Origin of the sequence: Thermosynechococcus sp. PKX82 (assembly GCF_031583255.1) — a bacterium.
Lineage (GTDB): Bacteria > Cyanobacteriota > Cyanobacteriia > Thermosynechococcales > Thermosynechococcaceae > Thermosynechococcus.
On the sequence record NZ_CP134169.1, the window covers coordinates 287,398 to 400,653 of the forward strand.

At 54.0% G+C, this 113,256-nt stretch carries 115 protein-coding genes and 2 tRNA genes (1 of these 117 only partly in view); 44 read left to right on the plus strand and 73 right to left on the minus strand.

Features of this window, described 5'->3' with window-relative positions; genetic code table 11:
- Positions 1-79: 79 nt before the first annotated feature.
- Positions 80-730, plus strand: coding sequence for a GTP cyclohydrolase I FolE (gene folE / locus RHH53_RS01340; RefSeq protein WP_310437911.1), 651 nt, complete (start codon positions 80-82; stop codon positions 728-730).
- 87 nt (positions 731-817) lie between these two features.
- Here the strand turns inward: folE and RHH53_RS01345 are convergent, their stop codons facing one another.
- The 3 genes from RHH53_RS01345 to psaA all read right to left on the minus strand — a co-directional run bounded on the left by RHH53_RS01345 (position 818) and on the right by psaA (position 7,198).
- Positions 818-2,485, minus strand: a complete 1,668-nt coding sequence (locus RHH53_RS01345) for a mechanosensitive ion channel (RefSeq protein WP_206200732.1) — start codon at positions 2,483-2,485, stop codon at positions 818-820.
- A 256-nt stretch (positions 2,486-2,741) separates the two neighbouring features.
- Positions 2,742-4,967 carry a photosystem I core protein PsaB gene (psaB, locus tag RHH53_RS01350; protein ID WP_206200733.1) on the minus strand — a complete coding sequence of 742 codons (2,226 nt, stop codon included), beginning with the start codon at positions 4,965-4,967 and terminating at the stop codon, positions 2,742-2,744.
- A 23-nt stretch (positions 4,968-4,990) separates the two neighbouring features.
- A complete protein-coding gene (psaA, locus tag RHH53_RS01355) occupies positions 4,991-7,198 on the minus strand; it encodes a photosystem I core protein PsaA (protein WP_399373354.1) in 2,208 nt (735 codons plus the stop codon).
- 414 nt (positions 7,199-7,612) lie between these two features.
- Here psaA and RHH53_RS01360 point away from each other — a divergent pair, with 414 nt between their 5' ends.
- The gene (locus tag RHH53_RS01360; RefSeq protein WP_302678649.1) at positions 7,613-8,011 is read left to right on the plus strand and encodes a RidA family protein; all 399 of its coding nucleotides are present in this window, start codon (positions 7,613-7,615) and stop codon (positions 8,009-8,011) included.
- On the opposite strand, the gene RHH53_RS01365 is transcribed toward RHH53_RS01360, so the two are convergent.
- The 7 genes from RHH53_RS01365 to RHH53_RS01395 form a co-directional block, all read right to left on the minus strand.
- Positions 7,998-8,516, minus strand: a complete 519-nt coding sequence (locus tag RHH53_RS01365; RefSeq protein WP_206200736.1) for a DUF4330 domain-containing protein — start codon at positions 8,514-8,516, stop codon at positions 7,998-8,000. The two genes, RHH53_RS01360 and RHH53_RS01365, sit on opposite strands and share 14 nt — an antisense overlap.
- A gap of 49 nt (positions 8,517-8,565) precedes the next feature.
- Positions 8,566-9,573 (minus strand): WD40 repeat domain-containing protein, encoded by a 1,008-nt coding sequence (locus RHH53_RS01370; RefSeq protein WP_310453154.1) that lies wholly within the window; start codon positions 9,571-9,573, stop codon positions 8,566-8,568.
- 11 nt (positions 9,574-9,584) lie between these two features.
- Positions 9,585-10,115, minus strand: coding sequence for a hypothetical protein (locus tag RHH53_RS01375; protein WP_310453155.1), 531 nt, complete (start codon positions 10,113-10,115; stop codon positions 9,585-9,587).
- Positions 10,060-10,443 carry an FHA domain-containing protein gene (locus RHH53_RS01380; protein WP_302677080.1) on the minus strand — a complete coding sequence of 128 codons (384 nt, stop codon included), beginning with the start codon at positions 10,441-10,443 and terminating at the stop codon, positions 10,060-10,062. The genes RHH53_RS01375 and RHH53_RS01380 overlap by 56 nt, the downstream gene beginning before the upstream one ends.
- A gap of 69 nt (positions 10,444-10,512) precedes the next feature.
- Positions 10,513-11,142: a response regulator transcription factor gene (locus RHH53_RS01385; RefSeq protein ID WP_302677081.1), complete on the minus strand. Its 630-nt coding sequence runs from the start codon at positions 11,140-11,142 to the stop codon at positions 10,513-10,515.
- Positions 11,143-11,160: 18 nt separating this feature from the next.
- Positions 11,161-11,508 (minus strand): YbaB/EbfC family nucleoid-associated protein, encoded by a 348-nt coding sequence (locus RHH53_RS01390; protein ID WP_206200739.1) that lies wholly within the window; start codon positions 11,506-11,508, stop codon positions 11,161-11,163.
- A gap of 61 nt (positions 11,509-11,569) precedes the next feature.
- Positions 11,570-12,271, minus strand: coding sequence for a lipid-binding SYLF domain-containing protein (locus RHH53_RS01395; protein ID WP_225901613.1), 702 nt, complete (start codon positions 12,269-12,271; stop codon positions 11,570-11,572).
- Between the two features lie 272 nt (positions 12,272-12,543).
- Between RHH53_RS01395 and RHH53_RS01400 the strand changes: the two genes are divergently transcribed.
- The 5 genes from RHH53_RS01400 (at position 12,544) to RHH53_RS01420 (ending at position 19,694) form a co-directional block, all read left to right on the plus strand.
- Entirely contained in the window at positions 12,544-14,523 is a 1,980-nt protein-coding gene (locus RHH53_RS01400) for an NAD(P)H-quinone oxidoreductase subunit 5 (RefSeq protein ID WP_302678652.1), read from the plus strand.
- A gap of 49 nt (positions 14,524-14,572) precedes the next feature.
- Positions 14,573-16,156 carry a photosynthetic/respiratory NAD(P)H-quinone oxidoreductase subunit D1 gene (gene ndhD1, locus RHH53_RS01405; RefSeq protein ID WP_206200741.1) on the plus strand — a complete coding sequence of 528 codons (1,584 nt, stop codon included), beginning with the start codon at positions 14,573-14,575 and terminating at the stop codon, positions 16,154-16,156.
- Positions 16,153-16,974, plus strand: coding sequence for an alpha/beta hydrolase (locus RHH53_RS01410; protein ID WP_310743991.1), 822 nt, complete (start codon positions 16,153-16,155; stop codon positions 16,972-16,974). The genes ndhD1 and RHH53_RS01410 overlap by 4 nt, the downstream gene beginning before the upstream one ends.
- 84 nt (positions 16,975-17,058) lie before the next feature.
- Positions 17,059-18,648, plus strand: a complete 1,590-nt coding sequence (locus RHH53_RS01415) for a glucose-6-phosphate isomerase (protein WP_310743992.1) — start codon at positions 17,059-17,061, stop codon at positions 18,646-18,648.
- A complete protein-coding gene (locus RHH53_RS01420; protein ID WP_286625878.1) occupies positions 18,648-19,694 on the plus strand; it encodes an extracellular solute-binding protein in 1,047 nt (348 codons plus the stop codon). The genes RHH53_RS01415 and RHH53_RS01420 overlap by 1 nt, the downstream gene beginning before the upstream one ends.
- Here RHH53_RS01420 and RHH53_RS01425 read toward each other — a convergent pair.
- Both RHH53_RS01425 and RHH53_RS01430 read right to left on the minus strand, forming a co-directional pair.
- Positions 19,691-20,971, minus strand: a complete 1,281-nt coding sequence (locus RHH53_RS01425; RefSeq protein ID WP_302678655.1) for a CCA tRNA nucleotidyltransferase — start codon at positions 20,969-20,971, stop codon at positions 19,691-19,693. The two genes, RHH53_RS01420 and RHH53_RS01425, sit on opposite strands and share 4 nt — an antisense overlap.
- Entirely contained in the window at positions 20,971-22,278 is a 1,308-nt protein-coding gene (locus RHH53_RS01430) for a pentapeptide repeat-containing protein (RefSeq protein WP_206200746.1), read from the minus strand. Before RHH53_RS01430 ends, RHH53_RS01425 begins: the two co-directional genes overlap by 1 nt.
- A gap of 92 nt (positions 22,279-22,370) precedes the next feature.
- Between RHH53_RS01430 and RHH53_RS01435 the strand changes: the two genes are divergently transcribed.
- Positions 22,371-22,643 (plus strand): YciI family protein, encoded by a 273-nt coding sequence (locus RHH53_RS01435; protein ID WP_302677089.1) that lies wholly within the window; start codon positions 22,371-22,373, stop codon positions 22,641-22,643.
- Here RHH53_RS01435 and RHH53_RS01440 read toward each other — a convergent pair.
- From RHH53_RS01440 to RHH53_RS01450, 3 genes are all read right to left on the minus strand, one after another.
- Positions 22,640-23,845, minus strand: coding sequence for an argininosuccinate synthase (locus RHH53_RS01440; RefSeq protein ID WP_302678656.1), 1,206 nt, complete (start codon positions 23,843-23,845; stop codon positions 22,640-22,642). The genes RHH53_RS01435 and RHH53_RS01440 overlap by 4 nt on opposite strands.
- 84 nt (positions 23,846-23,929) lie before the next feature.
- Positions 23,930-24,928: a 2-hydroxyacid dehydrogenase gene (locus RHH53_RS01445; protein ID WP_310743993.1), complete on the minus strand. Its 999-nt coding sequence runs from the start codon at positions 24,926-24,928 to the stop codon at positions 23,930-23,932.
- A gap of 212 nt (positions 24,929-25,140) precedes the next feature.
- Positions 25,141-26,295 (minus strand): DegT/DnrJ/EryC1/StrS family aminotransferase, encoded by a 1,155-nt coding sequence (locus tag RHH53_RS01450; RefSeq protein WP_310743994.1) that lies wholly within the window; start codon positions 26,293-26,295, stop codon positions 25,141-25,143.
- Positions 26,296-26,414: 119 nt separating this feature from the next.
- On the opposite strand from RHH53_RS01450, the gene RHH53_RS01455 reads away from it, so the two are divergent.
- On the plus strand, positions 26,415-27,764 hold the full coding sequence (locus tag RHH53_RS01455) for a pentapeptide repeat-containing protein (protein WP_302677093.1): 1,350 nt from the start codon (positions 26,415-26,417) through the stop codon (positions 27,762-27,764).
- Here RHH53_RS01455 and malQ read toward each other — a convergent pair.
- The 7 genes from malQ to RHH53_RS01490 form a co-directional block, all read right to left on the minus strand.
- Entirely contained in the window at positions 27,761-29,317 is a 1,557-nt protein-coding gene (gene malQ, locus RHH53_RS01460; RefSeq protein WP_302678659.1) for a 4-alpha-glucanotransferase, read from the minus strand. The two genes, RHH53_RS01455 and malQ, sit on opposite strands and share 4 nt — an antisense overlap.
- Before the next feature lie 25 nt (positions 29,318-29,342).
- Positions 29,343-29,675 (minus strand): DUF3007 family protein, encoded by a 333-nt coding sequence (locus tag RHH53_RS01465; protein ID WP_206200753.1) that lies wholly within the window; start codon positions 29,673-29,675, stop codon positions 29,343-29,345.
- A 5-nt stretch (positions 29,676-29,680) separates the two neighbouring features.
- Entirely contained in the window at positions 29,681-29,911 is a 231-nt protein-coding gene (gene ndhL / locus RHH53_RS01470) for a photosynthetic/respiratory NAD(P)H-quinone oxidoreductase subunit L (RefSeq protein ID WP_181495109.1), read from the minus strand.
- Between the two features lie 31 nt (positions 29,912-29,942).
- Positions 29,943-30,656, minus strand: a complete 714-nt coding sequence (gene ndhK, locus RHH53_RS01475; protein ID WP_206200754.1) for a photosynthetic/respiratory NAD(P)H-quinone oxidoreductase subunit K — start codon at positions 30,654-30,656, stop codon at positions 29,943-29,945.
- 120 nt (positions 30,657-30,776) lie between these two features.
- Complete coding sequence (locus tag RHH53_RS01480; RefSeq protein WP_310743995.1) at positions 30,777-31,703, minus strand: isoaspartyl peptidase/L-asparaginase; 927 nt, start codon at positions 31,701-31,703, stop codon at positions 30,777-30,779.
- A gap of 76 nt (positions 31,704-31,779) precedes the next feature.
- Positions 31,780-32,931: a hypothetical protein gene (locus RHH53_RS01485; protein ID WP_310453160.1), complete on the minus strand. Its 1,152-nt coding sequence runs from the start codon at positions 32,929-32,931 to the stop codon at positions 31,780-31,782.
- Positions 32,932-33,180: 249 nt separating this feature from the next.
- Complete coding sequence (locus RHH53_RS01490) at positions 33,181-34,680, minus strand: cryptochrome/photolyase family protein (RefSeq protein ID WP_310743996.1); 1,500 nt, start codon at positions 34,678-34,680, stop codon at positions 33,181-33,183.
- Positions 34,681-34,781: 101 nt separating this feature from the next.
- Here RHH53_RS01490 and trpC point away from each other — a divergent pair, with 101 nt between their 5' ends.
- Together trpC and RHH53_RS01500 are read left to right on the plus strand one after the other, a co-directional pair.
- A complete protein-coding gene (gene trpC / locus RHH53_RS01495) occupies positions 34,782-35,708 on the plus strand; it encodes an indole-3-glycerol phosphate synthase TrpC (protein ID WP_206200758.1) in 927 nt (308 codons plus the stop codon).
- 11 nt (positions 35,709-35,719) lie between these two features.
- Positions 35,720-36,433 carry an HAD family phosphatase gene (locus RHH53_RS01500; RefSeq protein ID WP_310437917.1) on the plus strand — a complete coding sequence of 238 codons (714 nt, stop codon included), beginning with the start codon at positions 35,720-35,722 and terminating at the stop codon, positions 36,431-36,433.
- Here the strand turns inward: RHH53_RS01500 and RHH53_RS01505 are convergent.
- The 4 genes from RHH53_RS01505 to RHH53_RS01520 all read right to left on the minus strand — a co-directional run bounded on the left by RHH53_RS01505 (position 36,430) and on the right by RHH53_RS01520 (position 39,976).
- Positions 36,430-37,830, minus strand: a complete 1,401-nt coding sequence (locus RHH53_RS01505; RefSeq protein WP_302677100.1) for an NAD(P)(+) transhydrogenase (Re/Si-specific) subunit beta — start codon at positions 37,828-37,830, stop codon at positions 36,430-36,432. The genes RHH53_RS01500 and RHH53_RS01505 overlap by 4 nt on opposite strands.
- Before the next feature lie 5 nt (positions 37,831-37,835).
- Positions 37,836-38,114 carry an NAD(P) transhydrogenase subunit alpha gene (locus RHH53_RS01510; protein ID WP_206200761.1) on the minus strand — a complete coding sequence of 93 codons (279 nt, stop codon included), beginning with the start codon at positions 38,112-38,114 and terminating at the stop codon, positions 37,836-37,838.
- A 24-nt stretch (positions 38,115-38,138) separates the two neighbouring features.
- Positions 38,139-39,293: a Re/Si-specific NAD(P)(+) transhydrogenase subunit alpha gene (locus RHH53_RS01515; protein ID WP_302677101.1), complete on the minus strand. Its 1,155-nt coding sequence runs from the start codon at positions 39,291-39,293 to the stop codon at positions 38,139-38,141.
- Between the two features lie 317 nt (positions 39,294-39,610).
- A complete protein-coding gene (locus RHH53_RS01520) occupies positions 39,611-39,976 on the minus strand; it encodes a sulfotransferase family 2 domain-containing protein (protein WP_206200763.1) in 366 nt (121 codons plus the stop codon).
- A gap of 85 nt (positions 39,977-40,061) precedes the next feature.
- On the opposite strand from RHH53_RS01520, the gene RHH53_RS01525 reads away from it, so the two are divergent.
- Entirely contained in the window at positions 40,062-40,493 is a 432-nt protein-coding gene (locus RHH53_RS01525) for a universal stress protein (RefSeq protein WP_206200764.1), read from the plus strand.
- Positions 40,494-40,496: 3 nt separating this feature from the next.
- Positions 40,497-42,977, plus strand: coding sequence for an HAD-IC family P-type ATPase (locus RHH53_RS01530; protein WP_310743997.1), 2,481 nt, complete (start codon positions 40,497-40,499; stop codon positions 42,975-42,977).
- Here RHH53_RS01530 and RHH53_RS01535 read toward each other — a convergent pair.
- Both RHH53_RS01535 and gpmI read right to left on the minus strand, forming a co-directional pair.
- A complete protein-coding gene (locus tag RHH53_RS01535; RefSeq protein WP_310453164.1) occupies positions 42,974-44,785 on the minus strand; it encodes an ABC transporter ATP-binding protein in 1,812 nt (603 codons plus the stop codon). The genes RHH53_RS01530 and RHH53_RS01535 overlap by 4 nt on opposite strands.
- 76 nt (positions 44,786-44,861) lie before the next feature.
- On the minus strand, positions 44,862-46,457 hold the full coding sequence (gpmI, locus tag RHH53_RS01540) for a 2,3-bisphosphoglycerate-independent phosphoglycerate mutase (RefSeq protein WP_310743998.1): 1,596 nt from the start codon (positions 46,455-46,457) through the stop codon (positions 44,862-44,864).
- Between the two features lie 282 nt (positions 46,458-46,739).
- On the opposite strand from gpmI, the gene chlP reads away from it, so the two are divergent.
- Entirely contained in the window at positions 46,740-47,948 is a 1,209-nt protein-coding gene (gene chlP / locus RHH53_RS01545) for a geranylgeranyl reductase (protein ID WP_310437921.1), read from the plus strand.
- A gap of 25 nt (positions 47,949-47,973) precedes the next feature.
- Here chlP and RHH53_RS01550 read toward each other — a convergent pair whose 3' ends face one another.
- Genes RHH53_RS01550 through rpsD form a run of 3 tightly spaced genes read right to left on the minus strand, consistent with a single transcriptional unit; the run spans position 47,974 to position 49,974 of the window.
- Positions 47,974-48,243: a YciI family protein gene (locus tag RHH53_RS01550; protein ID WP_302677106.1), complete on the minus strand. Its 270-nt coding sequence runs from the start codon at positions 48,241-48,243 to the stop codon at positions 47,974-47,976.
- 9 nt (positions 48,244-48,252) lie between these two features.
- Positions 48,253-49,347 carry a peptide chain release factor 1 gene (gene prfA, locus RHH53_RS01555; RefSeq protein ID WP_310743999.1) on the minus strand — a complete coding sequence of 365 codons (1,095 nt, stop codon included), beginning with the start codon at positions 49,345-49,347 and terminating at the stop codon, positions 48,253-48,255.
- An 18-nt stretch (positions 49,348-49,365) separates the two neighbouring features.
- Positions 49,366-49,974 (minus strand): 30S ribosomal protein S4, encoded by a 609-nt coding sequence (rpsD, locus tag RHH53_RS01560; RefSeq protein ID WP_181495092.1) that lies wholly within the window; start codon positions 49,972-49,974, stop codon positions 49,366-49,368.
- A 185-nt stretch (positions 49,975-50,159) separates the two neighbouring features.
- Here rpsD and RHH53_RS01565 point away from each other — a divergent pair, with 185 nt between their 5' ends.
- From RHH53_RS01565 to pgl, 9 genes are all read left to right on the plus strand, one after another.
- On the plus strand, positions 50,160-50,336 hold the full coding sequence (locus RHH53_RS01565; RefSeq protein WP_225901682.1) for a transposase family protein: 177 nt from the start codon (positions 50,160-50,162) through the stop codon (positions 50,334-50,336).
- 264 nt (positions 50,337-50,600) lie between these two features.
- Positions 50,601-50,759, plus strand: coding sequence for a hypothetical protein (locus tag RHH53_RS01570; RefSeq protein WP_206200772.1), 159 nt, complete (start codon positions 50,601-50,603; stop codon positions 50,757-50,759).
- 29 nt (positions 50,760-50,788) lie between these two features.
- Positions 50,789-51,760 (plus strand): L-histidine N(alpha)-methyltransferase, encoded by a 972-nt coding sequence (gene egtD, locus RHH53_RS01575; protein ID WP_206200773.1) that lies wholly within the window; start codon positions 50,789-50,791, stop codon positions 51,758-51,760.
- Positions 51,761-51,852: 92 nt separating this feature from the next.
- Positions 51,853-52,449 (plus strand): ATP-dependent Clp protease proteolytic subunit, encoded by a 597-nt coding sequence (locus RHH53_RS01580; RefSeq protein WP_225901614.1) that lies wholly within the window; start codon positions 51,853-51,855, stop codon positions 52,447-52,449.
- Positions 52,450-52,495: 46 nt separating this feature from the next.
- Entirely contained in the window at positions 52,496-52,906 is a 411-nt protein-coding gene (locus tag RHH53_RS01585) for a hypothetical protein (RefSeq protein ID WP_310744000.1), read from the plus strand.
- A 12-nt stretch (positions 52,907-52,918) separates the two neighbouring features.
- On the plus strand, positions 52,919-53,392 hold the full coding sequence (locus tag RHH53_RS01590; protein WP_206200775.1) for a Tic20 family protein: 474 nt from the start codon (positions 52,919-52,921) through the stop codon (positions 53,390-53,392).
- Positions 53,393-53,456: 64 nt separating this feature from the next.
- A complete protein-coding gene (locus tag RHH53_RS01595) occupies positions 53,457-53,573 on the plus strand; it encodes a photosystem II reaction center protein I (protein ID WP_011056917.1) in 117 nt (38 codons plus the stop codon).
- 68 nt (positions 53,574-53,641) lie between these two features.
- Positions 53,642-55,591 carry a DUF3769 domain-containing protein gene (locus RHH53_RS01600; protein WP_310453166.1) on the plus strand — a complete coding sequence of 650 codons (1,950 nt, stop codon included), beginning with the start codon at positions 53,642-53,644 and terminating at the stop codon, positions 55,589-55,591.
- A 12-nt stretch (positions 55,592-55,603) separates the two neighbouring features.
- Positions 55,604-56,329 (plus strand): 6-phosphogluconolactonase, encoded by a 726-nt coding sequence (pgl, locus tag RHH53_RS01605; RefSeq protein WP_310744001.1) that lies wholly within the window; start codon positions 55,604-55,606, stop codon positions 56,327-56,329.
- On the opposite strand, the gene mutY is transcribed toward pgl, so the two are convergent.
- The gene (gene mutY, locus RHH53_RS01610) at positions 56,326-57,432 is read right to left on the minus strand and encodes an A/G-specific adenine glycosylase (protein WP_302677112.1); all 1,107 of its coding nucleotides are present in this window, start codon (positions 57,430-57,432) and stop codon (positions 56,326-56,328) included. The two genes, pgl and mutY, sit on opposite strands and share 4 nt — an antisense overlap.
- Before the next feature lie 3 nt (positions 57,433-57,435).
- Entirely contained in the window at positions 57,436-57,762 is a 327-nt protein-coding gene (locus RHH53_RS01615; protein WP_024124133.1) for a DUF760 domain-containing protein, read from the minus strand.
- 185 nt (positions 57,763-57,947) lie between these two features.
- On the opposite strand from RHH53_RS01615, the gene deoC reads away from it, so the two are divergent.
- The gene (gene deoC / locus RHH53_RS01620) at positions 57,948-58,601 is read left to right on the plus strand and encodes a deoxyribose-phosphate aldolase (RefSeq protein WP_310437923.1); all 654 of its coding nucleotides are present in this window, start codon (positions 57,948-57,950) and stop codon (positions 58,599-58,601) included.
- Here deoC and RHH53_RS01625 read toward each other — a convergent pair whose 3' ends face one another.
- Positions 58,602-59,894: a TldD/PmbA family protein gene (locus tag RHH53_RS01625; RefSeq protein ID WP_310744250.1), complete on the minus strand. Its 1,293-nt coding sequence runs from the start codon at positions 59,892-59,894 to the stop codon at positions 58,602-58,604.
- A gap of 191 nt (positions 59,895-60,085) precedes the next feature.
- Here RHH53_RS01625 and RHH53_RS01630 point away from each other — a divergent pair, with 191 nt between their 5' ends.
- Both RHH53_RS01630 and RHH53_RS01635 read left to right on the plus strand, forming a co-directional pair.
- The gene (locus RHH53_RS01630; RefSeq protein WP_206200779.1) at positions 60,086-60,415 is read left to right on the plus strand and encodes a hypothetical protein; all 330 of its coding nucleotides are present in this window, start codon (positions 60,086-60,088) and stop codon (positions 60,413-60,415) included.
- Between the two features lie 14 nt (positions 60,416-60,429).
- The gene (locus RHH53_RS01635; protein ID WP_302678676.1) at positions 60,430-61,065 is read left to right on the plus strand and encodes a ribonuclease H-like domain-containing protein; all 636 of its coding nucleotides are present in this window, start codon (positions 60,430-60,432) and stop codon (positions 61,063-61,065) included.
- Here RHH53_RS01635 and RHH53_RS01640 read toward each other — a convergent pair.
- The 3 genes from RHH53_RS01640 to RHH53_RS01650 are packed head-to-tail and all read right to left on the minus strand — an operon-like array spanning position 61,030 to position 64,266.
- A complete protein-coding gene (locus tag RHH53_RS01640) occupies positions 61,030-61,800 on the minus strand; it encodes a PD-(D/E)XK nuclease family protein (RefSeq protein WP_310744002.1) in 771 nt (256 codons plus the stop codon). The genes RHH53_RS01635 and RHH53_RS01640 overlap by 36 nt on opposite strands.
- 3 nt (positions 61,801-61,803) lie before the next feature.
- Complete coding sequence (locus tag RHH53_RS01645) at positions 61,804-63,867, minus strand: zinc metalloprotease HtpX (RefSeq protein ID WP_310744003.1); 2,064 nt, start codon at positions 63,865-63,867, stop codon at positions 61,804-61,806.
- A gap of 18 nt (positions 63,868-63,885) precedes the next feature.
- Positions 63,886-64,266 (minus strand): DUF2237 family protein, encoded by a 381-nt coding sequence (locus tag RHH53_RS01650; protein ID WP_149821117.1) that lies wholly within the window; start codon positions 64,264-64,266, stop codon positions 63,886-63,888.
- Positions 64,267-64,400: 134 nt separating this feature from the next.
- Between RHH53_RS01650 and clpS the strand changes: the two genes are divergently transcribed.
- From clpS to RHH53_RS01665, 3 genes are all read left to right on the plus strand, one after another.
- Positions 64,401-64,685 (plus strand): ATP-dependent Clp protease adapter ClpS, encoded by a 285-nt coding sequence (clpS, locus tag RHH53_RS01655; RefSeq protein ID WP_206200784.1) that lies wholly within the window; start codon positions 64,401-64,403, stop codon positions 64,683-64,685.
- A gap of 110 nt (positions 64,686-64,795) precedes the next feature.
- Entirely contained in the window at positions 64,796-66,511 is a 1,716-nt protein-coding gene (locus tag RHH53_RS01660) for a diflavin flavoprotein (RefSeq protein ID WP_302678679.1), read from the plus strand.
- Between the two features lie 43 nt (positions 66,512-66,554).
- Positions 66,555-66,636: transfer RNA gene (locus RHH53_RS01665), tRNA-Leu, on the plus strand.
- A 131-nt stretch (positions 66,637-66,767) separates the two neighbouring features.
- Here the strand turns inward: RHH53_RS01665 and RHH53_RS01670 are convergent.
- The 6 genes from RHH53_RS01670 to RHH53_RS01695 form a co-directional block, all read right to left on the minus strand.
- Positions 66,768-66,841 (minus strand) — tRNA-Val (locus RHH53_RS01670).
- Positions 66,842-66,870: 29 nt separating this feature from the next.
- A complete protein-coding gene (locus RHH53_RS01675) occupies positions 66,871-67,359 on the minus strand; it encodes a Ycf51 family protein (protein WP_206200786.1) in 489 nt (162 codons plus the stop codon).
- Positions 67,359-67,844: a Fe-S cluster assembly sulfur transfer protein SufU gene (sufU, locus tag RHH53_RS01680; RefSeq protein WP_206200787.1), complete on the minus strand. Its 486-nt coding sequence runs from the start codon at positions 67,842-67,844 to the stop codon at positions 67,359-67,361. Before sufU ends, RHH53_RS01675 begins: the two co-directional genes overlap by 1 nt.
- A 50-nt stretch (positions 67,845-67,894) precedes the next feature.
- Positions 67,895-68,305 (minus strand): MAPEG family protein, encoded by a 411-nt coding sequence (locus RHH53_RS01685; RefSeq protein ID WP_302677119.1) that lies wholly within the window; start codon positions 68,303-68,305, stop codon positions 67,895-67,897.
- Positions 68,306-68,308: 3 nt separating this feature from the next.
- Positions 68,309-69,181 (minus strand): 6-carboxytetrahydropterin synthase, encoded by an 873-nt coding sequence (locus RHH53_RS01690; RefSeq protein ID WP_206200789.1) that lies wholly within the window; start codon positions 69,179-69,181, stop codon positions 68,309-68,311.
- 93 nt (positions 69,182-69,274) lie between these two features.
- Positions 69,275-70,330, minus strand: coding sequence for a phytoene/squalene synthase family protein (locus tag RHH53_RS01695; RefSeq protein ID WP_181496817.1), 1,056 nt, complete (start codon positions 70,328-70,330; stop codon positions 69,275-69,277).
- A gap of 477 nt (positions 70,331-70,807) precedes the next feature.
- Between RHH53_RS01695 and RHH53_RS01700 the strand changes: the two genes are divergently transcribed.
- On the plus strand, positions 70,808-71,458 hold the full coding sequence (locus RHH53_RS01700) for a phosphorylase (protein ID WP_302678682.1): 651 nt from the start codon (positions 70,808-70,810) through the stop codon (positions 71,456-71,458).
- Positions 71,459-71,486: 28 nt separating this feature from the next.
- Entirely contained in the window at positions 71,487-72,899 is a 1,413-nt protein-coding gene (locus tag RHH53_RS01705; protein WP_225901616.1) for a serine/threonine-protein kinase, read from the plus strand.
- Here RHH53_RS01705 and RHH53_RS01710 read toward each other — a convergent pair.
- Together RHH53_RS01710 and secG are read right to left on the minus strand one after the other, a co-directional pair.
- Entirely contained in the window at positions 72,865-73,362 is a 498-nt protein-coding gene (locus tag RHH53_RS01710; protein ID WP_206200793.1) for a GNAT family N-acetyltransferase, read from the minus strand. The genes RHH53_RS01705 and RHH53_RS01710 overlap by 35 nt on opposite strands.
- A gap of 11 nt (positions 73,363-73,373) precedes the next feature.
- Entirely contained in the window at positions 73,374-73,607 is a 234-nt protein-coding gene (secG, locus tag RHH53_RS01715; protein ID WP_149821094.1) for a preprotein translocase subunit SecG, read from the minus strand.
- A 109-nt stretch (positions 73,608-73,716) separates the two neighbouring features.
- Here secG and RHH53_RS01720 point away from each other — a divergent pair, with 109 nt between their 5' ends.
- From RHH53_RS01720 to radA, 3 genes are read left to right on the plus strand one after another with little or no spacing between them, the layout of a single operon-like run.
- A complete protein-coding gene (locus RHH53_RS01720; RefSeq protein ID WP_149821092.1) occupies positions 73,717-74,037 on the plus strand; it encodes a phasin family protein in 321 nt (106 codons plus the stop codon).
- Positions 74,031-74,519 carry an FKBP-type peptidyl-prolyl cis-trans isomerase gene (locus RHH53_RS01725; protein ID WP_149821090.1) on the plus strand — a complete coding sequence of 163 codons (489 nt, stop codon included), beginning with the start codon at positions 74,031-74,033 and terminating at the stop codon, positions 74,517-74,519. The genes RHH53_RS01720 and RHH53_RS01725 overlap by 7 nt, the downstream gene beginning before the upstream one ends.
- A gap of 18 nt (positions 74,520-74,537) precedes the next feature.
- Entirely contained in the window at positions 74,538-75,929 is a 1,392-nt protein-coding gene (gene radA / locus RHH53_RS01730; protein ID WP_310744004.1) for a DNA repair protein RadA, read from the plus strand.
- A gap of 3 nt (positions 75,930-75,932) precedes the next feature.
- Here radA and cobU read toward each other — a convergent pair whose 3' ends face one another.
- The 13 genes from cobU to cutA form a co-directional block, all read right to left on the minus strand.
- Positions 75,933-76,499: a bifunctional adenosylcobinamide kinase/adenosylcobinamide-phosphate guanylyltransferase gene (gene cobU, locus RHH53_RS01735; RefSeq protein ID WP_310743282.1), complete on the minus strand. Its 567-nt coding sequence runs from the start codon at positions 76,497-76,499 to the stop codon at positions 75,933-75,935.
- A 16-nt stretch (positions 76,500-76,515) separates the two neighbouring features.
- Positions 76,516-77,346: an ABC transporter permease gene (locus RHH53_RS01740; RefSeq protein ID WP_310744005.1), complete on the minus strand. Its 831-nt coding sequence runs from the start codon at positions 77,344-77,346 to the stop codon at positions 76,516-76,518.
- Positions 77,347-77,353: 7 nt separating this feature from the next.
- The gene (argF, locus tag RHH53_RS01745) at positions 77,354-78,268 is read right to left on the minus strand and encodes an ornithine carbamoyltransferase (protein WP_302678687.1); all 915 of its coding nucleotides are present in this window, start codon (positions 78,266-78,268) and stop codon (positions 77,354-77,356) included.
- 141 nt (positions 78,269-78,409) lie between these two features.
- Complete coding sequence (gene plsY, locus RHH53_RS01750; RefSeq protein WP_310744006.1) at positions 78,410-79,045, minus strand: glycerol-3-phosphate 1-O-acyltransferase PlsY; 636 nt, start codon at positions 79,043-79,045, stop codon at positions 78,410-78,412.
- A 10-nt stretch (positions 79,046-79,055) separates the two neighbouring features.
- Complete coding sequence (locus tag RHH53_RS01755; protein ID WP_206200799.1) at positions 79,056-80,024, minus strand: DUF3086 domain-containing protein; 969 nt, start codon at positions 80,022-80,024, stop codon at positions 79,056-79,058.
- Entirely contained in the window at positions 80,014-80,418 is a 405-nt protein-coding gene (locus RHH53_RS01760; RefSeq protein WP_206200800.1) for a DUF3119 family protein, read from the minus strand. Before RHH53_RS01760 ends, RHH53_RS01755 begins: the two co-directional genes overlap by 11 nt.
- 9 nt (positions 80,419-80,427) lie before the next feature.
- The gene (locus RHH53_RS01765; protein WP_310744007.1) at positions 80,428-81,771 is read right to left on the minus strand and encodes a hypothetical protein; all 1,344 of its coding nucleotides are present in this window, start codon (positions 81,769-81,771) and stop codon (positions 80,428-80,430) included.
- A 70-nt stretch (positions 81,772-81,841) separates the two neighbouring features.
- Positions 81,842-82,558, minus strand: a complete 717-nt coding sequence (locus RHH53_RS01770) for a biotin--[acetyl-CoA-carboxylase] ligase (RefSeq protein ID WP_310744008.1) — start codon at positions 82,556-82,558, stop codon at positions 81,842-81,844.
- A gap of 9 nt (positions 82,559-82,567) precedes the next feature.
- Complete coding sequence (locus RHH53_RS01775; protein ID WP_310744009.1) at positions 82,568-84,094, minus strand: NYN domain-containing protein; 1,527 nt, start codon at positions 84,092-84,094, stop codon at positions 82,568-82,570.
- Positions 84,095-84,169: 75 nt separating this feature from the next.
- Positions 84,170-85,639 (minus strand): glycosyl hydrolase family 57, encoded by a 1,470-nt coding sequence (locus RHH53_RS01780; RefSeq protein ID WP_310744010.1) that lies wholly within the window; start codon positions 85,637-85,639, stop codon positions 84,170-84,172.
- Between the two features lie 3 nt (positions 85,640-85,642).
- Positions 85,643-86,824: an ABC transporter permease gene (locus tag RHH53_RS01785; protein WP_302677132.1), complete on the minus strand. Its 1,182-nt coding sequence runs from the start codon at positions 86,822-86,824 to the stop codon at positions 85,643-85,645.
- 70 nt (positions 86,825-86,894) lie between these two features.
- Positions 86,895-88,061, minus strand: a complete 1,167-nt coding sequence (locus RHH53_RS01790) for a DarT ssDNA thymidine ADP-ribosyltransferase family protein (RefSeq protein WP_310437931.1) — start codon at positions 88,059-88,061, stop codon at positions 86,895-86,897.
- Between the two features lie 2 nt (positions 88,062-88,063).
- Complete coding sequence (gene cutA / locus RHH53_RS01795; protein WP_315863339.1) at positions 88,064-88,441, minus strand: divalent-cation tolerance protein CutA; 378 nt, start codon at positions 88,439-88,441, stop codon at positions 88,064-88,066.
- 31 nt (positions 88,442-88,472) lie between these two features.
- Between cutA and RHH53_RS01800 the strand changes: the two genes are divergently transcribed.
- Positions 88,473-89,567, plus strand: coding sequence for a beta-ketoacyl-ACP synthase (locus tag RHH53_RS01800; RefSeq protein ID WP_206200808.1), 1,095 nt, complete (start codon positions 88,473-88,475; stop codon positions 89,565-89,567).
- Here RHH53_RS01800 and dxs read toward each other — a convergent pair.
- From dxs to RHH53_RS01815, 3 genes are all read right to left on the minus strand, one after another.
- Positions 89,564-91,477: a 1-deoxy-D-xylulose-5-phosphate synthase gene (dxs, locus tag RHH53_RS01805; RefSeq protein WP_206200809.1), complete on the minus strand. Its 1,914-nt coding sequence runs from the start codon at positions 91,475-91,477 to the stop codon at positions 89,564-89,566. The two genes, RHH53_RS01800 and dxs, sit on opposite strands and share 4 nt — an antisense overlap.
- A gap of 104 nt (positions 91,478-91,581) precedes the next feature.
- Complete coding sequence (locus RHH53_RS01810) at positions 91,582-92,160, minus strand: hypothetical protein (protein WP_206200810.1); 579 nt, start codon at positions 92,158-92,160, stop codon at positions 91,582-91,584.
- A gap of 77 nt (positions 92,161-92,237) precedes the next feature.
- Positions 92,238-92,753: a cofactor assembly of complex C subunit B gene (locus tag RHH53_RS01815; RefSeq protein ID WP_206200811.1), complete on the minus strand. Its 516-nt coding sequence runs from the start codon at positions 92,751-92,753 to the stop codon at positions 92,238-92,240.
- A 142-nt stretch (positions 92,754-92,895) separates the two neighbouring features.
- Between RHH53_RS01815 and RHH53_RS01820 the strand changes: the two genes are divergently transcribed.
- A complete protein-coding gene (locus RHH53_RS01820) occupies positions 92,896-94,314 on the plus strand; it encodes a sugar transferase (protein WP_399364947.1) in 1,419 nt (472 codons plus the stop codon).
- On the opposite strand, the gene RHH53_RS01825 is transcribed toward RHH53_RS01820, so the two are convergent.
- Positions 94,267-96,795: an EAL domain-containing protein gene (locus RHH53_RS01825; RefSeq protein ID WP_302678694.1), complete on the minus strand. Its 2,529-nt coding sequence runs from the start codon at positions 96,793-96,795 to the stop codon at positions 94,267-94,269. The genes RHH53_RS01820 and RHH53_RS01825 overlap by 48 nt on opposite strands.
- Positions 96,796-97,111: 316 nt before the next feature.
- On the opposite strand from RHH53_RS01825, the gene RHH53_RS01830 reads away from it, so the two are divergent.
- Both RHH53_RS01830 and RHH53_RS01835 read left to right on the plus strand, forming a co-directional pair.
- Complete coding sequence (locus RHH53_RS01830; protein ID WP_225901617.1) at positions 97,112-98,605, plus strand: pitrilysin family protein; 1,494 nt, start codon at positions 97,112-97,114, stop codon at positions 98,603-98,605.
- A 118-nt stretch (positions 98,606-98,723) separates the two neighbouring features.
- Positions 98,724-99,086 (plus strand): hypothetical protein, encoded by a 363-nt coding sequence (locus RHH53_RS01835; RefSeq protein WP_302677141.1) that lies wholly within the window; start codon positions 98,724-98,726, stop codon positions 99,084-99,086.
- 154 nt (positions 99,087-99,240) lie between these two features.
- On the opposite strand, the gene RHH53_RS01840 is transcribed toward RHH53_RS01835, so the two are convergent.
- The 5 genes from RHH53_RS01840 to RHH53_RS01860 all read right to left on the minus strand — a co-directional run bounded on the left by RHH53_RS01840 (position 99,241) and on the right by RHH53_RS01860 (position 104,698).
- On the minus strand, positions 99,241-100,161 hold the full coding sequence (locus RHH53_RS01840; RefSeq protein ID WP_206200814.1) for an ABC transporter substrate-binding protein: 921 nt from the start codon (positions 100,159-100,161) through the stop codon (positions 99,241-99,243).
- A 119-nt stretch (positions 100,162-100,280) separates the two neighbouring features.
- Positions 100,281-103,166: a translation initiation factor IF-2 gene (gene infB, locus RHH53_RS01845; protein WP_302677143.1), complete on the minus strand. Its 2,886-nt coding sequence runs from the start codon at positions 103,164-103,166 to the stop codon at positions 100,281-100,283.
- Positions 103,167-103,366: 200 nt separating this feature from the next.
- Positions 103,367-103,918 (minus strand): ribosome maturation factor RimM, encoded by a 552-nt coding sequence (gene rimM / locus RHH53_RS01850; RefSeq protein WP_302678696.1) that lies wholly within the window; start codon positions 103,916-103,918, stop codon positions 103,367-103,369.
- On the minus strand, positions 103,899-104,513 hold the full coding sequence (locus RHH53_RS01855; RefSeq protein ID WP_302677778.1) for a precorrin-8X methylmutase: 615 nt from the start codon (positions 104,511-104,513) through the stop codon (positions 103,899-103,901). Before RHH53_RS01855 ends, rimM begins: the two co-directional genes overlap by 20 nt.
- Positions 104,513-104,698 carry a hypothetical protein gene (locus RHH53_RS01860; protein ID WP_302677145.1) on the minus strand — a complete coding sequence of 62 codons (186 nt, stop codon included), beginning with the start codon at positions 104,696-104,698 and terminating at the stop codon, positions 104,513-104,515. Before RHH53_RS01860 ends, RHH53_RS01855 begins: the two co-directional genes overlap by 1 nt.
- 1 nt (position 104,699) lies before the next feature.
- On the opposite strand from RHH53_RS01860, the gene RHH53_RS01865 reads away from it, so the two are divergent.
- The 3 genes from RHH53_RS01865 to mtnA all read left to right on the plus strand — a co-directional run bounded on the left by RHH53_RS01865 (position 104,700) and on the right by mtnA (position 107,327).
- Positions 104,700-105,191 carry a CGLD27 family protein gene (locus RHH53_RS01865; protein ID WP_310437936.1) on the plus strand — a complete coding sequence of 164 codons (492 nt, stop codon included), beginning with the start codon at positions 104,700-104,702 and terminating at the stop codon, positions 105,189-105,191.
- A 43-nt stretch (positions 105,192-105,234) separates the two neighbouring features.
- The gene (locus tag RHH53_RS01870) at positions 105,235-106,182 is read left to right on the plus strand and encodes an asparaginase (RefSeq protein ID WP_255451666.1); all 948 of its coding nucleotides are present in this window, start codon (positions 105,235-105,237) and stop codon (positions 106,180-106,182) included.
- Between the two features lie 77 nt (positions 106,183-106,259).
- Positions 106,260-107,327 (plus strand): S-methyl-5-thioribose-1-phosphate isomerase, encoded by a 1,068-nt coding sequence (gene mtnA / locus RHH53_RS01875; protein ID WP_310744011.1) that lies wholly within the window; start codon positions 106,260-106,262, stop codon positions 107,325-107,327.
- Here the strand turns inward: mtnA and RHH53_RS01880 are convergent.
- Positions 107,324-107,671: a hypothetical protein gene (locus RHH53_RS01880; RefSeq protein ID WP_206200820.1), complete on the minus strand. Its 348-nt coding sequence runs from the start codon at positions 107,669-107,671 to the stop codon at positions 107,324-107,326. The two genes, mtnA and RHH53_RS01880, sit on opposite strands and share 4 nt — an antisense overlap.
- A gap of 88 nt (positions 107,672-107,759) precedes the next feature.
- Between RHH53_RS01880 and RHH53_RS01885 the strand changes: the two genes are divergently transcribed.
- The 3 genes from RHH53_RS01885 to ilvD are packed head-to-tail and all read left to right on the plus strand — an operon-like array spanning position 107,760 to position 110,756.
- Positions 107,760-108,065 carry a hypothetical protein gene (locus RHH53_RS01885; RefSeq protein ID WP_206200821.1) on the plus strand — a complete coding sequence of 102 codons (306 nt, stop codon included), beginning with the start codon at positions 107,760-107,762 and terminating at the stop codon, positions 108,063-108,065.
- On the plus strand, positions 108,055-109,032 hold the full coding sequence (locus RHH53_RS01890; RefSeq protein ID WP_206200822.1) for a stage II sporulation protein M: 978 nt from the start codon (positions 108,055-108,057) through the stop codon (positions 109,030-109,032). Before RHH53_RS01885 ends, RHH53_RS01890 begins: the two co-directional genes overlap by 11 nt.
- 41 nt (positions 109,033-109,073) lie before the next feature.
- Positions 109,074-110,756 carry a dihydroxy-acid dehydratase gene (gene ilvD / locus RHH53_RS01895; protein WP_206200823.1) on the plus strand — a complete coding sequence of 561 codons (1,683 nt, stop codon included), beginning with the start codon at positions 109,074-109,076 and terminating at the stop codon, positions 110,754-110,756.
- Here ilvD and RHH53_RS01900 read toward each other — a convergent pair.
- The 5 genes from RHH53_RS01900 to rsmD all read right to left on the minus strand — a co-directional run.
- The gene (locus tag RHH53_RS01900) at positions 110,719-111,510 is read right to left on the minus strand and encodes a cobalt-precorrin-6A reductase (RefSeq protein WP_206200824.1); all 792 of its coding nucleotides are present in this window, start codon (positions 111,508-111,510) and stop codon (positions 110,719-110,721) included. The two genes, ilvD and RHH53_RS01900, sit on opposite strands and share 38 nt — an antisense overlap.
- The gene (locus RHH53_RS01905) at positions 111,511-111,687 is read right to left on the minus strand and encodes a hypothetical protein (RefSeq protein WP_206200825.1); all 177 of its coding nucleotides are present in this window, start codon (positions 111,685-111,687) and stop codon (positions 111,511-111,513) included.
- A 21-nt stretch (positions 111,688-111,708) separates the two neighbouring features.
- Positions 111,709-112,671 (minus strand): aldo/keto reductase, encoded by a 963-nt coding sequence (locus RHH53_RS01910; RefSeq protein ID WP_310744012.1) that lies wholly within the window; start codon positions 112,669-112,671, stop codon positions 111,709-111,711.
- A 104-nt stretch (positions 112,672-112,775) separates the two neighbouring features.
- Positions 112,776-112,961 (minus strand): hypothetical protein, encoded by a 186-nt coding sequence (locus RHH53_RS01915; protein WP_206200827.1) that lies wholly within the window; start codon positions 112,959-112,961, stop codon positions 112,776-112,778.
- Positions 112,958-113,256 carry the 3' portion of a 16S rRNA (guanine(966)-N(2))-methyltransferase RsmD gene (gene rsmD, locus RHH53_RS01920; protein WP_206200828.1) on the minus strand. 259 nt of this gene lie beyond the right edge of the window, so 299 of the gene's 558 nt are visible here — the last part of the coding sequence; its start codon lies beyond the right edge, outside the window; the stop codon is at positions 112,958-112,960. Before rsmD ends, RHH53_RS01915 begins: the two co-directional genes overlap by 4 nt.

Here is a 113,256-nt window from a genome sequence, read left to right on the forward strand (position 1 = left end):
ACCGACTTTCATGTCAGTTTCCTTGACACCATTTCCACCAGTAAATAGAATGATAATCGTTATTATTTTTAGGTACCCTATGTCCCAGCAATCCCGTAACCAGTTGTTAACCGTGCAAAGCAGCCTTGAAAGTATACCCACCTGCGTCTCGACCCAGGTGTCAGATGCTGAGATGGAGCAGGCGGTTCGCACACTCCTCATCGGGCTAGGGGAAAATCCTGATCGCGAAGGCCTGCGGGATACCCCCAAACGGGTTGTTCAAGCCTTGAAGTTTTTAACCAGTGGCTACCGCCAATCCTTGGATGAGTTGCTGAATGGTGCCGTTTTTTACGAAGACACCAATGAGATGGTCTTGGTGCGCGACATCGATCTCTTTAGTTGTTGTGAGCACCATATTCTGCCAATCATTGGGCGAGCCCATGTCGCCTACATTCCCAATGGCAGGGTCATTGGCCTGTCAAAAATTGCCCGCATTTGCGAGATGTATGCGCGGCAGCTACAGGTGCAGGAGCGCCTGACCCAACAAATTGCAAATGCTTTGCAAGGACTCCTGAAACCGCAAGGGGTGGCTGTGGTTGTTGAGGCCACCCATATGTGTATGGTGATGCGAGGCGTACAAAAACCGGGCTCTTGGACGGTCACCAGTTCAATGCAAGGGGTGTTTGCTGAAGATGCCCGCACCCGCCAAGAGTTCCTAGATCTGATCCGCCACCAACCCTCCTTCCGCTAGTCTGATTACCAGACGAGGGGGAGAGGACACCTTTCTCCCCCTTTTGTGGGAAAAACTGAATCCCTAGGCCAGCTCTTGCTACTTGCCTCAATTATTTTCAGAATTTCTGCCTTTGAGCAAATTCAGCCATTCCTCAACTTGAGCCGCTGCAATTTGCCGGCATCCCAAGCCAAAGGCAAGGGCGATCGCCACCGCAATAGAACCAAAGAGCAAGCCAAAGGCTAAATTGACAATGCTCGTTGCAATGCCCATCTGCTGCAGAGCCATTGCCCCCACAAACGTCATCGTTGCTAGCCGTGCCGCCTGAGCGAGAAAACGCCCTTGGGAGGTGCCAGAACTAGCAACAAGCCGAAATACTAAATTGGCAAAGTACAACCCTACCGCTAAGATCAGCGTTCCGACCAACACCCGACCAATCACCACTACTAGGGCAGTGACAAAAGCACTGAGAGCAGGAATATCCAGTACATCAACGGCAGCGATCGCTCCAAATAACAAAACGCCAACAAAGGCAACGATGCCCATCACTTCTGAGGGCTGTCGCCAGCGCTGCTCGGGTGCCTCCGCAGGCTGAGACTCCTGAGAATCCACCATCGGACGCTCTAGACCTAGCCAGACCAACACTTGATCAAAGCCGATGGTTTGCAGGAAATTGGTAACCGTCTCCGCCACAAAGCGGCCAATTACATAGGCCAGCAGCAGAATAATGGCTGCAGTAAAAATTTTCGGCAATGCCGTCAGCACTTGGTTTAGCATTGCCGTTGCCGGTTCCGTAATGGCCACGATTTGTAGCGCATCAAGGCTAGCGATCGCCGTCGGAATCAAGATTAAGACATAGACAATCGTACCGATGACCGTTGCTAGGGATTCCCCTAAACTGGTTTGCCCTAGACCGAGGCGCTGACCAATGCGCTGAATTCCCATGGCCGTCATTAAGTTAATGACTAAACTGCGGACAATGCGGGCAATAAACCAACCGACAACCGCGATAATCACCGCCTTAAAGACAAAAGGCAGTGCGCCTAGAATATCATTCAAGAGATTTTGTACAGGCTGCAATGAGCCTTGCAGATCAAGCACCCCCAAAATTAGGGGCAGGAAGAAAAGAAAAACAAACCAATAGAGGGTATTTCCCAACATCTCAGCCACAGACATGGTGGCCGGCCCCTCTGAGGAACCATTCCCCTCAGATTCAAGGGGGAGTTGACGATCCAAATTCAAAGAACGGGCAGACTGAGTGACCACCATTTTCGATATAGTTGCTACTACCCAAGCTACATCCGCCAGCAGGATCGCTGCCCCCAGCTTTGGCAGGAAACTAAAAACTTGATTGAGAAACGCATTGAGGGGCTGTGACACTGTCGTCAAGCGCAGGGCATCTAAAAAGGCCACCACCGCCAGCAAAAGAATGACCCAGAAAACTACTGCTGCCAGAATCGCAGTCACTGATATGCTTTGGAGCGACTCATTTCCACCAAAGAATTGGGTCAATCGTTCATCAACCCGCATTCGTTTCAAAACCGAGCGTGTTATCTTTGCCAGAATAGTGGCAACAATCCAGCCAATGAGCAGCAAAGCAACTGCAATAATGACTTGCGCTAAAAGGCTCCCCAAATTGTTGAGATCAAAAGCTGGATTCACTGAATTTTCACCGACAATTTGGGAAGTTTCTTCAGTATTAACTTGAGCCAACAAGCCTTCAATAGGGTTCTTAGATGAAAACCTTAAAATAGCTAGGTTAAATGTATCACGCATTACAACCGTCCTCAATTCAGACACACCCTTATCAATGCAAAATTCAGTCCTAGGATATCTAAAAAGTAGCGTGATGTCATTGAAAAACGTTTTTAGGTACTGAGATATTGAGATATGTTAAAAAATCCTAACTGTGGTCACTAGCAAGGAATCAGTTGGCTCGCTCTGAAACAAGCAGCTACAACTTGTTATCAAACACAAAAATCCCCCACCTAGAGGCAGGGGAGCTGACAAAATTTAACTTAACTTAAGTAGATCAACCGAACTTGGCTGCGGTTGAGGCAATCAGGAAGGCCGCATAGGTCAAGATGTAGCCAACGCTGAAGTGTGCCAGACCCACCAAGCGGGCTTGCACAATCGACAGCGCCACCGGCTTGTCTTTCCAACGCACCAAGTTGGCCAAGGGAGTGCGCTCATGCGCCCACACCAAGGTTTCAATCAGCTCTTGCCAGTAACCACGCCAGCTAATCAGGAACATGAAGCCTGTTGCCCACACAAGGTGACCAAACAGGAACATCCATGCCCACACCGACAGGTTATTGGTGCCGAAGGGGTTGTAGCCATTGATGAGCTGGGAGGAGTTCAACCAGAGGTAATCCCGCAGCCAACCCATGAGGTAGGTAGAGTTTTCGTTGAACTGAGCCACATTGCCTTCCCAGACACCAAGGTGTTTCCAGTGCCAGTAGAAGGTAACCCAGCCAATGGTGTTCAGCATCCAGAACATGGCCAGATAGAAGGCATCCCATGCAGAAATATCGCAGGTACCGCCACGGCCGGGGCCATCGCAGGGGAAGGCATAGCCGAAGTCTTTCTTATCTGGCATCAGTTTGGAGCCACGGGCATCCAACGCACCTTTGACCAAAATCAAGGTGGTGGTGTGCAGACCCAAGGCAATGGCGTGGTGCACCAAGAAGTCACCGGGGCCAATCGTCAAGAACAGAGAGTTGGTGCCACTGTTGATGGCATCGAGCCAGCCGGGTAGCCAGACATTGCCGTAGTTCGGCCAAGCGGTGCTAGCAATGCTATCGGGGTTCGACAGCAGCGTATCAAAGCCATAGAGCAGTTTGCCATGGGCCGCTTGAATGAACTGAGCAAACACCGGCTCAATGAGGATTTGCTTTTCGGGGGTACCAAAGGCCACCACGACATCGTTGTGGACATAGAGACCCAAGGTGTGGAAGCCCAAGAAGAGGGACACCCAGCTTAGGTGGGAAATGATCGCCTCTTTGTGTTGTAGTACCCGATCCAACACATTGCCTTTGTTTTGGGCTGGATCATAGTCCCGCACCAAGAAGATAGCCCCATGGGCAAAGGCACCCACCATCAAGAAGCCAGCAATGTACTGGTGATGGGTATAGAGGGCAGCCATCGTGGTGTGGTCTTGGGCAATGAAGGCATAGGGTGGCAGCGAGTACATGTGCTGTGCTACCAAGGAGGTGATCACGCCCAAGCAGGCCAAGTGCCAACCCAACTGGAAGTGTAGCGAGTTGTTATAGGTTTCATAGATGCCTTGGTGAGGCATGTTGAAGGGACCTTCCACCTTCGTGCCAAAGAAGTCCTTGGCATCCATCATCTCTTTAATGCTGTGGCCAATCCCAAACTGGGTGCGGTACATGTGACCCGCCACAATAAAGAGCACCGCGATCGCAAGGTGGTGGTGCGCCATATCCGTGAGCCACAGGGACTCCGTTTGGGGATGGAAGCCACCCAAGAAGGTGAGAATCGCCGTTCCAGCACCCTGTGCCGTGCCAAAGATGTGGCTAGCCGTGTCAGGGTTTTGGGCATAGACACCCCAGTTGCCCGTAAAGAAGGGCGCCAAACCAGCGGGGTGGGGCATGGTGCTCAGGAAATTATCCCAGCCCACGTGCTGACCACGGGACTCCGGAATGGCCACGTGAATCAGGTGACCCGCCCAAGCCAAGGAGCTAACGCCAAACAGACCGGCCAAGTGGTGGTTCAACCGCGATTCGGCATTTTTGAACCAAGAGAGGCTAGGACGGAATTTGGGTTGTAGGTGCAGCCAGCCGGCAAAGAGAGCCAGCGAAGCCAGAATCAGCAGGAAGATGGCACCTTGGTAGAGGTCACCGTTGGTGCGCATACCGATGGTGTACCACCAGTGATAGACACCGGAGTAGGCAATGTCCACAGGGTTAGCAGCCCCCGCTTGGGTAAAGGCATCCACTGCGGCTTTGCCAAATTGAGGATCCCAGATCGCATGGGCGATGGGACGGGTGTTGACAGGGTCTTGAATCCATTGTTCAAAGTTCCCCTGCCACGCAACGTGGAATAGGCTACCAGACACCCACAGGAAGATGATGGCCAGATGCCCAAAGTGGGAGGCAAAAATCTTCTGGTAAAGATTTTCCTCGGTCATGCCATCGTGGCTTTCGAAGTCGTGAGCCATGGCGATGGCGTACCAAATCCGGCGTGTGGTCGGATCCTGTGCGAGGTCTTGGCTAAACTTCGGAAATTTAGTTGCCATAGTTGGTTATCTCCTCCTCGCCCCTATCCTACAGAAATAATCCGAGCTAGGAAGAATGCCCAAGTAGTGGCAATCCCCCCTAGGAGGTAATGGGCTACACCGACGGCACGGCCTTGAATAATGCTCAGGGCACGGGGCTGAATGGCCGGTGCAACTTTCAGCTTGTTGTGGGCCCAAACAATGGACTCAATCAGCTCTTGCCAGTAGCCACGACCACTGAAGAGGAACATGAGGCTGAAGGCCCAAATGAAGTGAGCACCCAAGAACAACAAACCATAGGCGGATAGGGCTGAACCATAGGAGCCAATCACCTGAGAAGCTTGTGCCCACAGGAAGTCCCGTAGCCAGCCATTGATGGTGATGGCACTTTGGGCAAAGTTACCGCCCGTGATGTGAGATACCGTGCCATCGGGAGCAACAGTACCCCAGACATCCGACTGCATCTTCCAACTGAAGTGGAAAATCACAACAGAGATGCAGTTGTACATCCAGAACAGACCCAAGAAGACGTGATCCCAACCGGAGACTTGGCAGGTACCGCCACGACCGGGACCATCGCAGGGGAAGCGGAAGCCCAAGTTGGCTTTATCGGGAATGAGGCGAGAGCTGCGGGCAAAGAGGACGCCCTTCAGCAGAATCAGCACTGTCACGTGGATGGTGAAAGCGTGAATATGGTGCACCATGAAATCGGCCGTTCCCAGAACAATGGGCATCATGGCGACTTTGCCACCGACAGCAACCACATCACCACCAAAGGCAACACTAGCGGTGGCAGCAGCATTGGGAGCCGTACCACCGGGGGCTAGGGTGTGTAGGTGTTGTACCCATTGGGCAAAGACAGGCTGAAGCTGAATGCCAGTGTCCGAGAACATATCTTGGGGACGACCAAAGGCACGCATCGTGTCGTTGTGGACGTACAGACCAAAGCTGTGGAAGCCCAAGAAGATGCACACCCAGTTCAGGTGAGAAATGATGGCATCGCGATGGCGCAGTACCCGATCCAGAACGTTGTTTTGATTCATGGCCGGATCGTAATCACGCACCATGAAGATGGCACCGTGGGCAGCACCACCCACAATCAGGAAGCCGCCAATCCACATGTGGTGGGTAAACAGCGACAGTTGGGTGGGATAGTCGGTGGCCAAGTAAGGATAGGGGGGCATTGCATACATGTGCTGCGCCACAATAATGCTCAGCGAACCCATCATGGCTAGGTTGATCGCCAGTTGGGCATGCCAAGAGGTGGTCAGCACTTCGTACAGACCTTTGTGGCCGGCACCGGTGAAGGGGCCTTTGTGGGCTTCAAGAATCTCTTTGAGGCTGTGGCCAATCCCCCAATTGGTGCGGTACATGTGACCGGCAATGATGAAAAGGACAGCGATCGCCACGTGATGGTGAGCCGTATCCGACAGCCACAGGCCACCGGTAACAGGGTTCAAGCCGCCGTTAAAGGTCAGGAAATCCGAGTAGGCAGCCCAATTAAGGGTGAAGAAGGGAATGACGCCACTCAAAAAACCCCAATCCACTTTGGGATATAGGTCGGCCATCAAGCTGGGGTTAAGGATAAACTCGTGGGGCAAGGGAATATCCTTAGCAGCAACCCCTGCATCCAAGAGTTTGTTGATGGGTAGCGAGACGTGGATCTGGTGACCTGCCCAAGCCAAAGACCCCAAGCCAAGCAAGCCGGCGAGGTGGTGGTTGAGCATGGATTCCACGTTTTGGAACCATTCCAGCTTAGGAGCGCGCTTGTGATAGTGGAACCAGCCTGCAAAGAGCATTAAGCCAGCCATGACCAAGCCACCGATTGCGGTGCAGTAAAGCTGGAACTCATTGGTGATCCCAGAGGCACGCCACAGTTGGAATAGCCCCGAGGTGATTTGGATGCCGTGGAAACCACCGCCGACATCACCATTGAGAATGCCTTGACCCACAATGGGCCAGACCACTTGAGCACTGGGCTTGATACCGGTGGGATCGGCCAGCCAAGCCTCATAGTTTGAGAATTTTGCACCGTGGAAGTACATCCCACTCAGCCAGATGAACACCACAGCCAGATGGCCGAAGTGTGCACTGAAGATCTTGCGGGAAATATCTTCAAGGTCGCTCGTGTGTGTATCAAAATCGTGGGCAAGAGCGTGGAGGTTCCAAATCCATGTGGTGGTTTGGGGTCCTCTGGCCAAGGTGCGGTCAAAATGCCCGGGTTTTGCCCATTTTTCAAACGATGTGGACACCGGGTCATTGTCAACCACGACTCTGACCTTTGGCTCTCGCTCCGGTGGACTGATGGTCATCGAGTCTCTCCTCTCTCTTAGGCAAGGAAGGAACGAGGGCATTCACCTCGGCAATATAGAAAGATCTTTAGATCAATGATTGTGAAGAATCGTGAATCTAAAGACCCAGAATGGAACGATAAAGCCCGTTCAGGAGGCGAATGCTCAATTCAGCATTATAGAAGGGGAGTACAGACTTTGCCGATAATTAACATTATTTAAGATGCTTGAATTCTTGACATGATTGTGGGGGTATAAATGCATAATATATGCGCTATCATATCCATTGATTTAATACAGGTGGCCGTGGCTCAATTCCCTGTAGAATCGGCTTTTGGGGCGATCGCCCCCGACATGTAAATTGTTTTAAGTTTTATGACAAAAGTGATTATTTGTACCACTGATGCGCCTAGGCCGGTCGGCCCCTATAGCCAAGCCGTGCGGCAAGGGGAATGGGTCTTTCTCGCAGGGCAAATTGCCCTTGATCCAAAAACGGGTGAGATTGTTGGTGGCGAAGATGTCAAGGAGCAAACCCGCCAAGTGATGGATAATCTCAGTGCTGTCCTCAAGGCCGCCGGTAGCGATTGGTCACAGGTGGTGAAAACAACCGTGTATCTTGCAGACCTCAATGACTTCGCCGCCATGAATGAAATCTATGCTCAGTACATGGATGCTGAGACAGCGCCTGCCCGTGCCTGTGTGGAAGTATCGCGCCTGCCGAAGGGAGCCAAGGTCGAAATTGACTGCATTGCCTACTGTCCTACAACGGCCTAACGGCAATCACCGAGGCACGGAAATTATACTCTTTGCCCTCTAATTCTACGGGCGTTCCCACTTTGATGGCCATATTCCCTAGCACCGGGCCATTGTTCGTGATTTGGCCTCGGCCTTCGAGGGTCAGGAGCAAGTTGCTACTGTAGGCCATCTCTGGGCGGGGATCTGGCAGCGCTTTAACCGACCCATCGGGCTGGGAAACAGTAACTGTGCGCGGCAGAACCTGGACATTTTTCACAGTAATTTGGCCGTAGGGCTGGTTGCGAATAATAAAGTTGGCGGTACTGCTCTTGGGAATTAGGTCTTGGGGAGTGGGAGTACTCAGACCCAGAACGAGAACATCTACTTCAATGGGTTGGGCAGCGGTCATTTGTGCCAACGAGGTGCCCGATCGCCCCGGCAGGAGGAACAAGCCCGCCAAAACGCACAGGAGAACAAGCCCTGCCCCAAGGTCTAGAAGACTCAGCTTGCCAAAAAGACGGCCATAGCGATCAATGAGTTTCATCGGCACTCTAGCTTAAACCCGCAGCAACATCCTACCACACGGGTTCTCCCTAACCGGCTTGCCAAACCCAGAGTTCCCCTTGGGTGCCCCCGGCGGCTAAATACGATCCCTTGGGGTGCCAAGCAAGAGTTGTGAAGTATTCTTGGGCACCTTGCAGTAACTCCTGCGGTTGAGTTTGCTGCCAATAACACAGCCATCCCTCATCGCCACTGGACACGAAGCCTTGACCTTGGGGATGAATAGAGAGGGCGCGCACAGTGCCACGGTGCAGATCCAGCACTTGGGGTTGCCAGCCGCTTGCATCCTCGCTGAGGCGCCAGAGGATAATCCCCTCTTGGGAACTGCTCAGGAGCTGGGGGGCTTGGTTAGTGGTTTCCAACCAGTGAAGATGCCGCACTTTACCGGGAAAGCCCTGCATGTGCCACGGATACTGATCGCCCCAACGCCAGACAAAAAGGGTGTGATCCATGTTGCTGGCCGCGAAATATTCCCCTGTGGCAGACCAGGCTACGCCCACTGTTGCAGACATAAACCCCAATTCTTGGGGATCGGCATCCCAATCTTTAGCCGACCACACCCGCACACCGCCATAACCGGCAACGGCCAAAGCATCACCCGTAGGTTGCCAAGCCAAAGCCAGCACTGACGAGGCCGCAAAATCAAGGGTGGCAATGACATCGGCTTGAGCCGCATCCCAAATCTGGACGTAATGACCAAGACTAAAAGCAACCCAAGGCAATGTGGGATGCCAAGCCAGTTGATCAATCCAGTGGGAACCGTAGTGGAGCACCTGAAGATTCTCAGGGTGAGCTAAGGAACCAATGAGTACCCGTCCCTGCTCTCCCGCCGCTGCCCACCACTGGCGATCGCTGGCCACCGCGAGGATCGTTAAGCTTTGATCGGTCGCCGTTTGCAAGATGAGTTGCTCACCCACCTCTGGATCAATGTGATAGACCTCTCCTGCGGCGGAAGCGGCCAACAGATGGCGATCGCCCCACGCCAAGGCGGTGACGTACTCTTGAAGTTGGGTTTGCCCTAGTGGGATCAGAGAATTCACCAGTCACGCCCCTAGTGGAGGGTGTCGAAATAGATCTGAATGCCGACAATCATGGCAAACATGAGGACAATAAACAAGCTGATGATCAGCCAGTGCCCCGCTACATTCACGTCAAAGATCTCACCATAAATGTTGTAGAGCCGGTCAATAATGCCTTCTGCTTGGCCAATGGCTTTTTCCCGCTTCAGCATCCAGTTAGAATACCGTTCTTGCCAAATCTGCAGATCATCCTTGTAGTTGGTCATCTCCTCTTGGAAGGTGGCAAAGGCGGCTGGGGTGGTTGGCGTTCCTGGTTCCGTGGGCTTTTGCGGTTCGGCCTCATCAAGGGCTGGGGTGTAGTAGCCACAAACCCCCGGGAAGTAGCAGGTCTTAGAGAGTTGGGCACCCGTGCAACGACAGCTTTCGGGGGGATGGGTTTCATTGGGTTTCGTCCAGCAGGGATCCAAAGCGACATCCTTGCCCACTTTTGTAGTTGTGACAAAGGCTTCAAAGGGCCACTTGGTTAGGGTAAAGACATTCATGACTTGGCCAATCGGATTCATCTGAGAGGGGGCAATAATCCCGCCCCCAAATGTGACTTGGGGAATAATAAAGAGAATTAACAACAGGGGGGCGATCGCCATAGACCAGACCGAGCTTACTGTCCAAGTCACGGATGCGATAGCCAGTGTCCGTCTTAACAATTTCAAAGTGATGCCGCGAAATGGTCGGATAGGAAATCACAATTTCGTTGTGGGGCGATCGCCCTACCCGTACCGTGGGTTGCAAGAGTGGAAATTCCTCGACGGAAGCGGGCGTACTCATTTGCAGAAAGGGGGATGATTCTTGATCCGAGGCTAAAACCGTTGCCTCATTGCTATGGGATGCCATGGGACACAGGATCAACACACCGACGGTTCCCCTTCACGATAACAAGTGTCCTTGAGTCTTGGGGAAGGCCTAGACTAAACCGTTACGAAGTGCAACAACCGCCGCCTGCACACGGTCATCCACCGCCAACTTGTTCAAAATACCCCGCACATGGGTCTTGATAGTATTTGGACTGAGAAACAGCTTACTGGCAATTTCAGGGTTACTATAGCCTTCCACCATCAGCTTCAGGACATCCAGTTCCCGCTGCGACAGGTGATAGTCCATTGTCGGTTGGGGCGGATGCAGGTGCTGGATCACATGGCGGGCAATCTGGGGATCAAGGTAAGTGGCTCCTTCTTGGGCAGCAGCGATCGCCATCAGTAATCGCTCAACGGTTTCTCCCTTGATACAGTAGGCATCGGCACCACTAGAAAGGGCAGCAACAGCTTCAAGAGCCGATTGGTGGGAGGTAAGCATCACCACATGAATGTCAGGAAATTCTCGCTTCAGCCGTTGGGTGGCGGCAATCCCGTCTAGCCTTGGTAGGCCAATGTCCATAATGACCACTTGCGGCTGCAACTGCCGTGTCATATCAATGGCGCCATAGCCATCTTCGGCATAACCCACCACAGCAAACTGCTCTCCTAGGGCTTGTCCTAGCCCCAGTTGCATCATTGGATCATCTTCCACAATCAGGAGCCGCAGCTTGGGTGCCATGGTGGGCGGGGAAGTGCATTAACCGAGACCCGGAACGTTCAAGCCACCTGTTAACTCTTCCATCCGTTCCCGCATGGTAGCGGTGGATTTTTGGTAGGCATCGCGCATGGCAGCGGTCACCAAATCAGAGAGCACTTCAGCCCCTTCACTCAGGAGATCTGGGCTGATTTCGACGCGGCGGGGTTCTTGGGTACCACTCATAATCACTTTGACGGCACCCCCCGCTGCTTGACCCTCAATGTCCATTTTTTCGAGGTCTTCTTGCAGCTTCTTGGCGCCTTCTTGAACTTGTTGTGCTTTCTGGATGGCTGCGGCCAGCTCCTTCATTTTGCCAAGACCGAAGCCAAAACCCTGTCCCTGTGCCATAGTGTTCCTTCTATACAGTGCGGACTATTGACTGCTATCTTATCACTGTCTTGAGAAGGGATTAGCGCGCTGCACGGGCAAGGGCATTGTAGAGACCATTGAGGACGGGAGGGGAAGGGAGGGGGGGCGAGTTCTCGAAAATTTGCATCGGAGTAAGATTGGGTCGACCATAGAAGCGGCTGCTGCTTCGGCGGTCAAAACTAATATTGGCGCCTTCTAGGGCAACGCCGGCAAACAGACCCGCACTGCGTGTGTAGGAAAAGACTTGGGGACTCGGATCCGTAGGACTGACGACTTCGCCACCCACAGGGCCTGCCGCAACGGAGACATTGCCGCCTAGACGAAAGGACTGCGCCAAGCTGCGCATGACGACGGATTTATCCATGAAGGCCAGCACCACATCCGTGGATTGGGCACCAATTTGCAGGCCAAAGCTCCCGCCGGTCATTGTGATAAAGGCGGGCTTACTCCATTCATTATTTTCATTGCGCACAAGCAGAATACCGGCCCCACGGCGGCCCCCAAAGAGAAAGCCCGCTTGAACGACATTGGGAATAATGGCAATTCCTTGAGCGCGCTGGACAATCCTCGGTGGAATGCGGTTGTTGTTGTTAAATGTAAACTCGCCAAGGACAAATGTGGCATTCTCGACCCGTTGCACCATGCGAGAATCAGGGGCATTTTGGGCAAGGGTGGTATGGGGGATGAAAATCAGGGCGATCGCCCCTACAATTGCAGCGCCGGCTCGGTGAAATCGTGCCATAGGAAAACTCAATTCCATCGCAGTTCCTCTTATTTGTGCGTCAATGCATCGTTAGACGAGCCAACCTTATCTGCCTGTTCCCTGACCTGTCATGCCCTAGTTGGCAGTAACAAACCTGAAGAAAACCTGTTTTTTGATTTTCTGCAACCGATTTCCGGCATCTGTTGTTAAAACGGATGTGGCAGAATGTAAAGGGTTTTGCCTGCACTAGTGATTCATACCTAGTTCGTCTTTCCAAGCAGGCAGCTCTCATGGAAAGTTAGGTGGCACGCATGGAACCCCTGTATCAATATGCTTGGCTGATTCCCGTTTTACCCCTGTTGGGAGCGCTGATTGTTGGCTTTGGCTTGATTGCCTTTTCAGAGACCACCTCGAAACTGCGGCGACCCAGTGCCATTTTCATCATGGCGTTGATGGCGATCGCCATGGTGCATTCTCTGAGCCTTTTCTGGAGTCAAGTCCAAGGCCACGCCCCCTATACGCAAATGATTGAATGGGCAGCGGCGGGCAATCTCCACATTGCCATGGGATACGTGATTGACCCCTTAGCGGCATTGATGTTGGTCATCGTCACAACGGTGGCCTTTTTAGTCATGCTCTACAGCGATGGCTACATGGCTCATGATGCGGGCTATGTTCGCTTTTTTGCCTATCTCAGCCTGTTTGGCTCCTCGATGCTGGGGTTGGTGGTCAGTCCCAACTTGGTGCAGGTCTATATCTTTTGGGAATTGGTGGGGATGTGCTCCTACCTGCTGATTGGCTTCTGGTATGACCGCAAAAGCGCGGCGGAAGCAGCACAGAAGGCATTTGTTACCAACCGTGTCGGTGATTTTGGCCTTTTGTTGGGCATGGTGGGGCTATTTTGGGCAACGGGTACCTTTGACTTTGGTGGCATGGGCGATCGCCTGACGGAACTGGTCAATACCGGCCTACTTTCCCCTAGTCTTGCCGCCATTCTTGCCATCTTGGTCTTTCTCGGTCCTGTGGCCAAATCTGCCCAGTTTCCCCTGCATGTGTGGCTGCCGGATGCGATGGAAGGTCCGACCCCCATTTCTGCTCTGATTCACGCGGCAACCATGGTGGCAGCCGGGGTCTTCCTGATTGCGCGGATGTTCCCTGTGTTTGAGCAATTGCCCCAAGTGATGACGATCATTGCTTGGACGGGGGCCTTTACGGCCTTTATGGGGGCAACCATTGCCATCACCCAAAACGACATCAAAAAGAGCTTGGCCTATTCAACCATTTCCCAACTGGGCTATATGGTCATGGGGATGGGCGTGGGTGCCTACAGTGCTGGCCTTTTTCACCTGATGACCCATGCCTACTTCAAAGCGATGCTCTTTCTTGGATCGGGGTCAGTCATCCACAGCATGGAAGGGGTGGTTGGCCATAACCCAGACTTGGCTCAAGATATGCGCTACATGGGGGGGCTGCGCAAGTACATGCCGATTACGGGGGCAACGTTTCTAGTGGGGTGCTTGGCCATTTCTGGCGTGCCTCCCTTTGCTGGCTTTTGGTCAAAGGATGAAATTTTAGGCGCGGTTTTTCATGCCAACCCGGCAATGTGGCTGCTGACGTGGCTCACGGCGGGCTTAACCGCCTTTTACATGTTCCGCATGTACTTCATGACCTTTGAGGGCAAGTTCCGTAATGTGCCCCCAGAGTTACAGGAGCACTATGATCACAATGCCCACCACGATCAGCACGCTGCTGAACCCCATGAATCTCCTTGGACAATGACCCTACCCTTGGTGGTGCTAGCGATTCCCTCGACGTTGATTGGTTTTGTGGGTACCCCCTTCAACAATCTCTTTGAGGCCTTTATCCATGCTCCCGGTGAGGAGATGGTGGCGGAGCACGCGGTAGATTTGACAGAGTTTCTCATCCTTGGCGGTAGCTCTGTAGGCATTGGCCTGATTGGCATTACCTTGGCCTCCCTGATGTATCTCAAGGGCACTCCCAGTCCGCAGGCGATCGCCAAAGCCATTCAACCGCTGTACCAGTTCTCACTGCATAAGTGGTATTTCGATGAACTCTATGAAGCGGTCTTCATTAAAGGCTGTCGTCGCTTGGCGCGTCAGGTCCTGGAAGTGGATTACAACGTGGTGGATGGCGTGGTCAACCTCACGGGCTTTGTCACGATGGTCACTGGTGAAGGACTGAAATACTTCCAAAATGGCCGTGCCCAATTCTACGCCCTCATTGTGCTGCTGGCGGTGTTGGGATTTGTCATCTTCTCGGTGCAAGCCTAACCCCGGTCATGGTTCTTTCCCAACTGCTGGAGGAGTAAACACGACTGCCATGAGTACGTTTCCTTGGCTGACAACGATTATCCTGTTCCCAATTGTGGCTTCCTTGGCGATTCCCTTCATTCCAGATGCCACAGGCAAAGGACGCCCAATCCGCTGGTATGCCCTGACGGTGGGGTTGATTGACTTTGCCTTGATTGTCTATGCCTTCACGAATTTCTATGACCTGAACACCCCCGGCATGCAACTGTGGGAAAGCTATGACTGGATTCCCGAAATTGGCCTGCGCTGGTCAGTGGGGGCAGATGGCCTCTCGATGCCGCTGATTTTACTCACGGGCTTTATTACCACGCTGGCGATTTTGGCGGCTTGGCCAGTGACCCTGAAGCCGCGACTGTTTTATTTCTTAATGCTGGCGATGTATGGTGGCCAGATTGCCGTTTTTGCCGTGCAGGATATGCTGGTCTTTTTCCTTGCGTGGGAACTGGAGCTGATTCCGGTGTACCTGCTACTGGCCATTTGGGGGGGGCACAAGCGTCAATACGCGGCAACAAAGTTCATTCTCTACACGGCTGGTAGCTCCCTCTTTATTTTGGTGGCGGGTTTGGCCATGGCCTTCTATGGCGACACGATTAGCTTTGATATGCAGACCTTGGCGGCCAAGGACTATGCCATTGGGTTTCAACTGCTGGTTTATGCCGGCTTTTTGGTGGCCTACGGCGTCAAGCTGCCGATTGTCCCCCTGCACACGTGGTTGCCGGATGCCCACGGTGAAGCAACAGCGCCGGTGCACATGCTGCTGGCGGGGATTCTCCTGAAGATGGGCGGCTATGCCCTGATTCGCATGAATGTCGATATGCTGCCGGCAGCCCATGCCAAGTTTGCCCCCGTTTTGGTGATTTTGGGGGTGGTCAACATCATCTATGCGGCGCTGACCTCCTATGCGCAGCGCAATCTCAAGCGCAAAATTGCCTACTCCTCGATTTCCCACATGGGCTTTGTGCTGATTGGGATTGCCTCGTTTACCAATTTGGGCATGAGTGGGGCAATGCTACAAATGGTCTCCCACGGCTTAATTGGGGCGAGTCTCTTCTTTTTGGTGGGAGCCACCTATGACCGTACCCACACGCTGATCCTTGAGGAAATGGGCGGTGTTGGCCAGAAAATGAAGAAGATCTTTGCCATGTTTACGGCCTGCTCCTTGGCCTCCCTTGCCCTGCCGGGGATGAGTGGCTTTGTGGCTGAACTCATGGTCTTTATTGGCTTTGCCACTAGTGATGCCTATTCGTTGCCCTTCCGCGTGATTGTGGTCTTTTTGGCGGCAGTGGGGGTGATCTTGACACCGATTTACCTGCTGTCGATGCTGCGGGAAATTTTCTACGGCCCTGAAAACAAGGAACTGGTGGAGCATGAAGCCCTTGTGGATGCTGAACCCCGCGAGGTGTTTATCATTGCCTGTCTTTTGGTACCAATTATTGGCATTGGCCTCTATCCCAAGCTATTGACGCAAATTTACGATGCCACCACGGGGCAGGTGATTGCGCGAGCGCGGGAAGTGGTACCGACGCTGGCTCAGCAGGTGGATCAACCCTTAGGGACACTGGTGGCACCGAGCCTGAACTCAAAGACTAAATGAGTTGGCTACAAGATTGGGTACTGGGGGAGTGGAGCTGGCTGCGCTTGGGGCGATCGGCACTCCTGATTTATCTGATCATTGCGGTCTATCTCTACTTTGGCGCCGATGCCCTCATCTTCCATCCACCCCGTCCTACCTACTCCCTTTCTGAGGAGATCCGGCTGATTCCAGTGGGGCAGGGCGATCGCCTTGCGGTGCGGTATGTTGCCAACCCAGACGCTCACTTTACGCTGCTGTTTAGTCACGGCAATGGGGAAGACCTCGGCATGGTGGAACCCTTTCTACAGACGCTGCGGCAGTGGGGGTTTTCCGTCCTCGCCTACGACTATCGTGGCTACGGCTTGAGTTCGGGTCGCCCTAGTGAGCGTCATGCCTACGCAGATGCTTTGGCAGCCTATACCTATCTCACAGAGGAACTGCGAGTCCCCCCAGAGCGGGTGATTCTCTATGGCCGTTCCCTTGGCGGTGGGGTGGCGACGGAACTGGCAACACAGGTTGCAATTGCGGGGTTGGTCTTAGAAAGTACCTTTACTTCCATCTTTCGGGTGGTGGTACCTTTCCCGTTGTTTCCCTTTGATCGCTTTATCAACCGAGATAAACTGCCGCAAGTCAAGGTGCCGCTGTTGATTCTCCACGGTACTGCCGATAGCATCGTGCCCTTTCGTCATGGCCAATACCTTTTTGCCATTGCCCGTGAGCCAAAATTTTCCCTCTGGGTCGAGGGTGCCGATCACAATGATTTTGTTGAGGTGGCGGGCGATCGCCTGCGGATAGCGTTAGAGGAATTTGCTGCTTTTCTGAAGGCACAATCTGCCTAGGGTGTTTATTAAGGGAAAGCTGATGTTCCCAGTAAGGGACAGTTGTTGAGGTACGCTGAGATCGTAGCGCGAAAAGATTTTCTTATGGATGCTTTGGCTCTTTGGCAGCATTACCAAGACTGGTTGTACTACCACCCTGAGTTAGAGTTCTATGTGGATGTCAGTCGTATGGGGCTGACCCTAGAAGTGGTACGTCGCCTAGAGCCAGCTTTTGAGCGCGCCTTTCAGCAAATGAAGGAATTGGAAGCAGGGGCGATCGCCAACCCCGATGAGGGCCGCATGGTGGGGCACTACTGGCTGCGGGATGCCGATTTGGCACCAACTCCAGAACTGCGTGCCGAAATTCGCGATGCCATTGCCCAAGTGAAGCAGTTTAGCCAGCAAGTCCACAGTGGCGCCATTGCTCCACCCCAAGGGGGTCGCTTTACCGAGATTCTCTCCATTGGCATTGGGGGGTCTGCCCTAGGTCCGCAGTTTGCGGCGGCTGCCCTTGCCCCTGTGAATCCGCCCCTGAACATTCACTTTTTGGACAACACCGACCCTGCCGGGTTTGAGCGGGTTTTTGCGGAACTAGGCGATCGCCTGCGGACGACATTGGTGATTGTCATTTCCAAATCGGGGGGGACACCGGAAACCCGCAATGGCATGCTAGAAGCCCAAGCCCGCTTCCAACGTGCCGGCCTTGCCTTTGCCGATCACGCCGTCGCCGTCACCCTGCCGGGCAGTGGCCTTGCCCAAGTGGCGGAGTCCAACGGTTGGCTGGCCATTTTCCCGATGTTTGACTGGGTGGGGGGGCGCACCTCGGAACTGTCAACGGTGGGTCTATTGCCCGCTGCCCTGCAAGGGATTGACATTGATGCCCTCCTCGCGGGAGCAAAATTGATGGATCAGGCAACCCGCGTGCCGAAGATTCGCCAAAATCCCGCTGCCCTACTCGCCTTGGCTTGGCACCATGCGGGCAATGGTCGGGGTGAAAAAGATATGGTTGTCCTGCCCTACAAAGATAGTCTGCTCCTGTTTAGCCGCTACTTGCAGCAGTTGGTAATGGAGTCCCTCGGCAAGGAAAAAGACCTCGACGGCAACATTGTCCACCAAGGGATTGCGGTCTATGGCAACAAGGGAACCACGGATCAGCATGCCTATGTGCAGCAGTTGCGGGATGGCCTACCTAACTTCTTTGTCACGTTTATTGAGGTGCTGCGGGATGGCCAAGAACCCGCCATTGACGTGGAGCCGGGGATTACTGCGGGGGATTACCTCAGTGGCCTACTCCTCGGCACCCGCCAAGCTCTCTATGAAAAGAATCGCCCCTCCCTGACGGTGACGATTCCGGACGTGACCCCGAAAACCGTGGGTGCCTTGATTGCCCTCTATGAACGAGCGGTGGGTCTTTATGGCTTCTTGGTGAATATCAATGCCTACCATCAGCCGGGGGTGGAAGCGGGGAAAAAAGCAGCGGCGGCCAACTTGGCGTTGCAACGGCAGATTGTTAAAGTCTTAGAACAAAGTGATGAACCCCTAGACTTGCAGGCGATCGCCGACGCTGTCAATGCGCCGGATCAACTGGAGCGGATTTACCTGATCCTGCGGCACCTTGTGGCCAATGATCGCGGCATCGAGCAACTGGGGGATCCAGGGCAGCCAAGTCAATTGCAGTTTCGGTGGCAACGCTAATGCAGCGGCGGCAATTTTGTCAGGGGTTGTTTGCCTTGGGGGCGATCGCCCTCAGTGGGTGTCAAGCCACTGCCAATACAGGACTCACCGTCTATTTACTGCGAAAATCCTTACCCCCCCAATTGATTCAGCGCTTTCGTCAACAGGCCGGCGTGGGACTTCAGCTGCGGCTGCGGGAAACCCCCCAAGAGTTAGCCAACACCTTTGCAGCGGGAATCCTCGGGTCAGCCGTCCTCAGTCTCGGGGATGCTTGGATAGCTCAGGCCGTGGCGCAACGACAGATTGCCCCTATTCCCAAACCACTGATTCAAAACCGGTGGGACTGGGCTGAACCGTGGCAGCCATTACTGCAACTCATTGGCAAAGACGATGCTCTCTGGGGTCTGCCCTATCGCTGGGGGGCAACAGTCCTCATTTATCGCCGCCAGTTCTTTGCCGATTTGGGCTGGGAACCCACAGATTGGGATGTCCTATGGCATCCAAGCGTTCAAGGCCACTATAGCCTGTTAAATCAGCCGCGGGAAGTGATTGGGTTGACGCTGAAATCCCTAGGGCTATCCTACAATGCCCCACCCACCCACCCCGAATTACGGCAACGCTTGCAGCGTCTCCGCCAAGGGTGTCGTTTTTTTAGTTCTGACGCCTACCTGCAGCCACTGATGCTGGGCAGTACACAATTAGCAGTGGGTTGGTCAACGGATGTACTGCCGCTGCTGAAGCGAGATCCGCAGACCTATGCCGCCGTGTTTCCCGCCAGTGGGACAGCGCTGTGGGTGGATTTGTGGGTCTGTGGCCAAAACCCCGATGCGGCAGCCTTGGCTTGGTTGAACTACTGGTGGCAACCGGAAGTTGCTGAGCAACTCAGCCAGTTTAGTGATGCTCCCTCGCCGCTGGTGAGCGATTTAAGACGCACTCTCTTGCATCGCTATATTCCCCTAGCGACTCCCACCGCCTTTGCCAAGAGTGAACTCCTGCTCCCCCTCGATGTGGCTGCCCAAAAACGCTATGACACCCTTTGGCAGGAAATGTTTTTGCCCCTCTCCTAAGTGTGCCGCGGTTGCCTTGAACCACCTAGGATTTCTGCCACATAGGCGAGGGCTTGGGGGCGATCGCGAATTTCTCCCCGCGCTTGCGCCGCTTCCACAGCTCGCAACAATTCACCCACACGCGGCCCCGGCGAGACCTGAAACACTTCTACCAGATCGGCACCCCGCACCAATTGGGGGGGATGGGCAATGGCATCCTTGGGGTCTAACCACCCTTTGACCAAGGGCACTAGATGCGCTTTGGGGATGCCCCGGCTCAGGGCAAGGGCAACAAAGGCTGGAAAATAGCTACCCGCCGCGCGGAATAGATAGAAGGCTTGCTCGCGGTTCAGGGGGTGTTCGAGGGGGACTAGCCAGTGGTTGAGCAATCGGCACAGGACTTGGACAATGCGAATTTCATCAGTGGTGTAGGTGAGGGCAGTTAGTTCCTCGGCAGCGCGGCGATCGCTGGCATTCACGAGGCAGGTGAGCTTGGCCAAAGCCGCTAGGGTTCGCCGTTGGGGTTCGCCGGGGGCAGTTGTTGCGGCAATAGATGTCGTTAGCGCTGGCCAAAGGGCTGGGAAGGGAAAATTCCCTAGGGTGGATTCAAGGGCATGGTAGTGGGTAATCCGCTCCTCGGTGACCGACGGCAGCCACACCGCCAACACGCCATCGCGAAAAGCAAGGGTGAGATAGGGGGCACTCTCAAGGGCACTGAGAAAATAACTGAGTTCCACCCGCACCCGTTCTGGGGCGACTCGTCGCAGTTGGGGGGCAAGGGTTTGGATCACCTGCCGCGTTTTGGGCGTAATCGTAAATTGCAGTTGGGCAGCTTGGCGATAGGCGCGTAGGAGTCGCAGGGGATCAGCAGCGAGATTTTCTGGTGCGACATAGTGAATTTGGCGGCGTTGCAGATCTTGGAGGCCACCGAGGGGATCGATGATGTGGTGGTGGTGAATGTCGTAGGCAATGGCATTGAGGCGAAAATCGCGATCGCTCAAATCGGTCAAGAGGGTTTCTCCGTGCCGCTGGGCAATATCCACCGTTGTATTAGCAAAGACTAAGCGGGCAATCTGACGCTGCCGATCCAAAACCACTAAACCAGCCTTGTACTTATCCGCCAGTTTTTGGGTCAGGGCAATCGCATCCCTCGGCACAATAAAATCCAAGTCGGGGCACGAATTGATCCGGCCTAGGAGCGCATCCCGCACCGCTCCCCCCACGAGGTAGGTATCGGCCGGTAAATCACTGACTGCGATCGGCCAGCGACTAAAATCAAAGGGTTGAAGGGCGACCATTAGAGCTGGTTGAGAGCGATCGCTTGCCCCCCAAGGGTGACCCTCAAGTTTTCCCCCTGCACACAGACGAGCCCTGCGGCGGTTTCAATGGTGAGGCAGTTATTTTCAAATTTGAGTAAGCCGTTCCAAGGCGGGACTGCTGGGGCAGAGGTGGTGGGCAATCCAGACGGGACACTTTCTAGCCAAATCAGCGAGGCATCCCCAGAAAAGTGGCGATCGCCCATCGCCGTTTTGATTATCAGACCACCGCCCGCCGACGGTGAAAAGGCAATATCGCAAATGGGCTGCCACTCCTTGCCCACCAACAGTTGCAATTGCTGTGGCTCCTGAGGTGTGGCAGTGGACTTGAGCAGTAACCACCAAGTTTTCCAAAGTTGCCGTGCCGTTCCCCAACGCACCACCTGCCCCGACGGAATGGCGACCTGTTCGTAGTGCCACGCCGGTACGGGTTCACTGACGTATTGTGTGGGCAAGAAGGAATGGGCTTGGAGGACACTGGCCACCACATCGGCAAAGGGCGCCTCGGCAAAAAGGGTTACTTTTTCATTGGCCACACTCTCACCTTCTACCACCGCCACCACCGTTTCCGTGACCGTGCGCAATTGATAGCAGTGATTGCCGAGGCTAACCACCTTCAAATCAGCACTTTGGTAGGTACTGGGCAGGGGGTGTTGTTGCAGGATCAGCATTTGAATCACCTGCTCATTCGTCCACTCAATCACGGTGGTTTCGTTTGCAGTGGCCATTGGCTTAGCCATTGGCGTTGGGGCGGGCAACGGAACCTCTTCCATTTCCCCAGCCTCAAAGACCACTTCGCCATTGGGCAGTATAGTTCCTGAGAGCTTGGCTTCCTCTAAGTCTTGGCGGCGGGCGATCGCCCCGGTCAGATCCGCCTCTGAGAGATCTGCCCCCACCACATTTGTATCCTTCAGATTACTGTCGTGGAGCACCGCCCCCTTGAGGATGGCCCCACTGAGCACCGCCTGCTGCAAATTGGCGCGTGAGAGGTAGGCACCCACTAGGATGGCGCCACTGAGCATGGCTTCCTGCAAGTTGGCATCGGTCAGATTAGCACCACTCAGATCTGCGCCAATCAGATTTGCCCCCCGCAGATTGGCATTGGCCAAGTTGGCCTTGATCAAATCCGCTCCACTCCAGTTGATGCCCTGAAGATCCGCCCCCGCTAGATCCACATGGCTCAGTTGCACCAGCGGGAACACACTGCCCGCCAAATTCACACCCCGGAAATTCCGCACCCCACGGGCAAATTCGCTTAACAAGGTTTCAAGGGTAATTGCTTTGCTCATAGCCGCTCACTAGCAGGGCACCACAGAGTTTTTCAAGCCCACTGCTATAGCTATTCTAGGTCTTGATTCCCATCCAGAGGAGCCAGTCAGCGATGCCATGGTTTGTCAAAATTGAACGCGGTATTGTGGACAAAGCCACCTTTGATCGCCACGTTCCTGCCCACCGTGCCTATGTGCGCGCCCTCATTGCCGCAGGGCATCAAGCCCGCACGGGATACTGGGCTGAGCGCGGGGGTGGCATGTTGTTGTTTCAGGCGGATTCCCGGCAAGCCGCTGAAGAAATTGTTGCCCGCGATCCCCTCGTCCAACACCAGTGTGTCCACTACGAACTCCATGAGTGGTGTATCGTCGAAGCCCCCGATTAGCCTTGGCGCAGTTTTTCTGCCCAGACACGGGTGGGTAGCCCCCACACGTAGATAAAGCCCTCGGCTGCCCTGTGATCAAATTGATCCTCGGCACCATAGGTGGCCAAATCGGGCGTGTAGAGGGAGTAGGGAGATTGCCGCCCCACCACCCGTGCGGTTCCCTTAAAGAGCTTGACGCGCACGGTACCCGTCACCCGCTTCTGGGTCTGTTGAATAAAAGCATCCAAGGCTTCCTTGAGGGGGCTATACCAAAGACCGTTATAGACCAAACGGCTGTAGGTCTCTTCAATCCCCCGTTTGTACTGCGTCACATCGGCGGTTAAGGTCAAGCTTTCCAAATCGCGGTGGGCGTCAATAAGCACCAAGAGGGCAGGGGCTTCGTAAATTTCGCGGGATTTAATGCCGACAAGGCGATTTTCAATCATGTCAATGCGACCAAAGCCGTGGCGCCCCACCCGCTCATTGAGTTCACTCACCAGCGTTACGGGATCGAGGGAGCGGCCATCGAGGCTAACGGGAATTCCGGCCTCAAAGCCAATATCCACATACTCCGGGGAGTTGGGGGTATTTTCAATGGCTTGGGTCATCAAATAGATTTCCTCAAGGGGTTCAATCCACGGATCCTCAAGGGGGCCGGCTTCAATACTGCGTCCCAAAAGATTGCGGTCAATGCTGTAGGGGGAAGATTTTTTCACAGGCGCAGGAATGCCAAAGCGTTCGCCATAGGCAATGGTTTCTTCGCGGCTCATGCCCCATTCGCGAGCGGGTGCCAGGACCTTGAGGTTGGGATTCAGGGCGGCGATCGCCACATCAAAGCGCACTTGATCATTGCCTTTCCCTGTACAGCCGTGGGCAACGGCATCGGCACCATACTCAGCAGCCGCATCCACCAAGAGCTTGGCAATCAGAGGGCGAGCAAGGGCCGTCGAGAGGGGATAGCGATTTTCGTAGAGGGCGTTGGCCTGAAGAGCGGGAAAGGCATAGTTGCGGATGAACTCAGCTTTGGCATCGACCACCAGCGAGGCACTGGCACCAGCATCAAGGGCTTTTTGGCGAATGGGTTCCAGTTCATCCCCCTGTCCTAAATCAGCGGCGAGGGTAATGACTTCCTTCACGCCCCACTCGTGCTTGAGATAGGGAATACACACGGAGGTATCCACTCCCCCCGAATAGGCCAAAATGACTTTTTCTGCACGCCCCATGATTCTTTCCTGAAATAAATGCGATCGCTACTATAGCGGATCTGTTTGCCAGAAACGTTATAGCAATAACCGTTTCGCCGAGCCTTACATCTGTTTCACTTCGTTTGCTAGGGGCAGGCCTTGCTCAAAACAGGTCAGATTTTCAATTGTCGTACGGGCAATATCCGTGAGGGCATTGCGGGTAAAGAAGGCTTGGTGAGCAGTAATCACCACATTGGGGAAGGATTGCAGGAGTTGGAAGGTGTCGTCCTGAATAATCGTGTCCGAAAGATCTTGGAAAAAGAGGGAGTCTTCCTCTTCATAGACATCAATGCCCAGATAACCAATTTGGCCGCTTTTAATGCCCTCAATGACTGCTTTGGTGTCCACCAGCTTGCCACGACTGGTATTGATTAACATGACACCGCGCTTCATTTGGGCGATCGTGGTCGCATTGATCAGGTGTTCATTTTCGGGGACAAGGGGGCAATGAAGAGTGACAATGTCCGATTCAGCCAAGAGGGTTTCTAGGGTTGTGTAGGTGCCTATCTGCTCAAAGTCTTTGTTGGGGTAGGGATCATAGCCGTAGAGGTGGCAGCCAAAACCAGCCATAATCTGAGCAACAATACGGCCAATTTTACCCGTGCCAATGATGCCGACCGTACAACCATGGAGGTCAAAGCCCATCAGCCCCTCTAAGGAAAAATTATCATCGCGCACGCGGTTGTAGGCACGGTGGAGTTTGCGGTTTAGCATCAGGATCAGCCCCACCGTATGCTCCGCTACCGAATAGGGGGAATAAGCACTGACGCGGGTAACTGTGATGCCCAAGCTGGCCGCTGTTGCCAAATCCACATTGTTGAAGCCCGTACAGCGCAGCGTCACCAGACGCACCCCCAACGCTGCCAGCCGTTTGAGGGTCTCTGCCCCCAGATCATCATTGACAAATACACAGACGGCCTCATGTCCCTCGGCAAGGGAAACTGTTTGAGGACGCAGCAGCACATCGTAGTAGGTGAGGAGATGGGGATGACCTTGAGCTTCATTGGCGGCATTCAGAAACTGGCGATCGTAGGATTTGGCACTGAAAACGGCAACTTTCATAGCATGGCTCTCCTAGCCCAAGTGACATTACAGCCCTTTTCACTAGGGTTGAACACTCTGAATCCTGAGAACGTTAATGGCGGACAGCATGCCGATGTGTCCTGTCTGTTAACCCCATATTCCACAAAAGAGCTGTAGTTAGCTTAGCGAGTGTCAGCTTAAGGTTGTGTTAAGGGAGGACAAATACCCAGACAACTGCTTAGGGGATGCCCTTAGCGCTTACGAAAAAACTGGCGAATGGTTGCGGCAATATGCTCAATGGTGGCATCGCTCAATTCAGGCCAAATGGGTAAGCTGAGAACCTCGCTGGCAAGGCGATCGCTCACCGGATTGGGTGGAGATTGCCCCTTATACATCGGACAGTGATCTTGGGGAATCGGGTAGTAAATCATCGAACTAATACCAGCCTCCTTGAGGTAAGCCGCGAGCGCATCCCGCTGCCCATTGAGCACCCGAATGGTATATTGATGAAACACATGCCCTGGTGAGACTGCTGGGGTTACCACCGCCTCAAGACCCGCCAAGGCTTGGTTATAGGTTTGGGCGACTCGCCGTCGCTCTTGATTCCAGCGATCGATATGGGGTAGCTTCACCCGCAGAATTGCCGCCTGTAGGCTGTCCAAGCGAGAATTGTAGCCAATCATTTCGTGGTGGTAGCGTTGACGGGAGCCGTGAACCCGCAGCATGCGCGATCGCTCGGCTAAATCATCATCATTGGTGGTAATCAGCCCCCCGTCGCCATAGGCACCGAGATTCTTGGTGGGAAAAAATGAAAAGGCTCCCATGGTACCGATCGCCCCCGTGAACCGATGAGCTAAAGCCTCTTGAGTTGCCGTTTCACATTGACAGTTCTCACAGGGCGGACAATAGCGGGCACCAAAGGACTGGGCACAATCCTCAAGAATGGCTAACCCATGGGCTTGGGCAATTTCAACAATTGCTCCCATAGCAGCTGGCCGCCCAAATAAATGAACCGGCAAAATCGCCTTGGTGCGGGGGGTAATGGCTGCGGCAACTTTATTGGGATCAAGGTTAAAAGAGTCCAGTTCCACATCCACAAAGACCGGGCGGGCACCCACCAAACTAATCGCCTCTGCCGTCGCAAAAAACGAAAAGGGGGTGGTAATCACCTCATCCCCAGCACCTATTCCCAAACTGCGCAGGGAAATCACCAGTGCATCTGTCCCTGAATTAACTGCTACCGCATGGCGCACCCCTAAATAGGCGGCTACCTCTTCCTCAAAGGCCTGTACCTCTGGCCCTAGAATGAACTGACCGGATGCCAGTACGCGGGCAACTGCGCGATCGATGTCTGCTTGCAGGAATTGATATTGGGCCTTGAGATCAAGAATAGGGATGGTATCCATGAGAGAGCGCAAGTCTTTATTATCATCCTCTCACGAGCGTAGTGTGGTTTTAGCGAATTAAGCTAGGCTTAGAGTGTAGAGCCGTTCTCAAGGGCGGGGTTCCAGACCCGTTTTTTTTGATGAATCCCCAAGAGTTGTTAAAACGCTATGCCAGCGGTGAACGGGACTTTAATCGTGCCAGTTTGACAAATGGCGAGTTTATCAACGCTGATTTACGGGGGATTATTCTCTCCCGTGCCGACATGGAGTGGGTCAACCTGAGCGGAGCCAATCTCAGTGGTGCGGTGCTGTGTGGCGCAGAAATTGTTAATGCCATGCTCATCAAGGCAGAATTGGTGGATGCCAACCTCGCTGGCGCAAACCTTAGCCGCAGTGATCTCAGTTGGGCAAACCTGACGCGAGCCAATCTCAGCCGCGCTGAACTTAGTGAAACCACCCTGCGGGGAACGGTGCTTCAGGGTGCCAATCTCTCTCGTGTGGACTTGGCGAATGCGGATCTACGGGGATTGACACTCGACGGCGTTAACCTTTCGGGGGCAAATTTACAGGGCGCGAATTTGCATGGCACGGATCTAAAGCAGGCGAACCTAACCCGTGTGGATTTAATTCAGGCGGATGTCAGCAATGCCAATCTCAGTGGTGCGAACCTCAGCGGTGCCAACCTGAGTGGCGCGAACTTAACGGCGGCGAATCTCACGGGAGCCAATCTCAGCCGCGTTGATCTCACGGAAGTCAAGCTCAGTGAAGCCAACCTTGCCAAGGCCAACCTTGTCGGCGCGGAACTGGCCAAGGCGGATCTGTCCTCCCTAGAACTTTCAGATGTCAACCTCAGTGGTGCCAATCTCAGTGGCGCGAACCTGAGCCATACCAACCTTAGCCGTGCGGATCTCAGTGGGGCAAATTTACGGGGCGCCAACCTCAGCCATGCCAAACTGGTGGGCACCAATCTGCAGGGGGCGAATCTCCAAGGGGCAAACTTGCAGGGGGCATTGCTGGACAATGCGGATTTGAGTCAAACGGATCTACGCAGTGCCAATCTCAGTGGCCTCGTCTTTAATGGCGTGAAGCTGCGGGGTGCCAATCTCAGTGGTGCCAATCTTCGCGAAGTGGAGTTAACGGAAGCCAACTTTAGCCGTGCCGACTTGGTAGAAGCGAATCTCAGCCGTGCCCGCTTGGTGGGAGCCAACCTGAGTCGTGCTACTCTCTCAGAAGCGAATCTCAGCCGCGCCACCCTCAGTGGAGCTACCCTGAGCCGGGCAACGTTTAGTGGCAGCTTACTGGGAACTGTAGATCTCAGCGGTGTTAACTTGAGTGGGGCAGACTTAGGGGACGCCAACCTCTCAGGCTCTAACCTGTCGCGGGCGGATTTGACGCGGGTGAACCTGACTGCTGCGGATATGAGTGGTGCCAACCTCAGTGAAGTGGATTTGCGGGGTACGATTATGCCCGATGGCCGACGGCGAGCTTAGGCGGGGTCTTTTTCGGGGACGGCTTCTTCGGCAGCTTCAACCGGCTGGGGTCTCGGTGGCGCTTGACGGCCAAAGAGGTGCACCAAGTGCTTCAAATGAGCGGCAAGTTCAGGGGTAAGTTGACCCGCAGTTAGGCGCCACGCCCAGTTGCCTTCGCTCGTACCGGGGAAATTCATGCGGGCATGACTATCGAGACCGAGCAAATCTTGAACGGGAAGAATGGCTTGGTTGGCAACGGTTCCTAGGGCCATGCGAATCAAAGCCCAGTGGGGTTCGCTGGGGGTATAGCCCAAATAGTCAATGAGGCGCTGCTGTTCCCAGTCACTGAGGGTGCGGTACCAGCCGACAGTTGTGTCATTGTCATGGGTGCCGGTGTACACCACACAGTTGCGCTCTTGATTAAAGGGTAAAAAGGGATTATCCGAACCACCGCCGAAGGCAAACTGGAGAATTTTCATCCCCGGAAACTGAAACTGATCCCGTAGGGCAATGACATCGGGGGTAATATCCCCTAAATCCTCGGCGAGAATAGGCAGTCGTCCCAAAGCAGCTTGCAAGGTTTCAAAGAAGGCAGCACCAGGACCCAGTTGCCACTCACCGTTGACGGCTGTTTCCTCCCCTTCGGGCACTTGCCAGTAGCCCTGAAAGCCGCGAAAGTGATCCACACGGATAATGTCCATGTAGGAGAGCAGGGCACGGAAGCGCTCAATCCACCAAGAGTAGCCATCGGCAGCAAGGGCTTTCCAGTTGTAAATGGGGTTGCCCCAGAGTTGTCCTGTGGCACTGAAGTAATCTGGAGGCACACCGGCCATGAGGGCAACCGCACCCGTTTCTGGATTGAGTTCAAAAAATTGGGGAAAGGCCCAGACATCGGCACTGTCGTGGGCAACATAAATGGGAATATCACCAATAATCTGAATCCCCTGTTGATTGGCGGCTTCCTTGAGGGCGTGCCACTGCTGGTAAAAGAGAAATTGCTGAAACTCGTACTCAAAAATGCGCTCTTTGAGAACGGCTTGGATCGCGGCAAGGGCGGTTGGTTCGCGATCGCGCAAAGGGGCAGGCCATTCATACCACGGCTGTCCCTCGTGGTGATCCTTCAGCGCCATAAAGAGGGCATAGGTGGGCAGCCAGTAGTGGGCAAGGGCTTGAAAGTCGCGAAAGGCCTGCCAGTCTTCTGGGGTGGCTTGATTCTGAAAGCGTTGAGCAGCAAGGCGGAGCAGGGGGAGTTTTTGGCTAATGACAGCCTCGAAATCGACGCGATCGCTATTCTCAAGCGTGAGTCCTGCCAAATCTGCTTCCGTTAACCAGCCCTCCTTGACCAGTTCATCCAAGCTGATCAGCAGTGGGTTGCCGGCCATCGCGGAGTAGCACATATAGGGGGAATTGCCAAAGCCCGTTGGCCCTAGGGGCAAGACCTGCCAGTACTGCTGATCACTGGCAACCAAAAATTCAAGGAACTCACGAGCTGCCGCACCCAAGTCACCAATGCCATGACCACCAGGCAGGGACGTGGGATGAAGCAGTAAACCACAGGAGCGGGGAAAGTGCATTATTTAAGCCACGGGGAAACTTGAGCTAATTATCGCCCAATTCTGGATCGGCAATCTCGCTGGATTCCGCTAGAATTTCTGCTTCAAGGGCGGCTAGCTCCTCTGGCGACATCCGCGCAAGGCGATCGCTCATCACGGCCTCCTCATAGTCTTTGAGTTGCTGATGGTAGGTCATCCGTCCTGTAAAGACCCGCAGGAGATAGGTGGAGAGCCAACCCAGAACCACCAAGACAAAAATGGCTTGACTCCAAATCCCGGCTTGAAGCGGCTCAACCCCCGCAATGCGCAACAGCAGATAAACCAAGCCGCCCGCAAGGAAAACACCAATACCAATCCCTAGAACATCAATGCGGCGCATAGCACCTAGGAATCGAGAGAGCGCGGTTGGGGACGAAAGTTAATAAAGGGAGCCAGCAGGAGTAATCCCGGAAAGAAGAACGTCACCAGAAAGTACATAAATGCCCGCTCAAAGGAGCCAGCCACATACCAGCGAGCATTCAAATAGGCATAGACGATCGCTGGCACCACCAGCAGATATAGCCCTGCCAAGGCGCCATAGACACCGAGTACCAAAAGCTCTGTTGAAACTGCCATCGATGACTACCTCTTCACCAAAACGACTAGATTATTCTGAAACGGTGCTGGTTTCCCTCACCGCTTCCCCAAGGGCAGGAACAGCAATTCCCATCGCTGCAGCAAGGGCAGGAGGAGGCGCTTGGCGACTGGGAGCATTGAGATATTGACCGGTGAGAATAGGGGGCACCGGCTTCATCTTGTGCTTGGCGGTAAAGAGGCGATGGGTTTGGGCAAGGTTGCCACGCTCACTGATATGCTCATTGGCAATTTTCTTGCGCAGCTTGACGATCGCATCCATGATCGCTTCTGGACGGGGCGGACAGCCGGGCAAATAGACATCCACGGGAATCAGCTTGTCCACACCACGCACGGCGGAATAAGAATCAGAGCTAAACATCCCCCCTGTGATCGTGCAGGCACCCATCGCAATCACGTACTTGGGATTGGGCATTTGATCGTAGAGGCGCACCAAGGCGGGTGCCATTTTCATCGTGATGGTGCCAGAGGTGATGATCAAATCCGCCTGACGGGGGCTGTTGCGGGGCACCAAGCCAAAGCGATCGAAATCGAAGCGCGAGCCAATCATGGCCGCAAACTCAATGAAGCAGCAGGCAGTGCCATACATGAGCGGCCAGAGGCTCGATAGCCGTGCCCAGTCATAAACATCGTTGAGGGAAGTAAGGATGATATTTTCCGCAAGTTCTTGGGGAACTTCAGGACGAGCAATTGGATTGAGGATGGCAGGCGAGGTCGTATTGGTCATAGGGTTCCCTCAAGGGACATCGGCCAAATGTAAAAACACTTAAAATTATAGGCCTTTACCCTAACAGATGCAGCCAATTGCATTGAGCTGGCAATAAAAAAACTTGACAGCAAGGATAAATTATTTTTGGCCGCCCACCTGCAGGCCGGGGGGTAGGTCTAAGGTGTCACCAATGGTGATGCCATTCCAGTAGGCCGCCAGCAGGACATCACAGGTTTTGCCCCAGGCGATCGCCCCTTGATGGTCGAGGCCAATGGCGCCAAAATCCCGTTGCCGACTCGCGGCTTCCCGAAAGGATTTTTCAAAGGCCGCCTCAAGGGAAAGCCCATCGGTGACGCGCACCACAATCCGCGTGGCCAGCGCCTCATCCAGAATATCCTCACCAATGCCAGTACAACTGACTGCTGCTAAGCTGTTGGCATAGGTGCCGGCTGGCGTTGCGGAGTCACTCACCCGCCCAATACGCTCAAAGCCCTTGCCGCCAGTGGAAGTCCCCACGGCCAAGTGTCCCTGCTGATCTAAAACCACGACACCAATCGTGCCCCGCCTTGCCTCCTCAGCCACGACTCCGGCCATCGATGTTTGGAAATTGCCTTTGCGTTCCTCGAGCCACTCGTAGAGTCGCTGATCCGTGAGGGGTTGATACACAGGAAGCTGCAATTCACGAGCGAGCTCTGCTGCTCCCACATCGGACAGAATACGGTCAGGGCACTGTTGCAACCAATGCGCAAGGTCAATGGGATTTTTCACCCGTGAGATATTAATGACACCGCTGAGGCGCTGCCGCTGCCCATCCATGAGCGAGGCACTCATGCGAATTTGACCGTCGGATTGCAGCACAGACCCCGTGCCTGCATTAAAGCGCGGTTCATCCTCTAGGAGCCGACACCCCAAAACCACTGCCTCAATCGCCGTTGCCCCTTCTTTTAGGGTCTGAACCACTTGGCTGACAATGGCATGCAGGGATTGGCGGACGGGAATGAGACCGCCTTTGTCTTGGAGCGAGCTGCCGGCGCCGCCATGGAGAATCACAGTGGGTTGGGGCATCCTGAATAGGCGAGATAGAAATCAATGGACTAAATTCACGATACCCCGCGGCGAGGGTCTAAATCCACGGGCTGCCCTAAGCAACTGCTGCCGCTGGCATGGTCTCTGTCTGAGTCGTGGCTTCCTCAGTATCCAGTAGCGCTTGTAGTTCTTGGATGGCTTGTTGGGTATCTTCCACTTGACTGAGGAGCGATCGCGCGATTTTTTCCCCAGAGGCGGTGGACTCTACAACCTCGCGAATGTGATGGCGAAAATGATTGGCCATTTCCTCTACTTGTTGGTTGGCAAAGACCACTTGGTTGGCCAATTTGTTAATTGCCTCACTGATAAAATCGAAACCAGCCATCTGCTGGCCACTGCGACTGGCAATCAGCCCCGCCTGCACCGCAAGGTGTTTCACCTGACGGGTAATCTCAGCAATTTGATGGGTGGCTTGGTCGATAATTTCCACGTCCTGTTTCAGCCGTTCGCTGAGGCGATAAACCTCCGCTGTGTGACGGCTAATTTGGTTAACCCCGGTGAAGGTTTGCTGAAAGGCTTTGCGCCCCCGCTGGGAAAGAACTTGGCTAATGGAGACGAACCGTTGATTGAGTTGGGCAATCCGCTCCGCTTGCTCACGCACAGAGCGCTCCTGCTGCTCTAGGGCTTCGTTCATCTGTTGGGTGCGGGTCAGCTCGCTTTCAAGGCGCTTGGCATAGTCTTGGTTCCGCTCTTTTTCCAGCTTTAACTTCTCAAGGAGTTGCTGGGTGTGGAAGTGCTGCTGCTGAATGAAGAGATTTTTCTTGCTCAGCACTTGCGCTTGGGCAATCAGGATCAGCCGCATATCCACCAACACCAGTTGCTTGCCCTTACGCACGACCACGGGTTCGTAGACAAAGGCGGGGGGGCGACTCAAGGCCTGTTCCACAGCTTCTTCCACAGGAGTGCGTGCCATCAAAACAAGGGGAGGTACTTGGGGTGCAGCAACTTCTGGCAGCAATTTAATCGGGCGCGGCAAGTAGAGATCGCGACCAAACTGCTTGCTCATGCGCTCAAAAAACTTGACCTTGGAGATCATGCCGATGACGCGATCGCCTGCCACCACCAGTACCCCCGGTAGCTCAGGATAACGTTGAAATTCATCAGCCACTTTTTCAGAGATGGTTTCAGGGGAAACCTGATAGGAAAAATAGGGTAAGTCAGCCAATGTAGCGGCTGCAGACAGTTGGATATTGACTGTCTCATTCATTTGATTGTCCCCCAGAATGAGTATTCAATTGTTTTAGCGTGAAGACTGTACTCTGCTTTACCTCACTTAAATTATCTCGACTTAAGAGTAGGAGGAAATTATTTTTTGGTTATCTTTTGGTTAAGTTCGATTCCCACTAGATTTCAAAATACCCGAATTTTTCGTTTATTCCAGATTCACTGACTTCGGATTAAATTTAAGACGTATGGCAAATGAATGTTATGTAGAATACACTTTTTATTTTCGAGGCTATGAATTTTCAGCATACCACTGCTGCACCTGCTGTTGAATGGCTGCCGTTTCTGTGGCACTCAGTTTATCCAAATTTTTGAGGATAATGCTCATGCGTCCTTGGCGACTCAAGATTTTGCGGTGCCGGGCTAGAAAGTGCCAATAAAAAAAGTTAAAGGGACAGGCGCGATCGCCCACTCGTTGCTTGGGATCATAGGCGCACCCTTGGCAATAATTACTCATGCGCTGAATGTAGTTAGCAGACGCCGCATAGGGCTTGGAGGCCAAGCGTCCGCCATCGGCAAATAAGCCCATTCCCAAAACATTGGTTTGCATCACCCAGTCGTAGGCATCAATAAATACGCTGTGGAACCAGTTTTCCACTTCTTGCGGAGACAAGCCAGTAATCAGGGCAAAGTTGGCGAGGATCATCAGCCGTTGAATGTGGTGGGCATAGCCTGTGCGCTCAATTTGCTGCAGAACGTGGCGCAGACAGTTCATGGTGGCGCGATCGCTCTGCCAAAAGAACGTCGGTAAGGGGTGAGTGTGCTGAAAGAAATTATGCTGGCAGTAGTCAGCACCAAGGTAGTGATAGAGACCATACATATACTCACGCCAGCCGAGAATTTGGCGAATAAAGCCCTCCACACTGTTGAGGGGCAGCGGCCGTTCCCTATAGGCGGCTAAGACAGCATCGATCACTTCTTGGGGGTGCAATAGCCCTAGGTTCAAATAGGGGGACAGCAAACTGTGCCATAGGGTCTCTTCTCCTGCCACCATGGCATCTTGGTAGGGGCCAAACTGGGGCAAGCGGTATTCAATAAAGTTTTCCAAGACCTGCAGCGCTTGGGCGCGGGTGACTCCCCAGTCAAAGGGTTCGATGTGGCCGTAGGTGTCAAAGTTGCCTTGGCGCACTGTCTCAATGACTTCTTGGCTGATCTGATCGGGAGAAAAGCGCAGCGGTGGTGGCGGTTTGAGGCGAGTAGGCGGCGGTTGGCGATTTTCGGCATCGTAGTTCCACTTGCCACCCACGGGGGATTTGCCGTCCATGAGAATTTGAAACCGTTGGCGACCGGCGCGGTAGAAATACTCCAACACCAGCGTTTTGCGACCCTTCGCCCAGTCCTGAAATTCTGCTTCTGACCAGAGAAAGTGATTGTTGGGCAAGAACTTAATGGTACAGGGGAGATCGAGGGTAGCGATCAGATCCCGAAAGGGGCGATCGCTGGGCTGCATGATCCGCAGTTCGTGGATATGGTGAGCTTCAATCCACTGTCGCAAGGGGGTAGCAAAGTCGGGGGCGATCGCATAGGTCACCGGCCAACCGGCTGCCTCGAGTTCTTGGGCAAAGTGGCGCATGGCCGACCACACCAGCACGAGTTTTTGGGCATGGTAGCGGCGTTGTTGCACCCATTGGCGGGACTCAATGAGGATGACGGGCACAGAAGTTGGACAGCTTTGCAGAGCTGATTGCCCTTGCCACAGTTGATCGCCTAAAACCCAAACGCCAATGGCCATCCGAACTCAGATTGTAAATAAGGACTAAGGGAGAATGGTTTAGTACAGCCAATGTGATTTATCTTAGTGTTCAACTGTTGCAACTCCATACGACACTCATCATGCAAATTCGCCGGCGTCCCCCTAATCCCGCTGTAACCGTTCGCAACCTCCACTACCAAGTACCGGTGGCCGATGAGGCTCCCCGCAATATCCTTGAGAAAATCGTTTGGCACAAGGAACAGGAGGTAGAGCAACTGCGGGAAGTGCTCCCCCTGCCGGACTTGCAACGTCAGGTACTCGATGCACCACCCGTACGCTCCTTTTTCGCCGCGCTGCAAAACCCTGTCACCCAGCCAGCACTGATTGCCGAGGTCAAGAAGGCCTCTCCCAGTAAAGGGGTGATTCGCCCCAACTTTGACCCGGTGGCGATCGCCCAAGCCTATGTTGCCGCTGGCGCGACTTGCCTTTCCGTCCTAACGGACAGTGAGTTTTTCCAAGGCAGTTTTGAGTACCTGGCTCAAATTCGCCAAGTGGTGGACGTGCCACTGCTGTGCAAGGACTTTATCATTTACCCCTACCAAATGTTCTTAGCGCGGTTGCGGGGCGCTGATGCGGTTCTCTTAATCGCTGCCATTCTCTCGGATCGCGATCTGCGTTATTTCCTGCGCATTGCCCATGGCTTGGGGCTAACCGCATTAGTGGAGGTGCACAGCGCCGAGGAGATGGAACGGGTACTTGAGCTGGAGGACGTACAGTTGGTGGGCATCAACAATCGCAATTTGACGGATTTTAGTGTTGATCTAGCCACCACTGAACAGCTTTTGGCCACCTATGGGGCGCAACTGCGCGATCGCGACATCCTCGTGGTCAGTGAATCGGGCATTCATCAGCGCGCTGATGTTGAGCGGGTGACCCAAGCGGGAGCCAAGGCAATTTTGGTGGGAGAATCCCTCATGCGACCCCCAGCAGAGATGGCGCACCTCAGCGCTGCGGAGCAACTCCAAGCACGGATTCAGCAGTTATTCCCAGAGTTGGCACACAAGTAGCGCAGTTAACTATGCCCCTGAAGGCAGTCTTATTGGATTTCAATGGGGTGATCCTTGATGATGAGGCGATCCATGCCGCCCTCATTGATGAGATTCTGCTGCAAGAGAACTTGCGACCCCAGCGGGGGGAATACGATCTCTTTTGCTTGGGACGCAGCGATCGCGCCTGTTTGGATAATCTCCTCAGTCGCCGCGGCCGGGTAGTGACGCCGGCCTATCTCGACAAACTGGTGGCACAAAAGGCAGCTGCCTACCGCGCACGCCTAGCCAATATGGAGCCTTTTCCCTTCTTTGCGGGGGCGATCGCCCTGCTGGCGAAACTCCATGCTGCGCAATTGAAAATTGCCATTGTCACCGGTGCCCTGCGATCCGATGTGGACTTGGCTCTTGAGCGGGGAAACTTGACTGGCATTGTGGACTGCATTATCAGTGCCGAAAGTGTGGAACGCGGCAAACCCTATCCCGACCCCTATCTCCGTGCCATTGCAGCCTTGCAAGCCCTAGGGGGCGATCTCACAGCCGCTGATTGTCTGGCGATCGAGGACACCTTGGTGGGGGTGCAATCCGCCCGTGAAGCTGGTGTCAAAGTCTTGGGGGTCGCGCACACCTATCCCTTTCACATGCTCCAGCGTCGTTGTCAGTGGGTGCTCGATCGCCTTGATCAGTTTGACCTAGCAGAAATTGCCCCTGTTTTTGACCGTCGCGTGGCCAAGGCAACTGCCTAAAGGTGTTTGACCTCAGCAATGAGTTGATTGAGCACTTCCTTGGCATTGCCAAACAGCATTAGAGTTCTGTCCTTGTAGAACAACTCATTGTCAATACCGGCAAAGCCCGGATTGAGACTGCGCTTGATCACAATCGTGTGTCGTGCCCGATCCACATCGAGAATGGGCATCCCATAGACAGGGCTACCGGGGTTCGTGCGCGCGGCTGGATTCACGACATCATTGGCACCAATGACCAGTGCCACATCCACATGCTCAAACTCTGGATTAATGTCCTCCATGTCCTTGAGTTGGGGGTAGGGGACATTGGCTTCGGCAAGCAGCACATTCATGTGACCAGGCATGCGACCTGCCACCGGGTGGATCGCGTATTTGACATCCACACCCAGCCGCTCCAGTTGATCTGCCAGTTCTTTGACACTGTGCTGCGCTTGGGCAACCGCCATCCCATAGCCGGGAACAATGACCACAGATTTGGCATAACCCAGCATCATCGCACTTTCTTCGGGGTCAATGGTGCGCACTGACTTCGCGGTGGCATGAACACTACCCTCAGCACTGCCTGTGGTCGAGCTACCAAAGCCACTAAAGAGCACATTGGCCAAGGAGCGATTCATGGCCTTGCACATAATTTGGGTCAGAATCAGCCCCGCAGCTCCCACCAAGGCACCCGCGATAATCAGCATACTGTTGCCAACGATGAAGCCCGCAGCACTGGCAGCCAAGCCCGAAAGGGAGTTCAAAAGGGAAATCACAACCGGCATATCAGCACCGCCAATGGGCAGGACAAAGAGCACCCCCAAAATGCTGGCGATCGCCACTAGGCCCCAGAAAATCGGCATCTGACTTGGATGCAACCACACCCAGCCACTGGCCACCCAGAAAGCCACCAGCAAGCCGAGGTGAATCGCCTGCTGCATCGGGAAAATGATCGGGGTTCCCGAAATCAATCCCTGAAGCTTACCAAAAGCCACAAGGCTACCAGTAAGGGTGACACCCCCAATCAGCACCCCCAAAAGAATGGTGATCAGCGTACTGGGGGTCAGCGGTTCACCCAACGCAACGATGCGGCAAAATTCCCCAATGCCCACCAAGGCAGAGGCCGCCCCTCCTAAGCCATTGAGTAACCCCACCATCTGGGGCATGGCCGTCATTTCCACTTTGTAGGCAGCGATCGCGCCAATGACACTGCCGAGGCCAATGGCCGCTAGGATGCCCGTATAGCTAATAATCTGGCGATCGAGGAGCGTGACCACAATCGCAATCAACATCCCCAAGGCGGCAAGGCGATTTCCTTGACGGGCCGTGGCCGGAGACCCCAGTTTTTTCAAACCGAGGATAAAGAGCGCCGCAGCACCCAGATAGCTCAATTCTTCAATGCGTGTTAGCCAATCCATGGTTCCTACCGCTTAAACATCTGCAACATGCGATCCGTGACCAAAAAACCGCCCACCACATTAATCGTGGCGAGCACTGTCGCAATAAATCCCAAGACCACCGTTAAAGTGGTGTGCCCACTCCCCGCCATCAGTAGGGCACCAATTACGGCAATCCCCGAAATGGCATTGGAACCAGACATCAAGGGGGTATGCAGGGTGGGGGGAACTTTGTTAATCACCTCAAAGCCAATGAAACTGGCCAAGACAAAAATCATCAGACCGACAAGAATGGGATCTGTCATAGAACGAATCCTCTAGGGACATCTCTAAACCGTTGTTGCCAAGGTTTGGGCAGGATGCAGCAGTTGCAGTACCCGTGGGTTGCGAACCTGCCCTTCATGGGTGACACAGGCGGCATCCACAATGTCATCGCCAAAGTTCAAGACCAATTCCCCTTGGGGGGTGAGGTACTTCAGAAGGGTCGAAATGTTTTTGGCATACATTTGACTGGCATGCACCGCCATTGTCGAGGGCAGATTAATTGGGCCAATAATGGTGACCCGCTGATGACAAATAGAGCGCCCCGGTTCTGTGCAGGCACAGTTGCCCCCCTGCTCAGCGGCTAAATCCACAATCACCGAACCCGGTTTCATGCTGGCCACCATCCGTTCTGTCACCAAAAGAGGGGCAGGCTTGCCGGGAATTTGAGCAGTGGTAATGACCACATCGGCACTGTGGACATGGGCAGCGATCGCCTCTTGGGTTTTGTGCTTCGCCGCCTCAGAAACCTCTTTGGCATAGCCGCCGGCAGCAACCGTATCCTCCTCAAGGTTAACTTCGACAAATTTGGCACCGAGGCTTTGTACTTCCTCCTTGACCGCTGGGCGAATATCAAAGGCTTCAACCACGGCTCCCAAACGCCGCGCGGTGGCGATCGCCTGCAAGCCAGCCACCCCTGCCCCAATCACAAACACCTTGGCGGGGGGAATCGTACCCGCTGCCGTCGTCAACATCGGGAAAAAGCGCGGCAAATGGGAAGCGGCCAATAACACCGCCGCATACCCTGCCACTGCTGCTTGGGAAGACAAAGCATCCATACTCTGGGCGCGACTCGTGCGGGGAATACACTCGAGGGCAAAGGCAGTAATCTGCCGCTCTGCCAAGTGTTGCATCTGCCATGGATTGCCCAAGGGATTGAGAAAACTAATTAAGGTGGTGCCGGGTCGAATCCACTCCACCTCGCGATCGCGCAGCGGCGCCACTTTGAGCAGCACATCCACACCGCCCCAGACCTCTTCAATGGAGTAACCAATTTCCGCACCTGCTGCACGGTAGTCATCATCGCTGAAGTGAGCCATATCCCCTGCACCAGACTCCACACAGAGGTGATACCCCTGCTGCACCAGCTTGGCAACGACTTCGGGAATCAGGGCAACCCGTTGTTCACCCACTTCGCGTTCCTTAACGACCCCAACTTTCATAGGCACTCTTGGATAGGGTTTGCAGTCTTGACAGAACAATTCCTTGGTGTACTCATCCAGGCATTTTTATAACCGCCCGACACCGTCACAACACATTCACCTGCTGTCCTGTACTGATACTCAAGCTACTGCGATCCCCTTAGGAATGCGAGGAAATGTCAGCATTTGATGGGGATTCTCCACAAGTCTTATGATCCCCAGTAACGTTTGTAACAAATGTTGACATTATCATTGAGTACTTTTACTTAATTTCCCCTCGTCATCCTTTTGTATGCTCAAAGGAGCTATACCTCATTTGGGGTTGCCGATGGAATTTCCTAGTAATAGCGACTAATTGCCTTATCAAAGGGATTACGTTCAAAGCAAAACTTAAAGTAGTTATGCCAAATGTCGGGATTAATCGCGTTGTTAACTTCGGCAGCCGTGAAGTGATTGTTACACTTGCGCTTAGACCCCTGATAAAAGAGAGCGAGCCAGTCTGACAACCGATAGTCAACCAAGGGAGCACGAAAATTGCGAGGCTCTGGATAACCCAATTGACGACGGATGCGCTCATCCTGCCAGCGAATCGGTGTGATGACATCCTGACTACCACAAAACTGGGAGAGGGCAATTTCAATACTGGTGCCAGCAGTTTTACGAGTTTTCAGGAAAATAAACCGATAGGTGTGGTTAATAATCATTGCGAATAGCTATCCAGAAGGGCAGTTTGACCGCTACTTGCGCTCTTGTGGCAGACTAGGAGATTGCAAGTACAGAGTCACAGGCATGTTCAAAACAATTTTAGTGGCACTCGATACCAGTGAGTTATCGGCACGGGTGATGGCAGCGGTGGCACAGTTAAATCTTGACCCAGATGCCCAAGTGATTCTCAGTCATGTGATTTCACCGGTGGAGTCGGGGTTTGGGGTCAGTGCCGATCGCCCCTCGTTGCATCCGCAAATGGGCACCTACCGCAGTATTGAGCAGCATTTACAACAGTTCCAAAGCCACCTCCCCTGTGACTCGGAAATTGAAATTGTTACCGGTGACCCCGTCGAGGAAATTTTACGCTTGGCCAATATCTATGGGGCAGACCTGATTGTGCTGGGGAGTCGTGGCCTCACGGGGGTTGAGCGGGTTGTGCAAGGCTCAGTAAGTGGCGCCGTTGTGGCGGATGCCCCCTGTTCGGTGTTTGTGGTTAAGTCAGCGGAAACTTAGGGTATGACAGCACCATTGACGGGTCTGACAGCGGCGGAAGTGGCGGAGCGGCAAGCCAGAGGTCGCATTAACCGTCAAGCGAGTGAAAGCAATCGCACCTATGGCGACATTTTGCGGGAAAACCTCTTCACGTTTATCAATGGGGTTTTTGCTTTTATTAGCGTCATTTTGCTCTTTTTAGGTCGTCCGGGAGATGTGGCCGCCATCATCGTGGTGGTGTTTCTCAATGCCATCATTAGCATCCTGCAAGAAATTCGCGCCAAACGGCAGTTGGATGAAATTAGCCTCCTCACCCGTCCCCGTGTCAAGGTGCTGCGCGATCGCCAAGAGGCCATTATTGATCCCGCAGAAGTCGTAGAAGGGGATATTCTCCTTTTGGAGCCGGGGGATCAAATCGTTGCCGATGGCACTGTCGTTGGTGATGGACAGATCCAAGTGGATGAGTCTTTGCTCACAGGGGAGTCGGATCTCATCTCCAAGCAAGCGGGCGATCGCCTGTACTCTGGGAGCTTTTGTGTGCGCGGCGCCGCTGCCTATGTCGCCGAACAGGTGGGGGAAGCCAGTACCGCCCATCAACTAACTGCTGCCGCCAAAACTTACCACCACAAACTGACCCCCCTGCAACGGGAAATTAACCTGATTATTCGCGTCATCCTTGCCCTTGCCATTTTCCTGTGGCTATTGGTGTTGCTTTCGCTGTTGGTACGCCTGACCACCCTACAAATGAGTGTGCAAACGGCGGCAGTGGTGGCGGGTCTTGTCCCCGTGGGCTTGTATCTGACAATTACGCTCACCTATGCCTTGGGGGCATTGCGCATCTCCCGTGCCAATGTCTTGGTGCAGCAGGTGAATGCCATTGAATCCCTCAGTGGCGTCGATATTCTCTGCCTTGATAAAACGGGCACACTGACGGCCAATGCCCTTGAACTCCATAGCTGGTACGCCCTCACTGATACAGAGGAAAAGACAAAAGCGGCTCTCGCCACGTTTACCGCCAGTGTTAGTGCTCCGAACCGCACCCTTGTTGCCCTCACGGAGGCCTTTGACGGCAGGCCCCAGCCCCTACGCCTCGAAATTCCCTTTTCCTCCGCCTACAAGTGGAGTGCCGCAGCGTGGCAGGACTCGGAAACGTTTATCTTGGGGGCACCGGATGTTCTCTTCAAGGCTGAAGACCTCTCCCCTGAGGTGACTGAATTACTCCAGCGGGGACGGCAGCAGGGATTGCGGGTGCTTCTCTTTGCCCGTAGTTGCAGTGATCCGCAATGGGATGAGCGGCAGGAGACTGCCCTCTTGCCCCCAGACCTAGAACCCTTAGCAGTGATTTGGGTGGGCGATCGCCTGCGACCCCAATCCCGTGAGGTTCTAGAACGCTTTCAGCAAGCCGGAATTCAAATCAAAATTATCTCCGGCGACCACGCGGAAACCGTTGTTGCCCTTGCGAAACAAGTGGGTCTCGATGATGGGGCGATCGCCATCTCCGGCGCAGACTTGGCCGCCATGGATGATCCCAGCTTTGATCAAATGGCCGAGAAAGCCACGGTCTTTGGTCGCATTACCCCCGAGCAAAAGGCGAAACTCGTGACTCGACTACGCGCCCTTGGGCATCAGGTGGCCATGATTGGCGATGGTGTCAATGATGTGCTGTCCCTGAAGCAGGCCAACGTGGGAATTGCTATGGAAAGTGGCAGTGCCATTACCCGGAATGTGGCTGATATTGTATTGCTTGCGGATTCCTTTGCCGCCTTACCAGCCGCCTTTCGGGAAGGACAGCGCATCTACAACGGCATTCAAGATGTCACGAAGCTTTTTTTGGTGCGGGTGTTTAGCTTTAGTTTGCTTTGTCTAGTCACCGTTATGGCAGGGCGCGCCTTTCCGCTGCTGATTAAGCACAATAGCCTGCTCACCCTGTGGGGAGTGGGTCTGCCGACCTTGGCGGTGGCTTTTTGGGCAGTGCCGGGGCCGCGTCCCCATCGATCGCTGATTCGTTCATTGTTGCACTTTGTCATCCCCGCCACCCTAAGCCTCGCACTGTTGGCCATTTTCATGTACTTGGGGGTGTTAGCACGGGAACTGACGCCCCTTGTGGAATTGCTCCAAGGACGCTTTGATCCAACGCTGTTGAATGGCCGCGAGGTGCTCTTAGAACTGGGGCAGAGTGTGGCGATCGCCCGCACGGCCTTGGTGACGACCCTGATGCTGGCCTCCCTTTGTTTAGTCCTGTTTCTCAAACCTCCCCATCCCACATGGGTTGGCGGTGCGCCTTTAGTGGGCAACTGGCGTTATGTTGCTGTGGTTTTAGCTCTGCTGGCTGCCTTCCTGATCATCAGCTTCTCGCCGACCCTACGGGCAGTGGCCGAGTTGGAACCCCTGTCGTGGTCACTATGGGCATTGATTGTGCTGATTGTCTTGCTATGGGTGGTGGTCTTGCGGGCTTTTTGGCGCTATCGGCTTTTGGATCGCTTCCTTGGTGTCGATCTCAGTTAGGCATGGGGGGCGCGATCGCGCTGAATCGAGTAGAGATGGGCATACAACCCCCCTTGGGCGAGGAGTGTCTCATGGTCTCCCTGCTCGCGAATCGTCCCTTGATCCAAAACCACAATTTGATTGGCGTCCCGTACCGTACTGAGGCGGTGGGCAATCACAATCATTGTGCGAGTGCCGGTAATGGAGCGCAGGGCCAGTTGAATTTCCCGCTCCGATTCATAATCCAGACTTGAGGTCGCTTCATCAAAAATCAACACATCGGGATCCGCCAAGAGGGCACGGGCAATCCCTAGGCGCTGCCGCTGTCCCCCCGAAAGCCGCAACCCCCGTTCACCGACAATTGTGCGATAGCCCAAAGGCAACTGCTGCACAAATTCATCCACCCGCGCAATGGCACAGGCCTCATAGACGGCGTCGGCACTGACCTCGGGGTTGGCATAGGTGAGGTTATCCCAGAGGGTGCCATTAAAGACATCCACCTCTTGGTGGACAATGGCCAAACGACGGCGATAGGCGCGGACATCGAGGGTTTGAATATCTTGGCCATCAATGAGAATCTGCCCCTGATCCGGCTGGAAGTAGCGAAAGAGCAGCTTGATCAAGGTGGATTTCCCGGAACCCGATCGCCCCACCAAGGCCACCGTTTGGCAGGGTTCAATGAGTAAGTTAATATCCCGCAGAATGGGACGCCCCGGCGTGTAGCTAAACCAAACGTGCTGAAAATCCACTTTGCCGGAAAACTTCAGGCTAGGAATCTCCTGTTGCTCCAGATCAATGGCATCACGACCGGGGGGCAATTCCATAAATTCATGGAAGCGCAAAATGGAGGCATAGCGGCGGGCAAACACCTCCGACACCTGCGAGAGGGGGGTAATTTCGGCATAGGCCATACTGGCAAGGGTGTAAATCGTCATAAAGTGACCAATCGAGACCCGGCCGGCGATTGTGGCTGCTAGGGAAAACCCCAACAAACTGAAAAGACAGAACTGGACTACAGTTCCCTGCCAAGTAATCAGGTGCATATAGCCGCGATGGATGCGGTCAATGACCATCTTGAACTCACGATCAAGGCGCTGCCTTTGGCGAGCCAATTCCCGAGCCTCGGTGGCAAAGGCCTTGACGGTTTTGATATTGGTAATGATTTCTGAGGTGCGGCTTTCTGTGCTTTCGATGTGGCTGTCGAGAATTTCTTCCTTTTGAATGATCCGTCGCAGGGTGCGCAGGGTCAGCACCAGAATCACAGTAAAGGAGGTCAACAACCCAAGGGCGATCGGCCAATCAAGCCACCAGACAATCACGCCAATCCCCAGCACCCGTACCAGTTTGGGAATCAGTTGACCGGCAATTTCGGGATAGCTCCACGTATGGTTGGAAATCCCTTTGCTAACACGATTGGCAATGCGACCCGGGTTGTTTTCCTCAAAGAATTCTAGGGGCAGCGTCAGAATTTTCTCGACGGCTTTGCGAGTGTGGTCGCGGCGGGCAGCCAAGGCAATCCACCAGTGGAACCATACCCCCAGCCACGGTTGAATTGGGGCACGCACCACAGTGGCCAAAAAGACAATACTGCCGAGAACGGTGAGATTGACGCCAAAGGCATTGTTCCAGCCCGTCCATGTTTGCAGCGTATGGGCGATCGCCACCACTGGCGGATCGAGGGGTTGTTGCGAGAGCAGGTTGAGAATTTGACCAATGGCATAGGGCACGAGCAAATCCACCAGTTCGCAGAGACTAGCTGCGGTCATACTGGCGATCGCCATCCCCCGATAGGCGCGATAGTAACCCAGAATGGAGCGAAACGTGGCCATAAAAACAGGACAAGCACTGTTCCTATTTTAAGATTTCTTAAAATTTTCTGCCGTCGCTCTTGGGTTGAGAATGCCCTTAGACCTTCACAGAGACTGGGGTGCGATTGAGGCGCGTTTCATAGGGGGCACTGGCAATCAGCGATCGCCCGGTCATCTCAGGGGGTTGAGGCAGCCCCAAAATTTCCAGAATTGTTGGCGCAATATCCGCCAGACACCCATCCTCTCGCAGGCTCACATCTGTAGCATGGCCGGGGATTTTGCGTTTCTCCCCTTCCACCAAGATGAAGGGAACGGGGTTAGTGGTGTGAGCCGTCCAAGGGTTACCGTCCTCGTCAATCATGTACTCAGCGTTGCCATGATCAGCGGTAATCAGCAGCGTGCCCCCCACCTTTGTTGTTGCTTCCACCAATACGCCTACACAGCGATCCACGGTTTCAATGGCTTGAATTGTTGCCACTAATTGCCCCGTGTGCCCCACCATATCGGGGTTAGCAAAGTTCACCACAATTAGGGCATATTCCTGTTTCTCAATGGCCTCCTTAACCGCTTCTGTGACGGCAAGGGCAGACATGGCTGGCGCTTGATCGTAGGTGGCCACCATTGGACTGGGGATGAGAATGCGATCTTCGCCGGGGAAGGGTTCCTCAAGGCCGCCATTGAAGAAATAGGTGACGTGGGCATATTTTTCTGTTTCCGCTGCCCGCAATTGCTTCAGGCCATGCTCGGCAATCACTTCCCCAAGGATATGATTGAGGTTTTGGGGCGGGAAGGCGACACCACAGTTAAAGTTGGCATCGTATTGGGTGAAGGTCACGTATTCCAAGGGCGTAATTAGCGTCCGCTCAAAGCCACTAAAGTCAGGGTCAATAAAGGCTTGGGTGAGCTGGCGGGCGCGATCGGGACGGAAATTAAAGAACACCACGCCATCGCCGGGTTCAACGGCTCCTTCAGCAATGCGCGTGGGGACAATAAATTCATCGCCAATATCTTGGGCATAGGACTTACTGGCGACATCCACCGCCTGCAGGGGTTGAATATTTTCATTGCTGGTCATGACGCGGTAGGCCGCCTCGGTACGATCCCAACGGCGATCGCGATCCATGGCATAGTAGCGACCACTCACCGTCACAATTCGTCCGCAGCCAATGGTTTTCAGGCGTTGCTCCAATTCCTCAAGGACACCTGCGGCATCGCGGGGGGGTGTATCGCGACCATCGGTAATGGCATGAATACAGGCCGGTAACTCATGGCGCTTGGCCAGTTCCACCAAGCCGTAGAGGTGATCAATGTGGGAATGCACCCCGCCTGCAGAACACAGACCGATAAAATGCAGCTTGCCCTTGCGCTCCTTCACAGTTTGGCAGAGCTTCACAAGGACGGGATTGCTAAAGAGGCTACCATCTTCAACGGCATCGGAAATGCGCACCAACTCTTGGGGAACAATGCGCCCAGCACCGATATTTAAATGCCCCACCTCGGAGTTACCCATTTGACCTTTGGGGAGTCCCACCGCCTTCCCAGAGGTGTAAATCAATGTGTGGGGGTAGGCTTGCCACAAACTGTCCATGACAGGTGTATTGGCGCTAGCGATCGCATTACCGTAGGTCTCTTCGCGATAGCCCCAGCCATCCAAAATCATCAAAACAACGGGCGCAACAGGAGACGATGCCATGTGAATGCCCTACCTTAAACTTCTCTGGGAAATGGTGTAAATTGTACAACCTCGCAAATGATACCATTCTCCACCGCGAGAGACAAATTGGGTAGCTTCTGCTACAGTCCGCACGCTGGATCAATTCTGAATCCATAGATAGATCTATCCTAACGGATCAACGATGGCCAAATGTTGAAAACTGTTACAGATGCGGCTTTTCGGGATTAAATCCTTGAAGACAAAAAATTGCCGTGATAGTATCCAAACTGTTGTTTGTTAGCCAAAATTGGGAGTCGTCCGTTGTCACTTCGGGTAGCAGTGGTCGGTGGTGGTCCAGCGGGTTCCTCAGCCGCCGAAACCTTAGCCAAAGCCGGAATCCAGACCTATCTCTTTGAACGTAAATTAGACAATGCCAAGCCCTGTGGCGGTGCGATCCCCCTGTGCATGGTCAGTGAATTTGACTTGCCGCCGGAAATCATTGACCGCCGCGTGCGCAAAATGAAGATGATTTCCCCCTCCAATATCGAGGTGAACATTGGCCATACCCTCAAAGACCACGAGTATATCGGTATGTGTCGCCGCGAAGTCCTCGATAGCTTTATGCGCAATCGGGCGGCGGATTTGGGCGCCAACTTGATCAATGGCACCGTCTTTAAGCTGGAGCAGCCCGCCACCAGCGATCAGCCCTACACCCTCCACTATGTCCAAGAGGATGGCACAGCTCAGGCCCTTGAAGTGGATGTGGTGATTGGTGCCGATGGGGCAAATTCCCGCATTGCCAAGGAAATTGATGCCGGCGATTACAACTACGCCATTGCCTATCAGGAGCGCATCCGCCTGCCTGAGGACAAAATGACCTACTACAACGAGTTGGCAGAAATGTACGTGGGGGATGACGTGTCCCCAGACTTCTATGCATGGGTTTTCCCGAAATATGACCATGTGGCCGTGGGCACCGGCACCATGAAGATTAACAAAGATCGCATTCGGGAGTTGCAAGCGGGAATCCGCGCCCGTGCTGCTGCCAAACTGGAAGGGGGGCAAATTATTAAAGTGGAGGCTCACCCCATTCCTGAGCATCCGCGGCCGCGACGGGTGGTCGGTCGCGTGGCTTTGGTGGGAGATGCAGCCGGTACGGTCACCAAGTCTTCTGGGGAAGGCATTTACTTTGCCGCCAAGTCAGCCCGCATGTGCGCTGAAACCATTGTCGAGACCTCCAACAGCGGTCGCCGTATCCCCACCGAAGCAGATCTCAAGCTCTACCTGAAGCGCTGGGACAAAGCCTACGGCATGACGTACCTAGTGTTAGATCTGCTGCAACGGGTCTTTTATCGCTCCGATGCCACCCGTGAGGCTTTTGTGGAGATGTGTAGCGATATTGATGTACAGAAGCTGACCTTCGATAGCTACCTCTACAAGACGGTGGTGCCGGCTAATCCCTTAGTGCAGTTGAAAATTACGGCAAAAACGATTGGTAGCCTGATGCGGGGCAATGCCCTTGCGCCCTAAGTGAGTTGCGGATCCGCCCTCGCCCTTAGAGGGCTTGGATCCACTCATGAATGCTGTACTCTATCCACACCTGATGCTGCCAGTAGGGGTCGTTTTCAATCAATTGGCGCACGGTCTCTTCGCTATCCGCCGCGTAAATGGCAAAAAAGTAGCGCAGGTCTTTCGTAGGACCAATGGTGATGAGCACCCCTTGGGCTTTTTGAGCCGCAAGGCCGTCGAGGTGTGCTTGGCGATGGGGGGCACGCCGTTCGAGGACATCCTCACAGTAGCGTCCCCAAGCCACAAATTTGGTCATTTGATCCTCCTAGGCTTGTTCGGCAGCCAGTTGTGCCAGTTGTTCCTGCTGATCACGGCTGATGCAGGCTTGAATAATGGGTTCTAGATCCCCTTCTAGGACACTGCTGAGGGTAAAGTTTTGTCCCAAGCGGTGGTCGGTGACGCGATCGTCTTTGTAGTTGTAGGTGCGAATTTTTTCGGAGCGATCGCCCGTACCCACTTGGGAGCGACGCATTGAGGTAATGGCTTCCTGCTGTTCCCGCAGCTTCATTTCGTAGAGTTTTGCCCGTAGGATTTGGAACGCGCGCTCCTTGTTTTTCAGTTGGCTACGCTCTTCGGTGCAGAAGATGCGAATACCCGTCGGCTTGTGGAAGAGGTCAACGGCTGTTTCTACTTTGTTGACGTTTTGGCCACCGGCACCTCCGGATCGCGCTGTGGTGAGTTCAATATCCTTGGGATCAATTTCTACTTCCACTTCATCCACTTCGGGCATTACCGCCACGGTGGCCGTAGAGGTGTGAACTCGGCCCCCCGCTTCGGTGACAGGCACCCGCTGCACGCGATGGACACCGGATTCAAACTTCAGCTTGCTATAGACGCGATCGCCTTTGATTTCGAGGATGGCTTCCTTGAAGCCCCCCATTTCTGCAAGGGATTCACTGACTAAGCTCACCTGCCAGCCTTGGCTTTTGGCGTAGCGGGAGTACATTCGCACTAAATCCCCTGCCCAAATTCCCGCTTCATCGCCCCCAGCACCCGCTCGAATTTCGAGCATGATGTTTTTATCATCATTGGGGTCACGGGGCAGCAGCAGAATTTTTAGGCGTTCCTCCAGTTCGGTAATGCGGCGGCTGAGATCCGCGACTTCTTCTTCAGCCATCTGGCGTAGCTCGGGTTCATTGACTGCTTCTTTAAGCAGTTGGCGGGCATCCACCAGTTGCTGATTGAGGGACTGCCATTCGTGATAGGCGTTCACCGTCTCCTCTAGGGCAGCACGGGAGCGAGCCACCTTCTGAAATTCGGTTGGGTTGACCGCCACATCGGGATCCGCCAAGCGACGGGTAAGTTCTGTAAAGGTTTGCTCGACAGTGCGAAGTTTTTCCAGAAGATAGGCTTCTGCCATAGGAAGGGCGGCGATACTCTAGACTTTGCGGGAGTAGTACTCAACCACGAGGAGTTCATTGACTTGGAGAGCAACCCATTGCCGTTCGACAATACCAGTGACTCTGCCGGTGAGGGTGCTTTTATCCAGTTCCAAGTGGCTGGGAAGATTGGCAAGACCGGGATTTTGAAGGTTGGTTTCCACCAAGCGGCGCGATCGCTCATTATCGCGGACGGTAATCACGTCCCCCGGACGGCACTGATAGCTGGGAATAGATACACTGCGGCCATTGACCAGAATATGGCCATGATTCACCAGTTGGCGGGCTGCTGGAATCGTTGGTGCCATCCCAAGGCGGAAAACAGTGTTATCCAGCCGCATTTCCAACAACTGTAGAAGGGTTTGCCCCGTGGAACCACTGACCCGACGGGCTTTGCGCACATAGCGTACAAGTTGCCGCTCCGAGACCCCGTAGTTGAAGCGCAGTTTTTGCTTTTCGTCAAGGCGCAGGGCATATTCCGAACGCTTTTTGCGGGCTTGGCCGTGTTGACCGGGGGGATAGCTCCGCTTGGGGGCTTTGCGGGTGAGACCAGCCAGTTCACCCAGACGACGGACAATTCTCAAACGAGGGCCACGATATCGAGCCATGCAACTATACCCAACCTACAGTGATGATGGTGTCCAACCAAAAATGTGCAAAAAATACACTGATTTGCCGAGGGCAACTTAATCAGCTTGCCTAGTATATCAAGGGGATGGGCGCGATCGCAACCCTAGGACGAGGATTTCTAGGGCAAACGCATAGTAGAAAAGTAAGCCAATCGTTTGTGGGAATGCCACCATGCCAACCCTCTGCCCGTCTGCTCGACCACGTCAAAACCCTAGAAGACCCCCGCGCAGAACACTTGCTAGAGCATCAACTCCTTGACATCATTGGTCTGACCATCTGTGCCGTCCTCTGTGGTGCAGAGGTGTGGGTGGCGATTGAGGACTACATGACTGGACTGTAGTGTACGAAGTGTACGATAAAGACTTAATCTCGTCCCCATCGTAGCTGGCTTTCGCGTCGCGGTGGCGAATCGATAAGTGCGGGGAGTCCATGTAGCTCACCTTTTAGGTAGAGCGCGGGACTGATAGCTCCCTGAACCCCTCATTAAGTTAGAGCAACAGGTGTAACCCAATCTCTTCGATGGAACTGATCCAAGCTGCCCTGCCGGCCTTTTTGCGGGGAGCACTAAATACACTCATTTACTATTGTCAGTGTGATTGCCGGCGTGGACTTAACCTCAGTGATGCGGGTGTGGGTGATTCGCAACAGTAGCCAGCCATTTCCTCTGTATGCGCTGGCCTTAATTCTCTACCTGCTAATGAGTTTGCCGATCGCGTGGTGGGGACGGCGTTTGGAGCAGCAGCTAAAGGCTAGAATATCTTAAGGTTTGCACATTCTGGAGCCGCTTTCCCTGTGAGCGATCGCCTGCACCTGACCCACTTACCCAGTCTCGCCACAGAACGGGACGGCCAAGATGTTATCCGAGGTCTGACTCAGCAACCCAAGTCTCTTCCCTCCTACTACTTCTACGATGCTGCGGGATCACGCCTCTTTGAGCAAATCTGTGAGCTGCCGGAATACTACCCCACCCGTACAGAATTGGGCATTTTAGAGACCGCCGCCGGGGCGATCGCCCAACTCACGGGCGCCTGTGAACTGGTGGAACTGGGCAGTGGCAGCGATCGCAAGATTCGCCTTCTCCTATCGGCCTATGCCCACATACAACCTCGGCTTTACTATCGTCCCATTGATGTCAGTGGCTCAATCCTCAAAACCAGTGCCATGGCTCTTCTTGCCGACTATCCGCAGCTCAGTATTCATGGTCTTGTCGGTACCTATCAAGTGGGATTAGAGCACCTACCGCCCCCCTTGGCACCTCGGCGCTTGCTCTGCTTTCTCGGTAGCACCATTGGCAACCTCTCCCCCAGCGAATGCCAGACCCTTTTTCAACAGATTCATCGGGTTCTTAGGGACGGGGACTATTTCCTGCTGGGCGTGGATCTGATCAAAGACACGAGTATTTTGCTCCCTGCTTACAACGATGCCCAAGGGGTGACGGCTGCCTTTAACCGCAATCTCCTCCATCACCTCAACTGGCGCTTTCAAGGAAATTTTCAGCCCGCAGCCTTTGCCCATCGCGCCATCTATAACCCGATTGCCCAGCAAATTGAAATGTATCTCGATTCACAGCAGCGGCAAACCGTTACCTTGGCTGCCCTTGATTTTCAGTGCACTTTTACTGTGGGTGAACCGATTCTCACCGAAATTTCCCGCAAGTTTGATCTTGCTGCCCTCAAGGCGGCATTAACGGCTGCTGGATTTCGATGGATCAAGGCCTTTACCGACCCTCAGCAGTGGTTTGCCCTCTGCCTCTGCCAGGTTTAGAGCGAAGGCCTTTGGAATAGGTTAGAATCAGGGAGAAAAGCCGCCTTCATGGCTCAGGTTGCGGCGTTGATAGCTCAGCGTGGAAGGATTCTATGCCCATCGGAGTACCCAAAGTCCCCTACCGGATGCCCGGTGAACCCTACACCCAGTGGATTGACATCTACAACCGTCTCTATCGCGAGCGGATTATTTTCCTTGGTAAAGAAGTCGATGATGAGATTGCCAACCAAATTGTGGCAGTGATGCTCTACCTTGACTCCGAAGATCCGGGCAAAGACATCATGCTCTACATCAACTCCCCCGGTGGCTCCGTCACCGCTGGCATGGCAATCTATGACACGATGCAACATATTAAATCCGATGTCGTCACCATTTGTGTGGGTCTGGCTGCCTCGATGGGGTCTTTCCTCCTTGCAGCCGGTACCAAAGGCAAACGGTTGGCATTACCCCACTCCCGCATCATGATTCACCAGCCCTCTGGTGGTACCCGTGGCCAAGCAACGGATATTGAGATCGAAGCTCGCGAAATTTTACGGGTACGGCGACAACTCAATGAGCTATACGCCCACCATACCGGCCAGCCCCTCGAAAAAATTGAGCGGGATATGGATCGTGACTTCTTCATGTCCGCCGAAGAGGCAAAAAACTACGGCTTGATTGATCGGGTGATTGAGGAGCGTCACAGCTAGTTTGCTGGCACATTGGCTGAGAGTTCAAATGAACATGAGGTTGAACATGTTGCAATTGCTCAAGTCGGCTATCGGCATTCCCCTTGTGATAGGTGGCATCCTTGTCCTAGGAGTAGGTCAACCAGTGCGTGCCCAAGGCGCCAGCCCGCTGCCTCCGGAAATGATGAAGACCATGGTTGAGCAGCTGAGTGATTCCTTGGCAAAATATGTGTCACGGGCAAGTTGTACAGATATCGCCCAGTTGCTCAAAATGCTACCCACCAATGGTACTAACCCAGCTCCCGATTCCGGTTCCATCATCGGTGCTGCTATCCTGTCAGTCAGAAATAATCCGGAGCTGCAAGGGATCATTGTCTCGCGAGTGGGGCCACCGCTGGTCAGTAAAGTTGTGGAATGCAACATGATTTCGGCGGATCTACTGCTGAAGGCCATGAGTCAATCCCCCTCCAACCCCTAAAAGGAGCAACCCATGACTTGGCGTGCCACGACCACTGCGTTAGATCGTATCTTTGCCAGCTTAGCGTATCTGCTGCCGCTCTTCTACGTCATGCCCTTTGGTGGCTTTTTGTTTGATTTGTTTCCACCACTGCAAGCACTGGTGTTAGTGGTTTTACCGGTAGCCTTGATCTACTCCATTCCCTTTGCTGGCCTAATTGTTTTTATGCTGTTGTACCTGCTGGTGGTGCGCAACAGTCGTATCAGCCTTTTTATTCGCTATAACACGATGCAGGCACTGTTGATGGGGATTGTGCTGTTTATTGTCCAACTACTGGTACAACTGCTGATCCGCGTTGCTAGTTTTGACCTGCTGATTAAAGTGCTCTTCAACTTTGTCTTTATTGCCACGGTGATTGGCGTCGTCTATGCGGTGGTGCAGTCTGTACGCGGCATCTATGCCGAAATTCCCACGCTGTCGGATGCCACAAAAAGCCAAGTGTTTTAGGGGATGCGAGGGAGTCCCTCATCCCGTATGATCAGAAGGTGACGCTACGAAAAACGACAACATCATGGAAACACTCAAAATTACCGTTTATATCGTTGTGACCTTCTTTGTCCTGCTCTTTGTTTTCGGGTTCCTTTCGGGTGACCCAGCTCGTAACCCCAAGCGTAAGGATCTCGAGTAATCCTCGCCAAAGGGGGTGGGCATCGGGTAACGTAACTAGGCAGTGGTCGTGAGGAAGTTTGGCCGTTGTTGTTTTTACCCCTTTTTGCTAGTCTGCCCCCCCCTGCACAACCCGCAGAAATGACTGAGGTCAGCGGCGCATCACCAGCGGAGCTACTTGGAACAACGGTAGCTCCTGATCTTAGCAGTACAACGCCGATCAGCCCTAGGCCAACACCGAATTTTACAGCCCCCCTCCGTCTTGGGGAGGCCAATGCTGAAACGCCCGTTGTCCGTGATCAACCCTTAGAGGTGACGGCCGATCGCCAAGAGTTCGATCTGATGCGGCGCTTGTTTAATGCCATTGGCAATGTTTTCCTCCGCTTCAAGGAAGCTGAACTCACCGCTGATCGCATTCAAACCGATATTGACGCCCAAATTCTGGTGGCGGAAGGTAATGTGACGATTACGCGCGGCGATCAAGTCTTGCAGGGCGATCGCTTGGAATATAACCTCAGACTCGATCAAGGCTCTCTCACCAATGCTCGCGGCGTCGTCAATACCGCTAGGGTGGATCAAGACCTGAGCCTGACCCGCTCTCCTAGCCCCCCACCCCTTAGCCCTCTCCCCGGTCTTGACGAACAGGGCACAGATCTCCAAGCAGAAGTGACAGAAACCTTTGATCGGTTGCGCTTTGAGGCCGATCGCCTAGAGTTTGATGGCCGCCGCTGGTTGGCGACAAACCTGCGAATCACGAATGATCCCTTTAGTCCGCCAGAGCTGGAGGCACGGGCTCAGGAAGCCACCGCCGAACCCCTCAGTGCCGATGAAACCCTGCTCAAGGTACGACGGGGTCGTGTGGTCTTTGATCAGCGGGTGGCCTTACCCATTGTGCTGCGGCGGTTTGTTGTAGGTCGTCCCTACGAAATTCTCCCCTTTGAGTTTGGCTATGATGAACAAGATCGCGGCGGCGTATTTCTCGCCTATCGGTACAGAGCAATCAATACCCCCAATACCCAAATCACCTTCCTGCCATCCATCTATTTAGAACGGATCATCAACAATGACTTTGATGTTTTTGATGCTAAAAGCTACGGGGCGGCGATCGAGCTAGGCCATCGGTTCACGCCGCAGACTCGTGTGCGCGGTTACGGCTTCTTGAATACGCTCAACCCTAACGACTGGCCGAGTACGTCACGCGCAGGGGTAGACTTGTTCCACAATTTTGATGCCCGCAATCTCCTAACGGTTTCTGCCCTTTATCGCCAACGGGTTTTTAATCGTTCCCTTGGGGAGCAGGAAATTACCAGTAGCTTTGGCGGCACGTTCAGTGGTACAGGTATTCCCTTAACTCAGGGCCTAGCACTCAGTTATCTTCTGGGAGGTCAATACGTCACGGCAGCCAGTGATGATCCCTCCTTACCCCCTAAGCCAAGCCTAGGTCGTCTTCAAGCTGCCGCAAGTCTTAACTGGGTGATGCCCATTTGGCGGGGCACTCCCTTACCGCCGACGCGAACCCAAGGCCTGCGCTATAGCCCCCGTCCTGTACAACCCTTCTTGCAGTTCTATAGTCAGGTAGGCGGTGTAGCGAACTACTATACCAATGGCAGTACCCAACCCGCGTTAGTTGCAGGGGCAGGGTTTCGGGGTCAAGTGGGTCATTTTTCTCGTCATTGGTTTGACTACACCAGTTTTGATGTGGGATTTACACAGACATTGAGTGAGCCATCCTCGCCCTTTCTCTTTGATCGGATTACTGACTTTAGTGTGCTCAACGTGGGATTGTTGCAGCAGATTTACGGTCCGCTGCGAGCGGGTACCCAAATGCAAATTAATGTGGACACAGGGAGAGTTTTTGATACAAACATTATTGTTGAATATAGCCGTCGCACCTATGGGGTGGTGTTTCGCTATAACCTCGATCGCCAGTTGGCGACGATTCTTTTGCGCATTAATGGGTTTAACTGGCGCGGCAATGCTGATCCCTTTTCCAGTCCCGGACTGGGTACGGCGACCGATGGTGTGATTCGCTCCAATTAGGATGATGCTTCTATGCCAACACCCAATGTACGTGTTTTTCCAGATTTGGCTGCCCTGACGGCGGCGGCAAAGCAGTTTGTTCTTGAGCAGGCCACTGGGGCGATCGCCCAACGGGGGCAATTTATGCTTGCCCTTGCCGGCGGCAACACGCCTAAACCGTTGTATGAAAGCCTTGTCTGTGCGGATACTCCTTGGTCACGGTGGCACATTTTCTGGGGTGATGAACGCTATGTTCCCCTCGATCATCCCGACAGCAATGCGGGGATGGCCTTTCAGGCGTGGCTCAATCATGTACCGATTCCCAAAAATCAGATTCACCCAATGCCAACGGCGGATGCGGATCCGCAGACCGCTGCCGATCGCTATGAGCAAATCCTGCGCCAAACCTTTGGCATCCGTGAAGGAGAAGTTCCCAGCTTTGATCTGATTTTGCTCGGTATGGGATCCGATGGCCATACGGCCTCCCTGTTTCCCCACACAGCAGCCCTGACGGTGGGCGATCGCCTGATTACCGTGGGCAACAAGGATGGCCAGCCCCGCCTCACCTTCACGGTGCCCCTGATTAACCATGCCCGTCAAATTCTCTTTCTTGTGACGGGTGCCAATAAACAAACTGCTCTACGTCATATTTTCTCTGGGACGACTGATCCCCATCTCTATCCGGCACGGCTGATTACTGGCAATGCCCTTTGGTTTTTGGATGTGGCGGCGGCTGAGGGTGTCGTTGCAAACACCTAGGCTGTGGGTCTGCCCCGTTCGTGAATGGCCTGAATAATTGCAGTATTGGCTTTCGGAAAGGGAAACTGCTCCAATTCCTCAGGGGTCACCCAACGGATGGCATCGCACCCCAAGGGCTGAGGACTTCCTGAAAGATGCTGGCAGTAATAGACATGGAGCGTCACCCGAAAATGGGTGTAGGCATGATCAATGTCAATCAAATGCTCACCAACACTAATCTCAATGCCCAATTCCTCACGAATTTCCCGCTGAATACACTCCTGAACCGTCTCATTGGGTTCAATTTTGCCCCCCGGAAACTCCCATAGTCCCCCCAATAGACCTGTTGGTGGCCGCCGATCAATGAGAATCTGACCTGCCGCATTCCAAATCACCGCGACACCAATCTTTTTATGGGGTAAGGGGGAACGGTTCATTTTGCGAGGAATCTCATGGGTTAACTGCTGTTGGTAAGCGACGCAATGGTGTTGCCAAGGACAAGCATGACACAGGGGTTGGTGGGGTGTACAGATCGTTGCCCCCAGATCCATCAGGGCTTGATTAAAATCGCGGGGGGCTTGGGGACACAGCAGTTGCGCCGACCACTGCCAGAGTTGGGCTTCCGCTTGCTTGGGGGGGATCGTGAGTCCATAGAGACGGGCAAGCACCCGTTTGACATTGCCATCGAGAATCGGCTGGGGCTGATTAAAGGCAGCACTGAGGATCGCACCTGCGGTACTGCGACCAATTCCCGGTAATGCCACCACGGCCTCGTAGGTGCAGGGAAATTGCCCCCCATGATCGGCCATGATCTGTTGAGCCGCGCGGTGCAAATGGCGTGCCCGTGCATAGTAGCCCAATCCCTGCCACAGTTTCAAGACGGTTTCCAAATCGGCAATCGCTAAGTCGGCGATCGCGGGAAAGGTGGCTAGCCAACGCTGATAGTAGGGAATCACCGTGGCCACTTGGGTTTGCTGGAGCATGATTTCTGAGACCCAGATGGCATAGGGATCGCGCGTGTGCCGCCAAGGTAAATCCCGCCCCTGCTGCTGATACCACTGTAAAAGTGCAAAACGAAGGGCAGGTAGTGTATACCCGCCCCCACTGTCCTGTACCGTTGGCATGGGTTATTTGCTGTCTTCCGCTTGGGCAGCCGCTTGGAGCGATCGCTCGAATTCAAGACGTTGCTCGGCACCGCGCAAGAAGTAACCGCTCATCATTGCCGAAGCCAAGAGACGCCCAAGGTGCTCCCGATTCGTGGTAATGGAAACCTCAAACCCCTCCGGTGGCAAGTAGCCCAGCAGGTTACCAATGTGGCGTTCCATCACAATGGCCATTTCTGGCGACGCGGGACGGGACAGGCGAGCCACCACTTCTGCATCCAAACTTTGCAGATAGTTCCAGAGGGAATCAGCACTTTCTTGAAGATTGCGAGGGTTCATGGTTGGCTCCATAGAGTGTCCTCCCAAAAAGGTAGTCTGGCCAACAGGTCAGCGTGCCTGTGATAGCCTAGCTTTAATCTAGCAAGGGTGAATTTTAGGTGGGGGGTGGGAGAACCGATCTCCCAAGGTCTCATTTTCCGTCCCCGTTTTTATTATTATTTAGTTAATAAAAATAGGGTTGTTCTGGGTGAATTCCTATGACGGAACGTGATTTGTTTGACCTTGCGCCCTACATTGATCATACCCAGCTTGACCCCTTGGCAACCACAGCAGAGATTGAACGATGCTGTGCTGAAGCAGAACAATGGAAATTTACCGCCGTCTGTGTCATGCCCGTCTGGGTGAAGACGGCAGTTCAGTTGCTCCATCGCACACCCGTGAAAGTGTGTACCGTCATTGGCTTTCCCAGTGGTGCCCACACCAGTGCCACGAAACTCTATGAGGCGCAGGAGGCGGTTGACAGTGGTGCGACAGAGTTGGATGTGGTCATTAACTTGGGTTGGCTCAAGGAGGGCAACACCGAGGCCGTCTATCGCGATATTGCCCAAATCTGCGCGGAAACGGGGGTGACCGTCAAGGCAATTTTGGAAACCACGGTGCTGACAGAGGAAGAAAAACAACTGGCCGTGGATATTTGCTTGGATGCGGGGGTGGCTTTCCTGAAAACCAGCACGGGCTGGCGCGGTGGTGCCACGATTGCAGATGTGCGTCTGCTCAAGCGCCTGAGTCGCGATCGCGTGGGCATTAAGGCCTCTGGCGGCATTCGTACGCGGGAGCAAGCCCTTGAACTGATTAATGCGGGTGCCACTCGCTTAGGTACATCCCGCAGCCTCGACTTGATGCAGGTTTAGCTATTCCCCTGTAATCGCAAGGGGACTCACCCACACTGGCGGACAACAACCATAGGGGGTGACTTCAACTTCAGTGCCCAGATGGAGAATACCTTTCAGCAGGCTGCGAATATCGCCGGCCACGGTGGCCGCTTCAATGCTGATGGCTTCGCCGTTGCGCAACAGCCAACCGTCAAAGGGGAGGGAAAATGAGCCTTGAAGGGCTTTCACGCCCGCGTGGAGGGCATGGAGTTCGTCAATCCAGACAAGACCATCGGCGCGATCGCCCCCTTCACCCGCTGGGACATCGTAGAAGTGACCACTCACTGTCACCTTTGCCCCTAAGTTGGCATGCCCCGTGGGCTGGGTTTGAAAGCGACGCGCCGTACCGGCACTGTGGTAGAGACCCGTGAGAATGCCCTGCTCAATCAGAGGGGTGCGGCGGGTGGGGGTACCTTCGCCATCAAAGAGGGGCTGACCCACATTCTGGGGATGGCGGGCGTCGTCGTACACGCTCAAAAGGGAGCTGGCGATCGCCTGATGGAGGGATTCTGGCGTCGAAAGGCTCTGGCGATCCAAAATGTTTTGGGCATTAAAGAGATTGCTAAAGGCACTGAGCAGGCTGAGGAATGCCGAGGGTGAAAAAAGCACTGGGTACTGGCCAGAGGCAATCGGTTCATAGGCCAAGTGGCGAATGGTTTTGTCGGCCACTTCATCAATACAGCCCGCAATGTCTAAGTGCTCAAGATCGGGACTGATGCGAATGGCACCCGCACTGCGGGGTTTGCGACCCGCCTCATCGGTTTTGCTGTAGAGATAGAGCGTGGTTGTGGTGCTGGTTTGCTGGCGATCGGCACCCTCACTGTTGAGATAAAACCGTTCTATGCGCCGCTGGCTGAGACCATTGTAGGGCACACTAGCGATCGCTGGATGTCGCCCCAACAGCTCCCGTTCAGCGGCAATCAGTTGATCTAGGAGGGTTTTTGCCGAGGCAAGGGGCAGATCCGCCGTTGTAAGTGTTGTGTCACCAAGGGGGGCGGTGGCCAAGGGACTAAAGTCGGGAATATCCTCTGTAACACCAAAAGCACTGGCTTCTTTGGCCATTTCTAGAGCCGTCTCTAAACCGCGATCGTCCAATTGGGTGGTGCTGGCAACCCCTAGGCGACCCGTTGAGTTCCACACCCGCACGGTAATCCCCGATCGCTGCGAGGCCTTCACCTGTTTGGGTTCCCCCTGCTGCACTTGGACACTCACCTCATCCACATGGGAGCCACCAAGGTCAAATTTCTCAATGCCAAGGCGGCGGGCGATCATCGCGACCCGCTCGTGGAGAGTGGATGCAGGGGTCAAGGTTACCGTCATGGTGTTCGGTTCAATGTAATTAACAAATCTTAAAACCATTCTAGCCCTATCCTCGGCGTGGTGGGCGATCGCCTAGGTAGGTTAAAAATCACATCATTTCTCGCTAAGATTTTTGGAGCAATGTTGATCGCGAGAAGAAAGCCATGGTGCAACCATCCTTGGGGCTTGATGGTAACGGCGAGTGGTTGGGGGGAAAATCACCCCAGTGGTCTGAGCGCCGCGCCCGCCTTGAAGAACTAATTGCGACCCTGCGAATTGCCGATGAACTGGCGGCTGGGAAGTATTTGATTACCAGTGGCGAACTAGCAGAGTTAATGGATGTCCATACCAGTGCAGTTACTAGCCGCGGTGAAGAATGGATATGGCGTAACTGGCAAATTTCCCGCGTGCGCCGCGAAAGCAATCAAATTCTCTGGCAGTTGGAACGCATTGATATCGCCAAAGAGCAGCCCTCAGAATTGCCCTCGAGCTAGATTGTGAGCCAGTCATGGATCTCGATTTTCCTTTGGAGTGTTTTGACCACGATTTAAGTGCGACGGCCTTGGCCCACTTTCTCAATGCGGATCAGTTGGCCGTAGATACCGAAACCATGGGCTTGAATATTCCCCGCGATCGCCTATGTTTGGTTCAGTTGTGCGACCCAGAGGGACAAGTAGCAGTGATCAAGATTGCCCGTGGCCAGAAAGAGGCTCCCCACCTGCAGCAACTCCTCGAGCACCCCCGCATTACCAAAATTTTCCACTATGCCCGCTTTGATTTGGCCACGTTGCGCTACCACTTGGGGATTCGGGTTCACCCTGTCTTCTGCACCAAAATTGCCAGCAAGATTGCCCGTACCTATTCCCCCCGCCACGGCCTCAAGGACTTGGTCTTGGATTTGTTGGGCATAGAAATTGATAAATCCGCCCAAAGTTCCGACTGGGGGAATGCCATGGCTCTGCGGGAGGATCAAATCCGTTATGCCGCTAATGATGTGCGCTATTTGATTCCCCTGCGACAGCAGCTCACAGCCATGCTGAAACGGGAAGAACGCTTTGAGTTATTCCAAACCGCCCTGAGTTGCCTACCCGCGATCGTCGATCTGGATTTAGCGGGCTACACCCAAGTCTTTGAGCACGGCTAGAAACGGCTCCATGGTCGAGACAGTGCTTGGCTGGCCACGCTGGCACCGTTCGCAAAAGGGGCACTCATAGCAGTATTTCCGAATCTGGGCTGGGGGCACTTGGGGCAGCTCCTGTCCTTGCTCATAGGTTTGTAACCATTGGCGCAGTTGGTTAAGGCACTGCTCTAGGGTGTGGTGGATTTGCTCGTGGATGGCCTCACTGTAGGGAAAGGTGTAGAAATTTGCTCCCTTCTCTCCTTGGGCAAACCAATAGGTCATGGAAATTTGGCTGGGGGGGTAGGGACTAGTGGCTGCTAGGAGATAACAGTAAAGGCGAGTCTGCCAATGACGGGCTAAGGTGTCTGGGGCGGGTGGGTGGGCATAGGTTTTCCAATCGAGAATCTGCGCTTGCCCTTGGCCAAAAATCACGTAGTCATACACGCCCACAAGGGTGAATTCCTGCCAGCCCAGACTGCGGACATGCTCTGCTTCCCCTTGACCCTCAATCATGGGCGGTGGCATGGTTTGAAAGGCCGCAAACCACGGTTGTAATTCGGGCTGCGCCTCAAGAATTGGGCAGATATCGAGTCCTTGAAAGTGCTGTTGCATCAGGCGGTGGAAGTCGCGACCCTGCTTTTGGGCAGTGGTTTCCGTTAATTGTGTGGCCTCTGGCAGTATCAAGCTGTCAAGATAGCGGTACTGATATTGCCGTGCACAGGTTTGCAGGGTGCGCAGATGGGCTTGGGAAAGTTGCATCGTCTAGATCCAACCCAATAGTGTCATGAGGCCGTAGAGGATCCAGAGCGTGGCCACTGCCGTTGCCCAATAGGGGGCAGCCCAAGATTGCTTTTGCTGTAAATCTGGGGAGTGCCACTCACTCACCTCAACAAAGGGAACTGTCCCACGTCGAAACCAGCCACGTACCACTAGCGATCGCCCCGCCAAGGTTTTCAGATAGGCTGGCTCAAGGATTGGCCAAATCGGCCCCCAAGCTCGATGGCAGCGCAGGGGAAACAAGCCCTGATCCGTCTGCAGCCACAGGTGCTGTCCTAGACCATTGCGCAAGCCTGTCACTGCCCGTAAATGCCCCTTTAGTTCGACAACGGGACTATCAAGGGGCAAAAGACGATGAAGAAGCTGACCCAAGGTGTAGGTTTGGGGTGGCCGAGGCGGGTAGTAGGCATTCAGGCGTAAAAAGAGACCTAACCCAAGGCCAATGGGAATGAAGCCCCGTGCCAAGGTAGACCAATCCGCCAACCACCACAGAGGAAAGGCGATCGTCCCCGCCCGCAGTGCAAATTGACCAACGCCCGTGAGGATAATCGTCGTGATGACTCCTGCGATCGCTCCCCAGAAGGGAGCCAGTTGTTGCCCAGCCCGTTGACAGCGAAGGGAGGAAGTCGAGGGCAGGGAAAGCAGGGATTCCAGTCGCCATTGCCGCGCATAGGTCATCAGGGCTTGCAGGCGTAGTCCAAGGGGACGATGGGAGGAGGTCAAGCGAAACCAATACCGCAGGGGATGGGCGGTATCCCAGCGGAGCAGCATTGACCAATCGAGGGGTTGATTGCCCCACAGGGCAGCTTGGGTTGGATTTAGGGGTAGAAGCAGGCGCAAGGATTCTAGGGGGGCACCGATTTCCCCTTGAGCACACACCGTCGTTGCTGTGGCTGCCATGAGGCGAAACCAAGCCATCACAAGGGTATTGGGATTACCGATCAAGGCTGCCCCTTGGCGATCGCTATAATACTGCCGCAACTGATTGCTCCAGAAGCAGAGCATCTCCAGCCCACGAAAGAGAAGATAACTCCCCTGACCCACCATGGCACAGAGGAGATAGAGGGTACCCCTGATGATCCGCCGTTTCCAGTGCTTGCCATAGGGAGGGGCAAAGCGATCGCCCCAACGGCTGCACCAACAGTACAGGTCATAGGGCAGTTGCAATAGCAGTACAAGGGGGGTCACTAGGGTATTTAGCCCCAGCCGTAGTTGGGCAATTTCACTGGCCATTAAAGCCAGCAGTTCCTCGCCAGAGAGCGATCGCAATAGACCTTCGCTGACAATAATGCGGCGCTGCCAGCGCCCATAGCTAAAAATGATCGGTGCTGCCGTCATCAAGCAGCCTATTTGGGGACGGGGTTGCCACCACGACCACGACAAACGCCCCAAGAGCATCACCGTTTCGGGACTATACTCCTCAAGTTCGCCAAGACTCACAGGACGCAAACCATAGCCAGCTCGCAATCGCCATGACCACAGCCAACTGCCACCACTGAGTAACCCCAATCCCAAGCAACCCACTAAAAACCAAGCTATTACCCCTTCCCAGCCCCGCAGGAGTGCCAGTGGATCATTGGCGTAGTTGAGGAGGCCTGCAATCAAAACCTGTAGCGGTTTTTGGAGTAGCCACGCGATCAGCAGCAGTGTTGCCCCCTGACTTAGCCAGAGATAAATGCGAGGCACCGGTCGCAGTTGCATAGGCGGCCTTGAACTCGGCGCTGAAACACACTCAAGGTAGGAGGAAGTGGGTTCCTCATCCAAATAGCGTTCTAACTCTGGCAGATGTTTTTGCGCCCAAGCCCGAATGGAGGGGAGGGGCGATCGCGCTAGGAGTTGACACAGATCAATGGCCTCTTGCCACTGGCGGGTGTGGGCATAGGCTTTAATCAGGTGCAGATGAGCCTTGAGACCTTCGCGGCGTTGACCGTGGCTGGCAATGACGGCTTTGAAGGCGGCGATCGCCAGTTGATAATCTCCGCGATTAAAGGCCGCTAAACCCGCAATATAGCGAGGATCTAAGCGAAAATCGGATTCTGGATCGGGCATACTTGAGTATTCCCCAGATCACGGTTGCTGGTTACCACCAAGGGCGTGGGCTTTCAAATCCTCTAGAGAGACATACTCAAGGGCACTGACATGGGTTGCTTCCAGAATTACTGGGGGAGCTACGTCAGCCTCTAGGGCTTCCCGCCAACGGGAGGCACACAGACACCAGCGATCGCCCGGTTTCAGCCCCGGAAATTGATAGGCGGGCACTGGCGTCGAAAGATCATTGCCCCGCGAACGGGTAAAGGTGAGAAATTCAGCGGTCATTTCCGCACAGACCACATGGGCACCGACATCTCCTGCCCCCGTCCGACAAAAACCATCGCGATAGAATCCTGTGAGTGGATTTTGACAGCAGCACACCAAGGGTGTTCCCAACACATTCATTGCCGTCATTATTGATCCCCCCAAGTTTTTCACCCTAAGTCTAGCTATAGCATAAGCCTGTGCCCAAGAGGCCTATTGCAGCCAGTCCCCGGCCAATGCGCTAAACTAAAACTCAGAAATAGTATTGTTGTTGTTTTGTTTGGCCTATGCCTAGCGTTGTTCCCCAAGAGCGGCAACAGGTTATTCGCAAGCACTACCCCAACTACAAAGTCATTGTCCTCAACGATGACTTCAATACCTTTCAGCACGTTGCTAACTGTTTAATGAAATATATTCCCAACATGACCAGCGATCGCGCGTGGGAATTAACGAATCAAGTTCATTACGAAGGCCAAGCCATTGTTTGGGTGGGACCCCAAGAACAGGCGGAACTGTACCATGAGCAACTTTTGCGGGCGGGGCTGACAATGGCACCCCTTGAACCCGCATAGGCATTGCCCTTTATAAACAGTGTTATCACCGCTATTAAAAACTTTGAATCCTGTTACCTTTCTTCATGTGTCACTATAAAAGGTAGTTTCATAAGGTTGAGGAACTGCCAATGGCCGTCACGACTGCCAAGCGTCCGCCGCGCTTAACCCTGCAGGTGTTGGAGATCGCCGCTGATACGACGGCAATTCGCTGCCTAGATTGGGATCGCGATCGCTTTGATATTGAGTTTGCCCTTGAAAATGGCACCACCTACAATTCCTTTCTGATCAAAGGGGAACAGATTGCCCTCGTAGATACGTCCCATGCCAAGTTTGGCGATCGCTACCTCGAGCAACTCTGGCAACGGGTGAACCCCAGTGACTTGAACTATCTCATCGTCAGCCATACCGAACCTGACCACAGTGGCCTCGTCAAGGACGTATTGGCAAAAGCCCCCCATGTAACCGTGGTGGCCTCAAAGGTGGCGTTACAGTTTCTGGGGGATCTGATCCATCAGCCCTTTAGTCAGCGACAGGTGAAAAATGGCGATCGCCTTGACTTGGGGAAAGGGCATGTCCTTGAGTTTGTGATGGCCCCCAATCTCCACTGGCCCGACACCATCCTCACCTATGATCACGGCACCCAGACCCTCTTTACCTGTGATGTTTTTGGTGCCCACTTCTGCAATGATGATCCCTTTGACACAGAACCTGAACTGCTAGCGCCAGATTTCAAGTTTTACTACGACTGCCTCATGGGACCCAATGCCCGCTCCGTCCTCTCCGCCTTCAAGCGCTTGGAACCCCTGCCTCCCGTGCAACTAGTTGCCACAGGTCATGGCCCACTGCTGCGCCATCATCTCCCGCAGTGGCTAGATTCCTACCGCAACTGGAGCCAAGAACAGGCCAAAGCAGCAACAACGGTGGCCATTTTCTATGCTGCTAACTATGGTTATGCCAATGCTCTGGCAGAGGCGATCGAACGGGGAGCCGCCAAAACTGGGGTTGTTGTTGAAAAAATGGATCTGCTCACCGCTGAACCCCAAGATATTCGCGAACTCACCGAGATTGCCGCTGGGATCATTATCGGTACACCGCCCACCACTGCCGTTGCTAAAACTGCCCTGAGTACGATTCGTGCGGCTGCCCATGCCAAACAGGCCATTGGGGTCTTTGAAAGTGGTGTGGCCGACGCTGAACCCGCCTATCCCCTGCTCAACCAGTTTCGGGATGCCGGTCTGACGCCCTCGTTTCCTGTGATTCGGGTCACAGCAGCACCCACTGAGGCACTGTTCCAAGAGGCGGAAGAAGCGGGTACTGACATGGGTCAATGGCTGTTGCGCGATCGCACCGTCAAGCAGATGAAAGCCTTGGATACTGACCTCGATAAAGCCTTGGGTCGCCTGAGCGGTGGGCTATACATTATCACCGCCCAAAAAGGTGCCATTAACAGTGCCATGTTGGCCTCTTGGGTGGCCCAGGCCAGTACCGAACCTCTTGGGGTTTCCATTGCGGTGGCCAAGGATCGGGCTATTGAGTCCTTTCTACACGTGGGGGATACCTTTGTCCTCAATGTTCTTGAAGAAGGGAACTACCAGCCCCTGATGCGCCATTTCCTAAAGCGATTCCCACCGGGCGCCGATCGCTTTGCCCATGTGAAAACCTATCCAGCCAGTAATGGCAGTCCCATTTTGGCCGATGCCCTTGCCTATATGGAATGTACCGTTGTCAGCCGTCTGGATGCCCACGATCACTGGATTGTCTATAGTACTGTGGATAATGGTCGCGTCTCAAAGCCCGATGGCATGACTGCTGTGCACCATCGCAAAGTGGGGAACCATTACTAAACTTGGGCACTCCCTACCCAAAGTGCGCTAAACTAAGTTTGCTGCGGACGTGGCGGAATTGGCAGACGCGCTAGATTTAGGTTCTAGTACCGCAAGGTGTGTGGGTTCAAGTCCCTCCGTCCGCATTCAAAAGCTTAGCAATTGAGGGCACAGTTTGCAGTTCGCAGCCAAGAAAGCATTGGCAAAAACCTTTCCCTAAATCTTTTTGGGGACTTGACTGGGATGTTTTTCTTTGAAGTGAAGAATTTTAGGAGGATGGACACAACTGGACTCGAACCAGTGACCCCCACGATGTCAACGTGGTGCTCTAACCAACTGAGCTATGCGTCCTCGGAATTCCTAATATAGCATACACAAGGCTAACCTTTAAGTAGTTTGACCGTCACATTTGTATCGGTGCGATCGCTCAACGAACGAGTGGCCACCCCTAAAACCACTGGCTCAGTCACCCCCGGTTCAGGATGTTCGATGGTTCGTGCAATCACGGTCAGGCGATCGCTCCCTCGGCCGAGCCGTCCCAAGGAAAATAAATCATTCGCTGCCTGTACCAGCGTTGCCTCAAGGGTACTGCTCTCAATGTCCGGGGGCACTGTGATCACAACTTGCGTTGCCCCGTTGTCATAGACGAGGGTGTATTTGCCGGCACCGGGCACTGGGGAGTGCACAATCGGTACAATACTCAGGGCAAAGAGTCCCACTGTCACAACACCGAGAAACCCCGTAATACCAACAAAGCGAAAGCGCACACCCCAGCGAAAAACAAATGTGAGTGCGGTTAAGCCAGCCATGACAAGGGTGGCAATGCCAGCCCAGCGGCTATAGGTGGCAAAATCGGCGGGGGTCAGCACTACTCTTCCTCCTCATTACTGACAAAACCATTCACAGGGGTTTGATCCTGCTGCAACGCTGCCCGGAGGGTATGCCATGTCAATGTCGCACACTTAATCCGCACCGGGAACTGAGCCACCCCCTGCATGACATTGAGCTTGCGAAACTCTCGAGGGAACTCAAACTGCCCCTTCATCATCGCTTGGAACTGCTCCACCATTTGGAGGGCACGACTCACGGGTTGCCCCCGCAGGGCATCGGCCATCAAATCCGCTGAGGCCATGGCGATCGCGCAGCCTTCCCCCTCAAACTGAATATCCTGAATGATTGTCTCCCCCTGCTCATTGGTGCCTAGGGCAACGGTTAAATCAATGGTGTCGCCACAGGAAGGGTTATGTCCCCGCTGCTGACGATCCACAGGCTGCGTGCGGCCACGGTGGCGAGGTTTCTTGTAGTGCTCTAGGATGACTTGCTGGTAGAGCGTGCGGAGATGATCAAGAGACATTTAGAATACTCTATGCTCAGTGCATTTCCTCAAGGATTTTATAAACTATATTAACGGCTAAGGGCGGTGAGACTTTGCCAAAAAAGCGTCAAGGTGGCTGCTGTGCCGACACCAAACATGAGGGAGCGACCAAGGGGAAAGTTGGCAATGTAGCAGATGCTGTACAAAAAGCGAGCCGCGACAAAACTCAGGCTGGCGATCGCCACCGTTGCATTATCCACCCCGGCAAAAAGGGTCAGCAACACTGCTGCTGCAAAGGGCATAAAGGTTTCAAAGCTATTTTCGTGTGCCCACACTGCCCGCTGCGCAAAGGGGGGCAGTTTCTCAAAGAGGGCACGGGGAGCCGCCATATCAAAGCCCGCCTGCCAGCGCCCCACCACAACAAAAATGTAGGGGAAATAGATCAGCAGCGTTGCTGTCAGTAAACTGGCGGCTAGTAGCCAAGGGATATTGCTCAACATCACCTAGACTCGCTCCAACACTGGCAGCGCACCACTGAGCACCCCATCGCGAGGGGGCAATTCCTCACAGAGAATTTCGCAAGAGTTATTGGGACTTTCAATCAACTTCACCTTATGCAGCGTCGCCCCCAACTGGCGAATCGGTTCCTGTAACAACTGGGCAATGTAAATGGCGATGTTCTCTGCTGTGGGCACCACCGTCGCAAAATAGGGAATATCTTTATTCAAAAACGTGTGATCCAAAGGTTCAATCACCTGTTCCTTGAGCACCTCCTCGAGCTTGACCAAATCAACAATCATGCCCGTCCGCGGATGGATTGCCCCCTTGACCGTAATCTCCACGTGGTAGTTGTGGCCATGGCCGTGGGGGCGAGCACACTTGCCATAGATGCGGCAGTTTTCTTCGTAGCTGAGATCCTCAAGGGCTAGACGATGCGCCGCACTAAAGTGAGCACCAACAGAAAGATAGGCTTCCATAGGGTCTCCCGTGTAGTCCGCCCAAAGGCGGGGGTGTTCAAACAGTTGAATGCGCACAAGGGGTAAATGGGGAGAGAGTCGATCCCAAATCACCCGTGCAATATGTTCAGTCGTGGGTAATGTGGCTTGAAACTCTGGCCACACCTCATTGAGATAGGAAAAATTCAGGGGTTCAATGACTTCACGGCGAATGATGTGCTTGACATCCGATAGGTTCAACACCATGCCAAAGTCATCAACAACGCCGCCCATTGAAACAAACAACTCATAGTTATGACCGTGGCCGGGAAAGCGACTATTGGCACCAAACCGAGCCAAATTCTCTGCTTCAGACCATTCTGGCAACCAGTAGCGATGACTGGCGGCAAACTCAGCACGGCGGTGAATAATACAATTCATGTCAAGTTATGAAGATTTGCAACAATTCAGCAATCTCCCCCTATCCTAACGAATTCTGGTTCCCCCAACCATTGGCTTTTTTGGCACATTTCCCTAAAGTCCGCCAAGGATGAAAGGCTTTTGCCGTACTTGGCCAATCAGCCAGCGCAGACTGTGGTTACTGAGAATCGATAAAGGCCCCATGACCATCAGGGATTTCACCTCTGCACGGCTAATTTTAACTACCCCTCCCGGTTGCAGCATCGCCGTCGAGTGAGTGAGTTCCCGCAGGGTGGCATAGGCAAAGAGCAGCGGCAGCACGCAAAAGAGGCGAATCGGAATTGCCGCCTTGGGCACGGATAGCAAGTAGGCTTGAGCTTCATCGAGATCATGCCAAGCAAGGGCAATCAATTCCTTAATGGCGGCATGATTTTGCTCAAGATGTTCAGCACTGAGGATGGACTGGTGGCTACTGCCTTGGAGCAGCAGAGATTCATTGGGGATATAGATCGAGTTTTCGTGCTCCGCATCCCAAGCAATATCCTTGAGAATGTTCACCGTTTGCAGCGCTTCACCAAAGGCAGCGCAGCGCTTGAGGAGTACTTGGTATTCATCGGCACCAATGCTGGGGGAATGCTCGTACCACAAATCCGTCAGGAGATAGCCAACGGTACCCGCGACGTAATAACAGTACTCTTTATATTCATCGAGGGTTTGAATGCGAATGCCATTGGGATAGAGGTTAATAAACTTTTTCATCCCATGCACCATTTCGCTCACCCAGCGTTGGACGTGCTGTTGGGACGTGAGGGGCAAAGAACGGTAGAGGGCAAAGACGAGTCCCGTATTTTTCACCAGTTGCACATGGGCTGGCTCCCCCTGAACCCCCCGTGCGGTTTCACCATAGCTATTGGCTAGATCGGCACTGTCAAAACACTCCAGCAGGTGATCCAAGAGAGCGGTTTTTGCGGGGATACTGGCAACCGGATCATCCTCAACGGTATCGGCAATGCGACAGATGAGATAGGCCACCAGAACCGCCCGACCCAAATTTCCGGGGAGGAAGCGAATACTGAGGGCAAATGTGCGCGAGACTTGGGGGAGTATCTCTTGGCAAAAGCGCTCAGCATCCTTGACGGAAACTGGGTTCTCCAGCACCATTTGAATCATATGGGGGTTCACTCCTACACGCATTGATCGATAGTTGAGTCAATCCTCGACCGTTCCTCAGGCCAACACTCTAGGGCAGTCAATTCACGATTCTCCAAAAGGGTCTCGCGATCGCAACCCAGCAGGGGACGACTTCCACAAACAAGGATTGAGCAAAATCTATAGCTATCATACTCATTTTTGTTTGTCTAGGTGGCCTGTGACAGTTGCCGAGATTGCCTGAGGTACAATGGTGGATAGCTCACAATTTGCCAGAACAATAACATAGCTTCAACAATTAACAACGGTATCAGATTTGGCGGAAAATGCCTCTCGTCCACCATAGCGGACGCTTGAGTGTGACACTCTTTCCATTGGTCAGTTTCTAAATTGCCCGCGATCGGTCTATCCAAAAGTTAAGACGGTAATCAGCTCGAAAATGTGTACTCCCAGCGTAGCGGTTGTGTCAACAGGCCAGCACAGCAAAGTTCATTAACAATGACTCCATGCCTCGTCCTTGTGCCCCAAGGGGCAGAATATCAAGCGGTACAACGAGGGCTACAGGCGTCCAATGTGGTGATTATTCCGATCCGAGCAGGGGCAGCCACAGTGACCACACCGGCATTGATCAGTGCCCTTGAGGAATCGCCTGCCATGGTTCTCATTTTGGGGGTTTGTGGGGGCTTGCATCCCGATGATCGGGTGGGTGAAGTGGTTGTCTATACTACTTGTCAGGATGAAGCAGGGCAAACGTATTCTTTAGACCAGACGTTATCGGCGAAATTGGCGCCTGCGTGGCGACGGGTGAAAGGCATCACAACGGCGAAAACCGTTTCTAAGGCCCAGGAAAAACAAACCCTTGCGGCTCGCGGGGGGGTGGAGGTGGTGGATATGGAAGGGGTGCCACTCCTCAAGGCTTTAGCGGGAATGCCGGTGGTGATGGTGCGGGTGATCAGTGATGGTGGCGATCGCGACCTCCCCGATTTGAGTCAAGCCTTTGATGCTCAAGGCAATTTGCGGCCGGGGCCACTGGCTATCGCAATGCTGCGCAACCCCCGTGCGGCGGCACACTTGATTCAAGGTAGCCTCAAAGCCCTCAAGGTGCTCACAAGAATTGCCCCAGAGATTGTGCAGCAACTCAATGGCTAAGATAGGGGTAGCCAGCTTGGAGAACGCTGTGGCGCAGCTTATTGGTCAAATTTTGGGCGATCGCTATGAACTCCTGCGCGAACTGGGGTCTCATCCGGGGCGGCGCACCTATCTGGCGTTGGATCGGCGGCGCTATGAACAGGTGGTGCTGAAGCTGCTGCTTTTTGGTGGCGGCATGACATGGGACGACTTTAAGCTCTTTGAACGGGAAGCGGCTGTGCTGCAACCCTTGGATCATCCGGCCATTCCCCGCTATCTCGACTACTTTGAAATCAATACCCCTGATCTCAAGGGCTTTGCTTTGGTGCAAACCTACATTGAGGCAAAATCCCTCGCCACATGGCAAGCAGAAGGGAGAGTGTTTAGTGAAGAGGATTTGCGGTTACTGGCCGATCGCCTGCTGGATATTTTGATCTATCTCCATGGCCGTCAACCGCCGGTGATTCACCGCGATATTAAGCCGACAAATATTCTTTTGGGCGATCGCTCCGGTCATGATCTTGGCAAGGTCTATCTTGTGGACTTTGGGGCGGTACAAACGGCGATCGCAGGCAGCACCCGAACCGTGGTGGGTACCTATGGCTATATGCCCCCGGAACAATTCGGCGGTAAAACCCTACCCGCCAGTGATCTCTACGCCTTGGGCATGACCCTCATCTACTTAGCAACCGGCACTCCCCCCGATGAGCTGCCGCAAAAGGAACTGCGGGTTCAATTTCAACCCTTGGTCTCCTTGAGTCCCCCTTTTATCCGCTGGCTCGAAAAAATGGTCGCGCCCGCCCTTGAGGAGCGATTTGACTCTGCGACTGCGGCTCGCCAAGCCCTAAAGCAACTGGACACATCACCCCACGAGGCCTCACTCATAACAAAAACGCCGCCCTACGGTTCCCGCCTACAGGTGAGAGAAACACCCCAAGGGCTACTGGTGCAAATTCCCCCCGTTGGATTTAATGTCAGTCTCTTCTTCCTGATTCCCTTTGCAGTGGCTTGGAATGGGTTTTTGGTCGTCTGGTACAGTCTAGCGATTAGTTCTGGCTTTTGGCTGATGGCTGTTTTTGCTACTGGTCATCTTGCTGTCGGTTTAGGCCTCATTGGCGGCATTCTTTACATGCTATTGGGATGGCAGGTGTTGATGGTCACCCGTAAGGATCTGCGCTTCTATGAACATATCCTTGGTTTCCGCTGGCGTCGTCCTAAAGTCCTGCCGCTTGAAGTGATTGAACAGATTGAATTTCAGCCCCACAGCACGTACCGCGATCGCGAGGGCGATCGCCAAGAGCTATCGAGCAAACTGGTGATTCGTGCCGGTAGCCAAGCGATCGAACTGACTGAAAATGCCCTTAGCGTGACCTCAAGGGATCTGGAATGGTTGGCCTACACCCTTGGCCGCTATCTGGGGCGACGGGTCACACAGGCTTGTCAGGATGTCCGAAGTGCTTGAGAACATCACCACTGAGGCGGCAGATACGCCAGTCAGGTAGCACAGTCGCACCCATGCGCTCATAGAATTGAATCGCAGGAGTATTCCAGTCCAAGACGCTCCACTCGATACGGCCATAGTCGCGATCGCTGGCTAGCCGGGCTAATGCCTTCAGCAGAGCAGTGCCCACCCCTTGACGCCGATAGGCAGGGAGAACAAACAAATCCTCTAGCCAAAGGCCGGGGCGGGTGAGGAATGTGGAGTAGGTGGTGAAAAACAGGGCGTAGCCAATAACGTCTGTGGGGGTATGGGCAAGAAGTACCTCGGCGTAGGGGCGATCGCCAAACAAATGCTGCCGTAGCGCCTCCTCTGTGCCCGTTACTGCGTGGCTGAGCTTTTCATAGGCCGCAAGCGCTTGGATCAGTTGGAAGATGATTGGAACATCCGCCGGGGTCGCTGCACGAATCGCAAAGGAGAAAGACACGCTAACCCAAACTAAATTGAGCGCAGCCAACCGGCACTCAGAGCAACGGTAAGCGCCATAAACAACACTGTCAAAGTCCACGTGGCACGGTTTAAGGTCGCTTCTGCACTTTTGGTGCTGGTAAAGAGCTGGGCTTGACCGCCAATACCACCGAGGCCATCCCCCTTGGGACTGTGGAGCAAGACCAATACAATCAGGCCAACTGCTGAAAATGCCCACAGACCAATGGCAATTTTTTCAATCATCCTTAACCTCGCTGGCGATGCGAATCTATACAACTTGACCTCTCCCTCATCTTACCGCAAGCCTAGGAGCCAATGGCACAATACAAGATAGGCGTTTTGAACGTGCCCCATGAACCAGCAAAATCTGCTTCAGCAATTGCTTTTAATTGGTGTTGGCACCACCTCCCTTGTGGCCGAGAAGTTGCGTCAAGTGAGCGACCAATGGGTGAAAGAGGGACGCCTCAATGCCGATCAGGCCAAGGCAATGGTGGATGAAGTCCTTGCTCACCTCAAAGAAGATGCCGCCTCCCTCGATGAAGCGGTGCAACGACAAACGCGCCAGTTTCTAGAGAGCTTGGGTGTGCCACAACAGTCAGAAATTGATGAACTGCGGGGACGCATTGATCGCCTAGAACGGGATGTTAGGGAGTTAAAAAATCGCTCATGGTAAGACAACGGGTGCATCGAGCCTACGGCTGGCTCCTCTGTGGTATTGTCCTAGTAGTGGTATGGTTGGTGGCCGCTCCGATCGCGATCGCCAGTGTGCCGCTAGAGGCGTCAACGGAGGCTGCGGGACTTATGGGGAATCCAAAGGTGGTGACCACTCCTTCAGGTTTGCAATACGAAGATATGGTTGTTGGCTCAGGGGCGCAGCCTCAAGTGGGCGATCGCGTGACGGTACACTATACGGGCATGCTCACCGATGGCCGCATTTTTGATAGCTCCCGCGATCGCGGTCAGCCCTTCCAATTTCAAATTGGTGTCGGTCAAGTCATCAAAGGCTGGGATGAAGGGGTTGGCTCAATGCACGTCGGGGGGCAGCGGCGGCTGATTATTCCGCCGAACCTAGGCTATGGTGCACGCGGTGCGGGTGGGGTCATTCCCCCCAATGCGACGCTGATTTTTGACGTTGAACTTTTGGGTGTGCAATAGGATTGAACTCGGCAAGGGATGCCCAAGGCCAAGGTACTGTACATCTGCCGCGAGTGTGGTGCCGAGTCTGTGCAATACTTTGGTCGCTGTCCCAACTGTGGTCAGTGGAATACCCTTGATGAGCAGGTGGTTACCCCTGTAGAGACCGCTGCTCGACCCACAACCCCCCGAAAATCGACCACTCCCCACCCCCGCAGTGCCAAGGCCCTAGGAGAGATTAGCGAACAGACACAGAGCCGTTCTGCCTCCGGATTTGCCGAGTTGGATCGGGTTTTGGGAGGGGGGATTGTGGTTGGCTCCCTCGTGTTGGTGGCTGGCGAACCGGGAATTGGCAAGTCCACGCTTTTGTTGCAGATGGCAGCCACCTTAGGGCAACAGCAGCGGGTGCTCTATGTCTGTGCTGAGGAATCGGCGCAGCAGGTGAAATTGCGATCGCAACGACTGGGCATTGCCGCCTCTCCCTCGCTCTATCTTTTGGCGGAGACGAATTTGGAGGTGATCCTGCAGGAGCTGACCCATCTGCAACCCCATCTGGCGATTATTGATAGCATCCAAGCGGTGTATCTGCCCCAATTGACGGCTGCCCCCGGCTCGGTGTCTCAGGTTCGTGAGGGCACAGCCGCCTTGATGCGCTTAGCCAAGCGGGAGCAGATGAGTCTCTTTATTGTGGGGCATGTTACAAAGGAGGGGGCGATCGCCGGTCCGAAGGTGCTGGAACATTTGGTGGATACCGTGCTCTACTTTGAGGGCGATCGCTTTGCCAGTCACCGCCTCGTACGCGCTGTCAAAAACCGCTTTGGGGCTAGTCAAGAAATTGGCGTTTTTGAAATGGGCGCGCAGGGCTTAGCCGAGGTCACAAATCCTTCGGCGCTGTTTTTGGGCGATCGCGAGCCAACCCCCGGTACCGCCACCATTGTGGCCTGTGAAGGCACCCGTCCGCTTGTGGTTGAGTTGCAAAGTTTAGTTAGCCCCACCAGTTATCCCTCTCCACGCCGCACGGCCACGGGCATTGAGTACAATCGCTTTTTGCAAATTCTGGCCGTCCTAGAAAAACGCCTAGGGGTGCCCCTCTCGAAGCTAGATGCCTATGTGGCGTCCGCTGGCGGGCTGAATGTGGCGGAACCCGCTGCTGATCTGGGGGTGGCAGTGGCTGTTGTGGCTAGTTTTCGCGATCGCTGGGTGCACCCCCAAACCGTGATCATTGGCGAAGTGGGCTTAGGGGGACAGGTGCGAGCCGTCTCCCAGTTAGAAGTACGGCTGCGGGAGGCGCTGAAGTTGGGATTTCGCCGTGCCATTATTCCCGAAAACCAAGCCTGTGCGATCGCGGGGCTAGAGATTTATCCTGTACGTCGTGTCACCGATGCCATTGTGGCTGCCCTTGCCCCCATGACCACTGAGGAATCCCCCTGAGGGCTATCCTTGCGAGTCCAATTTATCCCTAAGATGTCTGAGACAGATACCCCATTGGTGGAGCGGCAGTGCAAAGCCAGTTGTGACAAGATACACTTCCGCCATCAACGGACTCAATTGCTGACACAGTTCGCCAAGGCGATCGCGAAAACAGCGACCACTGGCATAGGCAGGAACAACTCCCCAGCCCACCTCTTCGGCAACAAAAATGAGCTGAGCGGCACACCCTTGCACACTCGCTAGGAATTCAGTAACGGTTGCTTGCCATTGATCTTGAGATTGATCTAGGCAATTGGCCACCCATGTTCCCAAGGAATCCACAAGGGCGCAATGATCAGGCGGCAGGTCACGCAGCAGGGCAGCTAGTTCGAGGGGGCACTCCCGCAATTGCCACTCAGCGGGGCGGCGAGCACGGTGCTGTGCAATCCGCTGCAACCATTCTGTATCCTCTGGGGGGGCGATCGCCGTCGCAACATAAATCACTGCTTGTCCGCTGTGGGTAGCAACGGCTTCTGCCCATTCACTCTTGCCACTGCGACTCGGACCGGTCACCAAGACATGATCAGGCATGATTAGGCACTGTTGGTTAACTCAACTGTCGGGGATCAAGACGTTCTCCCAAGCCCTCACCAAGGAGCGACAGACCCACGACCAGCAATGTCATGGCTAGACCCGGAAAGAGCGTCGTCCACCAGATGCCCACCGACAACCCATCCAAGGCCTGTCGTAGATCCTGCCCCCATTCGGGTACCTGCGGCGGCAACCCTAAGCCCAAGAACCCCAGCCCTGCCAAGGTCAGGATGGCATCGGCGGCATTGAGGGTAAAGAGCACGGGGATACTGGGAAGCACATTCACCAAAAGATACCGCTGTAGAATGCGGGGGGTCGAGGCGCCAAGGGCGCGGGCAGCTTCGATAAAGACCTCATTTTTTAGGCTCACCGTGTGGTTGCGCACAACGCGATAGTACTGGGGAATATAGGCGACACTAAGGGCGATCGCGGCATTGAGCACCCCCTTGCCGACCACAAAGGCCACCGCCACCGCTAGGAGTAGCCCCGGCAACGTGTAAATCGTATCCATCAAAAAGAGCAACCCGCGATCGAGCCAGCCCCCGCGGTAGCCACTCAATAATCCCAAGGGCACTCCCACCACCAAGCTCAACAGCGTTGCCACCAAGACCACCTGCAAGGCTGCTTGGGCACCAAAAATCGTGCGGGAAAAGACATCATAGCCCAAGCGATTCGTGCCAAACCAGTGCTGCGGCGAAGGCGGCGCGTGAATCGGAAAGTCAAGAAATTCTTGGGGATTGGCAATCCAACCAAGAGCCTGAGCAAGGGGAGCAAGAACCGCCAGCAGCAGAAACCCCCCACAAATAATTGCCCCCACCAGCAACAGCCGATCCGAGAGGCTATTCATGCATGCCCTATCCCAACAAACTGGCTAGCAAAGCTTTCTGCGCATGGAGACGATTTTCCGCCTGCTCCCAAACGCGAGACTGCGGCCCTTCAAGGACACTGGCGGTAATTTCCTCCCCACGGTGAGCCGGCAGGCAGTGGAGAACGATCGCCCGTGGATCCGCAAGGGCTAGCAGTTGATCATTAATTTGGTAGGGCTGAAAAATGGGCTGGCGATCGCCCGCTTCTGCTTCCTGTCCCATACTCGCCCAGACATCCGTGTAAAGCGCATGGGCACCCTTAGCCGCGGCCTGCGGATCCGTGAGAACAGTCACTTCACTCTTACCGCCACTCAATGCCTTGGCTTGCGTCACAATATCGGGCAAAGGGGCAAACGGCGGTGGCGAAGCCACCCGAATATTCACCCCCAAGAGGGCACAGCCCAGTAGTAAGGAATGCGCCACATTATTGCCATCGCCAATGTAGCAGAGGGTCAGTCCCGCCAATGTGCCAAAGGATTCCCGTAGCGTCAGCAGATCCGCCAAAATCTGACAAGGATGCTCGCGATCAGTGAGGGCATTAATCACGGGTATGCGGGCATAGTCGGCAAACAGTTGCAGTTCTGCCTGACCATAGGTGCGAATCGCCACCGCATCCAAATAGCGATCCAATACCCGTGCTGTATCGGGCAACGGTTCACCACGCCCCACCTGCATGGATTGGGGGTTCAGGTCAATGACTTGGCCGCCCAGTTGGTACATCGCCACCGTAAAGCTGACACGGGTACGGGTCGAAGCCTTCTGAAACAGCAGCCCCAAGACCTTAGGACACTGGGGAGCCACCTTGCCGATTTTCATCTGTGCTGCTAAATCCAGCAGATATTCTGCCTCTGCCCGTGAGAGGTCGGCGATGCTCAGCAAATCACGCCCCCGCAGTGTTTCCATCACAAATCTCCCCACCAAAACTGGTATCCACTCATGGTAGCAACCTCAGAGGCCTTCCAAATGTACAAATACAACCCTTTTCTCAAATCTGGGGGGCATTAAGGAACGCCGAACCCGTCCAAAAGTCACCTTCTAAGAGGTCTATCCTTCCGAGGCGCCCAACCGTGGCTCTGTCCCTGCAAGGAGGCGTTGGATATTACTCTGGTGTCGCCAAATCACAAAAGCACCTGCAATCACACTAAAACCGACAAACGGCCACGACTGCGTAAAGAACCAAAACCAGAAGGGCAAGGAGATAGCAGCAGTGATTGAACTCAGGGAGACAATGCGGCTGACTGCCAAGACCACGAGAAACACCGCAAAGGTGGCCAAAGCCGTGGGGGCATTGAGGGCAAGGAGCACCCCTAAACCAGTGGCAACGGATTTGCCGCCGCGCCAGCCCAACCAAATCGGCTTACTGTGAGCCAAAACCGCAATGAAGGCGATCGCCAGCAGGACAAATTCCAACCAAGTGGTCGGTACTGTACTCCAAGATTGCCCCAGAACCCAACGCGCCAAAAGAACTGCCCCTAGTCCCTTGGCCACATCGACTAAAAACGTCACTAGGCCGGGGCCTTTGCCCACTACCCGCAGCACATTGGTCGCCCCCGTTGAGCCAGAGCCATGCTCACGAATATCAATCCCGCGCAGCGCTTTGGCCAAGAGGTAGCCCGTGGGAATTGAGCCGAGCAGGTAGCTAATGAGCGCCAGCAGTCCAAGGATGAGTGCAGTGGTCACAGGAGCCTCCCTACTCAAAGAAATCAGAACTACGGCTAGGACGCAACTGGGGTTCAGGGGCAAAGCCCAAGAGCAAGGGATATTGCAGTAGTGAAAGGCTGACTTGGGGTTGGGAATCATCAATAAGAATCAGAGGGATGTAGTCCTCCTGCTCGAGGCGATCGGCACGAAAGGCCAAGGCATCCGCAGATTCAAAGAGCGCCACCCCCTGATCAGGGCCAAAATCTTGGCGACTAATGCCCAAGCAATCCTGCAATCCCCGTCGCCAGTCCCCCAGCCGCTCAGGGGAATCGGCCAAGACCAACACCCGCAACATATCGCCATAGAAGTCCCGCAGGATTGAAATGATTGCCGAGGCAACAAGGATATTTTGCAACCGACTGGGGAGCGATCGCAGGGCACCCCGTCCCCCGAGATCAAAGAACCAACTTTCTACCCGCTCAGCATGAACTTGCTCAAACGTACGTCGCAACTGCCAAGGAGGGCCATAGTAGTTGGGGCTACTCCGATATTGCTCTAGCAAACGGCGAATCCGATCCGCTTCCTCCTGAAATCCCTCATCAAGAACTAACTTGGGCGGCGTTGTCGCTGTTGCTGCTGGGGCAGAGGCAGTTTCCACGACAGCGGGCGTCGGGGGCAGCAATTCCATTTCCTCAACGGTGGCCGCCAACTCCTGCATGCTCTTGACGAGAAATTCCTTGAACCCCTGCACTCGAATCGCGAGTTCTTGGGAGGCACCCACAAAGTTGCGGCGGAGCTCCTGTTCGATGCGTTCCTTGCGCCGTTCTAGTTGCTCAATGGTGAGTTGCAGACTTTGTTGCCGCTCTTCAAGGGACTTGAGGCGATCGTGCACAAGACGATGAAACTCAGCATCAAGGGCTTGAATTTCAGCTTTGAGGGCATCCCGTTGAGCTTTGAGGGCAGTTAGTTCCTCTGGGGTAGGTTCAGAGGCATCAGTCACCGTAGGGTCATCCGTCATTGCGAACCGTGGAAATAAAGGCTGTGCGTGGGCAGCGTTCTTGGAGGCATTGTACTAAAGTTTTGGCGTCAAACAGAATCGGCAGAAAGTGGATATTCTTGACCTCCCGAAAATAAAAGAGCACGGGAAAGGCTGGCCAAAAGACCTCCCAATGCTGCCATTGCTGATAGGGAAAGTGGCGAATTTGTCGGCTGCCGCGATAGACATCTAGTGCTGTTGCCGTAAATTCTAGTCGCAGGGTAGCCGCCTGCACAGCCAAGAATAGCGCAAACAGGGAGATGGGCAAGCCCAGCCACCAGCGCAGCCACCACAGGGGCAGACTTAACAGCAGAACCCCCAGCGGAACAGCAAATGAGGGTTGAAGACGTACTGTGGCCAGTGAGGTTCCTTGCATGGTTTTACTCTACTCCTGAGGGGGCGTCGGTTCTTCTAATTGTGGCAAATCCTCTGGAGTGGGAGGAGTTTCCTGTTCAGTGACTTCAGGTGCAGTGGTCTCTAGAGTCGGTTGCTCCAAAGGTGGGGACGGCTTGGATGGCACTCGCGGGCTAACGAGAACAGAACGAGTCGGGCTTTCTGCTTTCTTAAAGGGATTCAGGCGCTGCCAGAAGGGCTGTTGCGGCGTGGGGGGCGGTGTCTCTTCGGCTGCTTTGACGGTGGGTTCTGGGGTTGGCTCTGATGCAACGGGCGTTTCCTCTACAGGTTCAACGGTGGGTGTTGGTGCCTCTACTGCCGACGTTGGTGTAGGTTCCTCAGCAACGGGGGTCTGAGTGGCAGATTCTTCAACAACAGCTGTTGGCTCTGGGGTCGGCTCGGAGGGAGCGGCGGATTCCTCAACAATAGGTGTTGGCTCTGGTGTCGGTTCAGGAGGGAGGTTGCTGGGGAGATCCGGACTGAGGCTACTTTGAAGATTTTTGGCGGCCAGTTCTCCCCGCAGCAGGCGCGAGAGGACATCCTTGCCATTGGGTTGATAGGTCACAAGGCGGGTAATGGGATTGTAGGGAGAGGGGATACGCTGACCATTGCCATCCAGAAGTTCGAGCCGTACCCAGTTATCCCCCGGCTGGAGTCCAGTGAGATAGTAGGCCTGCCAGCGATCGACCGTGAAGGATTGACCATTGATCGTGCAGCGCACCTGCCAGACTTTCTCATTGTTTAATTGTTGATCCAACGGCAGGTTGCTGAGATAAAAATCAAGGAGCACTGGTTCAGCGCCATAGGTGCCGCTGGGCTGATTGTAGGTGAGCAGGGGAAGACTAGCAGATCGAGTGTCCTCATCTGCAGTGTAAAGATGAAAGGCCGTTTGAGCATAGGCAAGGGGATTTTTCAGGCTTTCACCCCAAGGGTACACAACAAAAGCACGCAGAAGGTGTGTTCCCGGCTCAAGGTTCGTAAATTCAATGGGGGTGTTCAGGTCATAGACACTGCGGCTGGGCAGATCATCGAGCACCACCTCCACATGGGGGCCTAACCCTGTGCGCTGATCTTGAAACAGGCGTAGCCCTTGGACACTTAGCTTGACGGTGACGTTGCGGCTTTGGAGGGTTTGGTTGGCTTCGGGGGTGAGAATTTTCAGCCGCGGTTCATAGCGATCGAACCAATCCTTCATATCCTCAATGGCCACAGGAGCCGCCACCTCTGCCAGCGAGCCACTGGATTTTGCCGCGGCGATGTCCCCCACTGACCACAGGAGAACGATACTGAGAACGAAAGCGATCGCCCGTTGCCAACAGACCTGCCAACCCTTCATGCACACCTCAGATGGTTGTAGTACCAAGGACAATTTTCGCAGATGGGCTACCCACTTCAGCAATCCAGATCTAGGGAGCACGATCGCTGCTGTAGAGGACATGACCACTGCTAAATTCTCGCAACTCCCCAGTGTTCAGACGTACTTGCAACGTCCCGCGATCGCTAATGCCCACACCGATGCCCTGCCACCTTTGTTCTCCTTGGACAAGAGTGAGCGATCGCCCCCGTAGAAAATCTCGCTCCGCAGCAACCTCCACCCACTGTGCCCGTTGCCAGCACCAAAGGAGTTCAGCACGAATCGCCGCCAAGAGTTCCAAGTTTGTGGGTACCGCTTCGCAGGGATCAAGAAGCCGATGAAGACTTATGGCCTGGGGAAGACCCATTGCTTCAACGTCAACACAGCGGTTCAGTCCCACCCCCACCACCAGCCAAGGGGAACGGCCTTCACAGAGAATTCCCGCCAGTTTCTTGCCCTGAGCCATCACATCATTCGGCCACTTCAATTGCAGATGGCGTTCCACCGTTGGTCGCAGCCCACTCAACGCCCGCATCACGGCTATCCCGGCTTGGACACTGGGCGCAACGATCGCTGGCGACTGCGGCAGGATAAAGGAGGCTGTCAACACCCCCTTTGGGGATTGCCAAGTACGGTTGTACTGACCTCGCCCCCGTGTTTGTGCCTGAGTGTAGATGACTTGACCCCCATAGAGTTGATCGGCATGGTGCAATGCCCAGGTATTCGTGCTCTCACAGGTCTCTAGCCACACCAACCAAGGAAACTCCATGGCGATCGCTTACTTGGGTACAGAAACAGATGGCTCAATGAGTGCCCGCAACAGTTCTGGTTTCGGATGCGCCCCTACCCGTTCAAAAAACACCCGAAGGGTCTGATCTAGCCACTGCGCCAGTGCTGCATAGCTTGCGGCAAGGGTTGTGATTTTCGCAGCAACGAAATAGCGATCGCCACTGTGGGGAGCTGGCACAAGAATATTGGCCGCTTGGCAGTTATTCAAGGCAATTTCAATTTGACTGCGACCAATCTCCGCTGGGGCGGTTTGCTCAATCATGGCGGCCAGTTCTTCTAGGGTGGCAGCGCAATCGCGATGGTCAAGGAGCCACGCTAAAACATAGGCTAAGGCTGGGGGTTGGGCGATCGCCACCCGTTCGTGACTGAGCAAAGCGCGATAGGTTGCCAGACTATGGAGGGGACGCTTTTCAAAATTGGCCATCACCACAGCACTGGGGGGAAGATGCTCCCGTAGGCCAAGACGCAGTTGATTGGCACTGCCCTGCCGATGAAAGACGCAGAAGATCGTGTTTTTACAGACGTAGCGCAAGTATTCCGAGAACTTGACCATCCCCAACTGCAAAATGTCAAAGTTGGGCAGCAGGGCTTGTACCGCCCCTTGGACTTTACTAATGGGTAGCCCTTCCTCCCGCAGGAGCTTGCCACACTCCGAATCACGGCGGTACCAATCGAGAATCTGCCGCGTTTTGGCGATCGCCCCCTCGGCATGGCGAGCCAAACTGACACTCAAGTCCGCACACAAACGACGATTATCAGGATCTAAGGGAATGGCGGAGGGTGGGATGCTGGGCGGCGGCGCTTCAATGGGGGGAGCGGGACTGGCGACAGGTGGGCGGGGTTTTACGGTTGGATCAGGGATGTGGACAAAGGCATCACAAATGGCCTGAAAACTCTTGCCAGCCGCATCTTCGTAGGCGCAGCCAATGACTGTTTTGCCGTACTGCCGTAACTTCTTGGCAAGGGAGCCAAAGCCACCATCGCCGGAGACAATCACAAACGTATCAAAGCGGTCATCTTGAAAAATCAAATCCACCACATCAATCGCCAATTGAATATCAGCAGCATTTTTGCGATTTTCGTAGGAAAAACCAAAGACCTGTACAGGCTCAATGCCCAATTGGTGCATTTCCCGGCGCAGTGACCCAAGGCGAGCATCACTCCAGTTGGCATAGGCACGTTGCAGCAGCACCCGCTCGATGGGGTAGGCTTGGCGAATATGGGCTTGGATGGCAGCGAGGGAAATTTTGGCCACATCTGCGGCTTTGATGTTGTAGCCTTTGATCAGGTTTTCAATGTCGTAGAAAATAGCGGTACGACGCGAGCCATTCCCAGAAGTGCGGGTTTCAAGGTGTTGCAGTCTTTCCTCTAAACGTTGGAGGAGGTCTTCGATCTGGGGGGTTAGGGAATGACGTTGACGATCTTGCACCCAAGTGCCCACCAATGCCCCCGCAGAACTGACCGCCACCACAGGAAGCGGTTCACGGGTAAGGGTGACGGCGAGGGAACCCGCCACAATCGCTCCTAAAGGAGGTATGCACCAGTTCTGCCATGCCATAACTTATTTTACGAATTCTTGGAAAACTCCCTCTCAAACGCTGTTTTCTTGCAACAGTGCCATCCCGCGATCGCAAATCGTTTTTGCATAGTCTGTCCAGCGGCCACTGCCCCAGTAGCGAAAACAACTGGTTTGCGATGTCAGCACATAGAGGAGCGCTTCGCGGTAGGCAGGGCTTTGGGTCACTTGCGGGTCAGCCGCCACCAAAGGATCATAGATGCGGTGAAACTCGGCACTCAGGCGTTCCATCGGTTGCAGAACGGTCTCATAGCCCTTGACCCAACTGAGGTGATTCGTCCAAGAGGCACCCTCCATGGAGAAGTGGGGATTGGTTTGTTCAAGGTGGGCGATCGCTGCCGCAACCCTTTCTGGCGTTATCGGGCTATCCCCTAAGGTCTGCCAGAGTAGATGTTGGTGTACCGCTTGACAGCGAGGAAAGCGATCGCTAGTCACCCCCTGAGCCGCCAAGAGGGCAAGGTACTCACTGCCATTGAGACCCACCACCCCTGCCTGCGGATTCGCTTTTATCTCATGCCACACCGGCATAAAATCGCGGGGATATTCATTCATCATCACACCACCGTTTTCACCATCGGCAATTTGACTCACACAGGGGGGACCGAGGGGAGCCTGCCAGTGAGTGGCCAGATGCTTAGCTTCGTGATAAGGCTGCATTTGCGCCACAAGTTTCGTATCCGAGCCTTGGGTTTTAATCAGCACCGTTATTTCCGCCACCTCTCCTTGGGAGTTGCGCGCCACAAGGACATTCGGTACATACTTGGCAGCGTAGGGTAGCGGCGACCCATCCAACTGTTCAACACTGTGCTCCTGTACCAGCAACCAACTATATCCACAGCGTTTGAGGCAGGTCACCAAGGTAAAGAGCGTATCCGGATGGTTGGGCAAATGCATTTCTGGCAGTGAAAAGCCCTGTACCCTTTGCAGCGCTTCAACGCCAAAGAGGGCTACAAATTGATGCTGCCAAGCCCGAATATGCAACTCAATGTCAGCGATTGGAGTGGAGGGAATCACCGCATGTCCCCAGCAGGTGCCCAGCCATTCCACGTAGGGAGCATAGGCATCCACAGTAATCCGCCGCAGGGCGTCCAGTACCTCCTCCTGTCCCATCTGCTCCAGCCCCCAGAGGAGGTTGCCGGAGTAATCGAGCATAATCCGCGGTTGACAGTCCTCAGCCACCAACTGGGGAATCCAGTCCCCCATGCGCCGATAACACCAGAGAAATTGGGTCGCGTTGTGATTGTCCCCCTCGTGGGGATGCATCAGCATATACTGCAAGTGACTGATGAGGCTGCCGCCCTCCCCCGCTGGAATGGTCGGCTGGTGCATATGGAGGGCACAGGCAAAGGCGGCGCGAATAGAGGGGAGCATTTGGGGGGGCAAGGGGGGGCAACGGGGCACTTCACTCAACGCCTGTTCCCAACCACTGAGGACAGGTTCTCCTTGAGGCGGACAGGTTGACCAAGGGAGGGTAGGGCGGGGCATGATTCAAGCTCGAAAAACTTGGGCGGGATCAAGGCGCATCACTTTTTGAATCGCCAATAGGGAAGCACTGACACACATGGCGACGGTGGCACTAAAAACGGCGAGGGCAAGTTGGGGAGTCATGATAATTTGGATGGCACGGGCTTGCATGGTCCACATCCCCAGTCCCCAGCACAGGCCTAAACCGGGCAGATAACCCAGTACGGCCATCCACAGGGCTTGCTCAATAATAATGCGATACAAGTACCCGTCAGAAGCCCCCATTGCTTTGAGGGTGCCATACTCCTGTAGGCGATCGCTCACCGAAGAATAGAGAATTTGACTGACAATGACCACCCCTACAACCACGCCAACCCCTGCCCCCAGTCCTAAGATAAACCCCACACTGGTACTGGCTAGCCAATAGCGCCGCGTCATTTCAGTCAGGGCAGCACGACTGAGCACTTGATAGTTGGGAAAGGCTGCCCGTAAGCGTTCCTGCACCTTTGCTAAATCCTCCCCCGACTTGGCTTTCACCATGACATAGGTGATGCGGGTACTGGGGGACACCAACGGCAGAAATTCGGGTACCGGCTCACTGGTATCAAACCGAGGGAAGTTTAAGTAAAGGTTCGCAGTTTCCAGCGAAGTAAAGACATAGGGGCTAGAGACAATGGATTTGACACCGCGCGTCCAGCCAATGACCGTCGCTGGGTAGTTATTCACGCGACCTTGCTCCCCTAGAGCCGTAAGGGAAAGGGCATTGAGGTCAATGCGATCCACGATGACACTGTAGGGTTCTTCTAGCTCCGTCAGGGTTGCACCAGCAACTGTCGTCAAGGGCAGCAAGGTGCCTGTCGGTTCAATACCCACCACCTGCACTGGATCGATCGCCTCTGTCTCTGAACGGCGCCACATCGCTGACTGGATCAACAGAGGTTCTGCGGCTGCAACCCCTGCAACTGCCTGGGCATCGAGGACAACTTGATACTCAATAGGCAACGTTAAGCCAAAATAGCGCAACTCACTGGAGGCAATCCAGAAATCCGCTTGACTTTTGTTCACCAAGAGTGTGGCCGATCGCCCAAAGCCCTCAAGGAGTCCAGTTTGAACTGTGACCAGACTGACGGCAAACGTGATGCCTAGTTGAGCCACGAGAAAGCGGCTAAAGTCTTCTAAGAGATTTTTGCGGGCAAGGGAAACCATTTTTCTATCTTAAGTTTGCGATGGGGGCATGTCTAGACCGTGCTAGGCAGTTGGGGAAAAAACGGCCACCTTAGGCGGCTAGTAAAAAATCCCTAGTTAAAAACTCTGCTGGTACCTCTTGTTCTTGGGGCAAGTAAATAGCCACTTGAATCTGTATTTGTGAAAGATAACGACACATCAGTGGTCCTATTTCCCGCCAGTCTAGACCCCCCAAGCCACAGCCAAGGGCGGGAACAGCAAGAGATTGAATGCCTTCTGCTTGATAGCTATCCACTAACCATTGCAAACCTCGCTCAATTCCTGTAATGTCAGACGATTGTTTCCAGTGAGTTTTAGTCGGAAAGAGTAAAAACCATTTATTGGCATTCAAGTTGGGTAAGCTCAAAGGTTCATCCGCTAGATCGCTGTCTAGAGAAGCTTCACGTTTATACAAATATGGTTTCCCCATTGTAAGTTGCTTTTTCTTGCAGACATCTTGATAGACGACGTACATATCCGGAAATTGATATTTTGCCCGTGAGGCTAATCCCTTACCCATTACACCGACGGTATTGACACTGATTGTTAAGGTTTGCATTTGGGAGAAGAACATATCTCCATCCACCCAAGATAGATGACTCGTAATTGCAGCACGTCGTCGGGGTTGGAAAAACATGTGGGGTTCAACTATGACTTCAACAGAACTGAACTGTTGTCGAAGGCGCTCTGCCATCTCCTGACTTGCAACATAGATAGAATGAATCTCAGTGGGGGGAACCACTTTTGGAACCAAGCATTCCGCCATAATTTTTCGCTTTGTACCATCTTCAGTTTTCCACCAGTCATTATTGAGAATGCTCCAATAATCGCGATGGATGATTTGTAGTCCAGTTTTAGCATCGCGGATTTCAGTAACGGAGTGGGCTGCATTCCCTAAAGCAATGAAGGTTCCTTTGATATCTAGGACACGGGGTTTAATTCCTAAAATGACAACATTGTTTTTATTGATTTCACTTAATACTTTATAAAGCATGGGATTTCGGGGTTGAAAATAGAGGTTGGCATATTGCCATAGACTCTGACCATTTGGTGCGAGGCGGTGTTGCCGACGCACAACGATGTCTGCGTTATAGATAGGTGTCGGGGAAAGACCGCGTTCTACGACTTGCTCATGTGCAAGAATTCTGTGTTGGAATATAGAGGAGAGGTTGTTCACATGGGTAATGTAATATAAGCTTTTGATCTTGGGTTCAGGCATTCTTAACCTCTAGAGATTTTTTGAGTTTGTTCTTTGACCCAACTCAAGTAAGCAGGAGAACCGGCAATAATGGGTAGGGCAATGATTTCTGGAACTTCATAACTGTGTAATGCCAGCAGGCGATCGCGCACTTGCTCAAACAGGGCAGTGCGGGTTTTAATGAGCAGTTGCCATTCGGGATCGCGATGTACGGTTCCTTGCCAGCGGTATATTGATTGAATAGGCAGAATTTGCACACAGGCAGCGAGGTGCTCAGCCACGAGTTGATTGGCTAAAGAGAGTGCTTCAGTTTCCGTAGCAGTGGTAACCATCACCACACAGTACTCTGTTGCCGTTTCCAAGCCCGCTGTCCTCACGTCACGCTTGATGATGTCGATCATATCCTGAACAAATCTTGAATAAAATCGTGCAGTGAATGTTGTTATTACCGGTATTGGGCTGTGGACAGCTCTGGGGGAGAGCGCGATCGCCACGTGGCAGCGCTACTGTCAGGGGAAAACGGCACTCATCGCCACGCCTGACGGACTGGTGGGAGCAACGACCTTGCCAGTCGAGAAAATTATTGCAACGACAACGACTCAAGCGCTCAACGATGCAAAATTAACCCCTCCTCTAGACAGTGCTGGGGTAGTGGTCGGGTCAAGCCGTGGCTTTCAAGCACAGTGGGAAACATGGTTACGGCAGCCTTCTCTTTCGCGACAAACATGGTTACAAACCTTACCCGCCACTGTATCCCAGCAAGTGGCACAAATTGCCGGCACCCAAGGGATAGTTCTCAACCCCACAGCGGCCTGCGCGACGGGACTGTGGGCGATCGCCCAAGGGGCACTGTTGATTGAGCAGGGTTATTGTGATCTGGTGTTGGCGGGAGGGGTCGAGTCCGCCGTCTCGCCCTTAACCTTGGCCGGGTTCCGCCAGTTAGGGGTGTTGGCTCAGGCGCGGGCGGCTCCCTTTGATCGCCAGCGGCAGGGATTTGGCTTAGCGGCCGGTGGTGCCATTGTCGTCCTAGAATCCGAGGCACGGGCGCGATCGCGGGCTGTTACACCCTATGCGCGAATTGCTGGGGTAGGTCTCAGTGCCGATGCCGAGCATATGGCTGCCCCCAGTGTCCAGCAAACCGGTGCTCTCCTAGCCATTCAAAAGGCCTTGGCTCAGGCGGGGTTAACACCGCACCAGATCGACTGTATCCATAGTCACGGTACGGGCACACGGCGTAACGATGCCGCTGAAGCCACTTGGATTCAAACCCTTTTTGGTCAAGGGGTTGCGGTCACCAGTCACAAAGGTGCCCTTGGGCATACCCTAGGTGCTGCTGGCGCGATCGCGATCGCCCTCTCCTGTCTGTCATTACGGGCACAGGAGATTCCCCCCTGTGTTGGCTGTGAGACTCCCGACTTTGACCTCGACATTGTCCAACACAGCCGCACTGCCCCTTTAGGCCACATTCTCTGCTGTAGCTACGGCTTTGGTGGTCAGAATGCCGTGATTGTTCTAGCGCATCCCTAGGAGGCAGTGACCACCCTTGGTTGAGCAACCCCAAACTTTTGCATGATCGTTTTAGCCATTTGTGGGGGTGTGAGTCCTAAGTCAGCTTTTGATTCCTCAGGACTAGCGTGCTCAACCAAGATATCCGGTACCCCCAAACGCAACACAGGCAGCAGAATATCCGCCTCTTGGAGTGCCTCGAGTACCGCCGAGCCAAAGCCCCCCATCAGGCAGCCTTCTTCTAAGGTGACCACGCGGCCAATTTGTTTCGCCAAAGGCAGAATCAACTCAGTATCTAGCGGTTTGGCAAAGCGGGCATTGATCACTGCGGCACTCATGCCGTGTTCCTTGAGGATTTCTGCCACTTGCATCGCCGGATAGACCATTGAGCCGTAGGCCACCAAGAGAATATCTTCACCGGGGCGCAGGAGTTCCCCTTTGCCGATTTCGAGGGGTTCCCAGCCTTCCTCCATGAGGGCGACACCATAGCCATTGCCCCGGGGATAGCGTAGGGCGATCGGGCCATCGGTGTAGTTGATGCCCGTTACAATCATGCGTTGCAATTCCGCTTCATCCTTGGGTGCCATCAGCACCATATTGGGTAGGCAGCGCAAATAGGCAATGTCGTACATCCCTTGGTGGGTCGGGCCATCAGCACCGACAATCCCCGCTCGATCCATGCAGAAGAAGACGGGTAGCTTTTGGATGCAGACATCGTGAACAATTTGGTCGTAGGCGCGCTGCAAGAAGGTGGAGTAAATCGCCGCTACGGGGCGCATGCCTTGGGTGGCCATGCCGGCGGCCATTGTTACGGCGTGCTGCTCGGCAATCCCGACATCAATGTATTGGTTGGGCACCCGTTTTTGGAGGATATCTAGCCCTGTACCCGTGGCCATCGCCGCTGTAATGCCAACAATGCGCGGATCGTTTTCTGCGAGTTTAGTCAGGGTTTCGCCAAAGACTTTGGAGTAGCTGGGGGGCTTGGGTTTGCTGGAGGGTTTGGCCTTACCAGTGACGAGATCAAAGGGGTTTTGCGCATGGTAGCCCACTTGGTCTTTCTCGGCGATCGCGTAGCCTTTGCCCTTAACCGTTGCCACATGAACCAAGACAGGACCGGGAATCGTATGGGCATGTTGGAATGTGGTAATGAGTTCTTCCAAATTGTGGCCATCCACCGGACCAACGTAAGTAAAGCCCAGTTCCTCAAAGACGGCGCCCACCTTAGGAACCGCAAGGCGTTTCATGCCCTCCTTGATGCGCTGCATCTCCGGGGTTAGGTTTTCACCAAAGAAGGGGATATGTTTGAACTGCTCTTCGAGGTTATCAGTAATAAATTGCACCTGCGGTGAGAGGCGGATTTTATTCAGATAGCGGGGAATCGCGCCCACATTGGGGGAAATGGACATCTCATTGTCGTTCAGCACCACCATCAGGTTGGTGTGGGGCAAGTGGCCGGCGTGGTTAATCGCTTCTAGCGCCATCCCCCCAGTTAGGGCACCATCACCAATAATGGCCACGACTTTGAACTTCTCTCCCTTGAGATCGCGGGCGATCGCCATCCCCAAAGCTGCCGAAATACTCGTGGAGGCATGACCAGCGCCAAAGTGATCAAAGGGACTTTCGCGGAGGTTGAGATAGCCAGCAATTCCTCCCTTTTGCCGTAGGGTATGGAAGTTGTTGTAGCGACCCGTCAACATTTTGTGGGGGTAGGCTTGGTGCCCCACATCCCAAATCACGCGATCTTTATCTAAGTCAAGGGTTTGGTAGAGTGCGAGGGTGAGTTCGACAACCCCCAAGCCTGGCCCAAGGTGTCCTCCCGTGGCCGCCACCGTTTCCAAATGTTTGTCGCGGATTTGGGCGGCAATTTGACTCAATTGGGCAATGGACAACCCATGCAACTGGTTGGGATGGGTGAGTTCACTTAAGTGCATAGAAACCCGACCTCGCAAGATACCTAGGAGCGATAGCCTACCGCTGACCACAGAAAAACTATCTGTTGACTGATTCTAGCAAAGTCCCCGACCGAAGTTGGGCATTATTTCGCCCCTAGACGCGGTGAAAAGCCGCAATAATCCCGAAACAGTTGATCATAAATTTCTAACGCTGTTTCATAGAGTTCGCTCAATTCACGAATTTCTTCCGTGGATTCATTGGTGTAATTTTCCACCAACCAAATCACCCATTGGTAAAATCGCTCCCGACCCCACTGTTGCCAATAGTTGGCGAGAATTCCCCGCGCAAGGTCAGTTCCCAACCGTTTGGGGTAACCGTGGCTTGTGGCCAAGTCCTGGAGATCCCCTAGGAAGCGTTCGGTCATCGCACTGAGGTGACTCAGGGACATCTGAGCACATTGACAAGCCCGCTCAAAGGCGGCGTTGGTCTCTAGGGAACTGGGCTTGACCGTTTCAGCCATCAAGCGACCATGACTATCTACCTGACGCTCGACAGCGCAGTGGGGAACTTTAGTGAGGGGGTAGCCTTCACAGGCGAGATACACCCGAAAGTTTTTCTCTAAACAATCCACTTCCTTGGGACTGAGGTGGATGTCGAGTTCAAGCAGGAGTTGACCAAAGGTACGCTCATCAGTGGTGGTGGTGGTTTGCGAGTAGGTCATCGCGAAGTCCCTCACAGGTCGTCAAAAGATTATCCTGTGATCTTTTTTTCGTTATGCACCTCAGCCAAGAAGGCAGCCTACAAAGCTCCCAACACCGTGTCCTCGAAAGTCATTAGTTCATCGCGGTGTCCCTCTAGGGTGACTTGGGTACCGATCGCATGGGGTTGCAAAGAGAGTTTGACGGTTTCGAGCCGCTGGGCACCTCGCCAATAGAACCAAGGGGCAATGGGGGTTAGACCAATGAGACCAAAGGCCAAAATACCGCGATCGGGAAAGAGGACGGTCAACACAAGGGCGATCGCTGTGGCACCGGAGACGGCAAGGCCAAAAAGCAATGCGGCCAAAAAGGGACTAGCGGCAACATTTCCCTGAAACGTCACTTCACTGCCATCAGCACTGACACTGTGCAGGCGGTAGCCCCGCTGCTGGAAATACTGCTTGAGGCGGGGAGCCAGTTCGGCAATGGGCTGGGCAATGAGCCATTCTTTGGTTTCAATGCGTTCTTTGGTGGAGGCACGAATAAAAAACACAAAGCCGACGGCCAAGAGACTCGTGAGTAAGAGAGTGGAAGGATAAGTTAAATCGCTGGACATGTTGAGGGGGTCTGAACGGATGGGCTTGCTACCCTCATTGTCGAGGATTTGTTGTGGTCTGCAAAGAGATATTGCACCGCGATCGCCCCTTGGGGTTCTGCGGAATACTAAACCCTAGCCATTGTTGTTGTGTTGCGCCATGATGCGGTCTCACACGTCTCCCCGCGATATTCGGGCACCCCGCTGCCGTCGGATGTGGTTGCGCTCAGAAACGGTCTTTGCCCTACTGCTATTGACCAGTGACCTCGTGGGGTTGGTGTTGGCTTGGAAGTTGGGCTTACAACTCAATCGCTTCTATGCGCCGTTGCCCCCTGATTTAGCAGCGTGGTACTGGCTGGGATTGCCCAGTGTCTTTTGGCTCTTTGCCACTGGTCTATTGTTTTTGATTGCTGTGAGTGGGCTGTATCACCCGCGCGGCCATTGGAAAAATTATCTGCGCCTTGCCAAGGTGCTGAGCTTGGGCTATTTGTTGGCGCTGGCGATCGCCTACTTCTATGACCCCACCGTAGATTTACCCCGCTCGCTGTTTTTTAGTGCTTGGGGTCTCAGTGTGGTTTTCGCGGTGATCTTGCGCTTAGCCGTGAGTCTGGCGTTCAAAATTTGCACCCTACGGCAACCGATTCGCGCTTTTCTGGTGGCGCCCCCGGAGCGACAGGAGCATCTCAGCCGCCTACTAGAGCAACGCTCGAACTATAAGATTGTCGGCAGGGCGATCGCCACCATGGCCAATGAACCGGAAACCCTGACCGAGATTCTCAACTGTCAAGCCCAAGAGGTGATTGTAGAAGGCCTCCCCCCAGCCCATCTCGCTTCAGCCCTCTATTGGCAACTACGCCAACATGGCATTGCCCTACGGTTGATTCCCTCCAGCTTGGAAATGCTTTACCGCCGCGGCACCCCGGAAATTGTGGCGGCTTTGCCCACCCTGCGGGTAGATATGACGTATCTCAATGGTTGGGAATATCGGCTGAAGCGCTATTTGGACGTGATTTTGGCACTCTTTGGCATCGTGGTGCTGGCACCCCTCTTTATTGTGGTGGCGATCGCCATCAAACTCACCTCCCCAGGGCCTGTCTTTTTCCGCCAAGAGCGGGTAGGACTCCACGGCCAAGTCTTTCAGATGTGGAAATTTCGCACCATGCGTGCCGATGCCCCGCAACTCCAAGCGCAGTTGGAAGCGCAAAATGAATCCGCCGATGGCATTCTCTTCAAGCTAAAAAACGACCCTCGCCGCACGCGCCTCGGCAGTTTCCTGCGCAAGACCAGCATTGATGAACTGCCGCAACTGTTTAATGTCCTTTGGGGAGATATGAGCTTAGTGGGGCCGCGTCCGCTACCCCTGCGGGATGTTGCCCGTTTTCATTCTTGGCACCATATTCGCCATCAGGTGATGCCGGGGATTACCGGGCTGTGGCAAATTTCTGGCCGCTCTCAAATTGGCAATTTTGATGAAGCCGCCCGCCTTGACCTTTACTACATCGATAACTGGTCTTTGAATCTGGATTTGGAAATTCTAGTGGAGACCGTGCACATTGTGCTCTTTGGTAGTGGGGCGTATTAGGTGCGGCAACAATTGGCTGGCAAATAACTGTTCCACCTGTTGAGCTGAGAGGGGGCGGGCAAAGAAATAACCTTGGCCATAGTTACAGCCGAGGGCTTGGAGCACACGATATTGTTGACGGGTTTCGATGCCCTCCGCCACCACCTTTAGTCGCAAAGAATGCGCCAGCATGAGAATCGTGTGCACAATTGTCGCCGAAGATTCCTCACTATTGAGGGCGGAAATAAACGTGCGATCAATTTTTAGTGTATCAATGGGAAAACGGTGCAAATAACTCAGGGAAGAATAGCCCGTGCCAAAATCATCCATATACAGGCCAATGCCCATGGCGCGAATTTCCTCAAGGGTGGCGATCGCCACCTCCTTGTTGTCAATCAAGATGCCCTCGGTCACCTCAAGGCGCAGTCGCTCAGCGGGAAATTCTGTTTCTGACAAAATTGATCTTAAGTTGAGCAGCAGATCCGCTTGCTGGAAATGACGACCGCTGAGGTTGACACTAATGCTTAAACTGCGACTGCGGGGAAACACCTTTGACCAGCGTTGCATTTGCCGACAGGCTTCTGCCATCACCCACCAACTAATGGGTAGGATCAGACCCGTTTCTTCGGCGACAGTCATGAATTCACCGGGGGAGACGATTCCCCGTTCGGGATGTTGCCAGCGCAGCAGCGTTTCAAAGCCGACAATATTGAGCGTTGATAGATCAACAATCGGTTGATAGTACACCAAAAATTCATCGCGCTCTGCCGCCCGTCGCAGATCAGTTTCCATTTGCATCAGGGCAATGCTCTGGGCACGCATCGTCATGCTAAAGACTTCATAGCGAGCTTTGCCCAAGGATTTCGCGCGGTACATGGCGGTATCCGCATCCCGCAACAAGTCCTCAGCCGTTTTGCTTTCCTCGCTGGGGAAGGCAATGCCAATACTGGCACTGGTAAAGACTTCATGCCCCTCAAGGAGAAAAGGACGGCTCAGAGCCACTAGCACTCGTTCTGCCACTTCGATCGCTTGGGCGGGAGTCGTTAACTCCTCCAAGAGAATGGCAAATTCATCACCCCCAAGGCGGGCGATCGTGTCCTCAGCGCGGGTACAGGCCGTCAGTCGCTGGCCAATGCCAATCAGGAGTTGATCCCCAGCTAAGTGCCCCAAGCTATCGTTGATCACCTTAAAGCGATCCACATCTAAAAACAGCACCGCAAAGAGGGAGTTGGGGCGCCGCACGCGACGGGTAATGGCTTGCGTCAGCCGATCCATAAAGAGCACCCGGTTGGGTAGCCCCGTCATGGCATCGTGGAGGGCATCGTGGAGAATTTGCTCCTGAATCAAGTGGTACTCTGTGACATCGGTCATCGAACCGGCCATGCGATAGGGCTGTCCCTCTTCATTGCGCAGGGCTTTGCCCCGCGATCGCATCCAACGGTAACTGCCATCGGCGTGTTTAATCCGAAACTCACACTCAAAATGGGGACGGGTACCGAGAAGATGCTCCTTCATGCTCTGGCGTAGCCGCTCTAGGTCATCGGGGTGGACACGCCGCCACCATTCCTCGATGGTGGGTTGTAGGGTACCGGGGGTTTCGCCAACCAGCAGTTCCCAGCGGGGAGAATAATACATCGAGCGATCGCTAATCTGCCAATCCCAAAGGCCATCATTGGCGCCCTCAGCCGCCAGAGCATAGCGTTCTTCACTAATGCGCAGGGCGAGTTCAGAACGTTTGCGTTCAGTAATATCGGTAATGTAGCAGCGAATTAATTGGCTCTCCCGCAGCAGATGGATTGTCACTTCGTAGGTGCGATCGCCAACGTTGATTTCTTCAACAGAAAATCGCTTTTCCTGCAACGACCAGCTTTTGAGGCGCGATAGCAGCGGATGCTGCACATCTGGTTCCCCAAGATCGGGAAATTCCTGAATGGCCGCTGGGTTGAGATAGGTAATTTGGCCATTGGGAGCCAGTTCAATGATCGGATAGGGACTTAACTCTGGAAAGGAGGACAACCGCAGCAGTTGGATTTCGGTCACCTCAGACATTTCACTGCTGACGAAGGCACCCCCCCAAGAGGCCACGTCTTGATCTGAGATACTTGATGCTTCGAGGGCGCGGGTGTAGCGATTGAACCCGGAGTCAGAAATATTGGCGATCGCGTGGTAGCGGGCGCGCACATCACCGCCAAAGACGATCAAATCCTTATGCTGAAGAATGTGGGATTGACAGGGCTTGCCATTGACCGTCAGACCATTGACACTGCGCTTCCCTTGTAAATCGCCATCAATGAGGCGAAAGAAAAAATTACCACTGCTGGGATCCAAAACCCGTAGCAAAACAGCGTGCTGACGGGAAACCATTGGCGACTTAAGAACAATCGTATTGCTAGGATGTCGCCCAATTGTATAGGTACTGGCTTCCAAGGGAATGGTACGCCGACCCTCCTGATCCTCAATAACGAGGAGATGGCGCCACTTCTTCGGCGGATCAGACTTCACATCAATGGCCTCGGCAAATTGTCATGAGGAAACGGTTTTCACTAGAAACTCCTCAATCAAACCGGTATTGATGAAGAGACTCACTTGCTATTCTAGGACGTGAGATTTTATCCTGTTTACAGAAAATTTACTGGGTTGCAGTGCAGTCTTTATCCTGACAATACTTAGAATAAGTTAAGCATTTCTTAACAGTGTAATGTGATTTTCATGGGTGGCAGTCTTTTTCACATCGATGGAACACACTTAAAACTGTGAAAGCTGCTCTGGGAGAGGATGATATCCCCCTCACATATCCCATAATTTGGAAAACCGTTATATGTTGGCTTCATCCTATCGGATTATTTTTATTCTTTTTCTCTCGATGGCTGTCTGGCTCCAAAGACGCCGTCCAGTGGGGCGATCGCTTTGCCTTGGACTCGTAGCGGCTCTCCTGCTATGGTTGATCCCACCCTCTTTGGCAGCAGCCATGACCCCCAAGCACTACACTGAGCTGACATTTCCCCCCTTACCGGAAATTCAAGTGCCGGCCTATGAACGCCGTCAGTTGGCCAATGGGATGGTGGTCTATCTCCTAGAGGATCACGAGTGGCCCTTGGTGCGAGGCACCTTAATCTTTCGGGCAGGTAGTCGTTGGGATCCGCCGGCTCAGGTGGGTTTGGCAGAAGTCAGTGGCGACCTGATTCGCACGGGTGGCACCCAAGTTCATCGTGCCGCTGAAATTGACCAATGGCTTGAGGATCGAGCAGCAGCCATTGAATCGGGTGTCGGCAAAAGTTTAGGGCGGATTAATTTCAACAGCCTCAAGGAACACAGTGAAGCGGTTCTAAGCCAACTAGCGGAGATGCTCCAAGCGCCAGCAGTAGAACCAGAGCGATTTGAACTGGCGATTCGGCGCCGACAGGGGATCATTCAACGCCGCGATGATCAACCCAATGCCCAAGCAGAACGGGAATTTTACAAGCTGATCTACGGTGCGGAGAGTCCCTATGCCCGCACCCAAGAGTTAGAAACCCTTGCCAAGATCACACCGGCGGATGTGCAGCAGTTTTACCGCAGGTACCTCGCTCCCTCCCGCTGTATTTTGGGCTTGGTGGGCGACTTTGATGCCTCACAAATGGGCGATCGCCTTGAAGCAATTTTTGGCTCATGGCAAGATCCACCGAACTTACCTCCTTTGCCCCCCTTACCTAGGGTAACAGTTGATACGTCGCCAACAACGGTGGTGATTAATCGCCCCCATCTCTCCCAAAGCTACATCTACACGGGGCAATTGGGGGGGACGCTCAAAGATCCGGACGTGTTTAACCTCTATGTTCTCAATGGGGTTCTCAATGGCTTTGGCGGGCGTCTTTTCAATGAAGTGCGATCGCGCCAAGGCTTGGCCTATAGTGTTTATGCCGCTTGGAGTCCCGAATTTGACTATCCAGGGGTCTTCTATGGGGTGGGACAAACCCAAACCCAGACTACAGCCAAGTTTCTCAGCGCCCTACGGCAGGAAATCCAGCGACTGCAACAGGAACCCGTTAGTGCCGCAGAACTGAACTACGCCAAAGACAGTATTCTCAACTCCTTTGTCTTTAATTTTCGCGATCGCCTGCAAATTCTCAATCGTCTCCTGCGCTACGAATACTACGATTTGCCCAAGGATTTTATCTTCCGCTATCAGCGAGCCGTTAAAGCCGCAACGGCAGCAGATCTGCAACGGGTGGCACAAACCCGCCTAAAACCAGAACAGTGGCGTACCCTGATTGTGGGCGATCGCATCCCCTGCCCTACGACAAATTGCCAGCAACGACAATCTCAATCCTAAGAGCAAGATGAGCTTTCGCATTCAGAATATTGCGCGGCTGCGCCAAATCAAGCAATCATCGTTAGACTAGCGATACAGACCTTTTCCAAAATCAAGTAACAAGTTGTGAGGAAACCCTATGTCAGCTTTGCGTCTCGCTCTTTTAGTCAGCCCTACCTTTTTGGCATCCGTCCTGAGCTTGGTCCCATTGATTGCACCTGCCCATGCCCAACTCAGTACCCCCATTCCCGTGCCACCTCCAGAAAGCAGTGAGTGTGTCACTAATCCCCACCAGAAGTTTCAACTGGTCTGTACTCGCCTAGGCGCTCAGGAAACGAAACTGCAAGCTAGCCGTGATAATGGTTCGCTGCCCCCTCCTGTACTAGAGTTTACTGAGGAAGAAAGTAATACCGCGATCGCGCTATTTGGCTGTGATTGTCCCCTGTGTCTAAATGCCCTACGGCAAATGCGTGGCCAGCCTCCCCTCAATCAACTGGGTTAATACTGGATACAAGGGAGTAGGATCCAAGTATGAGCCGCTGGATTAACCTGCTTGCCCTACTCCCTAATACCATCCTCACAATTTTATTTAGTCATCCCTCGCCCCACAATCGAGAAGTGAGGTTGAGAACCGTAGGGTCAGCGTCGGGAGGATGTCACACAATCCCAATTTGGGTCTGTTGATCATTCCATATTTTCCATTTTTCGTAGATGCGGCGTAATGTGCCGTCCTTCTTGAGGATGTCGATGGCTTGATCAACTTCTGTTTTGAGGGTTTCTCCTTTGGGGTTGTTCTTATTAAAGGCAATCACATAGTTATCCAAAAAGATCGGGACACCAATTGGGCGCAGGCTATTGTTCACTGTGCCCCCCGGACCGGCACCAAGAACGTAGTAGGCCACTATCGGGAAGTCGACGAGCAGAGCATCAACATGCCCGATGGCTAGAGCATTCATAAACCCCGTTGCATCATCATAGAGACGGGTTTTGATGCGGGGGTCTTTCTCTAGAATTTCCTGCGCCTTGTAGCTCATACCAGTGCCAACGGTCATGCCAGCCAGATTGGCTAGGGTAACTTCACTGGTGGCAGTGTATTTTTCGAAGCGGGGGTCATCTGCTCGCACTACAATCTGTTGGCCGTAGCGGTAGTAGGGCTGGGAAAACCATTGGATGCGCTTGCGATCAGTGGTGATTTCCCAACCGTTAAGAATCATGTCAAAGCGATTGGCGGCAAGGGCAGCGAACAGTTGATCATAGGACACCTCAAAAAAAAATGCCCTGACTCCCATCAGGCGTGCGATTGCTTCAGCAATTTCCACCTCAAAGCCAATCAACCTGCGGCGATCCGCTGGATCGTAAAAAACGTAGGGGGCACCCTCAATCGGATCCGCCCCCCAAGTCAATGTACCGGGACTGAGCAGGCCATTGCTTGAGATGATCCCTGTCGCCGTAGATCCAGACAAGGAATCCGCCTTCCCGCCACAGGCCGTCAGCAGGCTCTTGCTGGCTGTGGCAATTATAGATATCGCGATTCCTTGAGAGACATGGCGCAAAAAGGTACGACGCTGCCATCCCATACCGACTTTCATCTTTGCAGTTGATCGGGCTTGAGGCTACCCATTGCTCAACCCCAACTCAGTTTAGCACATCGGCAGGCAGCACCCCCCGCCAGAGAATCCATGGAGGCTAAGGGGTGCTACTTTTTATCGCTACTGCCGCCAAGACTACGACGTTTTGTTACTGTTTGGAAGGCGTAAATAATATCTCCTTCCTGCCATTGTTGAAAATCATCCAAGCGCACACCACATTCGTAGCCCGCCGCAACTTCGCGGACATCGTCCTTCATGCGTTTTAGCGAACTCAAGATGCCTGTGTGAATGACGCTTTGCTGGCGCAGCACCCGTACTTTGCAGTTGCGCACGAGCTTGCCATTGAGGACATAACAACCGGCCACAGCTCCTTTACTGAGGGGGAAGATAGCCCGCACTTCGGCTTGACCCAGTTCTTCCTCGACCAGTTCGGGTTCCAGCATCCCCTCCATTGCCCCTTGAATATCATCGAGGAGCTTATAGATGATGTTGTATTCGCGGACATCAACGTTGTGCTGCTCAGCCGCTTGGCGTGCCCCTGAGGCAAGGGTGGTATTAAAGCCAATGATGACGGCACTACTGGCGGCGGCAAGGTCAACATCGGTTTCAGTAATTTCGCCGGGGGCAGCTAACAAGACTCGCAACTGTACTTGATCTTGGGGCAGTTGGTTGAGAGCCGCCAAAATCGCCTCGACGGAACCTTGAACGTCGGCTTTGAGAATGAGATTGAGTTCCTTGAGTTCCCCTTCGCGGGCTTGACTGGACAACGAGGTAAGGGAGACCCGCCGGGCGGCTGCGGCCTGGGCAAGGCGGGATTGGCGTTGAGCGGCGGCTCGCTCCTCCGCAAGGGCACGGGCGGCTTTTTCATCGCTGAGGACTTCAAATTCATCCCCGGCAGCAGGGACATCCGCCAGACCCAAGACTTCGACAGCAAAGGAGGGGGTTGCTGCCTCGACACGCTGCCCGCGATCGTCAATCATGGCGCGAACCCGACCAAAACAGGCACCTGCCACCAGAATATCGCCGACCCGCAGGGTACCGTTTTGTACCAGCAATGTGGCCACAGGTCCCCGTGCCCGATCCAAGTGGGCTTCAATGACAGTGCCTTTGGCGGGGCGATCGGGATTGGCGTAGAGATCCTCCACCTCAGCCACCAGCAGGATCATTTCTAGGAGCGTATCGAGATTTTGCTGTTGCAGGGCACTGACAGGCACCATAATCGTGTCGCCGCCCCACTCTTCGGGCACCAAGCCGTATTCAGTGAGTTCCTGCTTGACCCGCTCCGGTTGGGCAGACTCTTTGTCAATTTTGTTAATGGCGACAATGATCGGCACTTTAGCTGCTTTGGCGTGGCTAATGGCTTCAATGGTTTGAGGTTGCACCCCATCATCGGCAGCAACCACGAGAACAGCAATATCGGTGACCCGTGCCCCCCGTGCCCGCATGGCGGTAAAGGCTTCGTGACCGGGGGTATCGAGAAAGACTACCTGATGTTTTTCGCCGTTGTGTTCGACATCCACGTGGTAGGCGCCAATGTGTTGGGTGATGCCGCCTGCTTCCCCTTGAGCCACTTTGGCATTGCGAATGGCATCGAGAAGGCTGGTTTTGCCATGATCCACGTGACCCATAATCGTGACTACGGGTGGACGCCGTTGCAGGTGATCGAGGTCGCTCGACTCCAGCATTTCGGTAACTTTTGTGGCCTCGGCTTTCTGCTGTGCCGTTTCCACCGTAATCCCCAATTCCTTGGCCACGAGTTCAATTGTTTCCACCTCAAGGGTTTGGTTGATGGTGGCGGCAATTCCCTTAAAGAAGAGAATTTTAATGATTTCCGCTTCGGGGCGACGCACTAAACTGGCCAACTCCTGCACTGACATCGGGCCTTCAATCGTAATGTGATCGGGCGGTGGTGCTTCGGCTGGCTCTTCGTGACGGCGATCGCGATGGCGGGGTTGTTTTTTCTCGCTGCTTTTTTCGGTTTTCGCCGCTGGTGTAACGGGACGGGCGGGACGAGGCGCCTTGGGCTTGGGTGGCCGTTGCAGCGATTGGCTGACATCAACGGTTACTTGGTGTACCCCGACTAAACGGCTGGTGAGTTCTAGTTCTTCCTCTTCGTCAATGACTTCTTCACGCAACTTGACGACGCGGGAGGATTTCCGTTTGTTCTCCTCATCATCAAAGTCTTTGTGACGGTGGCGGTCTTTGATGACTTTGCTAACGGACTTGTCATCGAGTACCTCAACGGTTTCGGTGACGGGCTTGGGTGGATTGGGTGCCCGCAGGACTGGCGCAACGGGTTTGGGTGGCGGTTGTAGCTCTGGTAAAGCTGGCTTGGGCGCCATTTCCGGGGGGTTGACGGGTGCCGGGGGAACTGCCCGCTGGACAATTTCAATGCGATCTTGACTGCTGGGTTTCGCAGGAGCGATCGCCACCTTTTCTTTTTTGGGGGGTTCCTTTAGCTCTTTGCGGGGCGGGGGAGCCGCAGCGACTTTTTCCACTTTCTTGGTGGGGCGGGCGGGCGGGGGGACTAAAGTAGGCGCTGGACGCGGTGGTGTCGGTTCGGGTTTTGCGGGAGGTGTAGGGGGTTTGGGCGCCACAGGTTCCACTGCCTTGGTGGCAACTGGTGCAGGGGGTGTGGGTCGCGCAGGGGGCTGCGGTGCTTGGGGACGAGCGGGAGGTTGTTGTAATTGAGGCTTGGGCGCTTCCGGCGTCCCAGAGCGGGGTTGAGTGTGGACAGCAACAATTTGCTGCGTTTTTGGAGGGGCTGGGGCTTTCTTCACAGGAGGAGGTGTTTTTGAAACTTTACGGGGTGAGGCACTATGGGGTTGATAGGTTTTGGCCGCTTCGCGAATGCGATCGGCATCGGCATCGGAAATTGTGCTGCTGTGACTTTTATAGGCAATTCCCAACTGTTCACAGATGGCCAATAAATCTCGATTATCCAGGTTGAGTTCTTTTGATAGGTCATAAATGCGAACTTTACCAATGCTCATGCTGTCTCTCAAAGGCTCTGAAATCTCTACGAAGGGGCAAACGGTAGGGCGATCGCGATCGCTCAGGTAAAGGCTACCGTCAAGGTGGAATTAATGGGTTTTAAGGGATGGGTTGGGGCAACTCACTCAACAACAATCTCAAGAGTCGGGGCTAAAAAAATAGAAGTATCCCTATTATTAACGATTTTGGTAGGGATTGATCAGGGCAACAGCCCTAAGGGGGGATCAATTTCAATTCTGCGGGCTGCTAGATCAACCACCGGCACGATGGCTGGCACAAAGGGAATATACACTGATCGGCGGGCTTCTTGCGCTGGGTCGAGTAACTGCACTTCTAGTAAGTCATTGCCGGCATTGACCAAGCCCACCACTTCGCCAACTCGCTCACCGTGGTGATACACGGCGAGTCCAATCAAGTCCATGAGGTGGTATTCATTTGCGGCAAGGGGTGGGCGATCGCTGGCGGGGACTAAAATTTCTGCCCCCTTGAGTGCCTCCGCTGCGGTGCGATCGCTGACTTCGGCAAAGGTAACCACAAACTGTTCGGCACGGGGTAAAAATCGCCCGCGCACGAGGGTCACCGCATGGGGTTGGGGCTGCCGGGGCGATCGCAACCAACGAGAACCCGCCACGGTAAAGCGTTCGGGAAAATCGCTAAAGGGCTTGACCTTGACCTCCCCCCGCAGGCCGTGGGCACCGACAATTTGGCCGATACAGAGCCATTCACTTGTCTCAGGGAAGGGGGTCACCATAGGCCGTCCAAGCCAACTTGAGTAAACCGTTCATAATTGCTGTGGCAACGCTCACGCCCCCCTTGCAACCCTTAATGGAGATGTGGGGCACCCAAGACTTTTGCAGGCGATCCAAAATGGGGGGGAGAAAATTGGGGGCAGCGTCAATAATTAAGGCAGGGCGAATTTCCTGAGCCTCCACTAAAGTCAGGAGGGGTTCTAGGGCTGAATGATCACTACTGAGGACAAAAATAGCCGTGGGATGGCGTCGTGCCAAGGTTTCTATGCCAAAAGCAATGCGGGACTTTTCCTGCTGCGGACGGGTGAAGGTTTCTGCCCCACAGTAAATGGGATTGCCAAAGGTGTTTTGGGTGTAGGAGAGCACCCCCACCTGCACCATCGTCACATCCACCACAATCGGGGTATGAGCGGCAAGGGCAGCCACACCGGATTGCAGGGCCTGCTCTGAGTAAATAATCAAATTCAGATACTCTAAATCCCCCGTCGCATAAATCACACGGCGCGTAATATCGTATTGTGCTGGACTCAGGTTGTGCCCGGCCAGCAACTGGTCAATAACCCGTAGTTGTGCAACGTCAGACTGGTGCCATTCCATCAAAGGTGCCGCAAGGGAGCTAGGGAATAATCAATATACCAACAAAATTTCTGCCCCACTAGGCGAGGTGGAGCCGTGACATCCTCTAGTGTACGAGGCGATCGCCCGATTTCATGCATGGTGTGGCGATCCACGATTTCAGCGAGACTGGTATGCTGGAAACAGCGTCCTTGAACTTGTGCCACTGTGTCTCAGATTTTCTGTCCTGTCCCGGCAGATCAACGACCGATCAACGAATATCGTGACCTCAAAGCCTCTTGGTTTTTTGAATGGTCGAGTTGGCCGCGGCCGCGTTTTCAAAGGCGTTTGCTACTGCTGTGGGGGATGGCTTGGCTCATTAGTGGTCCGGTGGCGATCGCCAGCTTTTCAGTGCAAGAGGCACCCCTACATGTTTTCTTCGCTGGGGTGCTAGGAGCAAACTTCCTGCTGTTGCTGATTCTTTTGCGCCTTGTACTCGGTTGGGCTTATGTGGGCGATCGGCTGCACCGTCCCACGGTCATTTATGAGGAAACGGGCTGGTACGACGGTCAAGAGTGGCAAAAACCCGAAACTGAATTGGCTCAAGATCGCCTGATCTATACCTACGAGTTGCGCCCGATTTTACAACGGTTACAGGTAACCCTTTTGGCGCTCGTGATCTTTTCTTTGGGACTGACCCTTGCTTGGGCACTCCTGTAGCTGCTGCTGATATTGTTGCTCATTGACCTGCATGACCGAACCTATGTCCAAACGCACCCAAGCCCCTCTGCTCGATGTTTGCTTACTGCGGGAAGGGATTGTTGAGTCGCGCCACCATGCCCATGCCGTGGTCTGTGATGCCCGTGGCCGAATTCTTGCCCTTGCAGGAAATGCGGAAACCGCTGCTTTTATCCGCTCTGCCCTCAAGCCCTTTCAAGCCTTGGCAGTGACAACAACGGGAACGATGGAGCGGTTTGACCTGAGCGATCGCGACCTCGCGATTATCTGTAGTTCCCACCAAGGGCGTATTGAGCAAGTCCGCCAAGTCTTTAACATCCTCTGGCGTGCCGATGTGGATCCCACTGCCTTGCAATGTCCCGTTCCCCCCGGCCGCCAAGGGGCACTGCAGCACAACTGTTCGGGTAAACATGCGGGGATGTTGGCGGTTTGTCAACAGCGCAATTGGCCATTGGCAAGTTATCTGCACAAAAATCACCCCGTTCAGGCTCTGATCCTCTCCAAGGTGGCAGAACTACTGAAGATGCCCGCCGCAGAATTTATCTGTGCCCACGACGACTGTGGGGCGCCCACGTATTTGATGCAACTGGTGCAGATGGCCACCCTTTACGGCCAACTGGCCTCGGGCAATGACTGGGCAATGGAGCGCGTCGTTCGTGCCATGACCCACCACCCTGATTTTGTTGCCGGTCCCGGTGCCTTTGATAGCGAGCTGATGCGCCTCACGGAGGGGGAAATCCTCAGTAAGTCCGGAGCTGAGGGGATTCAGTGTGTGGGTCGTGTGGGCGAAGGGATGGGATTGGCGATTAAGGTGAGTGATGGTGCGAAGCGTGCTAAGTATGCCGTTGCCATTCAATTGTTGAAGCAACTGGGCTGGATTACTCCCAGTGTGGCGGAAGCCTTGGGGGAGCAGTTTCTGATTCCCAACCAATTTACCCGTCTCGAGGTGAATGGTGAACTGACCTTTGCCTAGGGGGCTAAATTCTAGCCTGAATAGGTTCTCCCTTGGGTTATGATTTGTATTCAATTTTAGTGAGCACGGAGGCTGTTGTGGCTGTCACAGCAAATGTCGGAACCATCTTTCCTGTGGTGTGGGCGGGCGATCGCGTGCAGTTAATTGACCAAACCCGCTTGCCAGAACAGTATGAACTCAAGGACATCACCACCGCAGCGGAGATGGCCACCGCCATTCGGACAATGATTGTACGGGGTGCGCCAGCGATTGGGGTTGCCGCTGCCTTTGGCATGGTCTTGGGGGCACGGGAATACACAGGGAGCGATCGCAAGGGCTTCTTGGCTCACCTAGAGAATGTCGCTTCCGAATTGCGGCAAACCCGCCCAACGGCAGTGAATTTATTTTGGGCCATCGATCGCATGCTTGGGGCAGCCCAGCAAGCCACAGCCAGCCTTGAGGAACTGCAGCAGCACCTTCTTGAAACCGCCCAAACCATTGCCCGTGAAGATGTGCAAACCTGTCAAGCCATTGGTGAAAACGGCCTTAGTGTCCTGCCGAAAACGCCCGAGAAGTTGCGCCTGCTTACCCACTGCAATGCCGGTGCCCTAGCGACAGCAGGCTATGGAACAGCGTTAGGGGTGGTTCGTGCGGCTTGGGCGGCGGGTCGCTTGGAGCGAGTCTATGCCGATGAAACTCGTCCTCGTCTTCAGGGAGCGAAATTAACCGCTTGGGAATGTGTGCAAGAGGGCATTCCTGTCACCCTGCTGGCGGATACGATGGCGGCGCACTGTATGCAGCGGGGGATGATTGATGCGGTGGTGGTGGGCGCCGATCGCATTGCCCTGAATGGGGACATGGCCAACAAAATTGGTACCTATAGTGTTGCCCTCGCCGCCAAAGCCCACAACATTCCCTTCTTTGTCGCTGCCCCCCTTTCTACAATTGATACTAAAATTGCCACTGGGGCGGAAATTCCCATTGAGGAGCGCCACCCCCAAGAAATTTATCAGGTGGGGTTTAGCCGCATTACACCCGCTGGGGTAGATTTTTACAATCCGGCTTTTGATGTCACCCCTGCCCATTTAATTAGTGGCATTATTACGGAGCTAGGGGTTTTTGCTCCCGCTGACCTTGCACAGGGTATTGGTGCAGCAGCAGGTTAACGGCGGCAGACTGCACGGGCAATATCACCCGCTATCGTACCGGGAGGATAGCTTTTGGTTCCCGTCCAATCCCAACCGTAATAATCACTCTTAACATCGTAGGGATTACAGGACGCCGTTGCCCGATGCCAGTAATCGTCGCCAAGGGTCGAGAGGCTAAAATCCACTTGGATAATGCCATTCCTATTTCTATAAAAGCGACGGGAATCCATATCCACAGTGTAAACACGGCCTCTACTGTCGCGAGCCACTTCCACTTCCATTTCTGCGAAACTAGGCGGGGCGATCGCCAGACTGAGGCTCAACGTTGCTGCCCCCACAAGGGCAACAGGTGTCCGAAACATGGTCACAAAACCTCTTTTTTTGCTAACACGATCGTAGCAACTGTGGTAGAAAATCGTTATTCCCAATTCAAAAAGCTTTATAGAAAAGATGATTTCCTCGCCATCCTCTTTAAGTACAACCGACCTCAACGCCCTTGCTGAACGGATCCGTATCGCGGCTGAGCGAGCCAATGGAAATGTCCATGACCTGTTGGCATTGCTGCGGCTTTTAGAGCAATTGCATCGCGAAATTTGTGACAATCAGTTTCAAGCGGCCTTGCCCACCAACCGCCAAGCGCTCTATCAACTACTGCGGGATATTGAAACCAATGGCGGCTGGCCCTACATTCCCCGCAAACGCCTAGAGTCTTTTTTGGGGGCAATTCAAGAGGAATCAGATAGTCATGAATGTTGAACGCTGGCTGATCCGCCAAGAGCCGCAGTGGCTAGAGCTAGAACACCTCCTCAACCGTGCTGAGACAGAGGGGATTCAAGCGCTATCGGCAACGGAGATTTGCCGCCTCAGTCAGTTGTACCGCTTGGTTAGTGCGGATTTAGCGCGGGCAAAAACTCGCCGCTTGGGCAGTAGCATCGTCAACTATTTGCAGGGTCTCACCTTGCGGAGCTACAGCCAAGTCTATCAGGGTCAGCGCTCCCAAGATTGGCGCAAAGTTTGGTGGTTTTTCCAGCGGGGCTTCCCAGCGGTTGTCCAGCAAACATGGGTCTATACGGCCTTTGCCTTGGGGGTATTTCTGGTGGCGGCGGCGATCGCTTGGTGGTATGCGTGGAGCGATCGCCAATTTTTGGAACTAGTGGTACCCGCAGACATCCTTTCCCTTGTGGAAGAGGAGGGCAAGCTCTGGATGGGATCGATCGTCGGGGTTGAACCCCTAGCCTCCAGTGCCATTATGACCAATAACCTGAGTGTGGCTTTTGCAATGCTAGCGGGAGGTATCCTAGGGGGGCTAGGGACGCTTTATATCCTCTGGAACAACGGTCTGCACATGGGGGCGATCGCTGCCTTGGTGGCTCAAAACAATCTAGGGTATCCCTTTTGGGCTTTTGTCAGTCCCCATGGTGCTTTGGAGCTGCCTGCAATTTTTCTGGCCGGCGCTGCGGGTCTGTTGTTGGGGCAAGCGATTCTCTTGCCGGGGCGTTACCGTCGCCTGAGCGCACTCAAAGGCAATGGCGCCTTGGCAGCACAACTGATGTTTGGCATTGTTCCCCTCTTGGTGATTGCCGGTATTATCGAGGGCTTTTGGTCGCCCAATCCGCTAATTCCCAACAGCGTTAAATATCTTTCTGGCTTAGGGTTATTTGCGGCTTTAGTGCTCTATTTGGCTTGGCCGCTAGAGCGATCGCCCACGGGTGAGGGAAAATAGAAGGATGCTTTATTGACGTTTAGGCCGATCGCGAGAACACTATGGCAGAAAACTGGCGCAGTCGCATCATTACAGAAGGCGTTCAACGCACCCCCAACCGAGCCATGCTGCGAGCCGTGGGCTTTGGCGATGAGGATTTCAACAAGCCGATTGTTGGGGTGGCCAGTGCCCACAGTACGATTACCCCCTGCAATATGGGGATTGCTGCCCTTGCCAGTCGTGCCGAAGCAGGCATTCGGGCAGCGGGGGGAATGCCGCAGTTGTTTGGCACAATTACGGTCAGCGATGGTATTTCCATGGGCACGGAGGGGATGAAATACTCTCTCGTCTCGCGGGATGTGATTGCTGATTCGATTGAGACCGCCTGTAATGCCCAAAGTATGGATGGGGTGCTGGCGATCGGTGGCTGCGACAAAAACATGCCCGGCGCGATGATTGCCATGGCACGGATGAACATTCCCGCCATTTTTGTCTATGGGGGCACGATTAAGCCCGGTCATTGGCAGGGTCAAGACCTGACGGTGGTTAGCGCCTTTGAAGCGGTGGGTCAGTTTAGTGCCGGCAAAATGGATGAGGCGACGCTCCATGCCATCGAGCACCATGCTTGTCCGGGGGCGGGTTCCTGCGGCGGTATGTTCACGGCCAACACAATGTCCTCAGCCTTTGAAGCCATGGGCATGAGCCTAATGTACTCGTCAACAATGACAGCGGAGGATGCTGAAAAAGCCGACAATACAGAGTTGGCGGGCAAGGTGCTGGTGGAGGCGATTCGTAAGAATATTCGACCCCGTGATATTATCACCCGCAAATCCATTGAAAATGCCCTCAGTGTGATTATGGCGATCGGTGGCTCGACAAATGCCGTGCTGCACTTTCTGGCGATCGCCCACAGTGCCGAGGTTCCCCTCACCATTGATGACTTTGAAACCATTCGCCAGCGGGTGCCCGTCCTCTGCGATCTCAAGCCCTCGGGTAAATACGTGACTGCGGATCTACATCGGGCAGGGGGCATTCCCCAAGTAATGAAAATGCTCCTCAATGCTGGCCTACTCCACGGGGATTGCCTCACGATTACGGGGGAAACCATTGCCGAGCGGCTGCGGGATGTGCCCGATACCCCCGACCCCAACCAAGAGGTGATTCGTCCGTTTGACAAGCCTCTCTACGCCACCGGCCACCTGACCATTCTCAAAGGGAATTTAGCCACTGAGGGCGCTGTCGCCAAAATCTCTGGGGTAAAAAATCCGCAGATTACCGGTCCGGCGCGGGTCTTTGACTCTGAGGAGGCCTGTTTAGAGGCCATTTTGGCCGGTAAGATCAACCGCGGCGATGTCATTGTCATTCGCTATGAAGGCCCTGTGGGTGGTCCGGGGATGCGAGAAATGCTGGCTCCCACCTCTGCCATTATTGGTGCCGGTTTAGGGGATAGTGTTGGCCTCATTACCGATGGTCGCTTCTCTGGTGGAACCTATGGCATGGTCGTGGGTCACGTTGCCCCAGAGGCGGCAGTAGGTGGCACGATCGCCCTTGTGGAAGAAGGAGACTCGATCACCATTGATGCCCATCGGCGGCTGCTGCAACTGAATGTCAGTGAGGAAGAACTGGCAGCGCGGCGGGCTAAATGGCAGCCCCCGGCACCTCGCTATACCCGTGGGGTATTGGCCAAGTATGCCAAACTCGTGTCTTCTAGTAGTCTGGGGGCAGTGACTGATCGCTTTGTTTAGAGGTGGCTAATTCCTGCAAAAAGGCCTCGATACCGGCGCGATCGCTCGTTTGGCGCGGATAGACCAGAGCAGGGCGTTGCAGGGTAATCAGCTTCACCCCCAGCTCACGGGCAAGGGTCTGCTTGATCTGCTCACTCTCGGTACCCGAGGCCTTGGTCACCACCGTTGTAATCTGCCACTGTTGCCAGAGGGCACGCTCTAACTCTCGCGATACGGGGGGGAAAATGGCAATTAAGCGCTGGCGATCGAACCCCGCCGCCAAGGCAGCCTCCAGTGCGCTTGTTGTGGGCAAAATCCGTGCAAAGAGGGTAGCCTGACGCTGGAGGGGCGCAAAAGCTGCCAAATGTTTGACTCCTAGGGTCAGCAACACCCGCTCACCCATGAGGAGATCCCCTTGCAGCAGTGTTGGCAAATCAGTATAGATGCCAAGAGCTGGCGGAAATGCTGGGCGTTCAAAGCGCAGGTAGGGCAAGCCAAATTCTTGGCTGATGGCAATGGCAAGGGCAGAGATTGCCACCGCAAAGGGATGGGACGCATCCACCACGGCTTGAATCGAATGTTGCTCGATAAACTCACGGGCACGCTCAGGGGTCAAGCGCTCGATATGGCAACTCAACAACGGATGCGCGTCATAAAGATGGCAGGCCGCCGCTGTGGTCACGCTCACCCAGCAGGGAAACCCTTGGCAGACAATTAATTGGGCAATCCAGCGACTCTCTTGGGTGCCGCCAATCAGCCAAATCGCTCCAGTCACCTAGCCCAGCAACGCTCGGCGAAAGTTTTCTCGATAGGACTTATTCATCAGTAGCGGTAGCCACAGCACGCTGAGAACAAAGCGCGATTGTGTGTAGTAGGTGCGGTGAAACCCTTGCCAAAAGCGCAGCGCAATCAAGAAGTAGAGAACAATTGCACCCAGACCGAGGAGTTCCATAAAGACGTTAGTGGATCTGAACTACCACTTCCACATTACTGGATTCTCCGGATCAAGGGTAGCAATGACCGGCCGGCTAATTTCATCGAGCATGGCCAAAATGGACTTATCTAACTGAAGGTCAGCCGCTTTGATATTTTCTAGCACTTGTTCCGGATGGCGGGCACCAACAATGGCACAGGTTTGCGGTTGATGCAGTAGCCAAGCCAACGCCAAATTCCCGACACTGCTGCCCAAGCTCTGGGCAATCGGTTTCATCAACTCAATCGCTTCAAGGGCACGGTCGTAGGTTTCTCCCTGAAAGAGCTGGTTTTTAGCACGGTTATCCTCAGGGTCAAACTGGTGGCCGGGACCAAAGCGACCCGTGAGCAACCCTTGGGCGAGAGAGGAGTAGGCCAAAACGGTAATCTCATACTCAATACAGAAGGGGATGAGTTCTGTTTCTGCCCAGCGCCAAAAGAGGGAATAGGGGGGCTGGACACTCTCAATGCGTCCGTACTGCATCGCCTCCGCCAGTTGAGCACGGGAAAAGTTGGAGACCCCAATGGCACGGATTTTGCCCGCCACTTGCAACTCCACCATGGCTTGCATGGTTTCCTCGATGGGCACGATTTCTGAGCCAAAGGAGCCGGCAGGCCAGTGAATTTGGTAGAGGTCAATGTAATCAGTGTTCAGGTTGCGCAGCGATCGCTCGCAGGCGGCAATGACCTCCTTGTAGCGCAAGTGGTTAGCAAACACCTTTGTTGCATAGACACAGCGATCGCGCAAATCACCGACCGCTGCGGCCACAATCCGCTCTGAATGCCCATCGCCATAGACCTCAGCCGTATCAATGGTAGTCATCCCTGCTTCCACAGCCGTGCGGATCGTGCGAATGGACATCTCATCTTCTATACCGACCCACCAACGCTTGCCCGCTTGCCACGTGCCAAGAATGAGTGGCGTAATTTGGATATCTGTACGACCAAGGGGACGAGTTTGCATACAATCCTTCTCTTAAAGGAACAGCTAGGGGGGATGGTGGGAGACTGCACAATGGGTTTGACGATGACGTGATTGCGCTCTTGGTGCTTGGCTTCATAAAGCGCCTAATCCGCTGCATTAAACAGCTCTAAGGGGGAATCATTTCCCCGCGGAATCAGTAAGGCCACCCCAAAGCTCAGTCTCCCACAGCAACCCGCTGAAGAATATTCATGGACAATGTATCTCGCTTGAATCGCCTCCTGCAACTGCCACGCCACCAACTCCGCACCACCAATGTCTGTAAATGTCAATTTTTGTGACAAACCAAGAAGAGTACTGTCGTGCTGCCATAGGTTTTAATGCGTTGCTGCTGCCAGCCGATCGCTAAGATCGCCTCTAAATCTGGTGGATTTTTTGTGCGACACTCAACAGCAATTTCTCCCTCAGGGCTAAGACACTTTTGCTGCCAAATTAACTGGAGAACGGGTAGATATAAGTCACTATTATAGGGAGGATCAAAGTAGATGAAGTCAAACTGAGGCACAGGGACTTGGGTCAATTTCTGGCGCACATCTCCCCGCAAAACTAAAGTGTGCTGATGGGGCT

Coding starts and splice junctions, on each gene's coding strand:
- RHH53_RS01835 (WP_302677141.1), top strand. CDS start 98,724: ATGTCAGCTTTGCGTCTCGCTCTTTTAGTCAGCCCTACCTTTTTGGCA.
- RHH53_RS01485 (WP_310453160.1), bottom strand. CDS start 32,931: ATGAATGAGACAGTCAATATCCAACTGTCTGCAGCCGCTACATTGGCT.
- RHH53_RS01700 (WP_302678682.1), top strand. CDS start 70,808: ATGACTCCATGCCTCGTCCTTGTGCCCCAAGGGGCAGAATATCAAGCG.
- RHH53_RS01400 (WP_302678652.1), top strand. CDS start 12,544: ATGGAACCCCTGTATCAATATGCTTGGCTGATTCCCGTTTTACCCCTG.
- RHH53_RS01720 (WP_149821092.1), top strand. CDS start 73,717: ATGAACCAGCAAAATCTGCTTCAGCAATTGCTTTTAATTGGTGTTGGC.
- RHH53_RS01890 (WP_206200822.1), top strand. CDS start 108,055: ATGAATGTTGAACGCTGGCTGATCCGCCAAGAGCCGCAGTGGCTAGAG.
- sufU (WP_206200787.1), bottom strand. CDS start 67,844: ATGTCTCTTGATCATCTCCGCACGCTCTACCAGCAAGTCATCCTAGAG.
- RHH53_RS01510 (WP_206200761.1), bottom strand. CDS start 38,114: ATGACAGATCCCATTCTTGTCGGTCTGATGATTTTTGTCTTGGCCAGT.
- cobU (WP_310743282.1), bottom strand. CDS start 76,499: ATGCCTGATCATGTCTTGGTGACCGGTCCGAGTCGCAGTGGCAAGAGT.
- RHH53_RS01565 (WP_225901682.1), top strand. CDS start 50,160: ATGCCACCATGCCAACCCTCTGCCCGTCTGCTCGACCACGTCAAAACC.
- RHH53_RS01645 (WP_310744003.1), bottom strand. CDS start 63,867: ATGCCCGATCCAGAATCCGATTTTCGCTTAGATCCTCGCTATATTGCG.
- cutA (WP_315863339.1), bottom strand. CDS start 88,441: ATGATCGACATCATCAAGCGTGACGTGAGGACAGCGGGCTTGGAAACG.
- RHH53_RS01840 (WP_206200814.1), bottom strand. CDS start 100,161: ATGGGATGGCAGCGTCGTACCTTTTTGCGCCATGTCTCTCAAGGAATC.
- RHH53_RS01870 (WP_255451666.1), top strand. CDS start 105,235: ATGTCCAAACGCACCCAAGCCCCTCTGCTCGATGTTTGCTTACTGCGG.
- RHH53_RS01360 (WP_302678649.1), top strand. CDS start 7,613: ATGACAAAAGTGATTATTTGTACCACTGATGCGCCTAGGCCGGTCGGC.
- RHH53_RS01420 (WP_286625878.1), top strand. CDS start 18,648: ATGCAGCGGCGGCAATTTTGTCAGGGGTTGTTTGCCTTGGGGGCGATC.
- RHH53_RS01755 (WP_206200799.1), bottom strand. CDS start 80,024: ATGACGGATGACCCTACGGTGACTGATGCCTCTGAACCTACCCCAGAG.
- RHH53_RS01390 (WP_206200739.1), bottom strand. CDS start 11,508: ATGGCACAGGGACAGGGTTTTGGCTTCGGTCTTGGCAAAATGAAGGAG.
- RHH53_RS01535 (WP_310453164.1), bottom strand. CDS start 44,785: ATGGCCACGTTTCGCTCCATTCTGGGTTACTATCGCGCCTATCGGGGG.
- RHH53_RS01430 (WP_206200746.1), bottom strand. CDS start 22,278: ATGAGCAAAGCAATTACCCTTGAAACCTTGTTAAGCGAATTTGCCCGT.
- RHH53_RS01500 (WP_310437917.1), top strand. CDS start 35,720: ATGCCCCTGAAGGCAGTCTTATTGGATTTCAATGGGGTGATCCTTGAT.
- psaB (WP_206200733.1), bottom strand. CDS start 4,967: ATGGCAACTAAATTTCCGAAGTTTAGCCAAGACCTCGCACAGGATCCG.
- RHH53_RS01595 (WP_011056917.1), top strand. CDS start 53,457: ATGGAAACACTCAAAATTACCGTTTATATCGTTGTGACCTTCTTTGTC.
- RHH53_RS01365 (WP_206200736.1), bottom strand. CDS start 8,516: ATGAAACTCATTGATCGCTATGGCCGTCTTTTTGGCAAGCTGAGTCTT.
- RHH53_RS01765 (WP_310744007.1), bottom strand. CDS start 81,771: ATGAAGGGTTGGCAGGTCTGTTGGCAACGGGCGATCGCTTTCGTTCTC.
- RHH53_RS01505 (WP_302677100.1), bottom strand. CDS start 37,830: ATGGATTGGCTAACACGCATTGAAGAATTGAGCTATCTGGGTGCTGCG.
- RHH53_RS01905 (WP_206200825.1), bottom strand. CDS start 111,687: ATGGAACTCCTCGGTCTGGGTGCAATTGTTCTCTACTTCTTGATTGCG.
- RHH53_RS01465 (WP_206200753.1), bottom strand. CDS start 29,675: ATGCGCCGCATTGATGTTCTAGGGATTGGTATTGGTGTTTTCCTTGCG.
- RHH53_RS01580 (WP_225901614.1), top strand. CDS start 51,853: ATGCCCATCGGAGTACCCAAAGTCCCCTACCGGATGCCCGGTGAACCC.
- ndhL (WP_181495109.1), bottom strand. CDS start 29,911: ATGGCAGTTTCAACAGAGCTTTTGGTACTCGGTGTCTATGGCGCCTTG.
- RHH53_RS01480 (WP_310743995.1), bottom strand. CDS start 31,703: ATGCCCCAACCCACTGTGATTCTCCATGGCGGCGCCGGCAGCTCGCTC.
- RHH53_RS01440 (WP_302678656.1), bottom strand. CDS start 23,845: ATGGGGCGTGCAGAAAAAGTCATTTTGGCCTATTCGGGGGGAGTGGAT.
- RHH53_RS01690 (WP_206200789.1), bottom strand. CDS start 69,181: ATGAATTGTATTATTCACCGCCGTGCTGAGTTTGCCGCCAGTCATCGC.
- RHH53_RS01830 (WP_225901617.1), top strand. CDS start 97,112: ATGTTGGCTTCATCCTATCGGATTATTTTTATTCTTTTTCTCTCGATG.
- RHH53_RS01660 (WP_302678679.1), top strand. CDS start 64,796: ATGGCCGTCACGACTGCCAAGCGTCCGCCGCGCTTAACCCTGCAGGTG.
- mutY (WP_302677112.1), bottom strand. CDS start 57,432: ATGCCAACGGTACAGGACAGTGGGGGCGGGTATACACTACCTGCCCTT.
- RHH53_RS01640 (WP_310744002.1), bottom strand. CDS start 61,800: ATGCAACTTTCCCAAGCCCATCTGCGCACCCTGCAAACCTGTGCACGG.
- RHH53_RS01520 (WP_206200763.1), bottom strand. CDS start 39,976: ATGATTATTAACCACACCTATCGGTTTATTTTCCTGAAAACTCGTAAA.
- RHH53_RS01590 (WP_206200775.1), top strand. CDS start 52,919: ATGACTTGGCGTGCCACGACCACTGCGTTAGATCGTATCTTTGCCAGC.
- RHH53_RS01445 (WP_310743993.1), bottom strand. CDS start 24,928: ATGAAAGTTGCCGTTTTCAGTGCCAAATCCTACGATCGCCAGTTTCTG.
- dxs (WP_206200809.1), bottom strand. CDS start 91,477: ATGCACTTAAGTGAACTCACCCATCCCAACCAGTTGCATGGGTTGTCC.
- RHH53_RS01820 (WP_399364947.1), top strand. CDS start 92,896: ATGCGGTCTCACACGTCTCCCCGCGATATTCGGGCACCCCGCTGCCGT.
- RHH53_RS01585 (WP_310744000.1), top strand. CDS start 52,496: ATGTTGCAATTGCTCAAGTCGGCTATCGGCATTCCCCTTGTGATAGGT.
- RHH53_RS01815 (WP_206200811.1), bottom strand. CDS start 92,753: ATGTCCAGCGATTTAACTTATCCTTCCACTCTCTTACTCACGAGTCTC.
- pgl (WP_310744001.1), top strand. CDS start 55,604: ATGCCAACACCCAATGTACGTGTTTTTCCAGATTTGGCTGCCCTGACG.
- RHH53_RS01550 (WP_302677106.1), bottom strand. CDS start 48,243: ATGACCAAATTTGTGGCTTGGGGACGCTACTGTGAGGATGTCCTCGAA.
- RHH53_RS01625 (WP_310744250.1), bottom strand. CDS start 59,894: ATGATCGCCCGCCGCCTTGGCATTGAGAAATTTGACCTTGGTGGCTCC.
- RHH53_RS01880 (WP_206200820.1), bottom strand. CDS start 107,671: ATGTTTCGGACACCTGTTGCCCTTGTGGGGGCAGCAACGTTGAGCCTC.
- RHH53_RS01770 (WP_310744008.1), bottom strand. CDS start 82,558: ATGGAGTTTCCTTGGTTGGTGTGGCTAGAGACCTGTGAGAGCACGAAT.
- rimM (WP_302678696.1), bottom strand. CDS start 103,918: ATGGTGACCCCCTTCCCTGAGACAAGTGAATGGCTCTGTATCGGCCAA.
- RHH53_RS01790 (WP_310437931.1), bottom strand. CDS start 88,061: ATGCCTGAACCCAAGATCAAAAGCTTATATTACATTACCCATGTGAAC.
- RHH53_RS01910 (WP_310744012.1), bottom strand. CDS start 112,671: ATGCAAACTCGTCCCCTTGGTCGTACAGATATCCAAATTACGCCACTC.
- RHH53_RS01635 (WP_302678676.1), top strand. CDS start 60,430: ATGGATCTCGATTTTCCTTTGGAGTGTTTTGACCACGATTTAAGTGCG.
- RHH53_RS01530 (WP_310743997.1), top strand. CDS start 40,497: ATGACAGCACCATTGACGGGTCTGACAGCGGCGGAAGTGGCGGAGCGG.
- RHH53_RS01515 (WP_302677101.1), bottom strand. CDS start 39,293: ATGAAAGTTGGGGTCGTTAAGGAACGCGAAGTGGGTGAACAACGGGTT.
- folE (WP_310437911.1), top strand. CDS start 80: ATGTCCCAGCAATCCCGTAACCAGTTGTTAACCGTGCAAAGCAGCCTT.
- argF (WP_302678687.1), bottom strand. CDS start 78,268: ATGGAAACACTGCGGGGGCGTGATTTGCTGAGCATCGCCGACCTCTCA.
- RHH53_RS01450 (WP_310743994.1), bottom strand. CDS start 26,295: ATGGATACCATCCCTATTCTTGATCTCAAGGCCCAATATCAATTCCTG.
- prfA (WP_310743999.1), bottom strand. CDS start 49,347: ATGGCAGAAGCCTATCTTCTGGAAAAACTTCGCACTGTCGAGCAAACC.
- RHH53_RS01345 (WP_206200732.1), bottom strand. CDS start 2,485: ATGCGTGATACATTTAACCTAGCTATTTTAAGGTTTTCATCTAAGAAC.
- RHH53_RS01785 (WP_302677132.1), bottom strand. CDS start 86,824: ATGGTTTCCCTTGCCCGCAAAAATCTCTTAGAAGACTTTAGCCGCTTT.
- RHH53_RS01385 (WP_302677081.1), bottom strand. CDS start 11,142: ATGGCACCCAAGCTGCGGCTCCTGATTGTGGAAGATGATCCAATGATG.
- radA (WP_310744004.1), top strand. CDS start 74,538: ATGCCCAAGGCCAAGGTACTGTACATCTGCCGCGAGTGTGGTGCCGAG.
- RHH53_RS01685 (WP_302677119.1), bottom strand. CDS start 68,305: ATGTTGAGCAATATCCCTTGGCTACTAGCCGCCAGTTTACTGACAGCA.
- RHH53_RS01630 (WP_206200779.1), top strand. CDS start 60,086: ATGGTGCAACCATCCTTGGGGCTTGATGGTAACGGCGAGTGGTTGGGG.
- deoC (WP_310437923.1), top strand. CDS start 57,948: ATGACGGAACGTGATTTGTTTGACCTTGCGCCCTACATTGATCATACC.
- ndhD1 (WP_206200741.1), top strand. CDS start 14,573: ATGAGTACGTTTCCTTGGCTGACAACGATTATCCTGTTCCCAATTGTG.
- RHH53_RS01380 (WP_302677080.1), bottom strand. CDS start 10,443: ATGGCATCCCATAGCAATGAGGCAACGGTTTTAGCCTCGGATCAAGAA.
- malQ (WP_302678659.1), bottom strand. CDS start 29,317: ATGCACTTTCCCCGCTCCTGTGGTTTACTGCTTCATCCCACGTCCCTG.
- RHH53_RS01525 (WP_206200764.1), top strand. CDS start 40,062: ATGTTCAAAACAATTTTAGTGGCACTCGATACCAGTGAGTTATCGGCA.
- RHH53_RS01410 (WP_310743991.1), top strand. CDS start 16,153: ATGAGTTGGCTACAAGATTGGGTACTGGGGGAGTGGAGCTGGCTGCGC.
- trpC (WP_206200758.1), top strand. CDS start 34,782: ATGCAAATTCGCCGGCGTCCCCCTAATCCCGCTGTAACCGTTCGCAAC.
- RHH53_RS01740 (WP_310744005.1), bottom strand. CDS start 77,346: ATGAATAGCCTCTCGGATCGGCTGTTGCTGGTGGGGGCAATTATTTGT.
- RHH53_RS01490 (WP_310743996.1), bottom strand. CDS start 34,680: ATGGCCATTGGCGTTTGGGTTTTAGGCGATCAACTGTGGCAAGGGCAA.
- RHH53_RS01615 (WP_024124133.1), bottom strand. CDS start 57,762: ATGGAGCCAACCATGAACCCTCGCAATCTTCAAGAAAGTGCTGATTCC.
- rpsD (WP_181495092.1), bottom strand. CDS start 49,974: ATGGCTCGATATCGTGGCCCTCGTTTGAGAATTGTCCGTCGTCTGGGT.
- RHH53_RS01885 (WP_206200821.1), top strand. CDS start 107,760: ATGATTTCCTCGCCATCCTCTTTAAGTACAACCGACCTCAACGCCCTT.
- RHH53_RS01425 (WP_302678655.1), bottom strand. CDS start 20,971: ATGGTCGCCCTTCAACCCTTTGATTTTAGTCGCTGGCCGATCGCAGTC.
- RHH53_RS01695 (WP_181496817.1), bottom strand. CDS start 70,330: ATGATTCAAATGGTGCTGGAGAACCCAGTTTCCGTCAAGGATGCTGAG.
- infB (WP_302677143.1), bottom strand. CDS start 103,166: ATGAGCATTGGTAAAGTTCGCATTTATGACCTATCAAAAGAACTCAAC.
- RHH53_RS01810 (WP_206200810.1), bottom strand. CDS start 92,160: ATGACCTACTCGCAAACCACCACCACCACTGATGAGCGTACCTTTGGT.
- RHH53_RS01375 (WP_310453155.1), bottom strand. CDS start 10,115: ATGAATCCGATTGGCCAAGTCATGAATGTCTTTACCCTAACCAAGTGG.
- ndhK (WP_206200754.1), bottom strand. CDS start 30,656: ATGACCAATACGACCTCGCCTGCCATCCTCAATCCAATTGCTCGTCCT.
- RHH53_RS01435 (WP_302677089.1), top strand. CDS start 22,371: ATGCCATGGTTTGTCAAAATTGAACGCGGTATTGTGGACAAAGCCACC.
- secG (WP_149821094.1), bottom strand. CDS start 73,607: ATGATTGAAAAAATTGCCATTGGTCTGTGGGCATTTTCAGCAGTTGGC.
- RHH53_RS01780 (WP_310744010.1), bottom strand. CDS start 85,639: ATGCCCCGCCCTACCCTCCCTTGGTCAACCTGTCCGCCTCAAGGAGAA.
- RHH53_RS01760 (WP_206200800.1), bottom strand. CDS start 80,418: ATGCAAGGAACCTCACTGGCCACAGTACGTCTTCAACCCTCATTTGCT.
- RHH53_RS01855 (WP_302677778.1), bottom strand. CDS start 104,513: ATGGAATGGCACCAGTCTGACGTTGCACAACTACGGGTTATTGACCAG.
- clpS (WP_206200784.1), top strand. CDS start 64,401: ATGCCTAGCGTTGTTCCCCAAGAGCGGCAACAGGTTATTCGCAAGCAC.
- RHH53_RS01455 (WP_302677093.1), top strand. CDS start 26,415: ATGAATCCCCAAGAGTTGTTAAAACGCTATGCCAGCGGTGAACGGGAC.
- RHH53_RS01415 (WP_310743992.1), top strand. CDS start 17,059: ATGGATGCTTTGGCTCTTTGGCAGCATTACCAAGACTGGTTGTACTAC.
- RHH53_RS01725 (WP_149821090.1), top strand. CDS start 74,031: ATGGTAAGACAACGGGTGCATCGAGCCTACGGCTGGCTCCTCTGTGGT.
- gpmI (WP_310743998.1), bottom strand. CDS start 46,457: ATGGCATCGTCTCCTGTTGCGCCCGTTGTTTTGATGATTTTGGATGGC.
- RHH53_RS01395 (WP_225901613.1), bottom strand. CDS start 12,271: ATGGCACGATTTCACCGAGCCGGCGCTGCAATTGTAGGGGCGATCGCC.
- ilvD (WP_206200823.1), top strand. CDS start 109,074: ATGGCAGAAAACTGGCGCAGTCGCATCATTACAGAAGGCGTTCAACGC.